Raw genomic sequence first — 112,750 nt, 5'->3', positions numbered from 1 at the left:
CTCCCCCACCGCCGAGCTCGCGAACCTGGCCGGGGTGCTCGGCATCGCGCTCGGCCTCGGCAACCACACCAACGCGCTGGTGCCGATCATCGGCGTGCTCGGCTACGTGGCCACCGCCGCGGTCACCTTCAAGTTCCTGTGGGCCAGCTTCAAATGGCGCTACCGGCCGATCATCGGCCTCGGCGTGGGGCTGGGCGCGGCGATGATCCTGCAGATCAGCCTCCAGCCCTGGTACGTGCTGTGGGCGGTGATCCCGCTGGCCGCGGCCGCCGGCACCTCCCGGTTCCGGACCGCCGCGACGGTGGTCAGCGCCGGGCTGCCGTTCCTGCTGCCCCCCACCGGCAGCGCCTTCGACGGGCATGCCTACATCCTGCCGTGGGCCTACGGCGCCGCGGCGCTGGTGACCCTCGGCGGCGTCGCCGTGGTGTACCGGCTCTCCCCGCTCCTGCTGTCCAGGACGTCCCCGGAACCGAAGGCGCTGGCCGACGTCGTATCGTGAGCCGTTGTGAACAACCCCGCCGTCGAGCTCACCGGCCTGGTGAAGACCTACGGCTCCACCACCGCCGTCGACGGGCTCGACCTGCGCATGGAGCGCGGCTGCCTGCTGGCCCTGCTCGGCCCGAACGGCGCCGGCAAGACCACCACCGTCGAGATCTGCGAGGGCTTCCGCAGGCCTGACAAGGGAAAAGTGCGCGTGCTCGGGCTCGACCCGGTGAAGGACAGCGCGGCCTTGCGCCCACGCGTCGGCATCATGCCGCAGGGCGGTGGCGCGTACCCCGGGGTCCGGGCGGACGAGATGCTCGCGCTCGTCGCCTCGTGCGCGGCGAACCCGCTGGACCCCGCCTGGCTGCTCGACGTGCTCGGCCTGGCGGCGGCGCGGCGGACCCCGTTCAAGCGCCTCTCCGGCGGCCAGCAGCAGCGGCTTTCACTGGCCTGCGCGCTGATCGGGCGCCCCGAGCTGGTTTTCCTCGACGAGCCGACGGCCGGCATGGACCCGCAGGCGCGCCGCCTGGTCTGGGAGCTGCTGGCCGCGCTGCGCGCCGACGGCGTGAGCGTGCTGCTCACCACCCACCTGATGGAGGAGGCGGAGGCGCTGGCCGACCAGGTGGTGATCGTGGACCACGGCAAGGTCGTCGTCGAGGGCTCCCCGCACGCGCTCACGCTGGAATCGGGCGAGGCCGCGCAGCTGCGGTTCCGCGCCCGGACCCGGCTGGACACCGGCTTGCTCGCCGCCGCGCTGCCGGAGGGCTACCGGGTCAGCGAGACCGCGCCGGGCGCGTACCTCGTCGAGGGCGCGGTCGACCCGCAGGTGGTGTCGGCCGTCACGGCGTGGTGCGCGCAGCAGGGCGTGCTGCCCGAACAGCTCCAGGTGGGGCGGCGCACGCTGGAAGAGGTCTTCCTCGAGCTGACCGGACGGGAGCTGCGGGCATGAGCACTCCGTTCCCCGCGGGGACTTTCACCCCGGCGCCCGGCCGCGGCTCGCTCGGCAAGATGCTGCGCACGCACGCACGGGTCGAGGCCGGATTGACGCTGCGCCACGGCGAACAGCTGCTGCTGACGTTGATCATCCCGCTCGCGCTGCTGATCGGGCTGAGCCTGCTGGACGTGCTGCCCGCGAGCCAGCTCGGCTCGGCGTCCAAAGTGGACTGGATCACGCCGCGGATCTTCGCGCTGGCCGTGATGTCGTCGGCCTTCACCGGCCAGGCCATCGCGCTCGGCTTCGACCGGCGGTACGGCGTGCTGAAGCGGCTTTCGGCCACCGCGCTGCCCCGCTGGCTGCTCGTGGCCGGCCGGGTGGTGGCCGCGCTGGTGGTCGTCGTGCTGCAGGCCGTGGTGATCGGCGTGGTGGCGGCGCTGCTGGGCTGGTCCCCGTCGGCGGCGGGCCTCGCGGCGGCCGTGGCGCTCCTGATCGTCGGCACCCTGGCGTTCGGCGCGCTCGGCGTCCTGCTCGGCGGCGCGCTGCGCGCGGAAGCGGTGCTGGCGCTGGCCAACATCGTCTGGTTCGTGCTGCTGCTCGCGGGCGGCATCCTGCTCGCCCCCTCGGCGCTGCCGTCCGGGCTGGGCGTGGTCGTCTCGCTGCTGCCCTCCGGCGCGCTCGCGGAAGGCCTGCGCTCGGCGTTGGTGGACGGGCACTTCGCGGTGGGTCCACTGGCCGTGCTCGTGGTGTGGGCCGTGGCGGCGGGCGCCTTGGCGACCCGGACGACGAAGCTGACCTGACGCGTCAAACGCGTGTGAGGAAAGCGTCTTGACACGTCCGGGGAGAAAGCGCGGAAAAACGCGCGAGTACGATTCCCCCGTGTTCTTCCCCAGCCTGATCGCCCGCCTGCCGTACCCCTCCGCGACGGTCCAGCGGGCCGTCGGCGTCGCCTCCGTGGTGGCGATGGGCGGGATCGGCGTGACCGGGTCCGTGGTGCGGGTGACGGGCTCGGGCCTCGGCTGCCCGACGTGGCCGCAGTGCGTGCCCGGCAGCCTGGTCCCGGTGGACCACCCCGGCATCCACGCGGTGAACCAGTGGATCGAGTTCTCGAACCGGATGCTCACCGGCGCGGTGATCGTGGTCGCCGCGCTCGCGGTGATCACCGCGTGGCGGATCCTGCTCGACCACCCCGAGCGCCGCCGGCTGGTGCGGCTGGCGTGGACGATGCCCGGCGGCGTGGTGCTGCAGGCCGTGATCGGCGGCATGACGGTGCTGGCGAAGCTGGAATGGTGGACCGTCGCCATCCACTTCCTCGCCTCCACTCCCCTGATCTGGCTCGCGGTCCTGCTGCTGAAGGCGTTCAACGAGGGCGACGAGCCCGCGCGGCCGCTGGTGCCCTCCTCCGGGCGCAAGATCCTGGTGGTGCTCACGGTGCTGATGTGGGCCGTGCTCATCGCCGGCACCACCGTCACCGGCGCGGGGCCGCACGGCGGCGACGCCAACACCCACCGGCTCGACGCGCCGATCGAGAACCTCGCCCAGGCCCACGGCGGGCTCCTGGTCGCCTACCTGATCGTGCTGGCCGTGTTCGGCCTCCAGCTGCTGCGGGCGGGCGCGCCGAAGGGCGTCTGGCAGCGGTACGCCTGGGTGTGGGCCGTCGCGCTGGCGCAGGGCGTGATCGGCATCGTGCAGTACGCGCTGGGCGTGCCCGAGGCCATGGTCTCCTTCCACGTGCTCGGCTCGGCGCTGGTCATCGTCGTCACGGCGACGCTGTGGACCGGCACCCGCGACCGCGGCCCGGCGGTTTCGCTGGTGCCCGCTCCGCCCGCCGAGCGCGAACTCGCCGCGACGAGCTGAATCCGCATCGCGACGGCCATTTGGGCGTAACGCGCCTTTGGCCCGGTGGACAGCGGGGGCGCCTAGGCTCCGGCGCGACAGCCGCCTGCCGAACCCTCGAGGTGCCGCGCCATGACGTCCGTCCCCTCCCCCGTGAAGCCCCTCCTCTCCGGACGGCGGGGGCCCGCGGAGATGATCGTGCTCAAGACCTTCCTGCTGGTGCCGTTCGTGGCGCTCATCGCCGCCGTCCCGCTGCTTTGGGGCTGGGGGCTCACCTGGGTCGACGTGGCGCTCGCCGCGGTCTTCTACACCTTCGGCACGCTCGGCGTGACCGTCGGCTACCACCGGTACTTCACGCACGGCGCGTTCAAGGCGCCGCGCGCGCTGCGGATCGCGCTCGCCATCTCGGGCAGCATGGCCGTGCAGGGCTCGGTGATCTTCTGGGTCGCCAGCCATCGCCGCCACCACGCGTTCGCCGACCGCGAGGGCGACCCGCACTCGCCGTGGCTGTTCGGCACGTCGCCTTCGGCGCTGCTGCGCGGGTTCTGGCACGCGCACATGGGCTGGATGTTCCAGCGCGAGGTGACCAACGCGGACCGGTTCGCGCCCGACCTCGTCGGCGACCGCGACCTTCGCCTGGTGAACCGGTTCTTCGCGCTGTGGATCACGCTCAGCCTGCTGCTGCCCGCGGCGCTGGGCGGGCTGCTCAGCTGGTCGTGGTGGGGCGTGGTGACCGGGTTCTTCTGGGCCGGGCTGGTGCGGATCGCGTTCCTGCACCATGTGTCCTGGTCGGTGAACTCGGTGTGCCACCTGATCGGCGAACGGCCCTTCGCCAGCCGTGACAAGGCGGCCAACTTCTGGCCGCTCGCCATCCTGTCCATGGGCGAGTCCTGGCACAACTCCCACCACGCCGACCCGACGTGCGCCCGCCACGGCGTGCTGCGCGGCCAGGTGGACGTCTCCGCCCGGGTGATCTGGGTGTTCGAACGCCTCGGCTGGGCCACCGACGTCCGGTGGCCCCGGGCGGAACGCCTCGAGGCGAAACGCGTCCGTTAAGCCAGTTGCTGCCGCACCGCGGAGGCGAACCTCAGCGGTGCGCCGGCGTCGGCCTGGCGGAAGCCCAGCGTCGGCTCCACCAGCTCGAGTTCCAGCAGCCGGGGGTCGCCGTCCTCGCCGCGGACGATGTCGGCGCGGGCGTAGAGCAGCTCCGCGCGCAGGATGCCGAGCAGTGAGCACGCGGTGTCCATGGCGTCCTCCGCCAGCGCGCGGACCTCGGGCGCCGGGACGGCCGCGGCCACCCGCTCCTCGAGGTACAGGCCACTCGGGTCCACAGTGGACCCGAGCATGGCCGCCTTGGTGAAGGCGTGCGAGTAGATCCCGCCGAAGTACGAGAGCGCGATCTCGCCCTGGGTGTCCACACTGGACTGGTACGGCTGGATGAGCGCGGTCCGATCGTCGGCGTGCAGGGTGCGCAGGTGCTCCTCGGCACCGGCGGCGTCCGCGCCGAAGCGGGCGACGCCGCGGGAGCCCGCGCCCACCGACGGCTTCACCACGAACGGCGTGCGCGGCCAATCCGGCTTCTCACCCGGCTCGACGAGTGTGGTCGGCACCACGGGCAGACCCGCGTCCAGCAGCTCGACCAGATAGGACTTGTCGGTGTTCCAGCGCGCCACCGCGGCGGGGTTGCACAGAGCCGGCACGGACTCGCACCAGTCGAGGAACTCGGCGCGACGCTCCGGGTAGTCCCAGGTCGCGCGCAGCACGACCACCTCGGCGTCGGCGAAGTCCACGCTCCGGTCGTCCCAGGCCGCCCAGCGGACGGTGAAGCCCAGGTCGTCGAGCGCGGCGGACACGGCCTGCTCGTCGCCGTCGCCCTCGGGCATCTTGGCGCAGGAGGCGAAGATCGCGGTGCGGCTCACCGGCCCGCCCTCGGACCGGCCATCCTGCGCCGGTGCGCGGGGCCGATCTTGGCCAGCTTCACGGTCTCGCTGTCCCATTCCGCGGCTTCCAGGTCGTCGACCGCCTCGACCAGCGCGGTGCCCGCCTCGGGCCCGGCCACCAGCACGTCGCCCAGCGCGCCGTCGGCGCCCACCAGCACGACCCTGGCACCGACCCGGCCGATGTTCTCCACCACGGCGCGCGACGGCTTCCCGTGCCGCGCCACGAAGTCACGGGCGGCGGCCACCTGGCGGGCCGTCGGCGCGGACGGCGTTTCTTCGGTCTCCTCAGCCACGTCGGCGAGCTTAACCGCTCACCCCCTGGGACGCGGAACAAGCGTGGCCTCGGCCATAGTTGTGCCCGGGGAAGGATCACCGAGACGAGGAGGCACCATGTCCACCGCAGTGCAGGTCACCCGGACCGGCGGGCCCGAAGTACTGGAGGTCGCCGACGTCGAGACCGGCGCGCCGGAGGCCGGCGAGCTGCTGGTGGACGTCGCCGCGGCGGGGGTCAACTACATCGACACCTACCAGCGCCAGGGCATCTACCCGCTCGACCTGCCGTTCGTGCTCGGCCTCGAAGGCGCGGGCACGGTGGCCGGGGTCGGCGAGGGCGTCACGGGCTTCGCGCCCGGCGACCGCGTCGCCTGGCAGGGCTCGCTGGGCAGCTACGCGGCGCGCAAGCGGGTCCCCGCCGCCGTCGCGGTGAAGGTGCCCGAGGGCGTCTCCGACGAGGTCGCCGCGGCGATCATGCTGCAGGGCATGACGGCCCACTACCTGGTGCGCTCGACGTACGAGGTCAAGGAAGGCGACGACGTGCTGGTGCACGCGGCCGCGGGCGGTGTCGGCCTGCTGCTGGTGCAGCTGGCGAAGGCACGCGGGGCGCGCGTGATCGGCACTGTGTCCACCGAGGAGAAAGCCCAGCTCGCGCGCGAAGCCGGCGCCGACCACGTGATCCGCTACGACCGGGAGGACTTCGCCAAGGCCACGCGCGAGCTGACCGGCGGCGAGGGCGTCGCCGTGGTCTACGACGGCGTCGGCAAGGACACCGTCGACGGCAGCCTGGCCAGCCTGAAGGTCCGCGGCCTGCTCGCGCTGTTCGGCGCGGCCAGCGGCCCGGTCCCGCCGATCGACCCGCAGCGCCTCAACTCGGGCGGTTCGCTGTTCCTGACCCGCCCGACCTCCGGCCACTACCTGCGCACCCGCGAGGAGCTGGACTGGCGCGCGGGCGAGCTGTTCCAAGCCGTCGCCGACGGCTCACTCGCCATCCGCATCGGAGGCCGCTACCCCCTGGCCGAGGCCCGCCGAGCCCACGAGGACCTGCAGGGCCGGAAGACGACCGGGAAACTGCTCCTGATCCCGTGACGCGGGCCGGGCCGCCGCACCGGCTTCGCAGCCGCCGAAGCCGGTGCTCAGGCAGCGCCGATCGACACCGCGTCCGTCACGAAGACCAGTGTCTCGTTCGGCGCGACACCGTTGCCGCCAGGACCGTAGGCCAGGTCGGGCGGGATGATGAGCAGCCGGCGGCCGCCCTGTTTGATGCCTTCGAGGCCCTGGTCCCAGCCGGGGATGACGTCGCCCGCGCCGAGGGTCAGGGGGAAGGTCTGGCCGCGGTCGAACGAGCTGTCCAGCTTCTGCTTGTTCGACCAGGTCACCAGCAGGTAGTTCATCTTCAGCTGCTGTCCCTTGGCCGCCGCCGGGCCGGTGCCCTCGGACAGGTCCTTGGTGATCAGCTTCTTCGGCGGGTCGCAGCTGTCCGGGATGGTGATGGTCGGCACCTGGCCGAAGTTCCCGGTGGTCTTGATGTCGTCCGCGGTGCACTCGCGCTGGGGGCCGGCCGCGGCGGCGGGCTGGTCACTGCCGCCGCAGGCGGTGAGGCTGAGTGCCGCGGCCGCGACGATTCCGGCCACAGCGGCGATCTTGCCGATTTTCTGCATGACCGGCACCCTAGCCAAGACCGTCGAGCGCCGGAACGGCGTCACCGGTCTGGACCACGCCGAGCCGCCGGGTCGCACGCGTCAGGGCCACATACAGATCGTTCAGCCCGCGCGGCGAGCCGCCGGTGATCTCGTCCGGGGCGACCAGCAGCACGGAGTCGAACTCCAGGCCCTTCGCCCGCTCCACGGTGAGCACGCTCACGCGCTCGTCGTCGGCCGCCAGCAGCTCGCGAATCTCCTCGGCCCGGGCGGCGGGGGTCAGCACGGCCACCGTGCCACCGTCCACAGCGGACAGTTCACCCGCGACGAAGCCCGGCAGGTCCGCGGCCAGGTCGGCCGAGGGCGCGGCCCACGGCCGGAACCCGGTCTCCCGCACCGAGGTCGGCGCCTTCAGGTCCACGTCCAGCTCGGCCAGCACCCGGGCGGCGACAGCCATGATCTCGGCCGGGGTGCGGTAGTTCACCGTCAGCTGCTCCAGCTTCCAGCGGTCGTCGACGTAGGGCGAGAGCACCTCGTCCCACGTCCGCGCGCCGCCCGCGGCCCCGGTCTGCGCGACGTCGCCGACCAGGGTCATCGACCGGTTCGGCGAACGGCGCATGAGCAGCCGCCAGTCCATCGCGGACAGCTCCTGCGCCTCGTCCACGATCACGTGCCCGAAGGTCCACGTCCGGTCCTGCGCGGCGCGCTGGGCGGCGGTCAGCTCGCTGCGCGCCTGCTGCCGCTCGGCGAACAGCTCCGCGTCCAGCACGTCGGACACCCGCAGCAGCTCCTCGTCGACGATCTCGTCGTCCTGCTCCAGGATGTCCAGCACGCCCTCGGCGTACGCGCGCTCCACGCGGTCCCGGCGGCGGCGCTCCGCCCGTTCGTCGGTGTCGTCCTCACCCAGCAGCTCGGCCAGCTCGTCCAGCAGCGGCACGTCGGCCGGGGTCCAGTGCGCCTCGCGACCGCTCTCCAGGTGCGTGCGATCCGCCTCGGACAGCAGCTTGCCGGCCGCCGAACGGAGGCGTTCGCGCTCGGCGAACAGGTCGTCGAGCAGGCCTTCCGGGGTGAGTTTCGGCCACAGCGAGTCCACCGCGGCGGCGATCCCCTTGTCCGCCGCCAGCTCGGCGCGGATGTCCTGGACGTCCTGCGCGTCGAGCAGGTCCTCCCCCAGCTTGCGGGCGGCCTGGCGGGTCAGGGCGTCGAGCACGTCGGAGACGAACAGGCGCCGCGCGAGGTTGTGCGGACGGCGCGAGCGGCGGGCGCGGGTCCGCGCCTCGGCGCAGGTCTTGCGGTCCAGCTTCAGCAGGTCGCGCTCGTATTCGATCTCCAGCACCGGCTCGGGCACCCGCTGGCGGTCGCGCACGGCGTTGGCGAGCACGTCCGCCATCACCGGGCGGCCCTTCACCTCGGCGGCCTCGCGCGACTCCACGCCATCGGCGTCCAGGCCCGGGTAGAGCTGCCCGACGGTGGCGAGCAGCACGCCGGTCTCGCCCAGTGACGGCAGCACCTGGCCGATGTAGCGCAGGAACGTGCTGTTCGGCCCGACCACCAGCACGCCGCGGGTGGTGAGCTGCTGGCGGTGGGTGTAGAGCAGGTACGCCGCGCGGTGCAGCGCCACGGCGGTCTTGCCGGTGCCGGGCCCGCCCTGCACCACCATCACCCCGCCCAGCGGCGCCCGGATGATCCGGTCCTGCTCGGCCTGGATGGTCGCGACGATGTCGCTCATCTCACCCGTGCGGCGGCGCTCCAGCGCGGCGAGCAGCGCGGCCTCGCCGGCCAGCCCGAGGTCCTGGCCCTGGTCGGCGGCCGACAGGTCGAGCACCTCGTCGTCGAAGCCGGTGACCTTGCGCGTCAGCGAACGCAGGTGACGGCGACGTCGCACGCCGTCGGGCGAAGCGGCGGTCGCGAGGTAGAACGGCCGCGCGACCGGCGCCCGCCAGTCGACCAGCAGCGGCCGGTACTCGTCGTCTTCGTCGAACAGCCCGAGCCGGCCGATGTAGGTCGTCTCCTCGTCCTGCTCGGGGAGGAAGTCGAGGCGGCCGAAGCACAGCCCCTGCTCGACGGAGCCCAGCTGGGCGAGGCGGTCGCTGTACAGCGTGGTGGCGACGTCCCGCTCCGTGCGCGCCTGCGGGGTGCCGCCGGTCTGCTTCAGCGTGACGTCGAGCCGGCGCTGCGCCTCGACCCGCTCGGCGTCGAGCTTCACGTACAGAGTGGTCACGTACGCCTGCTCACGCGCCAGCTCGGCGGCGTGCTCGGGCGTGCCGTCCACGAGGGTGCCGTCTGTTTCCCGGTCCGGGGACACGGACAAGAGCAGCCTGCTTTCAACGTCGGACAAGGATGGGCCTTCCGGAGACCAACGCACCCGGCACGCCCCGGGATTCCCGGTTCACACCACTGTGCCCATTCACAGAAAGGCCGCCGAGGCCAAGTGACCTCGACGGCACCGCTGGATACGGGGGAACAGTCTAGAACGGCAGCCCGAGGGTCGGCAGCCCGATCGCCGAGTCGACGGCCAGCGCGACGAACACGATCATCAGATAGGTGTTCGAGCGGTGGAACAGCGACATCGGCTTGGTCTCCTCGCCGCGGCGGACCGCGGCCTGGAGGCTGTGCGCGTAGAACAGGAACCAGCCGCCGGCCAGCACCGCGAAGGTGGCGTACAGCCAGCTCGTCACCGGCAGCAGCAGCAGCGTCCAGGCGACCATCACCCACGAGTAGATGACGATCTGGCGGGCCACGTGCTGCGGGCTGGCGACCACCGGCAGCATCGGCACGCCGGCGCGCTCGTAGTCGTCGCGGTACTTCATGCCCAGCGCCCAGGTGTGCGGCGGCGTCCAGAAGAAGATGACGCCGAACATCACGAACGCCGGCCACTGCACGGTGCCGGAGACCGCGGCCCAGCCGATCACCACCGGCATGCAGCCGGCCGCCCCGCCCCAGACCACGTTCTGCGAAGTCCGCCGCTTGAGGCCGAGGGTGTAGACGAAGATGTAGAACAGGATCGTCGCGATCGCGAGGATCGCCGAAAGCAGGTTCACCGTGAAGTACAGGACGGCGAACGACGCGATCCCGAGCAGCAGCCCGAAGATCAGCGCGCTGCGCCGCGGCACCGAGTCCTTGACCAGCGGGCGCCGCTTGGTCCGGTTCATCACCTTGTCGATGTCGGCGTCGATCACGCAGTTGAGCGCGTTCGCGCTGCCCGCGGCCATCGTGCCGCCGACGAGCGTGGCGAGCACCAGCCACGGCGACGGGATCTGGCGCCCGGCCAGGAACATCGCCGGGATGGTGGTGACGAGGAGCAGCTCGATCACGCGCGGCTTGGCGAGGGCCACGTAGGCGCCGACCACCTGGCGGACGCTTCGCCGGGCACCGTGCGGTCGTTCACCGGTCGGGTGTACGGCGCTGGTGTCTTCACTGCGTCCGTGCGCAGCGTTCACCAACGACATTTCACTCCCTGGGTCAGTTCGGGGCCGGGCGGCGGCCAGGAAGACCGTGGTGACACTGGTGAATCTCCCGGGCCAGGCCCGCGTTCGATGTTAGACGCGGGGAATCCGGGCGTGATCGCGGGGCCTCCCTCGCGCCACCGCCTGTCTGCTGCGTCACGCCCTGCGCGGCGTGTCCACTTCGTACGCCCGGTGACCAGCACCGGGCAGGCCGCCGGGCCGCGACCCGGACGGAAGTCACACGCGCGTCCGTCGCGACTGCCTGCGAACACCCCAAGCACTAGGCTGGCCGCGACGGGCCGAGTGGTACGCCTGCGCGCGGCCGCCAGCAGGAATATCGTCCCTTCGGGATCGATTGAGATTACTGGCAGTGCGCATCGGCTACGCCACGAAGGAAAGCTAGCCACAACCTCACCGACGGGGAGTTCGAGTTCAGTGTCCGAAACCGCTTCTACCAGCGAGAACAACCCTTTGCTCCGGCGTAACGTGCCCGCCGACTGGACCGAGGCCGACACCCGCGCCGTCGACACCGTCCGGGTGCTGGCCGCGGACGCGGTCGAGCACTGCGGCAGCGGGCACCCCGGCACCGCGATGAGCCTGGCTCCGCTCGCCTACACGCTCTTCCAGCGGACCCTGCGCCACGACCCGGCCGACCAGAACTGGCCCGGCCGCGACCGCTTCGTGCTCTCGGCCGGACACAGCAGCCTGACCCTCTACATCCAGCTCTACCTCGCCGGCTACGGGCTCGAGCTCGAGGACCTCAAGCAGCTGCGCAGGTGGGGCTCGAAGACCCCGGGCCACCCGGAGTACCGCCACACCGACGGCGTCGAGACCACCACCGGACCGCTCGGCCAGGGCCTGGCGAACGCCGTGGGCATGGCGATGGCCACCCGCCGCGAGCGCGGCCTGCTGGACCCGGACGCCGCCCCCGGCGAGAGCATCTTCGACCACTACGTCTACGCGATCGCCTCGGACGGCGACATCGAAGAGGGCGTCACCGCCGAGGCCTCGTCCATCGCCGGGCGCCAGGAGCTGGGCAACCTGATCGTCTTCTGGGACGACAACAAGATCTCCATCGAGGACGACACGAACATCGCCCTCTCGGAGGACACCGTCGCCCGGTACGAGGCCTACGGCTGGCACACCCAGTTCGTCGAGGGCGGTGAGAACGTCGTCGCGCTCGAAGAGGCCATCAAGAACGCGAAGGCCGAGACCGGGCGCCCGTCGTTCATCGCGGTGCGGACCGTGATCGGCTACCCGGCCCCGAAGAAGATGGGCACCGGCAAGGCGCACGGCGCCGCGCTGGGCGCCGAAGAGGTCGCCGCGGTCAAGGAGGTGCTCGGCTTCGACCCGGCGCAGAGCTTCCAGGTCGAGGACGCGGTGATCAGCCACACCCGCCAGGCGCTCGACCGCGGCAAGGCCGCCCGCGCCGAGTGGCAGGAGAAGTTCGAGGCCTGGGGCGCCGCCAACCCGGAGCGCAAGAAGCTGGCCGACCGGATGTCGACCCGCACGCTGCCCGAGGGCTTCGCCGACAACCTGCCGAAGTGGGCGCCGGACGCGAAGGGCGTCGCCACCCGCAAGGCCTCCGGCGAGGTGCTCAACGCGCTGGCCGAGCCGCTGCCCGAGCTGTGGGGCGGCTCCGCCGACCTGGCGGAGAGCAACAACACCACGATGAAGGGCGCCGACTCGTTCGGCCCGGAGAAGGCTTCCACGGACATGTGGAAGACCAGCCCGTACGGCCGGACGCTGCACTTCGGCATCCGCGAGCACGCCATGGGCTCGATCCTGAACGGCATCGCGCTGCACGGCGGGACCCGCCCGTACGGCGCCACGTTCCTGATCTTCTCCGACTACATGCGCCCGCCGGTGCGGCTCGCCGCGCTGATGAAGGCGCCGGTCACCTACGTGTGGACGCACGACTCCATCGGCCTGGGCGAGGACGGCCCCACGCACCAGCCGATCGAGCAGCTGTCCGCGCTGCGCGCGATCCCGGGCCTCAACGTCGTCCGCCCGGCGGACGCGAACGAGACCGCCTACGCGTGGAAGGCCGTCCTCGAGGACGTCCACCACCCGTCGGGCCTCGCGCTCACCCGCCAGAACGTGCCGGTGCTGGAAGGCACCAGCGCCGAGGGCGTGGCGAAGGGCGGCTATGTGCTGGCCGCTTCCGACGGCACCCCGGATGTGGTGCTGATCGGCACCGGTTCCGAGGTCCAGCTGGCCGTCGAGGCGAAGAAGGCCCTCGAGGCCGACGGCATCAAGGCGCGGGTCGTGTCGATGCCGTGTGTCGAGTGGTTCGACGCGCAGGACCAGTCCTACCGGGACTCCGTCATCCCGCCGTCGGTGAAGGCGCGCGTGTCCGTCGAGGCGGGCATCGCCCAGTCGTGGCACCGCTTCACCGGTGACGCCGGGGTGAACGTTTCGATCGAGCACTTCGGTGCGTCGGCCGATGCGGCCACACTGTTCCGTGAGTTCGGCTTCACCACCGAGGCCGTCACCGACGCCGCCCGCCGCTCGATCGCCAACACCAAGAACTGAAGGGATCACCATGAGCACCACTGATCGGCTCGCGCAGCTGTCCGAGGCCGGGGTCTCGATCTGGCTGGACGACCTTTCGCGCGAGCGGCTGAACACGGGCAACCTCGCCGGGCTCGTCCGCGACAAGCACGTCGTCGGCGTCACCACCAACCCGACGATCTTCGCGAACGCGCTGTCGAAGGGCGAAGCCTACGACGCGCAGGTGAAGGAGCTGGCCGACCGCGGCGCGGACCTCGACGGGACCGTGCGCGAGCTGACCACCACCGACGTGCGCAACGCCGCGGACCTGTTCCGCGACGTCTACAACGCCACCGGCGGGGTCGACGGCCGCGTGTCCATCGAGGTGGACCCGCGCCTGGCCAAGGACACCGCGAAGACCGTGGCCGAGGCCAAGGACCTGTGGAAGACGGTCGACCGGCCGAACGTGCTGATCAAGATCCCGGCCACCGAGGAGGGCCTGCCGGCCATCACCGCGGTGCTGGCCGAGGGCATCAGCGTCAACGTCACGCTCATCTTCTCGGTCGAGCGCTACGAGAACGTCATCAAGGCGTTCTTCGCCGGCCTGGAGCAGGCGAAGGCCAACGGCCACGACCTCAAGGGCATCCACTCGGTCGCCTCGTTCTTCGTGTCCCGTGTGGACAGTGAGGTCGACAAGCGGCTGAACGCGATCGGCACCGACGAGGCCAAGGCGCTGCTCGGCGAGGCGGCCATCGCCAACGCCCGGCTCGCGTACGCGGCCTTCGAGAAGCTGCTGGACACCGACCGCTGGAGGGCGCTGGCCGCCGACGGCGCGCACGCGCAGCGTCCGCTGTGGGCCTCCACCGGCGTCAAGGACCCGGCCTACTCCGACACCCGCTACGTGGACCAGCTGGTCGTCGCCGACACCGTGAACACGATGCCGGAGAAGACCATGGACGCCGCCGCCGACCACGCCGAGATCACCGGCGACCAGGTCACCGGCAAGGGCGCCGAGGCGCAGGCCGTGTTCGACCAGCTGAGCGGCGTGGGCATCGACATCACCGACGTGTTCCTCACCCTCGAGAACGAGGGCGTGGAGAAGTTCGAGAAGTCCTGGCAGGAACTGCTCGACACCGTCACCGGCCAGCTTTCCCAGGCGAAGGGCTGAACCAGAACCATGACAGGGGATGAGACCGGCGTCGAGATCGTCGACGCCGAACTGGCAGGCAAGGCGGCGCCCCTGGTCGAGCGGCTGGTCGCCGATCAAGCGGCCACCAAGCTCGCCGCGAACGACGCCACGCTGTGGGGCCCGGACGCCGAGTCCGAGGCGTCGATCCGGCTGTCCTGGACGTCGCTGCACAAGTCGTCCCGGCCGCTGATCGGCGAGATCGAGGCGCTGCGCACGGAGCTGCGCGGCGAGGGCGTCGACCGGGTGGTGCTCGCCGGCATGGGCGGCTCCTCGCTCGCGCCGGAGGTCATCGCCGGCACGTCCGAGGTCGCGCTGACCGTGCTCGACACGACCGACCCGGGCCAGGTGGCCGACGCGCTCGCGGGCGACCTGGAGCGCACGGTGCTGGTGGTGTCGTCCAAGTCCGGCGGCACGCTGGAGACCGACAGCCACCGGCGGATCTTCGCGAAGGCGTTCGCGGACGCGGGCATCGACGCGGCGCGGCGGATCGTGGTCGTCACCGACCCGGGCTCGCCGTTCGCCGAACTGTCCGAAAAGGAGGGTTACCGCAAGACCTTCCTGGCCGACCCGCACGTCGGCGGCCGCTACTCCGCGCTCACCGCGTTCGGGCTGGTGCCCGCGGGGCTGGCCGGCGCGGACATCGCCCGGCTGCTCGACCAGGCCGCCGCGGTGGCCGGGGTCCTCGGCTCCGACTCGGCGGACAACCCGGCGATCAAGCTGGCCGCCGCCTGGGCCGCCGCGCACGAAGGCGGCGCCGAAAAGGTCGTGCTGGCGGACACCGGTTCCGGCATCAAGGGCTTCCCCGACTGGGCGGAGCAGCTGATCGCGGAGTCCACCGGCAAGCTCGGCACCGGCCTGCTGCCGGTCGCCGTCGAGGGCCCGGACGCGCCTGGCTTCGCCGACGCGAAGTCCGACGCCACCCCGGTCGCCATCGGCGACGCGGAAGGAGCGGCGAAGATCGCCGTCACCGGCCCGCTCGGCGCGCAGTTCCTGCTGTGGGAGTTCGCGACCGCGCTCGCCGGACGGCTGCTCGGGATCAACCCGTTCGACCAGCCCGACGTCGAGGCCGCGAAGAAGGCCGCGCGGGCGCTTCTGGACGACCCCGAGAAGCTGAAGGGCGGCGAGACCGCGTCCAATGTGGACGGTGCCGTCGAGATCTTCGGCAGCGAAGGTGTTGTCACCGAAGGGAAGCTGGCGGACGTGCTGCGCGCGTTCTTCGCTTCGGCGCCGGAGCACGGGTACATCGCGGTGCAGGCGTACCTCGACCGCCTCGACGACGCGTCCACGGCCCTGCTTCGCGGCGAGGTCGCCAAGCGCACCGGCCTGCAGACGACCTTCGGCTGGGGCCCGCGGTTCCTGCACTCCACCGGGCAGTACCACAAGGGCGGCCACCAGAACGGCAACTTCCTCCAGGTCACCGGCGCGGTCGCCGAGGACCTCGAGGTGCCGGACCGCCCGTACACCCTCGGCCAGCTGCAGCACGCGCAGGCGCTGGGCGACGGCCAGGTGCTCGCCGAGCACGGCCGCCCGGTGCTGCGGCTGCACCTGACCGACCGCGCCGCCGGGCTGGCCGAGCTGGTCCGCGCCGTACAGGAGGTCGGAGCATGAGCGTTTCCTCGCAGTGGCAGAACCCGCTGCGCGATGAGCGGGACAAACGGCTCCCGCGCATCGCCGGGCCGTCCAGCCTGGTGATCTTCGGGGTCACCGGCGACCTGGCCCGCAAGAAGCTGATGCCCGCCATCTACGACCTGGCCAACCGCGGGCTGCTGCCCGCCGGCTTCTCACTCGTCGGGTTCGCCCGCCGGGACTGGGAGCACCAGGACTTCGGCGAGCTGGTGCACGATTCGGTCAAGGAGCACGCGCGGACGCCGTTCAAGGAGTCGGTGTGGAACCGGCTCGCCGAGGGCATCCGGTTCGTGCAGGGCACCTTCGACGACGACGACGCCTTCGACCGCCTCGCCCAGACCGTCAAGGACCTGGACACCGAGCGCGGCACCGGCGGCAACACGGCGTTCTACCTGTCGATCCCGCCCGGCGCGTTCCCGGTGGTGACCAAGCAGCTGGCCCGCTCCGGGCTGGCGAACGCCGACGAGAACACCTGGCGCCGCGTCGTCATCGAGAAGCCCTTCGGCCACGACCTGAAGAGCGCCGAAGAGCTGAACGCGATCGTCAACGACGTCTTCCCCGAGGAGTCGGTGTTCCGCATCGACCACTACCTCGGCAAGGAGACGGTGCAGAACATCCTGGCGCTGCGCTTCGCGAACCAGCTGTTCGAGCCGATCTGGAACGCCAACTACATCGACCACGTGCAGATCACCATGGCCGAGGACATCGGCCTCGGCGGCCGCGCGGGGTACTACGACGGGATCGGCGCCGCCCGCGACGTCATCCAGAACCACCTGCTGCAGCTGCTCGCCTTCACCGCGATGGACGAGCCGCTGTCGTTCGAGCCGAAGTCGCTGCGCGCGGAGAAGGCGAAGGTGCTGGCGGCGACCAAGCCGCTGGAGCCGTTCGAGGAGACCACCGCGCGCGGGCAGTACGCCGGCGGCTGGCAGGGCGGCACGAAGGTGCCCGGCCTGCTGCAGGAGGCCGGGTTCGCCAAGGACTCCAAGACCGAGACCTACGCCGCGGTGACGCTGGAGGTGCAGAACCGCCGCTGGGCGGGGGTGCCGTTCTACCTGCGCACCGGCAAGCGGCTCGGCCGCCGCGTCACCGAGATCGCGGTGGTCTACAAGCGCGCCCCGCACCTGCCGTTCGACTCGACCTCGACCGAGGAGCTGGGCCAGAACGCGCTGGTCATCCGCGTGCAGCCGGACGAGGGCATCACGCTGCGGTTCGGCTCGAAGGTGCCGGGGACCACGATGGAGGTCCGCGACGTCACCATGGACTTCGGTTACGGGCACGCCTTCACCGAGTCCTCCCCCGAGGCGTACGAGCGGCTGATCCTCGACGTGCTGCTGGGCGAGCCTTCGCTGTTCCCGGTGAACGAAGAGGTCGAGCTGTCCTGGGAGATCCTGGACCCGATCCTGGACCACTGGGCCGAGAAGGGCTCGCCGGAGCAGTACGCGCCGGGGACCTGGGGACCGAAGAGCGCGGACGAAATGCTGGAGCGTACCGGCCGGAACTGGAGGCGTCCGTGATCATCGACCTGCCATCCACCACTACTTCGGCGTTGAACAAGAAGCTGGTGGAGATCCGCGAGCAGGGCGGCCAGGTCGCGCTCGGCCGGGTGCTGACCCTGGTGATAGTGGCCGACGACGACGCCAAGCTCGAGGAGGCCATCGAGGCGGCCAACGACGCGAGCCGGGAGCACCCGTCGCGGGTGATCGTGGTCGCCAAGGGCGCCCGCACCGCGGCGCCCCGCATCGACGGCCAGATCCGCGTGGGCGGCGACGCCGGCGCGAGCGAGGTCATCGTGCTGCGGCTCTACGGGCCGCTGGCCGCGCAGGGCCAGAGCGCGGTGGTGCCGTTGCTGCTGCCGGACGCGCCGATCGTCACCTGGTGGCCGGGGGCCGGCCCGAAGTCGCCGGCTGAGGACCCGCTGGGCGACCTCGCGCAGCGGCGCATCACCGACTCGGCCGCGGAGAAGAACCCGATCCGGGCGCTCACCACGCGGGCCAAGTCCTATGTGGAGGGTGACACCGACCTGGCGTGGACCCGGCTGACGCGCTGGCGCGCCCAGCTCGTGTCGGCGCTGGACCTGCCGCCGTACGAGAAGGTCACCGGCGCGACCGTGACCGGCGAGGCGGACTCGCCGTCCACCGAGCTGCTCGCGGGCTGGCTCGCCGAGTACCTCAAGGTGCCGGTGAAGCGGATCAAGAGCTCCAGTGCGCAGGGCATCATCTCGGTGACGCTGGAGCGGCGGTCGGGTTCGGTGGAGCTGACGCGGCCGGACGGCCGGGTCGGCACGCTGACCCAGCCGGGCCAGCCGACGCGGCGGATCGCGCTGCAGCGGCGCACCAACGAGGACTGCCTGATCGAGGAGCTGCGGCGGCTCGACCCGGACGAGGTCTACGAGGCGTCGCTGCACGGCCTGCACAAGATCGTCACGGGCACCACGGCCACGGCGAAGGCGGCACCGGCCGAGAAGAAGGCCCCGGCTCCGAAGAGCGCCCCGGCCAAGAAGGCCCCCGCCAAGGCGAAGACGGCGGAAAAGAGCGGTTCATGAGCCGCACCGAGGTCGTCGTCTACGCGAACGGCGAGCTGCTGGCCGCCGCGGCGGCGGCCCGGCTGGTCACGCGGATCGTGGACATCCAGGCGGCCAAGGGCTCGGCGTCGGTCGGGCTGACCGGCGGCGGCACGGGCATCGCGGTGCTGCGTGAGCTGAAGGAGTCCAGCGCGCGGGACGCGATCGACTGGTCGCGCCTCGACCTCTACTGGGGCGACGAGCGGTTCGTGCCCGCGGATTCGGACGAGCGTAACGAGAAGCAGGCCCGTGAGGCCCTGCTCGACCACGTGCCGCTCGACCCGAAGCGCGTGTACGCGATGGCGCCGTCGGACGGCGAGTTCGGCGACGACGTGGACGCGGCAGCCGCGGCGTACGCGGAGGTGCTGGCCGCCAACGCCAGTGCCGACGGGACCGACGACGGCAGCGGCGTCCCGGCGTTCGACATCATGATGCTGGGCCTCGGCGGCGAAGGGCACACCGCTTCGGTGTTCCCGGATTCGCCGGCGGTCCACGACACCGGGCACTCGGTGGTGGCGGTGCGGGACTGCCCCAAGCCGCCGCCCACCCGCGTGTCGCTCACGCTGCCGGCGATCCGCCGCGCCCGTGAGGTCTGGCTGATGACGGCGGGCGAAGCCAAGGCCGAGGCCGTCTCGCTGGCGCTCTCGGGCGCCGACGAGACGCAGGTGCCGGTCTCCGGCGCCCGCGGCTACCGGCGGACGCTCTGGCTACTGGACCGCACCGCGGCCGGGAAGCTGACGAAGGTCTACCAGACGCCCAACGCGTAACCCGGTTTCAGTGAAGGCCACCTCGGTTCGCCGAGGTGGCCTTCACTGTGTCTGGGGGGTGCCCAGTGCTCAGCCGACGATGTCGATGTCGAACTCCTCGGCGGAGCTGTACTCGAGGTCCGCCCAGACCGCGCCCGGGAACTCGTACCGGCGGTGGGACATGACCTTCGGGTCGAAGCCCGGCTCGGTCACCGGGTTGTGCCCGATGCCGGACTTGTCGCTGCCCCAGGCGTAGATGTTGCCGAGCCACACCGGGTGGGCCGCGAAGCCGTCGCCGTTGAGGTGCGGGCGGATGATGATCGCCGAGGTATCGCTGCCGGACAGGTACAGCCGCACCGCACTGCTGTTCATGCTGATCGGGATCTTCACGCGTTCCATCAGTTCGGTCACTTTCCGTCGGGCAACGCCCCCCGTGAGATGGGCGTCGGTGTACGACTCGTCGAGATCGACGCCGCGGGCCTTGATCCCGGGCACCTGTCCTGTGCTGGAGTACTGATGCAGGTCGTAGCGCCCGGCCGCGGCGTCGGGGCGCGCGCCGTACCGGGCGATCCAGATGACCAGGCCGGACACGCCCCAGGTGTCGGGCCGCAGCTGCTTCGCCAGCGCGTTGTTCATGTACACGCCGGGCCGGAAGCCCTGGCTCGCGACGTGGTTGCAGAAGGCGGTGGCGAAACCGCGCTTCTGGCCGTCCGGGATGTTCGGCAGCTTCGAGCCCGCCGGGTTGTCCTCCAGGTCGAGCATCGGCACGCAGCCGGTGGCGCCGAGCCGGCGGACCTCGCCGAGGAACACGTCGGCCTGGGCCTCCGGCCCGGGGTTCGCCTGCACGAAGTGGTAGCCGCCGACCGGGATGCCGACCGATCGGGCGCCGTTGACCTCGTTGTCCCCGGGGCCGCCCGCGGGCCGCCCGCCGCCGTCGGAGAGCTTGACGTAGACGTAGGTGACGCCGTGGTTCTTGACCCCCTGCCAGTCGGTGACGGTCTGGAAGCTCCGGTAGATGTCGATGCCCAGCGCCATGCGACCCAGGATCTCGATTTCGTCCGTACGAGTGAACCGCCAACCGTGGGGTCCCGGCACGCCGAATGGCGCAACGGCGTCTACGCCGAAGAGCGGCTCACCAGTATGTGGGATCACCCGTAAGGTGAACATAGGGTGGTGTGATCGACACGAGGTGACATCAAGGACGCGTGCACCCCCGTATGTCGTAGTGCCGGAGACCAGGACACCCCGAACCGGCGATGGGGTGAAACTTACCGTCGTTACACCTCTCTTCGTTAGCATCCGCACATTTGTTCGCAGCCACGCGTCCCGATCGGGTACCTCGCGCATCTCATCATCAAGTCCACAAGACGAATGGGGTCGCCGCGATGAGCACAGAGGGACTCTCGATTCCAGGCATCTCGATGGGCAGCCCCGGCGCGGGGGCTGCCGACCGGGTCAGGCGGGCGAGCCTGACCGGAGTCTTCGCCGCCCTTCGCCGGCCGTCGGTCTCGGTGGTGGGTGTCGAGGCGGCCGCCGTGCTGCTGGCCGTGCTCGACGTCTGGCTGGTCATCCCGCCCAAAGCGCAGCCGTATTCGGTCTATCTTTCGGCCGCCGCGTGCCTGGCCGTGGTGTTCCGCCGCCGGTTCCCGTTCCTCGCCGTGCTCGCCGCCGTGCCGGGCTTCCTCGCCGGGTGGGCGCAGCTGGCGTCGATGATCAACCTCGGCATGCTGGCCACGCGCCGGCAGCTCCACTGGCAGACCTGGGTGGGCGCCGGGCTGGTGTTCATCTGCCGGTTCGTCCAGTGGCCGCTCGAGGACTTCGTGCAGCTCAGCTGGCGTGAGCACTTCCTCGACGGGATCTACGGCGTGCTGGTGGCCGGCATGCCCATCGCGATCGGCCTGCTGATCGGGGCCCGCTCGGAGATCTCGGCGAAGCTCGCCGAGCTGGCCAAGAGCCGCGACCGCGAACGCCGCTTCCACGCCGACGCCGTCCGCGCCGAGGAGCGCGCCCGGCTGGCCCGCGAGATGCACGACGTCGTCTCGCACCAGATCACCCTGATCGCCATGCAGGCCGGCGCGCTGCAGGCCCAGGCCAGCAACGAGGCCCGGACGCAGGAGACGGCGCAGGTGATCCGCCAGCTCTCGACCCGGACGCTGGAGGAGCTGCGCTCCCTGGTCAGCGTCCTGCGCTCGGGTGCCGGCGACGACGGCCCCCGCCCCGGGATCGGCGAGCTGGACCACCTGATCCGCACCGCCGACGTGCCGGTCCACCTGACCGTCGAGCGCCTGCCGGACACCGTGCCCAGCCAGGTCTCGGCCGCGGCGTACCGCACGGTGCAGGAATGCCTGACCAACGTGCACAAGCACGCCCCCGGCGCCACCGCGACCATCCGCATCCAGGGCGGCAGCGGCGCGTTGAACATCGAGGTCCGCAACGAGCGCGCCAGCCGCGCCGGCGAGCACCTCCCGTCCGGCGGCCACGGCCTCACCGGCCTAGCCGAGCGCGCCCGCCTCCTCGGCGGCAGCTTCGAAACGGCCGACACCGAAGACGGCGGGTTCCGCGTCCGGGCCAGGTACCCCCTGGAACGCTGACGCACCCCCGGTCCCCCAGCCGAAGGGGCACCGCAAGGAGACCGCAACCCGGCTCCAGCGGTGCCCCTTCGGTATTTCCGGGCCACGATGTCCGGGGGCCTGGCCGGATTGCCGGGGGTTGCCTGCCCGAGGCCAGATCCCCCGCGGGCTTGCCCACCCGAGGCCAGACTTGCCACCCGAGGCCGACCTCCCCCGCGCCCGCACACCCGAGGCCAGACTTGCCACCCGGGGCCAGACCTCCCCTGAGCCTGCCTACTCAAGGCCAGATCTCCCGCGGGCTTGCCCGCCCAAGGCCACGCTTGCCGGGACCTGCCCACCCAGGCCAGGCCCGCTGGAGGGTCGCCCACCCAAATCCAGACCTCCCGCGAGCCTGCCCACCCAAAACCAGGCTTGCCGGAAGGGTTGCCCATCCGAGACCGGGCTTGCCACCACTCCCCCGGCGTCCGCGGTTCCGGGCCTCGGCGGGGTCGGCGGAAGTGTCCTCAGGTCAGGGCGCTCCGGCCCGGGGCGCGGGTGCCCGGGCATGAGAAAACCACCGGCCGGGCGGTGGAGAAGCCGGTCGGTGGTTTCTGGGGCCGAACGCCTAGATCAGTTCGCGGCGCTGGCGAAGGCGCTCGAGGGCTTCCGCGAGGATGGCTTCGCCGTCAGCGTCGCTGCGGCGCTCCTTCACGTAGGCCAGGTGCGTCTTGTACGGCTCGGTGCGGGGCGCGGCGGGCGGGCTCTTCTCGTTCTGCCCACCGGGGAGGCCGCAGCGCGGGCAGTCCCACTCGTCCGGGATCTCGGCCTCCATCGCGAAGGACGGGCGGGCCTCGTGGCCGTTCGCGCACCAGTAGGACACGCGACGACGTGGGGCCGACTCACCTCGCTCCGATTCGCCCGAAGGACCGGCACCCACCCGGGTGCCGCGAATCGCGTTACCGCCAACCATGAATCCTCACACCTACGAATCGGCGGCGCGCCCCCCAATAGGCACGCCGATGCACTCACTCTGCGCGGGCTACCGTTCCGTCAGACCTTGAGCAGCAGGCCGAGGCCGATGATGCTGATCACCCAGATGGCGCCCAGCAGCAGGGTGATCCGGTCGAGGTTCTTCTCGGCCACGCTGGACCCGGCCAGGCTGGACTGCATGCCACCGCCGAACAGCGACGAGAGGCCGCCGCCCCGGCCGCGGTGCAGCAGCACGGCCACCACCAGCAGCACGCTGGTGGCAATCAACAGAATTTGGAGGAACAGCTTCATGTCATCCTCTGTAGTTCTTCGGAGAACGCAGGGGCACGGCCAGGACCCGCTCACACGGATCTTCACCGTACCCCTGGACTCGTCCACTGCTGTGTGACGGACCGGATACACAGGTTACCCGGTAGTGGCCCCGATCAGGGCAGCGGCCCACCGGCTGCCAGTGCGCAGAGTTTGGTGAACTCGTCGCCGTCGAGGCTCGCGCCACCCACGAGAGCACCGTCGATGTTCTCGGCCGCCACCAGCTCGCTGACGTTGCCGGACTTGACCGAACCGCCGTAAAGCACCCGAACGGCCGAAGCCACCTCGTCGCCGTACTTCTCGTTCAGCGTGGCCCGCAGCGCCTTGCAGCACTCCTCGGCGTCGGCCGGGGTCGCGACCTTGCCGGTGCCGATGGCCCACACCGGCTCGTACGCGACGACGACCGACTGCACCTGCTCGGCCTTGAGCCCCTTGAGGCCCTCGACCAGCTGCGCGGTGGTGTGCGCCAGGTGCTCGCCCGCCTCGCGGACCTCGAGCTCCTCGCCCACGCACAGGATCGGCGTGATGCCGTGCTTGAGCGCGGCCTTGACCTTCTTGTTGACCAGCTCGTCGGTCTCGCCGTGGATCGCGCGCCGCTCCGAGTGCCCGACGGTGACGTAGCTGCAGCCCAGCTTCGCCAGCATCGGCGCCGACACGTCGCCGGTGTAGGCACCGGAATCGTGGGGCGACACGTCCTGCGCGCCGTAGGTCAGCGGCAGCTTGTCGCCGTCGGTGAGCGTCTGGACGCTGCGGATGTCGGTGAACGGCGGCAGCACCGTCACGTCCACCTTCGCGTAGTACTTCTCCGGCAGCGCGAACGCGATCTTCTGGACGAGCGCGATCGCCTCGAGGTGGTTCAGGTTCATCTTCCAGTTGCCGGCGATGAACGGCTTGCGCGCCATCAGTTCTTCACCTCCAGCGCGACCACACCGGGCAGCTCCTTGCCCTCCAGGTACTCCAGGGAGGCGCCGCCGCCGGTGGAGATGTGCGAGAAGCCGTCCTCGGGCAGGCCCAGCTGCCGCACCGCGGCCGCCGAGTCGCCGCCGCCGACCACGGTGAACGCGTCGCTGGCCACGAGCGCCTCGGCGACGGCACGGGTGCCGCCGGCGAACGCCTCGAACTCGAACACGCCCATCGGGCCGTTCCAGAACACCGTGGCCGCGTCGGCGAGCTTGCTCGCGAACAGCTCACGGGTGGCCGGGCCGATGTCCAGGCCCTCCCGGTCGGCCGGGATCCCGGTGGCCGGGACGACCTCGTGCTCGGCGTCGGCCGCGAAGCCGGTGGCGGCCAGCACGTCGACCGGCAGCACCAGCTCCACGTTCCGCTTCTCGGCCTCGGCGAGGAAGCCCTTCACCTGGTCCAGCTGGTCCGCCTGCAGCAGCGAGTTGCCGACCTCGTGGCCCTGGGCCTTGAGGAAGGTGTACGCCATGCCGCCGCCCACGAGCAGGCGGTCGACCTTGGTCAGCAGGTTGGCGATCACGCCCAGCTTGTCCGACACCTTGGCGCCGCCGAGCACGACCACGTACGGCCGCGCGACGTCGTCGGTGAGCTTCTTCAGCACGTCCAGCTCGGCCAGCACCAGGCCGCCCGCGTACGCCGGCAGCACCGAGGCGACCTCGTACACCGAGGCCTGCTTGCGGTGCACCACGCCGAAACCGTCGGACACGAACGCCCCGCCCGGGACGAGCGCGCCCAGTTCGGCGGCCAGCTCGGAGCGGTCCACGGCGTCCTTGCTGGTCTCGCGCGCGTCGAAGCGCACGTTTTCCAGCAGCACGACGCCGCCGTCGGCGAGGCCGGCGGTCAGCGCCTTGGCGGACTCGCCGACCAGGTCGCCGGCCAGCGCGACGTCGGCGCCGAGCAGTTCGGACAGCCGCTCGGCGACCGGCGCGAGGGTGAACTTCGGGTCCGGCTCGCCCTTGGGGCGGCCGAGGTGCGCGGTGACGACGACCTTCGCGCCCGCCTCGGCGAGCTTCCTGATCGTCGGCAGCGCGGCGCGGACCCGGCCGTCGTCGGTGATGCGATCCCCTTCGAGCGGGACGTTCAGGTCGGAACGCACGAGTACGTAGCGGCCCTGAACGCCCTCGCCCAGGAGGTCGTCGAGGTTCTTGACGGTCATCCGGCTCAGAGCTTCGAGCCGACGAGCTTGATCAGGTCCGCGAGGCGGTTGGAGTAGCCCCACTCGTTGTCGTACCAGCCGACGACCTTGACCTGGTTGCCGATCACCTTGGTCAGCGGCGAGTCGTAGATGCACGACGCCGGGTCGGTGACGATGTCCGAGGACACGATCGGGTCGGTGCTGTAGCGCAGGTAGCCCTTGAGCGGGCCGTCCGCGGCGGCCTTGTAGGCGGCGTTGACCTCGTCCACGGTCGCGGCCTTCTTCAGGGTCACCGTGAGGTCGGTGGCCGAGCCTGTCGGCACCGGCACGCGCAGCGCGTAGCCGTCCAGCTTGCCCAGCAGCTCCGGCAGCACCAGGCCGATCGCCTTCGCGGCGCCGGTCGAGGCCGGCACCACGTTCAGCGCGGCGGCGCGGGCGCGGCGCAGGTCCTTGTGCGGCCCGTCCTGCAGGTTCTGGTCCTGCGTGTACGCGTGGATCGTGGTCATCAGGCCCTGCTCGATGCCGAAGGCGTCGTTGAGGACCTTGGCCAGCGGGCCGAGGCAGTTGGTGGTGCACGACGCGTTCGAGATGATGTTCTGCGAGCCGTCGTACTTCTCGTCGTTGACGCCCAGCACCACGGTCAGGTCCTCGCCCTTGGCGGGCGCGGAGATGATGACCTTCTTGGCACCGCCGGCGATGTGCGCCTTGGCGGCGTCGGCGTTGGTGAAGAAGCCGGTCGACTCGACGACGACGTCCACGCCCAGCTCGCCCCAGGGCAGGTTGGCCGGGTCGCGCTCGGCCAGTGCCTTGATGGTCTTGCCGTCCACGACGATGCCCTCGTCGCTGACGCTGACCTCGCCGGGGAAGCGGCCGAGGATGGAGTCGTACTTGAGCAGGTGCGCCATCGTGTTGACGTCGCCGAGGTCGTTGAAGGCGACAACTTCGATGTCGTGACCGCTCGCCTTCACGGCGCGGAAGAAGTTGCGGCCGATCCGGCCGAAGCCGTTGACACCTACGCGAACGGTCACTGCTGCCACTCCTCTGAATATCTCAGTACAAGGATCTTCGGTTCAGCTGTCTCGGTGCGGTTCGCAGCCGCGGGCGGCGGCGAACCGGAACCGGGGCGGGACCCCGGAAGGCTCCCGGACTTCGGCGCAACCCTAGCGTGCGGGCGCGCGCGGCCCGGACTGCCCCAACGAGACTTCCACCACTGCGCGAACACGTCAAGAATCGATTAAGAAGCCAGCTCACGCGCTTGCGACGCCGAAACCGGATCTGTCACACGGCCGCAGGCGGACCACTCGCTGGATCGGTATTGGTGCCCCGGCTCACCCGGCCAGGTCACGCTCGGCCGGGGTCCGGAACCGGGGGATCACGCGCACCTCCCCCAGCCATTCGGTGAGCCCGGCGGCTTCCCTCTCGACGGCCGCCGCCTGGTCCGAGCCGACGTCTTCGAACAGCCGGGTCACGACCTCACCCGACGCGCGCTGGGCCCACGCCCCGACCACCCGCCCGTCGCTCCACACGGTGGGGCCGATGTTGCCGCTGCGGTCGAACAGGGCTTCCCGGTGCCCGCCGACGTACCACTCGCGCGCCGCCCAGCCCATGGCGGTGGGATCGAGCGCGGGCAGCAGCGCGACCCAGGGCGCGGGCTCGGCGACGGGCTCGAGGTCGTCGGCGAGGACCACTCCCGGCTCACCGTCGAGGTCGACCTCCACGGGTCGCACGGCGGTGAGCGCCTTTTTCGTCTGGCCGGCCGTCCACCCGGTCCACCAGCGCAGGTCGGCGACGGGTGCGGGGCCGAACGCGCGCAGCCAGCGGCGGGCCAGCTCCGCCCTCGCGTCCTCGGCAGACCACGCGGCGAGCCCACCGGGCAGCCACCCGTCGAGCGGCGCCCATTCGTACTGGGTGCTCAGCCAGCTGCCGCGCGGCCGGCCGCGCACGATCCGCCCGTCGGCCGCGAGCTGGAAGAGCACGCGGCTGGTGACGTTGCCGATCGCCGCGTACGGCTTGCCCTTGGCCATGTGCAGCTGCTGGCGCAGGCGCGGCTCGTCTTCCACGAGTTGCTGCGCGGTGGCGGAACCGCGGGCGCGCAGGGCGGTTTCGACGCTCTGCTCGACCTCCCGCAGCCACGGCCCCGGGTCGGGCAGGTTCTCCGGGTGGCCCTGGTTCGCGAGGTGCTGTTCGAGCAGTTTCCGTTGCCTGGCGGCGATTTCGGCCGAACAGCCCGCCTGCACGACCGCGGCGGTGGCCACCCCGGTGACGAAGACCGTGCGGCGCATGCCGAGGATCCGCAGCAGCGTGCGGTCTTCGTACAACGCGCGCTCGACCCCGGCCACGGTGCCGCCGCCGGCCGTGCGCGCCCGCACGGCCAGGTACACCGACGCCGGATCGGTGGCATGCAGCGCGACGACGCCCTCGGCGGCCTGCTCGGCCGAGGCGGCGGGGGCCGCGAGGTGGTGCCGCACGCCGAGCCGGGCCCGGCGCTGGTCTGGGGTGATCTTCACAAGGGAAGTTCTTACCAGCGGGGTACGACAAAAACGCGGGACCGGCAGGTCGGGGCCAGGGACTTCGGGCCCGACCGCCGTAACAGATCGACAGACGGCCGCGACTCCCGGGCACACCACTGCAAGGGGCAGCGCCCGAGGCAACCGACTTCAAGGTCGAACTGCAGACGTTTTCCAAGCAGTGCTTCGGGTCCGCAGGCTGCACCACGGTGGTCGAGCCCCGGATCTCGTTCCTCGGGGCGAACACCCTGACCTCCGGTTACGAGTGCGACCTCACCTATACGGTCGCCCGCTCGATGGTCAGCACACCGAAGTCCAAGACGAAGATCGACGTGTCGGTGACCTCGGTCAGCTGTCACTTGTAGCCGATTCGGCCGTTGCGCACGCCGGCCGATGGGCAGCTTCCGGGGTACGGCGAAAAAACGTGGTCGCCACGCCGGGCCGGCTCTACGCTCGGGTACATGGTCACCACCGCGCACCTCGTGGCGTTCGCCGCGCTCACGTTCGTCATGGTTGTCGTTCCTGGGCCCAGTGTGCTGTTCACGATCAGCCGGGCGCTGACCGTCGGGCGGCGGGAGGCGCTGCTGACCGTGGTCGGCAACGCGACCGGGGTGTACACGCAGGTGGTGGCGGTGGCGTTCGGGCTCGGTGTGCTCGTGACGACGTCCGCCGCGGTGTTCACGGCGATCAAGCTGGCGGGCGCGGTGTACCTGGTTTACCTGGGTGTGCAGGCGATCCGGAAACGGCGCAAGCTCACCGAGGCGATGGCGTCCACCGTGCGCACCGCCCCGGGCCGCACGTGGGCGGTGCTGCGCGACGGGTTCGTGGTCGGCTTCGCGAACCCCAAGTCGATCGTGTTCCTGGCCGCGATCCTCCCCCAGTTCGTCGACGCGGGCGCGAGCTCGGTGCCGGCGCAGATGCTGGTGCTCGGCATCTGCCTGCCGGTGATCGCGCTGGCCACCGACAGCGTCTGGGCCGTGGCGGCCGGCACGGCCCGCTCGTGGTTCGCCCGCTCGCCGCGCCGGCTGGAGCTCATCGGCGGCACCGGCGGGCTGGTGATGATCGGCCTGGGCACGACGCTCGCGTTCACCGGCCGTAAGGACTGATCACCCCAGCGCGGAAAGCAGCTCCGCGGGCCAGGACGGCGGCAGGCCGTCGACGTGGATCACGACCTGGTCGGCGCCCGCGTCGAGGTAGGCGCGCAGGCCCGCGACGACCGTGTCGAGGTCGCCCCACACCGTGAGCGCGTCGACCAGGCGGTCGGACAGGCCGGTGATGTCGGCGTCGGTGAAGCCCATGCGGCGGAAGTTCGCGATGTACCCCGGGACCCCGGACAGGAAGGGCAGCGAGCCGCCGCGCACGATTTCGCGGACGCGCTCCGCGTCGGTCTCCGCGACGATCGGGACGCCCACCACCAGCTGGGTGTCCGGGCCGACGATCTCCCGCGCGGACGCGAGGTAGCCGGGCGTGACGAGGTTCGGGTACGCCGCCGCGGCGCGGTCGCGCGCCAGCTCCAGCATCTTCGGCCCCATCGCCGAAAGGACCCGCTCGGCCCGCGGGACCACCGGGTCGATCTCGTCGAAGTAGGCGTTCAGCGTGGCCAGCGGGCGGGCGCCGTGCGCGCCGCCGATGCCCGGCACGTACCGGCCGGGGTGCGACTCGGCCAGCTCGCCGTACACCGCCGTCAGCTCCGACGCGGGCACGCTGTCGACCGCCAGGATCCCGTTGCCCACGGTGATCCGCTTCGTCGCCGTCACCACGGCCGGCACGAGCGGCAGGTTGTTGTTCGGGCCGCCCGGCAGCCACAGCGCCGAGAAACCGAGTTCTTCCAGCTCAACGGCTTTCGCCACCGCGGCGGTGAGGTCCGCCGGTCCGAACACGGGAGTGGCAGCGCCCAGCGGGCCGAGTTTGTCCATGCCGCAGGCAACCCCGCCCGCCCCGCCGTTGTTCCCGGTCAGGCCGGGCGATCGACGGGCACCAGGTGAAGTAGCGAGTCCAGCCCGGCGAAATCCTGGGGATTGGTGGTGTACAACGGAAGCCGCCACGCGATGGCCGTGCTGGCGATCATCAGGTCGGCGATCCGCCGCCGCGGCGTCCGGCCCGCGGCCAGCACCCCGGCGACCAGGCTGCCGTACACCCGCGCGGCGTCGGTGTCGAACGGCAACGGATCGAACTCGGCCTCGATCTGCTGCAGGAGGACGACCCGGCGCGCCCGTTCCGCCGGCGCGCCGGCGTGGTGCGGCCCCGCGGAAAGCTCGGCGAGAGTCACCGCGCTGATCGACAGCACGTCCGGCAGCTGGGCATGGTCGATCCGGCGGCGCAGGATCAGGATGTTCGTGTCCAGCAGCCCGTGCACCTCACCGCTCATACGGGTCGGACACCCCACCGTCGACGCTCGCGTCGGCCTCGGCCCGGAAGCTCTCCAGATCGACCGCGGGCGCCTGCTCGGATCCCCGGGCGAACTGCGCGCGGGTGACGGCCTGGCGCCGGCGCAGCGGGACGAGCTCTCCGATCGGCGTCCCGCTGCGGGTGACCACGAACGTGGTGCCGTGCTCGACGGCGTCCATGATCTCGCCGGAGCTGCTGCGCAGGTCCCGCTGGGTGATCTCGTGGTGGAGGCTCATGGCGCCATGCTACGACAGGGGTGGCACCCGGTGCTACCTTGTGCCACCCCCGTCACGCCGTCCGTTCGTCCTGCGCGGGTTCCTCGGCAGCGGCCGCACCGCGGGTGAACATCCGCGTGGCCGAAAGGCGGGCGACGCCGTCGGGCTCGCCGAGGTCGTCGAGCGAGGTGCGGATCGTCGAGTCGACCGACAGGTACTTGCGGCCCGCGCGCAGGTCCGCGTCGTTGCGCAGCCGGACGATCAGCGGGAACTCCGCGAGCGCGCCGGCGTCGAACAGGCCCGTCGTGTAGATCAGCTGGACGCCCAGCGCCTCCGCGACGGCGCGCTGCAGCTCCAGCAGATAACCCGCCGACGCGCGGCCGATCGGGTTGTCCAGGAACAGCACGCCGGAGTGCCGGTTGCGCGCCTTGCCGCGGTTGTTCGCGCGCAACGCCGCGAGCGTGCAGTACAGGATGATCGCCGCGGTCAGCTGCTGGCCTCCGGAGAACACGTCGCGGATCTCCGAAACGCGCTGGCGTTCGGTGCGCAGCACGGAGTCCGGCTTGAGCATGTCGACGCGGAAGCCCTTCGGCGCCGACACCTGGACTCCGCGCAGCACCAGGGAAAGCCCGTCGCGCTTGACGTCGCGGCCGTCGGCGGTCTTGCCGGCCGCGGCCTCGTCGACGACCTCGCCGAGCTTCTCCGCCAGCACGTTCTCCTCCAGCTCGGTGAACCGGATCCGCAGGAACTCCTGGCCCGACCAGTCGCCGAGGCCGTCCGGCAGCCGGGAGACGCGCTGGGCCGAGCGCAACGTCCGCAACGCCCCGTCGACCATGCCCTGCAGCCGCGTGATGATGCCGCCGCGGTGCCGGTCGATCTGGGCGAGGTCGTCGGTCAGGGTGCGCAGCCGCGGCCGCAGCGCCTCGGCCCACTCGGCCGCGTGCACCGGCAATTGGTCGCGCTTCACCGAGATCACCTGCTGGCGTACGGGCGTGCTCAGCTTCTCGAAGCGCTTCTCCGTCGCGTACTGGGCCAGCTGGTCAGCCGCCTCGCGTACGCGCCGGTCGCCGGTGTCGGCGGCTTCCTGCGCTTCACTCAGTACGGCGTTCAGCTGCGTGTGCTTCGCGCGCGCCGTGTCGACGTCGCCGTCGTACGCCGCCTCAGCCGTTTCGGGTTGCAGGTGCGCGAGCGATTCCGCGAGAAGCGCGAAGCCGGACGCCGACGCCTTCGCCGAGTCCAGCGTCGCCTCCGCCGCCGCGCGCCGTTCCTGCAGCTCCTCCCATTTCCGGGCCGCCGCCGAGACTTCCAGTGAAGCGGCGTCGATCAGCTCCAGGCCGTGCTCGATGTCGCGCGGCCGGTCGGCCGGGGACACGCCGTTCTGCAGCGGCAGCACCTCCAGCTCGGCCCGCCGCGTGGAGACCAGCCCGATCGCCTCGGTGCGCTCCTCCTCCACCGCGTCGACCATGCGCCGGGCCCGGGCCAGCGCCGCCGCGCGCGCCGAGGCGTCGGAGCCGTCCGGCGTCTCCAGCAGCTCCGCCGAACGACGGCGCACGGCCTCGTCCAGCGACTCCAGCGCGGAGCCCGCCGCGGCCTCGGCCGATTCGGCCTGGTCCAGCTCGGCCCGCAGGTCGCTGCCGACCTCCACCTTCGCGTAGGCCTCGGACGCCGACGCGAAGGTCCGCCTCAGCGCGTCCACCGGTTCGGCCGGGGCTTCGGCGTCCTCGCCCAGCTCTCCGGCGCCCGGCACTTCCGCCAGCTCGGCCCGGGCGGTGGTCGCGGTGCGGCGATGCCCGTCGGCGGTCCGCTGCTCCTCCCCCGCCTGCTCACGCAGCCGAGCGGCCTTCGCGGCCGCATCCGAGGCGTTGGCCTCCGCGCGCTCCGCGATTTCGCCCGCGCGCTCGACTTCCTCGGTCCATTCGGCGACACGCACCGCGCGCGTCGACAGCTCCGCGAGCCGTCGCGCCTTGTCCTCGGCCTCGGCCAGCGCAACGCGCAACGCCGGCACGCGCTCGCGCAACGCCCCCGCCTTCTCGCTCAGCCGCGCGAACTCGGTCTCCGCCTGGGTGAGCGCCGTCTGCGCGGTTTCCCTTGCGGTACGGGCGGTCTGGGCCTGCTCGGCCAGCGTCGCGATCGCGCCCGGCGGGTAGTCCTCCCGCCAGGTGGTGAGCTTCCACGTCAGCGCGCCGTCGGCGGACAGCGACTCGGCCAGCCGCTCCAGGCGCCGCTGCCGTTCGGTGTTGCGCTGGGCGACGGCTTCACGCTCGGTGTCGGCCGCTTCCTCGTCGTACATAGCCGGGTTCGGCGGCACGAGAAACTCCACGCCGGCGGACGGCGCCCCGTCGTCGGCCTGGAACGCGTCGGTCGTGCCCACCGCGATGACCGCGCTGGGCAGGAGCCGGCTGTTCGCCAGCACCTCGCGCGCCCGCGGCACCTGCGCGACGTCGTTCAGCAGCACCCCGGCGACCAGCTGCGGCAGCCGCTCCAGCACCTCGTCCCGGCGGACGGCATCCAGTTTGGACAGATAGCGCCAGCCGGACCACGCCGTGATCCCGGCCTGCTCCAGCGCGTCGAGGGCGGCCTGCACGTCCTGCGGCGGCGGCAGCAGCCCGCCCGAGCCGAGCGCCGACAGAGCGCGCTCGTCGGCGGACTCCGCCATCCGCAGCTCGGTCTGCTCCCGCTCGACGGTCGCGCTCGCCTCGCGAAGCCGTTGCAGCAGAACGGGAAGGTCGCTCTCCGGGCTCACGTCGTCGGCGCCGAGCAGCTCGACCAGGCGGGGCTCCGCGGCGAGCGCGTCGGTGCGCCGGTGCGCCCGGTCGAGGTCTTCGATGGCCCGCACCTGACGGTCCTGTGTGGACCCGGAGAGCTGGTGGGCCTCGTTCACGGCCCGTTGCGCCGCTTGGAGATCCTCGCCGACGCGCTCCAGCTCCTGCTCACGCCGGGTGAACTCGGCGGCGGTGCCCTCGGCCGCCGTCCGAGCCGCGCGGGCGGCCTCGGCGACGTCCGTGCCCGCACTCAGCAGTCCACTTCGGACGGATCCGGAGATCTCCTCGCGCAGCTCGGCGATCCGGGCGGACAGCCCGCGCGCCTCGGCGCGGCGCCCGGCGGCCAGGTTCGCGGCCTCGTCCCGGTCGGCCTGCGCCTTCTCCGCTTCCGCTCGCAACGCGCCGGCGTGGGCCTCGGCCTTGTCAGCCTGACGCTGTGCGTCTCGGGCCAGCGCGAGGAGGCCCCGGCCGAGCGCCGACGCCGCCGCGTTGCGGGCTTCGAGCGCGGGCTTGGCCTTCTCCTCGCGGTTGCCGACCAGCTCACGCAGGTCTTTCGCCTTGCGGCCGGCGTTCAGCTGGTTCAGCACAGTGGCGGTCTCGCGCCACGCCTCGGCCTCGGTCTTGGCCTCGGCCAGCTCCGCGTCCACGCGCTTGCGGGCGGCCTGGGCCTCGTCGAGGCGCAGCACCGCGACCAGGCGGCGCAGCTCGGTGACGCCCGCGGCGAGCCGGCGGTGGTCGCCCTCCGCGAGCTTCTCCGCCGTCTTCACCTCTTCGACGTGGTCGTCCAGGCCGTCCAGCCGCGCGTTCTCCAGCTCGTTGCGCGCGTGGATCCGCCCGGCCAGCTCCCGCAGGTCGGCGCGCGCGACCGCGGCGATCCGGCGGGACGCGGCGGCGACGCCCTCCTCCTCGGCCAGCGGGCCGAGGAGCTCGAGCGCACCGGACACGAAGTCCTTCTCCGCCAACAGGTCCCCGCGCTGGGCCAGGTTGTGCGAGTAGGTGGAAACGACCTGCGCGAGGTCCTTCGGCTCCTCCTCCGAGAGCACCGCGCGCAGCAGGAACTCGACGAAGGCCTCGTCGGTGGAGAACTGGAACGCGTCCGCCGCCTCGCCCTCGCCGGCGTTCATCGCGCGCTGGTAGCGGAACAGCTCGGTGTCCAGGCCGAGGCCGTCGAGCCGGCCGGTCCACTCGTGGTGGCGCCGCGTCCAGAACAGCTCCAGCTCCGGCTCGGCCAGCGCCGAGGCGGCGATCCGGTCGTGGAAGCCGGACATCGTGAGCAGCCGCGACTCCTCCGTCAGCGGCAGGGAATCGAGCCCCAGCGCGGGCGTCGGGCGGAAGCAGTACCAGGAATCGACCAGGTTCTCCGAGTCCGCGGACGTCACGTGCCCGCGCCACTCCGAGACCTTGCCGGTGATCACCCGCTGGCCGGTCTCCACGTGCAGCCACTCCAGCGCCACGTGCGAGACGTCCTTGGCCGCCACGAACTTCTCCAGCACCTTGGTGCTCGTGGTGCCGACCACCTGGCGGCGGCCCGGCAGCATCACCGAGAAGATCAGCTTGATCAGCACCGACTTGCCGCCGCCGTTCTCCAGGAACAGCACGCTGGCGGGCGAGGGGCGGCGCACCGGCCCCCCGGCGTGGATCCCGGCGCTGAACAGCGCGTCCTGCTTGGGCGCGGTGATGGTGGCGCCGACGCCGCTGAAGTCCAGCACCACGTCCTGGTAGCGGGCGCCCGCGGGGCCCACCGAGTGCAGGCGGACCCGCGAAAGCTCGTACATCGAAGTCCCCTCTTACTGCAGCGTGTCCGTGGTGGCCGCGCGCAGCGTGCCCCCGGCACCCGCGACCGCGACGACGTCGAGTGCCAGCAGGTCGTCGAACGCCGCGTCGGCGGCCAGCTCGCGCACCTGGATCTGATAACGGCCGGTGGTGCGGTAGGTGCCGCCCTGCTCGTCGCTCACCGGCACCAGGAAGCCCTGGTCGGCGAGGAACCGCAGGGCGCGCGCGACCATGCCCCGGGTGGTGTCGGCGGCCATCCGGCCGTCCTTGGTGGCCGCGGCGGCCGGGCGCCGGGCGTACGCGCGCCAGGCCTGCTCCAGCTCCGGCGCGTCGGCCAGCGGGTCGTTGTTGGCCTCGGCCTGCTGCGCGCGCTCGTCGAGGATGCGCGCGGCCTCGCGGACCATCGCGTCCACCAGTTCCACGCTGACGCGGCCGATGTAGGTGTCGTTGGCCAGGTCGTCCGGGCGCGGGTAGCCCAGGGCCGCGGTGGCCAGGTGGATCAGCCCGTGCAGCACCTTCTCGGTCTCGCGGCGCTCGCGGATCTTGCTCTGCCGCGCGTAGCTGTCCATCTTGATCTCGAAGATCGACTCGTCGGTGGCCGCGAGCACCGCGCCCGCCTGCTGGTTGACCTCCAGCACCATCAACCCGAGGCCGGACGCGACGGCGTGCGTGAGCGCCTTGAACGCGTTGTCCTCGGCGTAGCGGCGGACCAGCTCGCCGTACACGACATCGCGGGCCGGCAGCTGCTTCGGCCGCATGCCGAACGCCACCAGCCGGGCCGCGGCCTCGGCGTCGACGCTCGTGTGGGTCACGGCCATCTCAGGCGACCTCCTCGGTCTCGTCGGTCTCATCGGCTCGCTCGACCCCGGCGGTGGACAGCAGCAGGTCCGCGCCGCCGAAGCCCGGGTCGTCGAGCAGGGTCCCGTCGTCGACGGCCAGCAGCACCTGGCGTTCCCCCTGCCGGCGCGCGGCGCCGACCTCGGGACTGTAGGCGTGCAGGGCGCGCAGCGCGACCAGCGCGGGCAGCCCCGGCTGCTTCGTCCGGCGCGCGTCCTCCAGCAGGCCGGACAGCCGGCGCGGCACCTCGGGCAGGTCCAGCAGGTCGTCGGCGAGGCGCCAGACGTCGTCGCCGAAGCGGTCGGTGACGTCGGCGGGCATCAGCTCCGGCTCGGGCACCTCGCCCACCAGCTGGTCGCGCTCCGGCACGGGCCGCAGCAGCATCGACACGAGCGAGGACAGCGACGGCACCACCGGCGGGGCGATCCCGGCGACGGCGTGGAAGAAGTGCTCGGCGGGCGCGACGGCGTCGGCCAGCGGCAGCCCCAGCGTCGGCACCAGCAGCTGGCCGAACAGGTCGATGGTGGCGCGCTGCGGCGGGCCGGAGAACTGCTGGCGGTCCTGCTCGGCGCGGAACACCGCGCCCGCGTCGGCCAGCCGCGACTGCAGCCGGGTGTGCCGCCGGATGCAGTCCGCGACGATGTCGACCAGCTCGGCCGCGCGGCGCTTGTGGTCGACGTCCTCGGACTCGTCCCGCGCGGTGGTGATGTTCTTGAGGATCGCGTTCTCCGACCGGAAGCGGGACTCGATGTGGCCCAGCGCGGAGTCGATCAGGTCCGGCACCTCGCGCTCCCAGTCCACGGCGCGCACGTCGCGGCGGGTGGCGTCGAGCTTGGCGCGCAACGTCTCGCCGTACTGCACGGTGCGGTAGCGCGCCTGCTCGGCGGCGAGCTTGGCGTCGGCCAGCCGGCCGCGGTTGATCAGGTTCTCCAGCTTCACCTCGGCCGCGATCTGCGCCGACTCGACGTCGGTGTCCAGCGCGCCGACCAGCACGTTGATCGCCTCGTCGGTGGCGCGCAGGTAGACCTCGCCGTCCGGGGCGGCCAGCTCGACCAGCAGCTTGAAGTCGAACTGGCGGCGCTGGTAGCCGCCGGGGCCCATGGAGCCGTAGACGCGCCGGAAGCCGCGGTCGGTGGTGCCGACGTTGATCAGGTTGTCCAGCACCCACTTCGCCACGCGCACGTGCTCGTCCGGCGTCCGCGACCGGGCCTGCTGCGCGATGAACGGCAGCAGCCGGTCGATCACCTGGTCGTGGCCCGCGCCGGTGTCGAAGTCCATCGCGATGGTGACCTGGTCGATCGTGTGCAGCGCGATCTCGGCCATCTGGTAGACCGTGGCGTCGGCCCAGTCCAGCTTCGCCTTGCGCGCGTCCAGGTCGTGCAGCGGCGCGGTGCAGGCGAGCGCCTTCAACCGGCGGGTCAGCCCTTCGTCGGCCAGGCCCGCGGCGCCCATCTCGTCGTCTCGCACAGCAGGCCAGGCTAGTCGGCCCCCTCCTGCGCCCGCACGGGTGACGGGCTAACGTCCACCCCATGCGGGAGATGATCAAGGACGAATGGTGGCAGTTCGCGAGTTCCGGCACCCGGACCGGCCAGCTGGGGCTGGTGCGCGCGAACGGCGCCCCGATCGTGACGCCGGTGTGGTTCCTGCTGGACGAGACGCCTGCCGGGGACGAAATCGTGTTCACCACGGGCACCGACACCCTCAAGGGCAAGGCCATCCGCCGTGACGGGCGGATCTCGCTGGTCGTGGACGACCAGCAGCCGCCGTATTCGTACGTCCAGTTCACCGCCGAGGCGCGGCTGACCCACGATTTCGACGAGATGCTGGACTGGGCCACCCGCCTCGGTGAGCGGTACATGGGGGCCGAGCGGGCCGCGGAGTACGGCCGGCGCAACGCGGTGCCGGAGGAATCCCTCGTCCGGGCGAGGATCACGAAGGTGATCGCGCGGGCCGACATCGCCGGGTGAGGTAGTTCGCGGGGTGAACGGGCCGGGTTCCTGAGGGGACCCGGCCCTTGTGGTTTCCCGGGTTTCCGGGCCCGGGAACCCGCGGACGCGGTTCGGTATTGACATCGCCCGGCCGGAGATGGTGTGATCTCACCCATAGATAGGAAAGTTTCCTAACTATAGCTCTCGAGTCCCGGCCGAAGTCCCCTCGCGGACCTCACGGCCGACGCCGGCGTCCCCGCTTTCCGGTGCTGGAGGAGGTTTTCGTGGCGACCCGCTTGACCTGGCGCACCGCGCCCGGCTCCCCGAGCCCCGGCGCCGCGGACGTGCCCGCAGCGCCGCGATGGCGCGAGGGACATCGGCACTCCGCCCGGTCCGCCGGGCCCGCGGACTGCGCCCGGGGTGAGCGGAGCGGCGCCGGTCACCCCGGGCGCACACCACTCGCCGGCGCTGTGCCGACCGACCCGCCCGGCGGCGCCGCGACGAGCGGCACCACCGCCGACGGAGCAAGCGCCACCGCTGACGGCAGGCCGCTCCCCCGTTCCTGAACGGAACCCCTCGCCCCTCGGACGGGGCCTCCGGCCGTGGCCGGGACAACCGGAGCGGCGCCGGTTGTCCCGGCCACGCACCACAGACCTTCTGCGTCCACAGTAGACAGAAGTCACCACCCGAACAGCTTGGCCATCACGCGCGCGCACCGGTCGGTCATCGAGGCCGCCGATTCGGCCGGGCGGTCGATCCACCAGCCGATCAGGGAGTCGACGACGCCGGTCCAGACGTGGGCGACCACTTCGGTGTCCGGGGGGTCCGACAAGCCGCGGGAGCCCAGCAGCTGCCCCGCGCCGACGAGGGCGAAGCCGTCCAGGCGGGCGCGGTAGTCCTCGGCCGCGGCGGCGATCTCGCCGGTCGCCGGGGCCGTTCGGTCGCGCAGGAGCTTCCAGGCGTAGCGGTCCTGGTCGAACGTCGCGAAGATCGCCGCCAGGACGGCCAGCGGCATGCGGTCCGGTTCGCCGCCGGCGGCCATCGTCTCCGCGACGCCGCCGGTCAGCCGGTCGCCCGCGCGGTGCAGGCAAGCCAGGTACAGCCCGTCCTTCGAGCCGAAGTACTGGTACAGCAACGGTTTCGTGACACCCACGCGGCGCGCGATCTCCACCATCGACGCACCCGCGTAGCCCGCGCGGCCGAACTCCTCGGTGCCCGCCGCGAGGATCTGCGACTCGCGTTCACCGCGCGGCACCCCCTTCGTGCCGACGGCCCTTGACTCTGTCACGGGGCAGAGCCTACCTTAACTAACCCGTAGGTAAGTTACCCAAGGGTCAGTTCGAAGGAGAGGGCGACGTGGCCGACTTCCTGGCGCACCTGCGCGACCCGGTGCTGTACGCGATCCCGGTCTTCCTGCTCTTCATCGTGATCGAGATCGTCGCGGTGCACGTGCTGGGCCACGACGACAACGTGATCGGCTACCGCGTCGACGACACGCGCACCAGCCTGCTGATGGGCACCGTCGCGGTCGGGGTCAACGCGCTGTTCCGCCTGGTCATGCTGGTCGTCTTCGCCGCGCTCTTCGAGCTGGCCCCGGTGCGGTTCGACCCGCGCGACTGGTGGACGTGGGTGCTCATGCTGCTCGGCCAGGAGCTGGTCTTCTACGCCTACCACCGCGCGAGCCACCGCGTCCGGCTGCTCTGGGCCGGGCACCAGGTGCACCATTCCAGCGAGCACTACAACTTCTCCACCGCCCTGCGCCAGAAGTGGACGCCCTATTTCCAGCTGCCGTTCTGGTCGGTGCTCGCGCTCGCCGGGATCCCGCCGTGGCTGATCCTCACCGGGCTGTCGATCGACCTGGTCTACCAGTTCTTCGTGCACACCGAAAAGGTCGGGAAGCTGCCGCGCTGGTTCGAGTTCGTGTTCAACACCCCTTCGCACCACCGCGTCCACCACGGCAGCGACGCCGAATACCTCGATGCGAACTACGGCGGCATCCTGATCGTCTGGGACCGGCTCTTCCGCAGTTTCGTACCCGAGGGCAAACGCCCGACCTACGGCCTCACCACGAACATCGGCACGTTCGACCTGCTGAAGGTCGGCTTCCACGAGTACGGCTCGATCCTGCGCGACCTGCGCGCGGCGACGGGCTGGCGTGAACGCGCCGGTTACGTGTTCGGCCCGCCCGGCTGGGCCCCGGCGCGCGAGGCGGTGTGACGATCGCCCCGCACGCCTTGCCGCACAACGGGTTTACGCGGTGTCCTGCAACTGGTTCGCCGGCCGCAGCGCCGCCGGCAGGCTCGCCAGGGGCGGCCGCTGCTCGCAGGTCAGGTCGGTCAGGACCAGCTCGCGGTCGACGCCGCCGTCGGAGGTGCCGCGCTGGAACTGGGCCAGCAGCGTGGCCGGCGGGACCGCCGTGACGAGCCGGCCGTAGCGCTCCAGGCGGTCGAACAGCGTGAGCATGATCTGGCCCGCCATCCGGCCCAGCGCGTGGGTGCTCTGGTGCCGGTGCACGCGGTGGCCGAGGTCCACCTGGGCGAGCGCGTCCAGGCCGCGGGCCTCCAGCAGGTCGATCAGGTGGCCGATCTCGACGCCGTAGTTCGCCACGAACGGGATGCTCTCGAGCACCTCGCGCCGTCCCGCGTACTCACCCGCGAGCGGCTGCACGAAACCCGAGAGCTCGGGCCAGAACATGTTCAGCAACGGCCGCGCGACGAGTTCCGTGACCCGCCCGCCTCCGTCGGCCTCGGTGCCCGCCGAGCCGGTGAGCGGGCGGTGGTAGAAGCCCTTGACGTAGCCGACCGCCGGGTCCGTCAGCAGCGGGCCGAGCAGGCCGGTGACGTAGTCGGTGGTGAAGTCGTACAGATCGCCGTCCACGAAGACGACCAGGTCGCCCGTGGTCGCGGCGACCCCCTTCCACAGCGCCTCGCCCTTGCCGGCCAGGCCGCCGAGTTCGGGCAGCACCGAGTCCTGCGCCACGACGTCCGCGCCGGCGGCCGCGGCGACCTGGGCGGTGGCGTCCGTGGAACGGCTGTCCACCACCAGGATCTCGTCCACGAGCGCGTGCCGCTCCATCAGCTCCTCGCGGATGGCGGTGACGATCGCGCCGACCGTCGCCTCCTCGTCACGCGCGGGGATGACCACCGAGACGCGGGTGCCGCGCTTGGCCGCGGCCAGCCGGCCGGGCGTCCAGTCGCCGGCCCGGCCGCTGCGCCGGTTCAGCCAGGTGCCGACCTCCGCCGAGACCTGCAGCTGCGCGCGCTCCCCTGTGCCGCTCATGCGCATGCCCTTCCCCTTCCTCGAAGGCTGATCTCCTCGAGTCCACGGTCCGGGTGGCACGTTTCGCCCACCGCTCCGGGGCGCTACCGCGGTGTTACGAGTTCCCCCGGCCCTCGGCGGCGGCGTTAACAAGCTGCGCTGGCGCCGTCAGGCTTCCTCGTCCTCGAGCATCTCGGGGGTGACGGCCGACTCGGTGTCCGGGATGCTCAGGTCCTTCGCGCGCTTGTCCGCCATCGCCAGCAGGCGGCGGATCCGGCCGGCCACGGCGTCCTTGGTCATCTGCGGCTCGGACAGCTGGCCCAGCTCCTCCAGCGACGCCTGCCGGTTCGACAGCCGCAGCTTGCCCGCCGCCAGCAGGTGGTCCGGGGCCGTGTCGCCGAGGATCTCCAGCGCGCGCTCCACGCGGGCCGCCGCCGCGACGGCCGCGCGGGCCGAGCGGCGCAGGTTCGCGTCGTCGAAGTTGGCCAGCCGGTTCGCCGTCGCCCGCACCTCGCGGCGCATCCGCCGCTCTTCCCACTGCAGCACGCTCGTGTGCGCGCCGAGGCGGGTCAGCAGCGCGCCGATCGCATCGCCGTCCCGGACCACCACGCGGTCCGCGCCGCGCACCTCCCGCGACTTCGCCTGGATGCCCATCCGCCGGGCCGCGCCGACGAGCGCCAGCGCCGCCTCCGGCCCGGGGCAGGTGACCTCCAGCGAGGACGAGCGGCCCGGCTCGGTCAGCGAGCCGTGGGCCAGGAACGCGCCGCGCCAGGCGGCTTCCGCGTCGGCCACCCCGCCGGAGACGACCGCGGCGGGCAGCCCGCGCACCGGGCGCCCGCGCTGGTCGATCAGCCCGGTCTGCCGGGCCAGGCCCTCACCGTCCTTGACCACGCGCACCACGTACCGCGTCCCCTTGCGCAGCCCGCCGCTCGCGGTGATCACGTGCACGTCCGAATGGTGCCCGTAGAGCTCGTGGATCTCCCGGCGCAGCCGCCGCGCCACCGAGCCCGTGTCCAGCTCCGCCTCGACGACCACCCGGCCGGCCACGATGTGCAGCCCGCCCGCGAAGCGGAGCAGTGACGCGACCTCCGCCCGGCGCGGCCCCATCTTGGTGATCTCGAGCCTGCTCAGCTCGTCCTTGACCGCGGCGGTCATCGCCATGTACTGCCCCTCCTGCCTTCCGCTCCGCGCCCGCCGTCACCCACGGTGCTCCCCACCGAGACCGAGAGCCTCTCTCATGCACCGGGCGAGCGCATCAGGATCATGCCGTCCCTCCACCACCGGGTCGGCCACCGCCCCCAGGTGGGCCCGGCCGCCCAGTCGCCGGGCCGCGCGGCGGAGACTCGCCGGGTCCGGCACCGAATCGCGGTCCGCGATGACGGCGTCGACCCGCAGCCCCGGGGCGTGCTCGAAGAGTACGTCGAGGTGGCGCTCCGGCGAGAAGCCGGCAGTTTCCCCCGGCTGGGGGACAAGGTTCAGCACGACGACCTTCGTCGCGGTGGTCCGCACGAGCGCGTCGTAGAGGTCGGGCACCAGCACGTGCGGCAGCACGCTGGTGAACCACGAGCCGGGGCCGAGGAACACGACGTCGGCGCCGAGGACCGCCTCGATCGCCTCCGGGCAGCCGTGCGGCGGCCTCGGCAGCCGTCCCACCGGGTGCAGGCTGATGCGGTGCACCTGGCCCGGGGTGCTCGCGACCGCGACCTGGCCGCGGATCCGGCGCAGCGCCGCCGGGTCTTCGCTGTCGAGGCCGCTCACCTCCGCCTCGATCTCCAGCGGCTCCGGCGACATCGGCAGCACGCGCCCGGACACGCCGATCAGCCGGCACGCTTCGTCGAGCGCCGCCACCGGGTCGCCGAGCACCTCGAACAGCCCGGCCAGCAGCAGGTTGCCGACCGCGTGGCCGGCCAGCGCGCCGTCTCCGCCGAACCGGTGCTGGAACACCTCGGCCCACAGCGTGCCGCCGTCTTCGGCGGCGAACGCGGCGAACGCCTGCCGCAGGTCACCGGGCGGCAGCAGGCCCAGTTCGCGGCGCAGCCGGCCGGACGACCCGCCGTCGTCGGCGACGGTCACCACGGCCGTGACCTGACGGGTGACCCGCCGCAACGCGGTCAGCGTCGCGTGCAGGCCGTGTCCCCCACCGAGCGCGACAGCGCGCACCTCACTCGCGGCCAAGGTCGCGGTGCACCACCTTCACGGCCATTCCGTCCTCATTGGACAGTCGCTGGGCGAGCTCTTCGGAGATCGCCACACTGCGGTGCTTGCCGCCGGTGCAGCCCACCGCCAGCGTCAGGTACCGCTTGCCCTCGCGCTTGTAGCCCGCGCCGATCAGCCGCAGCAGCTGGTGGTAGCGGTCGAGGAACTCCTCGGCGCCTTCCTGCGACAGCACGTAGTTGCGGACCTCGCCGTCGAGCCCGGTGTGCTCCCGCAGCTCCGGGATCCAGAACGGGTTCGGCAGGAACCGCACGTCCATCACCAGGTCGGAGTCCATCGGCAGGCCGTACTTGTACCCGAACGAGAGCACGGTGACGCGGGTCTGCGTGCTCGCCTCGGAGCCGAACGCGTCCTCGATCTTCGCGCGCAGGTCGTGCACCGACAGCGCGGAGGTGTCGAGGACCAGGTCGGCCTCCTCCCGCAACGGCGCGAGCAGCTGGCGCTCGGCGGTGATGCCGTCGGCCAGCCGGCCGTCGGCCTGCATGGGGTGGCCGCGGCGGACCGCCTCGAACCGGCGCACCAGCACCGCGTCGGTGGCCTCCAGGAACAGCACGCGCGGTTTGTAGCCCCGCGCGTCGAGGTCCTTGATCACCGAGGCCAGGTCGTCGGTGAACGCGCGCGAGCGCACGTCCATCACCACGGCCACCTTGGTGATCGCGCCGCGCGCCTGCGCGCCCAGTTCGACCATGGTGGCGATCAGCTCCGGCGGCAGGTTGTCGACCACGAACCAGCCCAGGTCCTCCAGGCACTTCGCCGCGGTCGAGCGCCCTGCCCCCGAAAGGCCGCTGACGACGGCGACCTCCATCCCGGTTCCCCGGTTGTCCTCTTGCGCACTCACGATGGTTCCTTCTCCGATCACGGCCCTTGTTCCCCTCCCGGGGCGGTGGCACCGGTCTCCCCGGCCAGTGCCGCCACCACGGCCTCCGCGGTGCGCCTGCCGAAGCCGGGCACCGCCTCGATCTCTTCGACCCTGGCCTGCTTGAGCTTCTTCACCGAGCCGAAGTGCTTGATCAGCGCGGTGCGCCGAGCCTGCCCGAGCCCGGGCACACTGTCCAATTCGGACGCCTGCATGCGTTTGCCGCGCTTCTCGCGGTGGTAGCGGATGGCGAACCGGTGCGCCTCGTCGCGCAGCCGCTGCAGCAGGTACAGCGCGTCCGACGTGCGCGGCAGGATCACCGGGTCCGGGTCGGCCGGCAGCCAGACCTCCTCCAGCCGCTTCGCGAGCCCGACCACGGCGACGTCGGTGATGCCCAGCTCCGACAGCACTTCGGCGGCCGCGGTGGCCTGCGGGCCCGCGCCGTCGACCACCAGCAGGTTCGGCGGGTACGCGAACTTGCGCGGGCGGCCGGTCTCCGGGTCGATGCCGGGACGCGGCGGCTCGGCGCCCATGTCCGCCGCGCTGTCGCGGTCCGCCGCCTCCTCCGCGCTTTCCTTCAGGTAGCGGTGGAACCGGCGGCGCACCACCTCGGCGATCGACGCGACGTCGCCCTCGTCGGCCGCCTCGCGCAGCGCGAACCGCCGGTACTCGGATTTGCGCGCGAGGCCGTCCTCGAACACCACCAGCGACGCGACCACGTCGCTGCCCTGGATGTGGCTGATGTCGATGCACTCGATGCGCAGCGGCGCGCTGTCGAGCGCCAGGTAGTCCTGCAGCTCCTGCAGCGCGGCCGAACGCGCGGTGAGGTCGCCGGCGCGGCGCAGTTTGTGCTGGGTGAACGCCTCGGCCGCGTTGCGCACCACGGTTTCCGCCAGCGCCTTCTTGTCGCCGCGCTGGGCGACGCGCAGGCTCACCCGCGAGCCGCGCAGACCGGACAGCCATTCGCCGAGTGCCTCGGCGTCCGCGGGCAGCTCCGGCACCAGCACCTCACGCGGCACCACCGGCCCGCCGTTCACGTCGTCGCGATCCGCGCGCTCGGACTCCTCGCCGTAGAACTGGGTGATGAAGTGGTCGACCAGCGCCGGGACGTCCATCTCCTCGGCCTTGTCGATGACCCAGCCGCGCTGCCCGCGCACCCGCCCGCCGCGGACGTGGAAGACCTGGACGGCGGCCTCCAGGTCGTCGTGGGCGAAGGCGACCACATCGGCGTCCGTGCCGTCGCCGAGCACCACGGCCTGCTTCTCCATGGCCCGGCGCAGCGCGCCGAGATCGTCGCGCAGCCGCGCCGCGCGCTCGAACTCCAGCTCCTCGGAGGCGGCCGCCATCTCGCGCTCCAGCCGCCGGACCATCGCGTCGGTCCGGCCCGCAAGGAAGTCACAGAAGTCCTCGACGATCCCGCGGTGCTCGTCGGCCGACACGCGACCGACGCACGGCGCCGAGCACTTGTCGATGTAGCCGAGCAGGCAGGGACGGCCGATCTGGCCGTGGCGGCGGAACACCCCGGCCGAGCAGGTGCGCGCCGGGAACACGCGCAGCAGCAGGTCGAGCGTCTCGCGGATGGCCCACGCGTGGGCATACGGCCCGAAGTAGCGGACGCCCTTCTTGCGCGCGCCGCGGTAGACGTGCAGCCGCGGGTACTCCTCGTTCATCGTCACCGCGAGCACCGGATAGCTCTTGTCGTCGCGGTAGCGGACGTTGAACCGCGGGTCGAACTCCTTGATCCAGTTGTACTCCAGCTGGAGCGCCTCGACCTCGGTGCTGACCACCGTCCACTCGACGCTCGCGGCGGTGGTGACCATCTGCCGGGTGCGCGGGTGCAGGCCGGTGAGGTCGGCGAAGTAGGAGTTCAGCCGGCTGCGCAGGCTCTTCGCCTTGCCGACGTAGATGACCCGCTTCGCGGCGTCGCGGAATTTGTACACGCCGGGCGCGTCCGGGATGCTCCCCGGCGAGGGACGGTAGGTGGTCGGGTCAGCCACCTCACCACTCTATGGCGCGGCACCGACAGTTTTCGCGAGGCCCCTCGCCCACCAGGAAACCCGGATCCGACCCGACGGAAGTCGGGTACTCCGGACAGAAGCGACGTTCGTCGGTTCCAGGTCCGGCCGGCGCGTGGTTACTTTCCGTCCGGCCGAGAGCACTCGGCGTCTCCCCGGTCCCCACCGGTCCCCCGAAAGGATCCCGCCTTGAGCAGAATCCGCATCGCCGGCGCGGCCACCGCCGCCGCCCTCGCGCTGACCCTCGCGGGCGGCGCCGTCGCATCCGCCCAGACGGACATCATCGGCGGCGGCGCCGCGCCCGCGGTCAGCTGGGGCGCGCAGGTCTACGTCAACACCCCCGGCCGCGACTTCCAGGGCTTCAACTGCTCCGGCACGGTCATCGCGCCGAGCTGGGTGATGACGGCCGTGCACTGCCTCGACGAGGACGGCAGCGGCATGTTCGTGCGCGTCGGCACCAACACGCTGTTCGGCGGCACGAAGATCGCCGTCGACCAGAAGAAGGAGTCGCCCAACGGCGACATCGCCCTGCTGCACCTCGCGCAGGCCACCGGCGCGGCGCCGGTCACGCTCGGCAGCGCGGACCCGGCCAACGGCAGCACCAACCAGCTCTACGGCTGGGGCCGCACCACCCCGACCGGACCGCCGGCGTCCGCGCTGAAGGTGGCGAACGTCCAGGTCACCGGCCGTTCCACGGACGCCTACGGCGGCCGCGCGATCCAGAGCGTCGGCGTCAACGGCTCGGCGTGGAAGGGCGACTCGGGCGGGCCCGAGCTGTCGAACGGCGCGCAGGTCGGCGTCGCCTCGACGGTGCAGAACCAGAGCGGCACGAACACCCGCGGCACCAACAACTACGCGAGCGTCGCGGCCAGCCGCTCGTGGATCCGGACCACGGCCGGAGTCTGAGCCCGGCGGGGTGCGCGGCGGGTCGCCTCGGCCGCGCACCCCTATCCTGACGGGCATGCGCATCGCGACCTGGAACGTCAACTCGATCGTGCCGCGGCTCCCGCGGGTGCTCGACTGGCTGGCGCACTCGGCCCCCGACGTGCTGTGCCTGCAGGAACTGAAGAACACCACCGAGGCCTTCCCCGTCGAACCGGTGCGGGAGCTGGGCTACGAGGTCGCCGCGTACGGCCTCGGCCGCTGGAACGGCGTCGCGATCCTCTCCCGGATCGGGCTGGCCGGCGTGACCCGCGGCCTGACCGGCGAACCGCGGTTCGACGGCGCCACCGAAGCCCGCGCGATCGGCGCCACCTGCGGCGGCGTGCGGGTGTGGTCGGTGTACGTGCCCAACGGGCGCGAGCCGGACAACCCGCACTACGCGTACAAGCTGGAGTGGCTGGAAGCGTTGCGGCAGACCGTTTCCGCGGAGCTTTCGGACGCGCCCTTCGCGGTGCTGGGCGACTTCAACGTGGCGCCGTCGGACCAGGATGTCTGGGATATCACGGCGTTCGCGGCCTCGACCCACGTCACGGAGCCCGAGCGCGCGGCGCTGGAACGGCTGCGCGCCCTCGGCCTCGGCGACGTCTTCCCGCGCCCGCTGAAGTACGACCACCCGTTCAGCTACTGGGACTACCGCGCCGGGAACTTCCCCAACAACCGCGGCATGCGGATCGACCTGGTGTACGGGAATCCCGCGTTCACGGACGCGGTGGCGGATTCCTATGTGGACCGTGAGGCGCGGAAGGGCAAGGGCGCCTCGGACCACGCGCCGGTGGTGGTCGACCTTTCCCTTCAGCCCGCGACAGCCTGAGACCCACCGGAAGGAATTCGCCATGCCCTGCACCGTGGACTTCACCACCGTGTCGACCACCGGCCTCGAGTCGTCGCCGGTCGCGGACGCGCTCGCCGGCCTGCGGGCGAACGAGGCCCGCTACTTCAAGAACAAGTACAGCCACGTCTTCACGGTCGAGCCGGCGGCCGACGCCCGGCCGACCATCGACTGGGTGCACCGGATCCTCGACGCGGAACGCGGCATCGTCATCTCCTCACCCCCGCTCGAGGCGACCGGATTCCAGGTCGAGAACATCCGGATGGCTTACGTCTTCTACACGAGCGGCCTGTCGATCAACGTCATGTACACCCTCGACGAGGCCGGCAAACGGGCGGTCGGGTTCAAGCTCTCCGACGGGATGGAAGTCCCCGCGGAACTCGGCTCGTTCAAGTTCGCCCGCCAGAAGTCGAAACTGGCCGGAACCATCCGCGGCTCGTACTTCGTCATCAAGAACGAGTACTGACCGAAGCCGCCGCCGGGAAATCCGGGCGGCCCGACGCGGAAACTCAAGCCGCCTCGTGTGCCGCCCGGTGGAGTTTGCGCAGGGCACGCACCGCGGCGACCGCGCGGTCGCGGTCCACGGCCTGTACCGCCATCACCGAGAAGTACTCGTCCTCGGGCAGTTCGAAGCGGGCCCAAGAAGCCCCGTCCGGGAAGCTGACCGAAAGGACGTCCGTCCAGGCGAAGCGGCGGGTGGCGAGGACGTTGCGGACCTCGACTCCGTCCGCGTCCGCGCGGACCCGCGGCAGGGCGAACAGCATGGTGCCCGCCGCCAGCAGGATGCCGATGCCGATCATCGCGGCCTGGTCGGCGGGCTCGAACACCACGCCGGTGTGGGAGTTGCGCAGCAGCACCGCGACCACGATGAACACGCCCAGCAGCAGCACCGCCAGCACGCTGCACATGATCAGCGTCCGCCGGGGGCGGATCACCAGGGTCGCCGTCTGCTGGTCGGTCATGGTCGCGCTCACACGAATCCCCGTTCGGTCCACGGCTGGCGCAGGCCGCGCAGCACGTGGGCGGTGTCGAGCGCCGCGACGGCGGCCTCGTAGCCCTTGTCCTCCACCGAGCCCGGCTTTCCGGACCGGGCCAGTGCCTGCTCCTCGGTGTCGCAGGTGAGCACGCCGTTGCCGACGGGGGTGCTCTCGTCCAGCGCCACCCGCGTGAGGCCGGCCGTCACCGCGTCGCAGACGTACTCGAAGTGCGGGGTGCCCCCGCGGATCACCACGCCCAGCGCGACGACCGCGTCGTGGTTGCGCGCCAGCGCCTGGGCCGCCACCGGCAGCTCCACGGCGCCCGCCACGCGGACCACGGTCGGCTCCTCCTCGAGGTCGGCCTCCTTGGCCGCGACCAGCGCGCGCTCCAGCAGCGTGTCGGTGATCCCCGCGTTCCACCGCGTCGCCACGATGCCCAGCCGCAAGGCCTTGCAGTCGCTCAGGTCCAGCTGGACGTCGGGACGCCCTTCCCCGCTCATCGCCCGCTCTCCCCTTCCCCGTCCGGCCCGGTCGCCGTCACCTGCTCGTAGTGCTCCAGCTGCGAAAGGTCGTGCCCCATCCGGTCGCGCTTGGTGCGCAGGTACCGCAGGTTCTCCGGGTTCGGCGAGATCGGCAGCGCCACGCGGCCGGTCACGCGCAGGCCGTAGCCCTCCAGGCCGACGCGCTTGGCCGGGTTGTTCGTGAGCAGCCGCATCGAGCGGACGCCGAGGTCGCAGAGGATCTGCGCGCCGGTGCCGTAGTCGCGGGCGTCGGCGGGCACGCCGAGCGCCAGGTTCGCGTCCACGGTGTCCGCGCCGGCGTCCTGCAGCTGGTAGGCCTGGAGCTTGTGCAGCAGGCCGATGCCGCGGCCCTCGTGCCCGCGGATGTAGAGCACGACCCCGCGGCCCTCGTCCGCGACCGCCTGCAGCGCGGCCTCCAGCTGCGGGCCGCAGTCGCAGCGCAGCGAGCCGAAGACGTCGCCGGTCAGGCACTCGGAGTGCACGCGGACCAGGATGTCCTCGCCGTCGCCGATCTCGCCGTAGACGAAGGCGACGTGCTCGATGCCGTCGAGCAGGCTGTCGTAGCCCACCGCGCGGAAAGTGCCCGCGGCGAGCGGGATCCGCGCCTCGGCGACGCGCTCCACCTGCCGCTCGGTGCGGCGCCGGTACGCGATCAGGTCGGCGATGCTGATGATCGTGAGGCCGTGGTCGGCGGCGAAGACCTCCAGCTCGTCCCGCCGCGCCATCTCGCCCTCGTCCTTCTGCGACACGATCTCGCAGAGCACGCCCGCCGGGTGCAGCCCGGCCAGCCGGGCCAGGTCGATCGCCGCCTCGGTGTGGCCGGGGCGGCGCAGCACGCCGCCTTCCTTGGCGCGCAACGGGACGACGTGGCCGGGCCGGCGGAAGTCGGCGGCCTTCGAGTCCGGGTCGGCCAGCAGCCGGATGGTCCGCGCGCGGTCCACCGCCGAGATGCCGGTGCTGATGCCCTCGGCGGCGTCCACGGTCACGCTGTACGCGGTGCCGCGGGCGTCCTGGTTCGTGTGGAACATCGGCGGCAGGTCCAGCCGGTCCGCCTCGGCCTCGGTCAACGGCACGCAGACGTAACCGGAGGTGTAGCGCACCATGAACGCCAGCAGCTCCGGCGTCGCCTTCTCCGCGGCGAAAATGAGGTCGCCCTCGTTCTCCCGGTCCTCGTCGTCCACCACGACCACCGCGCGACCCGCGGCGATATCGGCGATCGCCGCCTCGATCGCGTCGGCGTCGAACACCGCGCCGGCACCACAGGGCGTCCACCCCGCCTGCGGCTCCGCTGCCCTCGTCTCGCTCACGCCTGCTCCTTCGTGCCGTCCCCGCTGACGTGGTCATTGTGCGCCCGGCCGGCCAGATGCGGGACGGCCAGCTTCTCCACGTACTTCGCCACCACGTCCACCTCCAGGTTCACCAGGTCGCCGGCGGTCCGGCGGCCGAGGGTGGTGACCTCCAGCGTGGTCGGGATCAGGGCGACCGAGAATGACTCCTCGGTGATGGCCGCGACGGTCAGCGAAACGCCGTCGACGGCGATCGAGCCCTTCTCCACCACGTACCGCCCCAGGCCCGTGGGCAGGGCGAACGTGGTCACGCCCTGCTCGTCGCGGGAGAGGAAAACGCCCGTGCCGTCGACGTGGCCCTGCATGATGTGCCCGCCGAGCCGCCCGCCCGCGGGGGTGGCGCGCTCGAGGTTCACCGCGTCGCCGACGGCCACCTTCGCGAGGCTGGAACGCTGGAGTGTCTCGTTCACCACATCCACGGTGAACTCGCCGCCCGAGACCGTGACCACGGTCAGGCAGACGCCGCTCACGGCGATCGAGTCGCCGTGGCCCGCGTCGGAGGTGACCAGCGGGCCGCGCACGGTGAGCCGCGCCGCGTCCGTCAGCTGCTCGACCGCCGTGACCTCGCCGACTTCCTCGACTATGCCGGTGAACACCGCACCTGCCTCCCGTGTGAAGAAACCACCCGCCGAACCGGGTGCCTTCCATCCAACACCCGCCGATGCCCGGGTGCTCCCCCGGGCGCGGGCGTCAGCCGGCCCGGTGCCGGGCGGCCTGCTCGCGCAGCGCGGCGACCGCCTTGCCCGGGTCCTGCGCGCCGTAGACCGCGGAGCCGGCGACGAAGCAGTCGACGCCCGCCTCGGCGGCCTGCTCGATGGTGTCGGCGTTGATGCCGCCGTCGATCTCCACCACCAGCTTGAGGTGCCCGGTGTCGACCAGGCGGCGCGCGGTGCGCACCTTGTCCAGCACGTCCGGCATGAACGACTGCCCGCCGAAGCCCGGCTCCACGGACATCACCAGCAGCGTGTCGTAGTGCTTCAGCGTCTCGAGGTGGGGCTCCAGCGGCGTGCCCGGCTTGATCGACAGGCCCGCCTTCGCGCCGGCCGCGCGCAGGTTCTTCGCCAGCTTCACCGGGTTCGCGGCGGCCTCGACGTGCACTGTGACGTTGTACGCGCCGGCCTCGGCGTACCCGATCGCCCAGCGGTCCGGGTCGTCGATCATCAGGTGGCAGTCGACCGGCACGTCGGTGGACTTCAGCAGCGACTCGACCACCGGCAGGCCGAGGGTCAGGTTGGGCACGAAGTGCGCGTCCATCACGTCCACGTGCACCCAGTCCGCGCGGGTCTCCCCGGGGTGCGCGACGGCGGCGATCTCCTCGCCCAGACGGGCGAAGTCCGCGGACAGGATGCTGGGTGCGATGAGGGGTCGTTCGGCCACGACCCGAGTGTAGGAGGCCGTCCCCCGCCGCTGCTCACCGGCTGTGACGCCCTGGTTGTTCGCTTTACGGACATTCCTCGCTCACCGCGATTCCGCGCACGGAACACATGCGGACGGACTAATGACCCAGTCCGGAACTTCCGGATTTACCGCCGAAAACCCCCGTACTAGGAGAACCGATGAGAACGCTCTTCGCAGGCCGCCGCAAGTGGCTGACCGCCGGCGCGATCGGCGCCGTGCTGGTCGCCGCCGCGGGCGGCACCGCCCTCGCGACGCCCGGCGACACCGGCGTGCGCGCCGCCTCGGCCGGCGACCGCACCCAGGAGGTGCGGAACGCGATCCAGGGCGGCAGCGCGCGGAACGTGGTCCTGTTCATCGGCGACGGCATGGGCCAGTCCGAGATCACCTCGGCGCGCAACTACTCCCGTGGCGCGGCCGGACGGCTGGCGATGGACGAGCTGCCGCTGACCGGCGACTACACCACGTACGCCGTGGAGAAGGGCAACCCGGCCAAGCCCGACTACGTCACCGATTCCGCGGCGTCCGGCACCGGCTGGGCCACCGGCACCAAGAGCTACAACGGCGCCATCTCGGTCGATGCATACGGCAACCCCGTGCCGACGATCCTGGAGCTGGCCAAGCGCGCCGGCCTGCGCACCGGCGACGTCACCACCGCCGAGGTCCAGGACGCCACCCCGGCCGTGCTCGGCTCGCACGTGGTCAGCCGCGACTGCAAGGGCCCGGACGAGACCAGCAAGCTCTGCCCGGCCAACGCCAAGGAGAACGGCGGCGCCGGCTCGATCGCCGAGCAGCTCGTGCAGACCCGTCCCGACGTCCTGCTCGGCGGCGGCGCCAAGTACTTCGCGCAGAACGCCAAGGCGGGCAAGTACGCCGGCAAACCGGTGCTGGAGCAGGCCAAGGCCGCGGGCTACCAGGTCGCCCGGACCGCCGCCGACCTCGCCGCCGCGAAGCCCGGCAAGCCGCTGCTCGGCCTGTTCGCCGACGGCAACCTCCCGGTGAACTGGACCGGCCCGCTGGCCAAGACCGGCGGCACCGCGCCGTCGCGCTGCACCCCGAACCCGGACCTGCCCGCCACGCAGCCGAAGCTCGCCGACCAGACCCGCAAGGCGTTGCAGCTGCTGGACGACCGCCGTAGCGACAAGGGCTTCTTCCTCCAGGTGGAGGGCGCCAGCATCGACAAGCAGGACCACGCGGCCGACCCGTGCGGCCAGATCGGCGAGGTGGTCGACTTCGACGCGGCGATCGCCGCCGGGATGGCCTTCGCCCGCAGCCACGCGGACACCCTGGTGCTGGTCACCGCCGACCACGGCCACACCAGCCAGATCATCGGCAACGGCACGGCCAGCCCCGGTGAGACCGCCACGCTGGTCACGAACGAGGGCGCGAACATGACCCTCAACTACGCCACGGCGATGCCCGGGCAGTCCATGGACCACACCGGCACCCAGGTCCGCATCGCCGGCTACGGCCCGCAGGCGGCGAACATCGTCGGCCTGACCAATCAGACCGACGTGTTCGGCACGCTCAAGCGGGCCCTGCGCCTGCGCTGAGCCCCGGGACCGCGGTGGGGCAGGCCCCCGGTCTCCTCCGGGGGCTTGCCCGGTGGTTTCGCCCACGCGAGCGCGACACGATCTTCCTCAGGCACTCGACCGAGGGGAAGATCATGAGAATGTCCTTGCGCTGCAAGCAGATCACCGCCGTGGGCACGCTCGCCGTGCTGACCGCGGCCGTGGTCGCTGCCCCGGCCACAGCAGCCACAGCGGCCACGGCCGACCCGGTCCGGCAGGCGCTCGCGGTGCTCACGACCGGCGACGGCGTGCCGGGGGCGGAAGCCGTGGTGCGCGAGCGCGGCCGGACCCGGACTGTCCACAGTGGCGTCGGCGACCTGGCGGGCGGGACGCCGATCCCGGCCGGCGCGCGGTTCCGGGCGGGCAGCGAGACGAAGTCCTTCGTCGCGACGGTGGTGCTGCAGCTCGTCGCCGAGGGCCGGGTCCGCCTGGACACGCCGATCGCGACGTACCTGCCGGGGGTCGTGACCGGGAACGGCAACGACGGCGCGAAGGTCACCGTGCGCCAGCTGCTGCAGCACACCAGCGGCCTGCCCAACTACACCGACTACCTGCTGCAGGGCGACGTGGAGCAGCTGCGCCACCGCGGCGCCGAGCCGGCCGGGCTGGTCGCGATGGCGCTGGCCCACCCGCCGCTGTTCGCGCCCGGCACGTCCTGGTCCTACTCGAACACCAACTACGTGCTGGCCCAGATGCTCGTGGAACGGGTCACCGGGCAGTCGCTGGCCCACGAGATCAGCGCCCGCATCGTCCGCCCGCTCGGGCTGACCGGCACGTCGCTGCCCGGCCGCGGCGACGAGACGCTGCCCGGCCCGCACCCGCGCGGCTACGTGAACCTGCCGGGCACGAACGGCCCGGAGGACTTCACCGACTTCGACCCGAGCATCGCCACAGGGGCGGGCAACCTGGTCTCCACGGGTGCCGACCTCGACAAGTTCTTCACCGCGCTGCTCGGCGGACGGCTGCTGCCGCCGGCCCAGCTCGCCGAGATGAAGCGCACCGTGCCGGTCCCGGGCAGCACTCAGGGCTACGGCCTGGGCCTGATCTCCCAGCCCCTGCCGGGCGGCGGCCGGTATTGGGGCCACGACGGCGAAATCTTCGGTTTCTTCAGCCGCACCGGCGTCACCGACAGCGGCCGCAGCGCCACCGTCATGATCAACGAGGCACCGGCGCCGGACGCCGCCACCGGGCACCTCGACGCTGCCCTCGAGATGGCGCTGACGGCACCGGCCGAGCGTTAACCGGCCGGCGGCAGCAGGTCCAGCACCTCGGACCACGGGCGCCGGGGGTCGAGCCGGTGCAGCCGGACCCCGGCGTCCGCGAGCGTGTCCAGGTGCCGGCGCCAGGCCGGGTGGTGCACCCGGGTGTCCTGGATCTGGTAGGCGAGCACGATCGTCACGCCGGGTGCGCCGAGCACGTCGCCGAGCAGGGTGAGCGCCTGGTTGTCGGCGAGCCCGAGGGCCAGCTTGGCCACCGAATTCGCCGACGCGGGCGCGAACAGGAACACCGCCGGGTCCGGGTGCGGCCGCGGCTCGCCCGGGAGCCGGCCGGTGTGGCGGACCGGCAGGCCGGTGGTCGCGGCCAGCTCGCCGAGCCCGCCCGTGGCGTCGAGCCAGCGGTGCGCGGTCGGGGTCAGGGTGACCGCGAGCCGCCAGCCGCGCGCGGCCGCGGGCTTCGCCAGCTCGGCGGTGAACCGGGTGTCCAGCCCACCGCACGAGCTCGCGACGAGCCCGAGGTCCCTCACTGCTTGCGGAGCGTGGCGCAGAACATCGCGTCGGTGCCGTGGCGGTGCGGCCACAGCTGCACGTACGGCCCGTCGCCCAGCTGCGGGACGCCGGGGAAGAACTCCCGGCTGTCGAGCACCTCGGACTTGGTGCGCCGCGCGATCTCGCCGACCACGCCCTCGGTCTCGGCCAGGTGCGGCGAGCACACGACGTAGGTCACCACCCCGCCCGGCCGGACCAGCTCCAGCGCCGCGGTGAGCAGTTCGCCCTGCAGCCGGGTCAGGTCCGCGACGTCGGAGGGCTTGCGCCGCCAGCGCGCCTCGGGCCGCCGCCGCAACGCGCCTAGGCCGCTGCACGGCGCGTCCACGAGCACCCGGTCGTACCCCGGTTCGAGCCCGGATTCGCGGCCGTCGGCGACGTGCACGGTCACCGGCAGGCCGGCGGTGGTGTTCTCGACCAGGCGCGCGCGGTGCGGCGCCTTCTCGACGGCGTCCACGCGCGCCCCGCTGACCTTGGCGAGCGCGCCCAGCAGCGCGGCCTTGCCGCCGGGCCCGGCGCACAGGTCGAGCCAGCGCTCGTCGGAGCCGTCCAGCGGCGCCTTGGTCGCGGCGATCGCGCACAGCTGGCTGCCCTCGTCCTGAACCGCGGCGAGCCGCTCGCGCACCGGCTCGGCATTGGACGGGTCCCCGGCGCCGGCGGGCAGCCGGACGCCGTAGGGCGAGTACGGCGCGGGGTCGCCGCCGGTGATCGCGGCCAGCTCGTCGGCGCTGATCTCGCCGGGCCGGGCGACCAGGTGCACCTCGGGCCGGGCGTCGTCGGCCGCCAGCGCCGCCTTCAGCTCCTCGCCCTTGTCCCCCAACGCTTCGGCGAAGGACCGCGCGACCCAGCGAGGGTGCGCGGTACGCAGCGCGTACGCGCCGATCGGGTCGGTGGCCTCGTCCGGGGCCAGCTGGTCCAGCCAGGTCTGTTCGTCCTTTTCGGACACCCCGCGGAGGATGGCGTTGGCGAATCCCGTTGCCCACGAACCGGCCTCGGCGCGGACGAGGTCCACAGTGGACCCGACCGCGGCGTGCTGCGGGATGCGGGTGCGCAGCAGCTGGTAGACGCCGAGCCGGAGCGCGTCGAGCACCACCGGGTCGGTCTTCTCCACCGGGCGCTCGGCGCAGGCGCCGATGACCGCGTCGAGCAGGCCCTGCGCCCGCGAAGCGCCGTACGTCAGCTCCGTGGCCAGCGCGGCGTCGCGGCCGGTGATCCGGCGCTCGCGCAACAGCTGCGGGAGCACGAGGTTCGCGTACGCGTCCTTCTCTCGCACCGCGCGCAGCACATCGAACGCGGCCTGGCGGGCCGGGTCGACCTCCGGCGGGCGCCGCGGACCTTCCTTGCGCGGGGCCGGACGGTCCCGCTGCGGCCGTGACGGCCGCCGTTCGCCTCGCTCGTTCACCGCAGGCGCTCTCCCTCGTCGATCCGTGTACCGCGCGCCCAGTCGGTGGCCGCCATCCGTTTCTTGCCCGGCGCCTGGACTTCGCCCAGCCGCAAGGGTTTTGTCGCCGTGCCGACCAGCACGCGCTTGCGCTCCACCACGATCTCGCCCGGCTGCGGGCCGGGCTCGTCGACCACCGTGACCGGCCCCAGCTTGAAGCGCTCGCCGCGGAACTCCGCCCACGCGCCCGGCTCCGGCGTCACCGCGCGGATCTGCCGGTCGACGGCCGCCGCCGGGTCGGCGAACGACACCCGCGCGTCGTCCACCGTCACCTTCGGCGCGTAGCTGAGGCCCTCGGCGGCCTGCTCGACCGCGCGCAGCGAGCCGTCCGCGATGCCGTCCATGGTGGACAGCAGCAGGTCCGCGCCGGACTCGGCGAGCCGGCCCAGCAGCGCCCCCGCGGTGTCGGCCGGCCCGATCTTCTCGGTCACGACGCCGAACACCGGCCCGGCGTCCAGCTCCTTGACAATGCGGAAGGTGGACGCGCCGGTGATCTCGTCACCCGCGCGGATCGCGGACTGCACCGGCGCGGCGCCGCGCCACGCGGGCAGCAGCGAGAAGTGCAGGTTCACCCAGCCGTGGACCGGGATGTCGAGCGCGGACTGCGGCAGCAGCGCCCCGTACGCGACCACGGGGCAGGCGTCGGGCGCCAGCTCCGTCAGGCGCGCCAGGAACGCGGGGTCGCCGGCGCGCGCGGGCGTCAGCACCTCGATGCCGCGCTCGTCGGCCAGCGCGCCGATCGGCGAGCGCACGACCCGGCGCCCGCGCCCGGCCTGGGCGTCGGGCCGCGTGACGACCGCGACCACCTCGTGCCGCCCGGACTCGAGCAGGGCGCGCAACGACGGCACGGCGGGATCGGGCGTGCCCGCGAAGACGAGCCGCATCACGGCACCTCCGCCGGGTAAAGGGGGAATTCACACTGGTCGAACATCGGGGTCGAGTCTAGAAGGCACCGTCACGCGCTGCTCGGCGCGGGCCCGGCGGCCGGCGCGGACGGGCCCGGTTGGTGCCAGGATCGGGGCATGACCACGCTCAAGGCGACCCTGCACGACGACCTGACCGCCGCCATCAAGGCCCGCGACCAGCTGCGCTCGGCCACGCTCCGGCTCACCCTGTCGGCGATCGGCTACGAGGAGACCGCGGGCAAGACCGCCCGCGAACTGTCCGACGACGAGGTGCTCAAGATCATCACCCGCGAGGTGAAGAAGCGCCGCGACGCCGCGGAGGCCTTCGAGAAGGGCGGCCGCGCCGAGTCCGCCGCCCGCGAGCGCGAGGAGGCGGAGCTGCTCACGGGTTACCTCCCGGCCCAGCTCACCGACGAGGAGCTGACCGCCTTGGTGGCCGGCGCCGTCGCCGCGTCGGGCGCGACCGGCCCGGCCGCGATGGGCGCGGTGATGAAGGAGGTCCGCCCGAAGGTCGCGGGCCGCGCCGAGGGCGGCCGCGTGGCCGCCGAGGTGAAACGCCAGCTGGCCGGCTGACCGGCCGAGGCCCGCCCAGCCGCGCCCTTCCACAGAAAGGAAAACGCCCGCGCCGAGCCGATCATCGACGACGGGCAAGCATCGCCTCCGCCGGGCCCGCGGCGCTATCGGGAGGCGGCGGCCATGACCATCGTCGCCGTCAGCAGGACACCGATGCCGGAGACGGCGGCCAGCAGGCTGAGCAAGGCCGCGACCGAGCCGAGCAGCTGCCTGGCGAGCTTCGCGAGCCGGCGCAGCACCCGGCCGAACGCGACCAGCAGCACCAGCGCCAGCACGATCAGCGACGCCGGTCCGGCGGAGGCGCCGGTGACGGCCTCCGCCAGCATCGCCGTGGTCATACCCGGGTCAGGCGCCTGGCCACGAGGTCACGGTCGAAAGCGTGGTCACGGTCGAACTCGCGGGCGCGCTGGAGGTAACGGGCCCCCTCGAGCTCCAGCGCGCGGTCCCGCTCGCGGCGGCGCTCGGAGGTGAGCAGCCAGGTCCACCGCCAGCCCGCCGCCACCGCGACGAGCGAGCCCACGAGCGACACCAGGAACGCCTGTCCGACGAGCCCGTCGAGCGGCGCGACGCTCAGCAGCACCAGCAGCGCCCAGACCTGCGCCACGGTGAACGGGATGACCAGTGCGGCCGCGTAGACCCCGCGACGCCAGCGGACCGGCTGCGGTACGGGAAGAAACGGTTCCATGGGGTGCCTCCCTCGGTGGTGGAACTCCAGCAAACCCCTGGCCGAGCGCGGAATCTGTGTCAGCAGACACGTTCAGCGCGCCAGTCTCCGCAGTTCGTCCATCCGATGGATCGTCAGCCGGCGGCGGCCGGTGCTGATCACCCCCCGCTCCCGCAGCTCCCGGGTGACCCGCGCCCACGATTCCCGCGAAATCGCCGCCGTCGTCGCCAGTTCCGCCTGTGTTCCGGGCACGACGACTTCGATGTCCGCACCCCGGCGGACCCCGTGCTGCACGGCCAGTTGCATGAGCCGCGCGGCCACCCGCCGGGCAATGGCCCCGCCGCCGAGGTCGAGCCACTGCTTCCCGACGTCCCGGAGCCGTTCGCTGAGCACGAGCAGCAGGGCCCACGAGATTTCCGGCTCCCGGCGGCACAAGGCGGCGAACCGGCTGCCGGGCACCTCGAGCGCCTCCACCTCGTCCAGCGCCTCGACAGTCGCCGAGCGCGGCCCGCCGTCGAGCACCGCCAGTTCGCCGACCACGTCCCCGGTCCCCCGCACGGCGATGAGCACTTCACGCCCGTCGGCGGCCACCGTGACGATCCGGGCGTGCCCGCGGATCAGCACCAGCACGATCCCGCCCGGATCCCCTTCGCGGCAGAGGATTTCGCCGCGCCGGTAAGTGCGCTGAGTGCCGAGCGGGACGATCTTCGCGCGATCGGAGGGGCCGAGCGCGGTCCAGAACCCCTGCTCCTCCATACCCGGCCCTTCGTGGTCGCGACGAGGTTTCCAGTTTCCGCCAGGCAGCGGGGTTCTACGCGCTGAGACCGGTCCCGGGCAGCACCGGATCCGCACTGCGGATCCGCCCCCGCATGCGCTGCCCGCCCACCCGCACCGAGACCTCGTGGCCGAACGCGCCGCTGTCGATGCCCTCGTACCCGTGCCGCACGACGGTCCGGTAGATCTCGTTGGAGACGACCAGCACCAGGTGGTCGGCGGAATTCTTCAGCCACCGCTTGACGACCGGGGCGTCGAGCAGCCGGCAGGCGAAGTCGATGTCCTCGCCGTATGCCCCGTGCCCGTCGTAGTGGACGTCCCCGGCGTGCAGCGCGACCCGCAGCCGGAACGCCTCGCCCCGCGGCTGTGCCGCCGCCCGCCACAGCGCCTCCGCGAGGGCCGGCACGAACCTGGTGAGCAGCACGGTCTTCGGCACCTCGTCGACCGGGCGGACCAGGCACAGCGCCCCGTCGCCCCGGTCGATCATCGGGTCCCGGAACTCCTCGTCGATCCCGCCCGCGAGGAACGCCGCGTCGAGCAGTCCCCGCAGCCTCTCCCTCATCAGGGCGCGCTCCGGGTTGGTCAGCATCGTCGATCCTTCGACGTCGACCGCCACTATCGTCCGGTGGAGAGGCATACCGAGCACTCGAGAGTCCATGGCCGGCTCCTGGGGGTTTCAGAAGCGTACTGAAATCTACTGAAATTTCACACTTGCTACTATAAAGCCTGAAGACTCCTGGTACAACCGCCGTGCTCGACGCGACACAACCCCTGCACCTGCATGTAACGTCCTCTATCGTTGTTCCGACACCCTTCATGTCCCCCTGCAGGCGCGGGACGGGGGTGTACGGTAGAATCCCGCAAATTCACCCACCGGCTGAATTTCACTGAAGGGCCTGAAGCTGTGGCCGAAGACAGCGAGACGCTCGCCGAGCGGCTGCGTGACCTGCGCAAGCAGGCCTGGCCGGGGGTGACGCTGACCCAGACGCACCTGGCACGGGCGTTCGGGGTGAGCACCGGCCTGCTGTCCTCCTGGGAGAACTCGGTCGTCCCGCCGCAGGTCCGGCTCGAGGCCTACGCGACCTTCTTCGCCACCAAGCGTTCGATCGAGCGCAAGCCCTACCGGGTGCTCCCGGTCGGCGACCTCGTCCCCGAAGAGCGTGATCGGCGAAACGTGCTCCTGAAGGAGCTCCAGCAGCTGCGCGACGGCACCGAGGCGGCCGCCGGACCGTCCGCGTCGGCCCGGGGGGGCCGCAACCTGTGGCAGTTCCCGCCGGGCCAGGACATCGTGATCGTCTGCGCGAGGCTGCCGGAAACCTTGCGGCAGAAGCCCTTCGCCGACCCGGAGAGCCCGGACTACGTGGAGCTCTACACCTACGCGGACCTGGATTCCCTGGTCGAACTGGTGGGCCACATCCGCATGTGCAACCCCGACAGCGAGGTGACCTTCCGGACCACGGACGAGCGCACGCCGCTGAAGCGCGACGACAACACCGCGCACCTCATCGTGCTCGGCGGGGTCGACTGGAACACCCAGACCCGGGCGCTGCTCAACCTGATGGACCTCCCCGTGCGGCAGGTGCGGCGCGACGGTCCCGATGGGCCGCTCGGCGGGTTCGAGGTCAGCCGCGCCGACGGTGACACGGATTTCTTCTCCGCCGAGCTGGACCGGAGCGGGCACCTGGTGGCCGACGTCGCCCATCTCTACCACGGCCGCAACCCGTTCAACCCGAAGCGAACGGTGACCTTGTGCAACGGCACGTTCGGTCGCGGGACCTACGGCGTGGTACGGGCGCTGACCGACAAGCGGTTCCGCGTGCGCAACCAGGAGTGGCTGGACGAGCGGTTCGGCGACGCGGAGTCCTTCAGCATCATCAGCCGGGTCACCGTTTTCCGCGGCGCGGCGATCACCCCCGACTGGGCGCTCACCGACGCCTGCTTGCACACCTGGCCGCAGAAGGGCACCGAACAATGACAGCTACGCCGATCGAAGGCCAGGCCCTCGCCGATCAGCACGCCAGTCACCAGGGTCTGGTGGACCAGGTGGACGCCGCCCACGTGACCGCGCGGAAACTGGACGCGATCATCGTGCCCACCAGCCGCCGCCCGGGCGGCCTCGCCAACGCGATCGCGGCGGCCGGCGCGACCGATGCGACGCTGATCGTCTTGTGCAGCAAGGACGCGTCCGTGGCGGAGACCATGGTCGCGGCCAAGGAGAGCGGCGTCCGAGCCTACGGCGTGGACCTCCGCCTGCTGGACAACGACAACCTGGTGCCCCGCTTCGAGACGGAGACTCTGCTCGCGAAGCTCGGTTTCGCCCGCGGCACCGACACCAGCCTCAAACGCAATCTGGGCCTGATGATCGCGAGCCTGGCCGGCTGGGAGCGGGTGCTCTTCCTGGACGACGACATCGCCTTCCCCGACCCGGCGCACCTCGGCGCGGCCGCGGGCCTGCTCGGCGAGTACGCCGCGGTCGGGCTGACCAACTCCGGGATGCCCGACAATTCCGTGGTCTGCCACGCGCTCCGCAGTTCCGGCCGGGAGCAGGACACCTTCGTCGGCGGCGGCGCGCTGGCCGTCGAGCGCCGGGCTTTCGGCTCGTTCTTCCCCGACATCTACAACGAGGACTGGTTTTTCCTCCTCGACGACCAGCGCCTGCTGCGGACCGCCGTCACCGGCACCGCCTACCAGGAGCCCTACGACCCCTATCACAGCCCGCAGCGCGCCGAGTCCGAGGAACTCGGCGACACCCTGGCCGAGGGCCTGTTCGGGCTTCTCGATGATCGCCAGGAGCCGGGCAGCGCGACCCTGGGGTACTGGGCCACCTTCCTCGACAACCGGCGACGGCTCATCCGGGAGCTGCTGGCCGAAACGCCGGACTGGGGCGACACCCAGCACATGCACCTGTCGCTGAAGGCCGCCTTGAGCCAGAGCGAGCGGATCGAACCGGGGTTCTGCGTCGAATACCTGGAGTGCTGGCGCCGGGACCGGTCGGCGTGGCGCGACTACCTGGACCTGCTGTCCATCGAGCACGGCGAGGGGAACAGCATGGAGAAGGTGTTCGGCAACCTCTTCCTGTCCGACGCGGTCCAAAGCTCCGGCTAGGACGGGTGCCCGCAGGCTCCCTCCGTGAGCCGCTTCGGGTGGCGGCCCAGCAGGTCCTTCACCATTACCCGGCACAGTTCCGGCTCGGTGACCATGCTCCCGTCGGGCGCCGTCCGCATGGCGTTGCAGACGACTTCGCCGCGGCCCCAGTCGTGGTAGCCAAGCCGGCGGTACAGACGCGCGGCGCGGTGGTTGTCCGTCCGGACCGCCAGCGCGCCCAGGTCGTGGCCGAGCTTGACCAGCCGCTCCTCGGCCGCCTCGACGAGGGCCTGGCCGATGCCCCGGCTCCGCAGTCCCTCCCGCACCTCCAGGTGGGTCAGCAGCGGCACGCCGGGCAGGTGCTCCCGGATCGGCGCCTCCTCGGCCTCTTCCAGCCACAGGTAGAGGTCCCCGACCGGTTCGTGCCCGTGCCACGCGGTGTACAGGACTCCCAGCCCCTTCGTCTGGCGGAGCAGGCGGTCCTCGAAGTAGCCGGGATCCCCCAGGCAGGTCGCGAGGACGGCGAGGTCCGTCTGCTCGGCCGACCTGATGGAAGCCTCGGTCATCGGTGGGGGCTCCTCCTCACCGGGCGGGACGTCGAACGGACGGCTCGGGCGCCGCCGCCCGGACCGGGGTGGCCACGCGCCGGATGCCCGGTCCGGACGATCGCCCCCTGCCCAGCGTATGGGGCGGCTCGGTGCGGCCGAAGCCCGCCAGAAGCAGCAGTCACCGGCCGCAAACGGCCTAGCCGCCCCTAGATCAGGTCCAGGGGGTCGAGCTGGATGCGGATCGGCTCGGTGGCCTTGCGGGCGTCGCGGCGGGCGGCGGCGGCGTGGACGGCCGCGGCGAGGGCCTTGCCGTCCGGGCGGGCGACGCGGACCAGGGCCCGTTCGCGCGCGGCGTTGCCTTCTTCGTCGAAGTCGCCGAGGGGGACGGGGCCCAGCACCTCGCCCGAATCGGGCAGCGGGAGGTCTTCCAGGACGCTCGCGACGGCGTCCGGCGTGCCTTCGACGCTCACCATGCGTACGGCGGGCGGGAAGCCGAGCTCCCGGCGCTCGGCCAGCTCCTGCGACGCGTGCCACGCCGGGTCCCAGCGGACCAGCGCCTGCACCACCGGCAGGCCGGCCTCCGCGCCGACCACGATCCGGCCGCCCGACGACGCCGGGCGCACCAGCGAGCCCGCGGCCATCCAGCGTCGCAGCGTCTCCTCCGACGCGCGCAGGTCCTGACGCCCCAGCAGCGCCCAGCCGTCCAGCAGCAGCGCCGCGCCGTACCCGCCCTCGGCCACCGGCTCGGCGCCCGGCGTGCACACCACCAGCGCCGGGCGGCCCGGCACGCTCGCCAGCACCTCCGCGGCCCCCGACGTCCGCACCGGCACCCCGGGGAACGCCCGTCCCAGCTCCTCCGCGGTGCGCTTGGCCCCGACGATCACCGCGCGCAGCCGCACGGAACCACAAGCCGCACAACGGAAAGCCGTCTCCGGCACGCCGCACCAGCGGCAGGCGGGCGGCTTCGGCGCGCCGTCGACGGAACCGCCCGGCAGCGCCAGCGGGCCCGCGCACCGGCGGCAGTGCGCGGCCGTCCGGCAGCTGCCGCACGCCAGGCCCGGCACGTACCCGCGCCGCGGCACCTGCACCAGCGTCGGGAATCCGGCCGCGAACGCCTGCCGCGCCGCTTCGAACGCCACCGCGGGCAGCCGCGCGACGCGGGCGGCCTCGTCGCGGGCCACGTCGAAGTCCTCGCCGACGGGGGTCACCCGCGGGGCCGCCGCGCGCAGCTCGACGCGGTCGGCCAGCACCGGCTGTGCCCAGCCGGACTCGACGAGCAGCTGGGCCTCCGCCGTCCGCGCGAAGCCGCCGACCAGCAGCGACGCCTTGGCCGCGTGCGCCCGGTCCATCAGCACGTCGCGCACGTGCGGGTACGGCGCGTGCGGGTCCAGGTGCAGGTCGTCGCCGTCGTCCCAGACCACGAACAGGCCCGGGTCGGCCACCGGCGCGAACATCGCCGCACGGGTGCCGACGACCATGCGCACCGTGCCGCGCAGCACAGCGAGCCACCGCCGGTACCGCTCCGCCGGCCCCAGCCCGGCGATCAGCGCGACCACCGCGTCCTCGCCCACCAGCCCGGCGCAGGCCTCGTGCACCCGCGTCAGGTCCCGGTGGTCCGGCACCACCAGCAGCGCGCCCCGCCCCTGCGCGGCGGCCACGGCGGCGGCCTCGGCGAGCCGCCGCGGCCAGTCCTCACCCGGCAGCGCCTGCCAGACGGCGTTCGCGGGCTTGCCCTCCGCCGTCGCCTCCAGGAACGCCGGGCCGCGCTGGTACCGCGCCCACGCCGAGACGTCGGGAGCGGGCGGCGCCGGCGCGGGCTCGGCGGGCGGCTCCCCCTCGACCTTCGCGTGCCGCGGCGGCAGCGCCAGCCGCAGGACGTCGGAAAGCGTGCCCCCGTAACGATCCGCCACCGCCCGGCACACGGTGTGCAGCGGCGGCGGCAGCACGGCCTCACTGGACGTGACCCGCTCCAGGAACGCCAGCTTCCGCTCGTACTCCGTGGTGTCGGTGCGCTCGACCAGGTACCCGTCGACCAGCTGGCCCGCGAACCGCACGCGCACACGGCAGCCGGGCACCGCGGCCTCGTCCAGCTTGGCCGGCACCTGGTAGTCGAAGGTGCGGTCCAGGTGCGCCAGCGGGATGTCGACCACGATCTTCGCCACCGGCCGCTGCGCCGCCGGCTGCTGCTGTCCCTTGCGCGGCAAGGACTTCTTCGCGCCGGGCTTGGCTTTCGCGGCACGTGACGGGGAGGCCTTCGGCTCCGGCTCGGAGCGCGAAGGCTCCGGGAGTTCCCACAACGGGGCGGGTTCGGAGCTGCTCACCCCGTGATCTCTACCAGACCCCGCCGACGGAAAAGCCCCCGCCCGGTGTTCCCGGACGGGGGCTTTCGCAGCAGAACGCTCAGGCGCCCGCGAGGGAGCGCAGCGCCTCGGCGCGCGAGGTGCTCTCCCACGGCAGGTCGAGGTCGGGCCGGCCGAAGTGCCCGTACGCCGCGGTCTGCGCGTAGATCGGGCGCAGCAGGTCCAGGTCGCGGATGATCGCGGCCGGGCGCAGGTCGAACACCTCGTTGATGGCGGACTGGATCTTCGACGGGTCCACCGTCTCGGTCCCGAAGGTCTCCACGAACAGGCCCACCGGCGCGGCCTTGCCGATCGCGTACGCCACCTGGACCTCCACGCGGCCCGCGAGGCCCGCGGCGACCACGTTCTTGGCCACCCAGCGCAGCGCGTACGCGGCGGAGCGGTCCACCTTCGACGGGTCCTTGCCGGAGAACGCGCCGCCGCCGTGGCGGGCCATGCCGCCGTAGGTGTCGACGATGATCTTGCGGCCGGTCAGCCCGGCGTCGCCCATCGGGCCGCCGATGACGAACCGGCCGGTCGGGTTCACCAGCAGCCGCACGCCCTCGGTGTCCAGCTCCAGCTCCGCGAGCTCCGGCTCGACCACGTGCTTCTTCACGTCGACGCCGAGCATCTGCTCCAGGTCGATGCCGTCCGCGTGCTGCGTGGACACGACCACGGTGTCGAGCCGCACCGGCTGCTCGCCCGCGTACTCGATGGTCACCTGGGTCTTGCCGTCCGGGCGCAGGTACGGCAGCACGCCGTCGTTGCGGACCCCGGTCAGGCGGCGCGAGAGCCGGTGCGCGAGCGCGATCGGCAGCGGCATCAGCTCCGGGGTGTCCGAGCAGGCGTAGCCGAACATCAGGCCCTGGTCGCCGGCGCCCTGGCGGTTGATCTCGTCCTCGTCCGACTCGACCCGCGACTCGTACGCGGTGTCGACGCCCTGCGCGATGTCGGGCGACTGCGAGCCGATCGCCACGTTCACGCCGCAGGAGTTGCCGTCGAAGCCCTTGGCCGACGAGTCGTAGCCGATGCGCAGGATGACGTCGCGCACGATGGTCGGGATGTCCGCGTACGCCTCGGTGGTCACCTCACCGGCCACGTGCACCTGGCCGGTGGTGATGAGGGTCTCGACGGCGACCCGGCTGCGCGGGTCCTTGCCGAGCAGGCCATCGAGGATCGAGTCGCTGATGGCGTCACAGATCTTGTCGGGATGGCCCTCGGTCACCGATTCCGACGTGAACAGCCTTTTGGTGGACGCAGTCACGAGCCCCGTCACTTCCCTCGTTTCGGCTCGGTACCCAGCCTGGACTTAGGTACCCCTTACAAGGCCCACATTACCCAGAAGGCCTAGAGCTGGAGTCGACGCTGGCGCAAACCCGTTACAGCGTCCCACAATGTGGCGGCCAGCCGCGCCTTCGCGCCGAGCGGGATGGCCTGCTCGGTGCCGTCGGCGGCGAGCAGCCAGCCCGAATTGTCCTCGGTGCCGAACGCTTTCCCGTCGCCCACCGCGTTGACCACCAGCAGGTCGGCGCCCTTGCGGCGGAGCTTGGCGCGGGCGTGGTCGAGCACGCTGCCGTGCTCGTCGCCGGTCTCCGCGGCGAAGCCCACGATCACCTGGCCCGCACGGCGGTCCTGCACCAGCTCGGCCAGGATGTCGGCGTTGCGGTCCAGGGTGATCACCGGGTCCGGCTGGTCGTCGGACTTCTTGATCTTGCTCGTGGCGCGCGAGGCGGGCCGGAAGTCGGCGACCGCGGCGGCCATCACGACCACGTCGGCGTCCACGGCGGCGGCCTGCACGGCCTTGCGCAGCTCCTCCGCGCTCGACACCCGCTCGACCTTCGCGCCCGCGGGCGACGGCAGGTCGACGGTGTGGGCCGCGATCAGCGTCACGTCGGCGCCGCGCTGGGCGGCGACGCGGGCGAGCGCGAAGCCCTGCTTGCCGGACGAGCGGTTGCCCAGGTAGCGCACCGGGTCCAGCGGCTCACGCGTGCCGCCGGCGGAGACGACCACGCGCAGGCCCTCGAGGTCACGGGGCAGCGCGCGGGGCTCGTCCAGCAGCAGCCGGGCCAGGTCGACGATCTCGCGCGGGTCGGCCAGCCGGCCCTTGCCGGTGTCGACGCCGGTCAGCCGTCCGGCCGCGGGCTCGGTGACGACCAGCCCGCGGGAGCGCAGCAGCGCCACGTTGTCGCGGGTGGCCGGGTGCTCCCACATCTCGGTGTGCATGGCCGGGAAGAAGGCCACCGGGCACCGGGCGGTGAGCAGGGTGGTGGTCAGCAGGTCGTCGGCGATCCCGTGCGCGGCCTTGGCCAGCAGGTTCGCGGTCGCCGGGACGACCAGCACGAGGTCGGCCTCCTTGCCGACCCGCACGTGCTGCACCTCGGGCACCTCGGTGAACACGCCGGTGTGCACCGGGTTCCCCGACAGGGCCTCGAAGGTGGCCGCGCCGACGAAGTTCAGCGCGGCCTCGGTGGGCACCACGCGCACGTCGTGCCCGGACTCCGTGAGGCCCCGGAGGACCTCACAGGCCTTGTAGGCGGCGATGCCGCCGCCCACGCCCAGGACGATCCTGGGCTTGCGGTCACTCACCCTCGGTGTGCTCGAGCAGCCCGCCGTGGATCTCCCGCAGGGCGATCGACAGCGGCTTCTCGCGGGGGCCCGGCTCCACCAGGGGGCCGACGTACTCGAGCAGGCCCTCGCCCAGCTGGGCGTAGTAGTCGTTGATCTGCCGGGCCCGCTTGGCCGAGTAGATCACCAGGGCGTACTTCGAGGAGACCTTCTCGAGCAGGTCGTCGATCGGCGGGTTGGTGATGCCTTCGAGCTCTTCCAGCGTCGCCTGTTGCACAGTCACTCGTGGTGCTCCGTATCGTCCATCAGTTCGGTGGCAGAAATGTCTCCACCGGTAATCAAGTCTAGCAACCGCTCGGCGGCGGTCCGCACGTCGGCGTTGACGACCCGTTCGTCGAACTCGCCCGCCGCGGCCAGCTCGCGCTCCGCCTCGGCCAGCCGGGCGGCCACCGCGGCCTCGGACTCGGTGCCGCGCCCGGTGAGCCTGCCGACCAGTTCCTCCCACGACGGCGGCATCAGCATCACCAGCCGCGCCTCCGGCATCGCGGCCCGGACCTGGCGCGCGCCCTGCAGCTCGATCTCCAGCACCGCCGGGCGGCCCTCGGCCAGCGCCCGCTCCACCGGCTCCCGCGGGGTGCCGTAGCGGTTGCCCGCGAACTCCGCCCACTCCAGCAGCCGGCCGCCCTCGATCAGCCGCTCGAACTCGTCGTGGCCGACGAAGTGGTAATGGCTGCCGTCGACCTCGCCGGGGCGGGGCTTCCGGGTCGTCACCGAGACACTGAAGTAGATGTCCGGCTCGAGCTTGCGCAGCTCCCCCACCACGCTCGACTTCCCGACCCCGGAAGGCCCCGAGACGACGGTGAGCCGGTGACGGGAGGTCTCCCCCGCCACCGGCTCACCGTCGCGGCCGGCGCCCCGGATCACCGGGTAGTCCTGACCGACGCCGCTCACTCGCCGCTGAACTCGGCCAGCAGCGCCTTGCGCTGCCGGTCGCCGAGTCCGCGGAGCCTGCGGCTGGGTGCGATCTCCAGTCGTTCCATCGTCTGCTGGGCCCGAACCTTGCCAACGCCGGGAAGGGCTTCGAGCAACGCCGAAACCTTCATCTTCCCGAGGACTTCGTTCTCCTCGGCCTGCTTCAGCACGTCGACCAGAGTGGTACCGCCCCGCTTCAGCCGCTCCTTCAGCTCAGCCCGGATGCGGCGGGCGGCGGCGGCCTTCTCCAGCGCCGCAGCACGCTGTTCCTCTGTCAGCTGGGGAAGTGCCACGTTTTCCTCCGGTAGTTCTCAAATCTGGGTGGGTGACGCGACGGTACCCACCCTGGACCAGGGGCCACAATGCGGGGGTGGCTGGTGGAGGCCGATTCCGGGGCCTGCTATTGGTCTTCTCCCCTGGGCCCGGCCAGCAGGTCCGCCACTTGGCCTACCGCTCGGCGCAGGGCGGCGGCATCCGGGCCGTGCCGCAGCAGGTCGCGGGAGGAGGCCGGCAGCACGCCCGGCAGGCCGGACCCGAACAGTGCCCGCAAGTCCCCGGCTGTTGCCCCCTGGGCACCGAAACCGGGGGCCAGCACGGGTCCGTTGAGCCGGGTCAGGTCCAGTTCGCCCGGGGCGACGGTGGCGCCCACGACCACGCCGACGTCGCCGTAGGGCTCCGCTCCCGCGTTGTGCTCCGCCGCGTCGTCCACGATGCTCTGGGCCACCGTGCGGCCGTCCGGGAGCTTCGCGCTCTGCAACGCGTGTGCCTCCGGGTTCGACGTGCGGGCGAGCACGAACAAGCCGTTGCCCGCCTCGCGCGCGGCCTTCACCGCGGGGTCCAGCGAGCCGAAGCCGAGGTACGGCGACACCGTGACCGCGTCGGCCGCGAAGGCGGCGTCGGCGGCGACGTACGCAGCCGTGTAAGCCGCCATGGTGGAGCCGATGTCGCCGCGCTTGACGTCCAGCAGCACCAGCGCCCCGGCGTCGTGCGCGGCCTTCACGACGCGGTCCAGCACCGCCACCCCGGGCGGGCCGAACGCCTCGAAGAACGCCGACTGCGGCTTGATGATCGCCGTCTCGGCCGCCAGCACTTCGGTGGCGCCCACTGCGAAGCGTTCCAGACCGCTCACGTCGAGTGGCAGGCCCCAGGATTCGATCAGCCCCGGGTGCGGGTCGATCCCGGCGCAGAGCGGCCCGCGCGCGGCCACCGCCTTCGCCAGCCGCACCCCGAACCGCGCCATTCCGGTCCCTGCGGTCATTTCGTGGCCTTCAGCGCCGCCTGGAGACTCTGGAGGCTGCGCACCCCGATATCGCCCCGGATGAGCGCTTCGATGCCGTGCACGGCCGCCGCGGCGCCCTGGACGGTGGTGATGCACGGGATGTCCCGCGACACCGCCGCGGTGCGGATCTCGTAACCGTCGATGCGCGGACCGCTGTTGCCGTACGGGGTGTTGATGACCATCTCCACCCCGCCCGCGAGGATCACGTCCACGATGTTCGGCTCGGCTTCGGTGGAGCCCTCGTAGTGCTTGCGCACCACGGTGCAGTCAACCCCGTTGCGCCGCAGCACTTCCGCCGTGCCGGACGTGGCGAGGATCTCGAACCCGAGGTCCGCCAGCCGCTTCACCGGGAACACCAGCGAGCGCTTGTCCCGGTTGGCCACCGAGACGAACACCCGCCCGGAGGTCGGCAGCGAGCCGTACGCGCCGCTCTGCGATTTCGCGAACGCCTTCCCGAAGGACACGTCCACGCCCATCACCTCGCCGGTGGACTTCATCTCCGGCCCGAGCAGCGAGTCGACCCCGTGGCCCTCCGGCGTGCGGAACCGGTGGAACGGCAGCACGGCCTCCTTGACCGCGACCGGCGAGTCGGCGGGCATCCGGCCGCCGTCGCCCTCGGCGGGCAGCACGCCCGAGGCCCGCAGGTCGGCGATCGTCGAGCCGGTCATCACCAGGGCCGCGGCCTTGGCCAGCGGCACCGCGGTGGCCTTCGAGACGAACGGCACCGTGCGCGACGCCCGCGGGTTGGCCTCCAGCACGTACAGCACGTCGTCCTTCAGCGCGTACTGGACGTTCAGCAGCCCGCGCACGCCGACGCCGCGCGCGATCAGCTCCGTGGAGCGCCGCACCTCCTCCAGGTCGGTGGCGCCGAGCGTGATCGGCGGCAGCGCGCACGAGGAGTCGCCGGAGTGGATGCCGGCCTCCTCGATGTGCTCCATCACGCCGCCCAGGTACAGGTCTTCGCCGTCGAACAGCGCGTCGACGTCGATCTCGATGGCGTCGTCGAGGAAGCGGTCCACGAGCACCGGGTGCTCGGGGGTCACCTCGGTGGCGCGGCGGATGTAGCCGGCCAGCGACTCCTCGTCGTAGACGATCTCCATACCGCGCCCGCCGAGCACGTACGACGGGCGCACGAGCACCGGGTAGCCGATCTCGTCCGCGACGCGCTTGGCGCCCTCGAAGGAGGTCGCGGTGCCGTAGCGCGGGGCCGGCAGCCCGGCCTCGGTGAGCACGTCGCCGAACGCGCCGCGGTCCTCGGCCAGGTTGATCGCCTCGGGCGGGGTCCCGACCACCGGCACACCGGCGTCCGCGAGCCGCTTCGCCAGCCCGAGCGGGGTCTGGCCGCCGAGCTGGACGATCACGCCCGCCACGGTGCCGGACCGCTGCTCGGCGTGGACCACCTCGAGCACGTCTTCGAAGGACAGCGGCTCGAAGTACAGCCGGTCCGAGGTGTCGTAGTCGGTGGAGACGGTCTCCGGGTTGCAGTTGACCATCACGGCCTCGAACCCGGCCTCGCGCAAGGCGATCGCGGCGTGCACGCACGAGTAGTCGAACTCGATGCCCTGCCCGATCCGGTTCGGCCCGGAGCCGAGGATGAGCACCTTCGGCTTGTCCGGCTGGGCCGCGACCTCCGACTGCGCCGCGGGATCGGTCTCGTAGGCCGAGTAGTGGTACGGGGTGTTCGCGGCGAACTCGGCCGCGCAGGTGTCGACGGTCTTGAACACCGGACGCACGCCGAGCCGGTGGCGCAGCGCGCGCACGCCGTCCTCGCCCGCCAGCTCCGGGCGCAACGCGGCCACCTGCCGGTCGGACAGGCCGGTGCGCTTGGCGCGGCGCAGCAGGTCCCCGTCGAGCACCGGGGCGTCGCGCACCTCCGCGCCGACCTCGCCGATCAGCGCGATCTGGTCGATGAACCACGGGTCGATGCCGCTGGCCTCGTGCACCTGCGCGACGGTGGCGCCCAGCCGCAGCGCGCGCTCCACTTCGTAGAGCCGTCCCTCGTGCGGCACGCGAAGGGCGTCCAAAGTGGACTCCATGGTGACGCCCTCGGGGTCGGGCAGCGTCCAGAAACCGGTCGCCTTGGTCTCGATCGAGCGCATCGCCTTCCCGAGCGCCTCGGGGAAACTGCGGCCGAACGACATGGCCTCGCCGACGCTCTTCATCGTCGTGGTCAGCGTCGGGTCCGCGCCCGGGAACTTCTCGAAGGCGAACCGCGGGATCTTCACCACGACGTAGTCCAGCACCGGCTCGAACGCCGCCGGGGTCTCGCCGGTGATGTCGTTCCGGATCTCGTCGAGCGTGTAGCCGATGGCGAGCTTCGCGGCGATCTTGGCGATCGGGAAGCCGGTCGCCTTCGACGCCAGCGCGCTGGAGCGGGAGACCCGCGGGTTCATCTCGATCACGACCATGCGGCCGTCTTCGGGGTTGATCGCGAACTGGATGTTGCAGCCGCCGGTGTCCACGCCGACCTCGCGCAGCACGGCGATGCCGACGTCGCGCATCACCTGGTACTCGCGGTCGGTCAGGGTCATCGTGGGCGCGACCGTGACGGAGTCGCCGGTGTGCACGCCCATCGCGTCGATGTTCTCGATCGAGCAGACGACCACGACGTTGTCGTGCTTGTCGCGCATCAGCTCGAGCTCGTACTCCTTCCAGCCGAGCACGCTCTCCTCGATCAGCACCTCGGTGACCGGCGACTCGTCGAGGCCGGTGGAGGCGAGCCGTTCCAGCTCCTCGGGCGTGTAGGCCAGGCCGGAGCCGAGGCCGCCCATGGTGAACGAGGGCCGGATGACCACCGGCAGGCCCAGCTCGGCGACCGTGGCGCGGACGTCCGCCATCGATTTGCAGACGCGCGAACGCGGCACCTCGGCGCCGATCGAGCGCACGATGTCCTTGAACTTCTGCCGGTCCTCGCCGCGCTGGATGGCGTTGATGTCCGCGCCGATCAGCTCGACGCCGTACTTCTCCAGCACCCCGCGCTCGTGCAGCGCGACCGCGCAGTTGAGCGCCGTCTGCCCGCCGAGCGTCGCCAGCAGCGTGTCGACCGGCCGCCCGAGCGCCTGCTCCTCGGCGATGACCTTCTCGACGAAGTCCGGCGTCACCGGCTCGATGTAGGTGGCGTCGGCGAACTCGGGGTCGGTCATGATGGTGGCCGGGTTGGAGTTCACCAGGCTCACCCGCAGGCCCTCGGCCCGCAGCACCCGGCAGGCCTGCGTGCCCGAGTAGTCGAACTCGGCGGCCTGCCCGATCACGATCGGCCCGGAGCCGATCACCAGCACATGCTGGATGTCTGTCCTCTTCGGCATCAGGCCTTCTTCTCCATCAAGCTCACGAATTCGTCGAACAGCGGCGCCGCGTCGTGCGGGCCGGCGGCGGCTTCGGGGTGGTACTGCACCGAGAACGCCGGGACGTCGAAGGCGCGCACGCCCTCGACGGTGTTGTCGTTCGGGCAGTAGTGGCTGATCTGCGCGGCGCCGTAGGGCGTCTCGAAGCGCTGGCCCGGCTCGCCTTCGAGGGCGAAGCCGTGGTTCTGCGCCGTGATCGCGACCCGGCCGGTGGCCACGTCGATCACCGGGATGTTGATGCCGCGGTGGCCGTAGCGCATCTTGTACGTGCCCAGCCCCAGCGCGCGGCCGAGGATCTGGTTGCCGAAGCAGATGCCGAACAGCGGGATTTCGCGCTCCAGCACGGCTTTGGTCAACGCGGTGGCGTGCGCGGTGGTCGCCGGGTCGCCGGGGCCATTGGAGAGGAAGACCCCGTCCGGCTCGGTGGCCAGCAGGTCCTCGATCGAGCTGGCCGAGGGCAGCACGTGCACCTCGATGCCGCGCGCCGCCATCAGCCGCGGGGTGTTCGACTTGATGCCCAGGTCCAGCGCGGCGACGCGGAAGCGGCGCTCGCCCGCTGCCTCGACCACGTACGGCCGGTCCGTGGAGACCTCGCCGGCCAGGTCGGCGCCCTTCATCGGCGGGCTGTCCAGCACCTCGGCGACCATCTGCTCGTCGGTGCCCAGCGCGTCGCCCGAGAACACCCCGGCGCGCATCGCGCCCTGCTCGCGCAGGTGCCGCGTCAGCGTGCGGGTGTCCACCTCGGCGATGCCGACGACCCCCTGCCGTTCCAGCTCCGCGTCGAGCGAGCGCTTCGAGCGCCAGTTGGACGGCGTCCGCGCCGGGTCGCGCACGACGTAGCCGGAGACCCAGATCCGGGCCGACTCGTCGTCCTCGTCGTTCCAGCCGGTGTTGCCGATCTGCGGCGCGGTCTGCACCACGATCTGGCGGTGGTAGGACGGGTCGGTCAGGGTCTCCTGGTAGCCGGTCATGCCGGTGCAGAACACCGCCTCCCCCAGCGTCCGCCCGCGCGCGCCGTACGCCGCGCCGCGGAAGACCCGGCCGTCCTCGAGAACCAGGGCAGCCGGGACGCGGGTGCCGTTCGCGGTGCTCATTGGGCACCTCCCTTGATGTCGTGATCGGAAAGCTGATCAATCCACAGTGGATAGTCGTCGAGTTCGTCGCCGCGGAAGCCGGTGTCCAGCTCGGTCTCCCCGGCCCGCCAGGTGATGACGAGCAATGCGTCGGTGCCCATCACCTTCCCGGCGATCCGCGAGTCGCGGCGGACCCCGGTGACCGCCTCGCGCGGGATCCAGAAGTCCGGCGCCCCGCCGCGCTCCACGGCGATGCCGCCCGGGTGCAGCCGCCAGACCGCGCCGCTGCGCAGCCCGGCGCCGCGGGTGACCACGCGGTCCTGCCAGTTGCCCGCGGTCGTGGTGCTGACGTAGAGCCCGGTCGACTCCAGCCGGACCTCGCCGGGCTCGGCGGGGATCTCCGGGAACGGCGGCACCAGCACGCTCTGCGCGCGGGACTTGCGCCGCCAGCCCAGCCACATGCCCCACAGGCAGAGCAGGAAGAAGACGACGATCCCCAGGGTGAGAAGGACGCGGTCCATCAGCAGATCTTCCCTTCGCGCGCGGTGATCCGCCCGCGCAGCACGGTCGCCGTCACCACGCCGGGCAGGCGCATTCCCTCGTACGGGGTGTTGGCGGAGATGCTGGCCAGCTCGGCGCCGCGCACGGTCCACCCGGCGTCCGGGTCGACCAGGGCCAGGTTGGCGGGCTCGCCGGCCTCGATCGGACGGCCGTGGTCGGGCAGGCTGCCGATCGCGGCGGGCCGCTCGCTCAGCACCCTGGCGACCCCGCGCCAGTCGAGCAGGCCGGTCTTCACCATCGTCTCGGTCACCACCGAAAGCGCGGTCTGCAGGCCGAGCATGCCCGGCCGCGCGGCGCTCCACTCGGTGTCCTTGTCCTGCACGGCGTGCGGGGCGTGGTCGGTGGCGACGCAGTCGATCACGCCTTCGGCCAGCGCGGCGCGCAGCTTCTCGATGTCGCCCCCGGTGCGCAGCGGCGGGTTCACCTTGTTCACCGGGTCGTAGGTGGCCAGCCGCTCGTCGGTGAGCAGCAGGTGGTGCGGCGTCACCTCGGCGGAAACCTTGGTGCCGCGCGCTTTCGCCCACCGCAGCACGTCGACGGTGCCCGCGGTGGAGACGTGGCAGACGTGCAGCCGGGCCTTCGCGTGCTGCGCGAGCAGGCAGTCGCGCGCCACGATCGACTCCTCGGCCGAGGCCGGCCAGCCCGGGTAACCCAGCCGCGCCGCCTGCTCGCCCTCGTGCGCCTGCGCGCCGACGGTCAGCCGCGGCTCCTCGGCGTGCTGGGCGATCACGGCGTCGAGCGCGGTGGAGTACTCCAGCGCGCGGCGCATCAGCAGTGGGTCGGCGACGCAGAGGCCGTCGTCGGAGAACACCTTCACCTGCGCGGCGCCCTTGGCCATGGTGCCGAGCTCGGCGAGCTTCTCGCCCTTGAGCCCGACCGTGACGGCGCCGACCGGGTGCACGTCGACCAGGCCGATCTCCTGCCCGCGCCGCCAGACGTGGTCGACGACCAGCGAGTTGTCGGCCACCGGATCGGTGTTGGCCATGGCGAACACGGCGGTGTAGCCGCCCAGCGCGGCAGCGGCCGAGCCGGTCTCGATCGTCTCGGTGTCCTCGCGGCCGGGCTCGCGCAGATGGGTGTGCAGATCGACGAAACCGGGCAGCAGGACCTGGCCCGCGGCGTCGAGCACCTCGGCGCCGTCCGGCACCTCGACGGCGCCGATCGCGGTGATCACCCCGTCCTCGACGAGCACGTCGACCGGGTCGCCCTCCCCGTACGGGCGGGCGCCCTTGATCACCAGAGTCACGCGGCGGCTCCTTCACTGGCCAAGAGGTGGTAGAGGACCGCCATGCGCACGTGGACGCCGTTGCGGACCTGTTCGGTGATGGCCGAGGCCGGGGAGTCGGCGACCGCCGAGGCGATCTCCATCCCGCGCAGCATCGGGCCGGGGTGCAGCACCACGGCGTGCTCCGGCAGCAGCGCCAGGCGCCGCTCGGACAGGCCGTAGGAGATCGAGTACTCCCGCGACGAGGGGAAGAAGCCGCCCGTCATCCGCTCGGCCTGCACCCGCAGCATCATCACCGCGTCGACGGCCGGCAGCTCCGCGTCCAGGTCGTGCGAGACCGTGACCGGCAGCGTCTCGACGCCGACCGGCAGCAGCGTCGGCGGCGCGACCAGCACCACCTCCACGCCGAGGGTGCTGAGCAGGTGGATGTTGGAGCGCGCGACGCGGCTGTGCAGCACATCGCCGACGATCGCCACGCGCCGTCCGGCCAGCGAGCCGAGCCGCTCCCGCAGGGTCGCGGCGTCGAGCAGCGCCTGCGTCGGGTGCTCGTGCGTGCCGTCGCCCGCGTTCACCACCGCGGTGCCCGCCGCGGCGAGCCAGCCGGACAGCCGGTGGGCGGCGCCGGAGGCGGGGTGGCGGATGATCACGCAGTCGGCGCCCGCGGCGGCCAGGGTGAGGGCGGTGTCCCGCAGCGACTCCCCCTTGTTCACCGAGGAGCTGGCCGCCGAGACGTTGACCACGTCGGCGCTCATCCACTTGCCCGCGATCTCGAACGAGACCCGGGTCCGGGTGGAGTTCTCGTAGAACAGCGTGATCACCGTGCGGCCGCGCAGCGTCGGCAGTTTCTTGACCTCGCGGCCGAGCAGCGTGTGCTTCAGCTCGTCTGCGGTGTCGAGGACGGCTGTGGCGGTTTCGGCGTCCAGCCCGTCCGTGGCGAGCAGGTGCTTCACCGGGTTTCTCCTTCGGGGCCTTCAGGGGCGCGGAGCAGGACCGCGTCCCGGCCGTCCGTTTCGGTCAGCAGCACGGACACGCCCTCGGCCCGCGCGGTGGGCACGTTCTTCCCGACGTAGTCCGCGCGGATCGGCAGCTCCCGGTGGCCGCGGTCGACCAGCACGGCGAGCTGGATCGCGCGGGGACGGCCCTGGTCCCGCAGGGCGTCGAGCGCGGCCCTGATGGTGCGCCCGGAGAACAGCACGTCGTCGACCAGGATCACCAGCCGGTCGTCGATGCCGGACGCGGGCAGCTGCGTCTGCTCCAGCGCGCGCGGCGGACGGCGGCGCAGGTCGTCGCGGTACAGGGTGACGTCGAGCGCGCCCGCAGGGGGCGTGGTGCCGGCGAACTCGCCGATCTTCTGCGCCAGCCGAAGGGCCAGCGGGGTGCCGCGAGTGGGAATGCCCAGCAGCACCGGGGGTGCGGTGTCACCCGGTGGACCGGCGGTCTTCTCGATGACCTGGTGGGCCATCCGGGCGATGGTGCGCGCGACATCGCCGGCGGAAAGGAGCTCGCGCTCCCCGGCCGGCACCGCCGCGCCACGCGGACGTGACGACAAGGCGGACCTCCTTCCCCGCCTCTCTGGACGGGTCCTTAAAGGACGTCGATCTCCGGCTTGTGCGAGGAAATCGCACCGACAGTAGCAGGGGAGGTCAATCAGCCTTCCGGGTGGTGTGTCCATGGCCCCGACCAGGGGCGGAAGACCTTCTGCTTGACCTGGTGACAACTATGCGTAACCATTACTCTGAGTATTCGACTCGAGGAGTCCCCGCACCGGTCATCCGACCGGCGTGGGGGTGAGGAAACGGAGAACCACCAGATGGGCGATTACGCCAAGGCGCTCGGGGCCAAGCTCCGCGGGATCCGCCAGCAGCAGGGCCTTTCCCTGCACGGGGTCGAGCAGAAGTCGGGCGGCCGCTGGAAGGCCGTCGTCGTCGGCTCGTACGAGCGTGGCGATCGGGCCGTCACCGTCCAGAAGCTGGCCGAGCTGGCCGACTTCTACGGCGTGCCGGTGGTCGAACTGCTGCCGGAGGGCCGCGTGCCCTCGGGCGCCGAGCCCGCCACGAAGATCGTGATCAACCTGGAGCGGCTCCAGCAGCTGCCCGCGGAGAAGGTCGGCCCGCTCGCGCGGTACGCGGCGACGATCCAGAGCCAGCGCGGCGACTACAACGGCAAGGTGCTCTCGATCCGCACCGAGGACCTGCGATCACTGGCCATCATCTACGACATGACCCCCGGCGAGCTCACCGAGCAGCTGATCGACTGGGGCGTCCTGCCGCCAGAGGCCCGTCCGTCCAAAGAAGACTGATGTCCGGCAGCTGCCCGACGCGGTGAGCGTTTCCGGACCGGACACCGGAAACGCTCACCCCGCCTCGGGCATCTGCCGGGTGCATTTCGTGGCTGCGGACGGTGATCATCGACGCCCGCGCGGCCCGGTTTCCGGCGCCGCCCCCCGGCCCGCGCCGTTACCCGATCGGGCTAGACCACCCATACCCATCGTGATCCACCGGGTTCTCCGAACGGCCGCGGCTACAGGACCGCGCGGAGCCGGTCGGCGATCGTGCCGATGCGGCCCAGCACGCCGTTGACGAAGCGGGGCGAGTCGTCCGTGGAGAGTTCCTTGGCCAGGCCCACGGCCTCGTCGATGGCGACCGCGTCCGGCACGTCGGCCGACCACAGCATCTCGTAGACGCCCACGCGCAGCACCGCGAGGTCGACCGGCGGCATCCGGTCGAGGGTCCAGCCCTGCGAGTGCTCGGACAGCAGCTCGTCGATCTGCTCCCGCCGCGTGGTGACGCCCTCCACGACCGAGATCGTGTAGTCCGCGACCGGGTCGACCTCCACCGCGCCGACCCGGTCCGCCAGGAGCGTGACCGCGTCGGCGTCGCGCTGGGCGGCCTCGTACAGCATCTCGACCGCCCGGCGGCGGGCCTGCCGGCGGCTGATCGACCCGCCGCGATTCGGGTGCGGCGGCAGCTTCTCCGGCATCAGCTGGAGACGCGGCCGAGATAGCGGCCGTCGCGGGTGTCGACCTTGATCTTCTCGCCGGTGGAGAGGAACAGCGGGACCTGGATCTCCGCGCCGGTCTCCAGCGTGGCCGGCTTGGTGCCGCCGGTCGAGCGGTCGCCCTGCAGGCCCGGGTCGGTGTGCTGGATCAGGATCTCCACCGAGGTCGGCAGCTCGACGTACAGCGGCACCTCGTTGTGCACCGCGACCTGGACCTCGGTGTTCTCCAGCATGTAGTTGGCGTTGTCCGCCACGGTCTCGGACGGCACCGTGATCTGGTCGTAGGTGTCGGCGTCCATGAACACGAAGTCCTGGCCGTCCTTGTACAGGTAGGTCATGTTCCGGCGGTCCACGGTGGCCGTGTCGACCTTCGTGCCCGCGTTGAAGGTCTTGTCGACGACCTTCCCCGTCAGCACGTGCTTGAGGGTGGTGCGCACGAACGCGCCGCCCTTGCCCGGCTTGACGTGCTGGAACGCGGTGACGGTCCACAGCTGGCCCTCGAGGTTGAGGACGAGCCCGTTCTTCAGGTCGTTGGTGGTGGCCACGAGCTTTCGGTCTCCTGTGTCGATCTCTAGTCCGCGACCGCCGTTATCGGACGGCCACGAGGTCCTTGGTGCTCAGGGTGAGGAGTTCGGGCCCGGTGTCCCGCACGACGAGCGTGTCCTCGATGCGCACGCCACCGCGACCCGCGAGGTATACGCCGGGCTCGACGGTGACCGCCATACCGGCGGTCAGTGTACCGACGCCCGTGGTAGCGAAGCTGGGCGCCTCGTGCACCTCGAGGCCGACGCCGTGCCCGAGGCCGTGGGAGAACTCCTCCCCGCGGCCCGCGGCGACGATCACGGACCGGGCGGCGGCGTCCACTTCGGACACCACGGCGCCCGGCCGGACGGCCTCGGTGCCGGCCGCCTGCGCGCGGTGGACCAGGTCGTAGAGCTCGCGCTGCCAGTCCGCCGGCTCGCCCAGCACGAACGTGCGGGTCATGTCGGAGTGGTAGCCGTCGACGGTGGCGCCGAAGTCGAGCTTCACGAAGTCGCCCGTGCGCAGCTCGGTCCCGGTGGGCTGGTGGTGCGGGATGGCGGAGTTCGGCCCGGCGGCCACGATCGAGTCGAACGAGGGCCCGGACGAACCGTGCTCCAGCATCCGGTTCTCCAGGTCCCGGGCCACTTCCCGCTCGGTGCGCCCGGGCCGCAGCCCGCCGGCCGCGACCAGGTCGGCGAGCGCCCGGTCGGCGGCCGCGCAGGCCGCGCGCAGCGCCTCGACCTCCACCTCGTCCTTGACCACGCGCAGCTGCTCGACCAGCCCAGGCGTGCGGATCAGGTCCACGCTCTCGAACCGGACCTTCAGGACCTCGTGCTCCTCGACGCTGACGTACTGGCTCTCGAAGCCGGTCCGCCGGTGGTGGGCGCGGTCGTGCGCGGCGTGGCTCGCCAGCGCGCGGGCGCTCGCGCGCTCGATCACGCGCTCCAGGTCGGGCACCTCGGCCGCCGACTGCGTGGTGTAACGGCCGTCGGTGCAGAAGACCGTGCGCCCGTCGCCGCTCGCGTGCACGAGCAGCGCGGCGTTCGAGCCGGTGAACCCGGTCAGGTAGCGGATGTTGAGCAGGTCGGTGACCAGCAGCGCGTCGACCCCGGACTCGGTGAGCAGGGACCGCAGCGCGCCGCGCCGGTGAGCGTGGATTTCAGGCACCCGGCCAGCTTAGCCAGCGCGGCGGCGCGGCTGATGCGCCTTACGTAGGGTGACGCTCCGCGTCCGAGCCCGCACTCGCCCGGGCGGACCACACGGCGTTCACCCACCGGCACCTACACTCCGTCCATGCTGGGTGCCTGGTTGACGCGCGGGCTGGTCATGGCCGTGGTGCACGCCGCGGCGATGACGCTGCTCGCCAAGTGGTCCGTGTTCCACCCGACCGACCAGACCGTGATCACGTCGCTGACGCTCGCGGTGCTCGTCGGCGTCGCGGCGCTGTGGAGCGCGATCGACGGCTGGCGCGACCGGCCCGACCGCGGCCGCGCTTGGTTCATCGCGGCGCTGGTCACGGGCTTGGCGGGCGGCGTCCTGTACGTGATCGGGCGCGCGATCTTCGTCGACCAGACCGGCGTCGCGGAGCTGAAGTCGGCCCTCACCGGCGGCGCGGCGTTCTCCGCCCTGCTGGTACTGGTCCCGGCCGGGCTGGGCCTGTTCGTCGGCAGCCGGATCCGCCGCCCCCGCCGCACGGACGCCGGCGAAGACGAGGTGCTCGAACCGGACGAGTCCCGCCATCAGCGGAACGCGGGCGAGCTGGACCTGGGCGAGGCCGTGGCCGTCTCGGATCCGGGCTCCGACACGGCTTCCGGCTCGGACTCGGCGGACTCGCCCCCGAGCCACCGGGCCAAGCGCCGCAAGCCTTCCCCGGCCCGCCGCCCGCGCCCCGGCCCCGCCCCCGACGATTCCGGCGAAATGCCTGAGTCCTCCGCCAGCACCGACCCGGCCGAGCGGCGCGGCTCCCCCCGCCGCAGCCGCACTGGCTCCGGCAACTCCCACAGCCGCAAGGACTCCGGCAACCTCCGCGGCTCCGGCGAATCCGGCCACTCCGGCGACCTAGGCGAGGAAGCCGCGGACCCCGCCACCGGGCGGCAGTCCGGGGAGCTGGACCCGCCTTCGCCGGTCAGCCGCCCAGTGGCAGGCCGATCGCGTAGGCGTCCCACTGTCGCGGGTCGACCTCCGTCACCTCGGAGTCGTTGAGCTTGACCGAGCCGGTGTCGGGCAGGCCCCACCGCACGTTCTTGCCGAGCAGCACGCTGTAACCGCGGCCGTCGGCGTGCACCACGGTGGCGCCGGCGTGCAGGCGGGCCGTCACCGGGATGCCTTCGACGGGCGGCAGCGGCTCGTTCAGGACCTCGCCGGCGAGCGTCGCGGCCACCGAGCGGCGGTCGATCCGGATGCGCTGCCCGCGGCGGAACAGGTCCATCGTGCGTTCCGGGGACGGCATCGCGACGCCGTCGAAGGTGGTGGTGACGCGGTCGGCGTCCGCGCAGGCGCCGGAGCCGCGCACGTCGAGGCCGAAGTGCCGCAACGCGGTCGGGGCCCCGGATTCGCCGGTCACGGTCGCGCGGACGACGTCGAACGAGACCGTGCCGCAGGGGTCGGTGACCGAGGTCGGCGCGTGCCCGTCGGGGCGCCGGACCAGGCCGGGCCCCTCCTTCCAGGCGCCGGGGATCACGACGGGCGCGTATGGCTGCAGGGTGAAGTCGCGGTCCCAGAACGTCAGCGTGGTGCCCGCCGCGGTCTCGTGGGCGATGGCGAACGCGTCGAGCGCGCCGACCCACTCCAGGTCGGCGCTGAAGCCGTCCACCACCGAGCGCTCACGGGGCGCGCTCGTCGCGGAGACCGGCGCGAAACCCTTGTCCCCCAACGCTTCCACCCCGCTCCCGAACGCCGGGTCGTGCGAGCGGACGACAAACTGCCCGGCGCCGTTCCAGCCCGCCGCGCGGCCGGTGGTGTCGGTGAACAGGAGGTAGTACCAGCCGTCGAGGAACACCACGGACGGCTGGCCGGCGCCGTAGACGTTGTCGCGGTGCACGTCGTGCGAGGGCCCGAGGATCGGCTTGCCGCCCGCCGCCCGGGTCCAGTGGACGCCGTCGGTGCTGGTGGCGAGGCCGATCGCGTTGCCGAGCGCGTGGTCGCCCGCCGCGCCCGTGTAGTACAGGTAGTAGGTGGTGCCGACGCGCAGCACGGACGGGTCGCAGGTGTGCATGCCGTCGAAGTTGCCGGGCGCGCCCGACAGCACCGGGATGGGGACCCCGCCACCCGGTCCGGTGAACGGGCCGTCGGGGGTGGGCGCCTCGGCGTACAGGATGTCGTCGCCCGGCGGCCCCGCGGTGCCGTACTGGCTGCACCACCACAGGTGGGTCTTGCCGCCGTCGACCATCACCGTGGGGCCGTAGTTGTACACCGCGTCCTCGCCGCCCGCGGCGACGACGCCGGGGCTCTGCCGGGCCCCGCTGGGGACCAGCGCGACGTTCGCGGCCCGCGGCGGTTTCGGCTGCGCGACCGGCTTCCCGCCCGCGATGCCGCCGGGAGCGGGGCCGTCGGCCTGGGGTTGCGCGTAGCTGTCGCTGCACCCCGCGACAACGAGCCCCGCCAGCGACAGGGCGAGGAGGACACGCACGGGTCGCCGACCCCCAGGACGAAACGGGTGCACGATTGCCGAGTGTAGCCAGGCCTGCACCGGTCGGGTGACTCAACTCCCGCGTGGCGGACCCTCGACCGCGACCAGCTCCACTTCGAAGCCGTCCTCGTTCTCCAGGTAAGCCGCGTAATGCGCGTCCCCGCCGGCGTACGGGAACCGCTCGGCGAACAGCGGCTGCCAGCCGGGCCCGCCCTCGGCCAGCTCGTCGACCTCCACGCGGGTGCCGACGTGCAGCGCGAGGTGGTTGAGCCCCGGCCGGGTGCGCTCGTGGCTTGCGCCGGTCGTCGCGGGCGAGGCCTCGACCACGAGGTACGTGCCGCCGAGGCGCCAGCTGACGCCCGCGGGCCACCGCTGGAACTCCCGCCAGCCGAGCCGGCCCAGCAGCCAGCCCCAGGCGCGTTCGGCGCGGGCGAGGTCCGGCACCCACAACTCGATGTGGTGGGGCCGCCCGTGCTGGGACGGGAACGCGACGAGCACGCGGTGGGTGTCGCCGTAGTGGACGCCGCTGCCGACGTCCAGGAACCCGAGCCGGCCCGTCACGGCCAGGCTGGCGGCGTTGTCCTCGTGCACCAGCGCCCACACCGCGGGCAGCCCGAGGGTGCCGAGCCCGTGGTCGAGGACCGCGCGGGCCGCCTCGCCCGCCAGCCCTTGCCCGGCGTGCTTCACCGCCACGGCGTAACCCAGTTCGGTCACTCCGCCGGGCAGCGCGGTGGACGGCCGCAAATGCACGATTCCGACCACCTCGCCGTCCCGCTCGATGGCCCAGTGCCCCAATCCGGCGGGCCCGTCGTAGGCCAGCCGCCGCTCGATCATCTCCCGCGCCTGGGCAGGATCGGCCAGGTCGGCTTTGAGGAACCGGCTCATCTCCGGCACGGCGAACACCGCCATCACGGCCTCGGTGTCGGCCTCGGTCAGCGCGCGCAGCCGGAGCCGCGCGGTGGTGAGTTCGGGCGGGTTGTTCACGAAGCGTTCGCGGCGATCCAGCGCAGGGCGAGCGCGTACCCGTCCACGCCGAGCCCGGCGATCACGCCCGTCGCGATGTCGGAAAGCACGCTGTGGTGCCGGAATTCCTCGCGCTTGTGCACGTTCGAGATGTGCAGCTCGATCAGCGGCGCGGTGAGCTGCGCGGCGGCGTCCCGGACGGCGATCGAGTAGTGCGTCCAGGCGCCGGCGTTGAGGACGACCGGGTGACCGCCGTCGGCCGCCTCGTGCAGCCAGCCGACGAGTTCGCCCTCGTGGTCGGTCTGCCGGACCTCGACGTCGAGGCCCAGCTCGGCGCCGGTCTTCACGCACAGCGCCGCGAGGTCCTCGTGCGTGGTGGAGCCGTAGACGGACGGCTCGCGCTTGCCGAGGCGGCCGAGGTTGGGGCCGTTGAACACAAACGCCTTCACAGCAGCACACTCCCGCTGTTCTTGGGGGTGTCGTCGACGATCGCGGAGTACGCGGCCGCCAGCAGCGCCGGGTCCGGGCCCTCCAGGCGGCCGGGCTTCGCGAGCCCGTCGAGGACCACGAACCGGAGCACGCCGGAGCGGGTTTTCTTGTCGCCCTTCATGCTCTCGACGAGCTGCGGCAGCGCTTCGGCGTCGTACGTCGTCGGCAGGCCGAGCAGCTTCAGCACGGACGCGTGGCGCGCCGCCGTGGCGTCGTCGAGCCTTCCGGTGAGCCGGGAAAGCTCCGCGGCGAAGACGAGGCCGACGCTCACCGCCGCGCCGTGGCGCCAGCGGTAACGCTCGCGGCGCTCGATGGCGTGGCCCAGGGTGTGGCCGTAGTTGAGGATCTCGCGCAGGTCGGACTCTCGCAGGTCTGCGGCGACGACGTCAGCCTTCACCTGGATAGAGCGCCGCACCAGCTCGGCGAGCACGTCGCCGGACGCGTCGAGCGCGGCGGCCGGGTCCTGTTCGATCAGCTCGAGGATGCGCGGGTCGGCGATGAACCCGGTCTTGACCACCTCGGCCATGCCCGCGACCAGCTCGTTCGGCGGCAGCGTCTCCAGCGTGGCCAGGTCGGCGAACACGGCGGACGGCTCGTGGAACACGCCCACCAGGTTCTTGCCGGCCTCGGTGTTGATGCCGGTCTTGCCGCCGACGGCCGCGTCGACCATGCCCAGCAGCGTCGTCGGCACGTTGACCAGGCGCACGCCGCGCATCCAGGTGGCCGCGACGAACCCGGCCAGGTCGGTGACCGCGCCGCCGCCCAGTGCGACGACCACCCCGCGGCGGTCGAGCCCGATCCGGCCGAGCACCTCCCAGCAGAAGCTCGCGACGCCGAAGGCCTTGCCGTCCTCGGCGTCCGGGATCTCGACGCGGTGCGCGTCGAGGCCCGCGGCGGCCAGCTCTTCGCGGACGGCCTCGGCGGTGGTGGTGAGCGTCGGCGGGTGGATCAGCGCGATCTTCGACGCGTCGGCGAGCTGCGTGGTGAGCTCGCCGAGCAGGCCGCGGCCCACGACCACGTCGTACGGGCTCGCGGTGGCGACGCGGATCCGGACCGGTTCGGCCGGGTTCTCGGACACGGTTTTCCTCACTACTCCTGAAGCTCCGGGACGCCGGCGAGCGCGGCGGTCGTGGCCGCCACCACCTCGGCGGGCGTCCGCGTGTCGGTGTCGATCTCGACGGTCGCGACCTCCCGGTAGACCGGCAGGCGCGCGTCGAGCAGGGTTTTGAAGGTGGCGCGCGGGTTCACGCCCGCCAGCAGCGGCCGGGCCGTGGATAGGCCGGCTCGCTGGACCCCGGCGGCGAGGCCGACGTTCAGGAACACCACCGTGTGCTCCGCCAGCAGCGCGCGGGTCGACGGCGTGAGCGGGGCGCCGCCGCCGAGTGACAGGACGCCTTCGTGCTCCGCCAGCGCGGTGGCGACGGCCTCGGCTTCGAGCACCCGGAACGCCGGCTCGCCGTCCTCGGCGAAGATGTCCGAAATGGACCGTCCGGTGCGCGCGACGATGTCGTCGTCGGTGTCGCGGAACACCACGCCGAGCGCTTCGGCGAGCAGCGGGCCGACCGTGCTCTTGCCCGAGCCGGGCGGCCCGACGACCACCGCGCGGGGGCTCACCAGCGCTCCTCGAGCGCCTTCAGGTAGGCCTCGGCGTTGCGCTTGCTCTCGGCCAGCGAGTCGCCGCCGAACTTCTCCAGCGCGGCGTCGGCCAGCACCAGCGCGACCACCGACTCCAGCACCACGCCCGCGCGGGGCACGGCGCACACGTCGGAGCGCTGGTGGATGGCCACGGCGGGCTCGCCGGTCCGGACGTCTACAGTAGACAGTGCTTTCGGCACGGTGGAGATCGGCTTCATCGCGACGCGCACCCGCAGCGGCTCACCGTTGGTGATGCCGCCCTCCAGCCCGCCCGCGCGGTTGGACCGGCGGGTGACGCCGACCGGGCCGGTGCCGCGGTCGATCTCGTCGTGCGCCTGGCTGCCCCAGCGGCGGGCGGTGGTGAAGCCGTCGCCGACCTCGACGCCCTTCATGGCCTGCACGCCCATCAGGGCGCCGGCCAGTCGGGCGTCGAGCCTGCGGTCCCAGTGCACGTGCGAGCCGAGGCCCGGCGGCAGCCCGTAGGCGAGCACCTCGATCACGCCGCCGACGGTGTCCCCGGCCTTCCGGACGGCGTCCACCTCGGCGACCATCGCCTCGGTGCCCTCGGCCGAGAACGCCCGCACCGGGCTCTCGTCCACCGCGTCGAGGTCGCCCGGCTGCGGCAGCGGCCCCTCGGGCGCGTCCGCCCCGCCGATCGAGACGACGTGGCTCAGCACCTCCACGCCGAGCAGCTGGCGCAGGAAGTTCCGCGCCACCGTGCCCAGCGCCGTGCGCGAAGCGGTCTCGCGGGCGCTCGCGCGCTCGAGGACGGGGCGCGCCTCGTCGAAGCCGTACTTCTGCATGCCGGGCAGGTCGGCGTGCCCGGGCCGCGGCCGGGTCAGCGGCTCGTTGCGGGCCAGCCCGGCGAGCACCTCGGGGTCCACCGGGTCGGCCGCCATGACCTGCTCCCACTTGGGCCACTCGGCGTTCTCGATCTGCACCGCGATGGGGCCGCCCTGCGACAGCCCGTGGCGGACGCCGCCGAGGAACTGGACGTTGTCGGTCTCGAAGCCCATCCGCGGGCTGCGGCCGAACCCGAGCCGCCGCCGCGCGAGCTGCGCGGTGAGGTCCCCGGTGGTCACCTCCACCCCGGCGGGCAGGCCCTCGAGCACGGCGGCGAGGGCGGGTCCGTGTGATTCTCCTGCGGTGATCCAGCGCAACACCGGGTAATCCTGTCACGTCCCCCTGCCGGTCCGGGCGGGAACCCCTCAGCTCACGGCCACCCCCGATCCCGGCCCGGCGACCACCGCGCACAGCCAGGTGGCCAGCAGCAACGCCGGACCGTGCGGGACCCGGGCTGACCGCTGGGCGCGGGGGCGGCCGGCCCGCTGGGACGGATCCGCTGCCCTGGGCCGCGGGTCCACCGCGTGAGGATGCGGGCGAGGAACGGGTGACGGCTGATCGACGGCGCCAGCTGAGGCAGCGGCTGCGGTCGGCGAATGGGAGCAGGCGCTCAGGTGAGAACAAGTCGGCGAACGGGAGCAGACGCTCAGGTGAGAACAAGTCGGCGATTGCGGGCAACCAGTCGAGTGGGGGTCGGTGGTTCGGTGCGCCGGCCCGTCGCCCGGGTTCGGGTGGGGGGTGGCCGGGCTCTGGGGCCGCCGGGGCGAAGTGCGTAGGTGGGCGGCCGCGGCGAGGGTGGCGCTCAGTGCGCTGGCGGCGACCGCGGCGAAAGCCGGCGCGGGCCAGCCGACGGCGCCCAGAACTGCGCCGAGGCTGCCGGTGAGCTTCACGTCGCCCGCGCCGAGTTGGGTTGGGGCCAGGTGGCGGACCAGCAGGTGCGCGCCGCCGAACAGGAGGGCGCCGGTGAGGGCGGCGGTCAGCGTTTCCAGGCCGCCGCCGGACAGCGCGATGGCGAGGAGGGGGTACGCGGGCAGCGTCAGCACGTCCGGCAGCCGGCGGTGGCGGACGTCGGCCAGGGCCAGTGGGGCGCCGAGCACCGTGACGAGCCAGGCGACCGGCAGCCACCAGCCCGGCCAAGCACCCGCCTGCCATCGCCACGCGACGACTGCCGCCCCGGCCCCGGCGAGCATCGCCGTGGCGCTGAGCGGAATCGGCGCGCCGGCTCGGCGCACCAGTAGCCCCGCGGCCATCGCAGCGAGGGCGCCGGTCGCTACGACCAGCGCGAACAGTCCCCATTCCATGCCGACCACGCTGACAGGGAACGGCACTCGCGGGCAATCGAACGCTGTCGCGAAAGGTCCCCTCGCGACGCGTGGAGCGGCTTTTCACCCGACCGGGTAGCGGGATCAGGGGTTGGCGGGCGGCAAAGCTCGCGAGGACGTTCGACGCCCCCGGAACGCGTCACGACCGACGTCGCCACCGGCACCGGACGACCCGGATTCCCCTTGGCCAAGCCAAAACCGGCTCGACTGCCCAGGCCGGGCCCTGCTCGGGCAGCAAAGCCGGAACCCACACAGGCACCAAGCCGAACCCAAGGTCGAGAACCCGCCCGACAGTCCGGTCGCGGCGAGCCGGCCGCACGGCCGACGACCGGTGCGGCGACAGGCAAACTCCCCCATCACCCCCCGAACCCAGGCCCTCAGCGGGACACGGTCACCACCCGGCGGGACTGGAGGTCGCGGACCAGCAGGACGAGACCGAAGATCACGCAGAGCGCCTCGGTCACCACGCCCCAGTACTCGAACTGGCTGTTGAACTGGTCGTGCACCCCGAAGAACCCGACCGTCGTGGCCAGGAAGTACGACACCAGCGTCACGGCGCCGAAGCCGAACGCCAGCAGCGCCGGCAGCCAGTGCTTCCAGAACAGCACCGCGACGGCGATCACGACGCCCGCGACGCCGTTGAGCAGGAACAACGGGCCGACCACGGCGATGTCCGAGTAACCACTGCCCCAGTACAGGTAGAAGTGCACCAGCGCCGAGCCGACCAGCCCCACTGCGGCGATTACGCGGAACCACTTGTCCATGACCGAACCTCCACTCCGACCCACCCTGGATCCCTTCGGCAGGTACACGGACGGCGGGCCGATCCGGTTCACCGCGACGGGCGGGCGAACGAGATCCGCACAATCTCGTGAACCGGTGAACCGGACCGGCCTGGATCTCGTTGCCAGGGGTATGACTGCCGAACTGCACTCCCGCCGTTCCGTCCTCACCACCGGGGCCGCCGTGGCCGGTGCCGCCGTGGGCACCGTGGCCCTCGCCGCCTGTGGCGGCAGCCCGGGGGCGAGCGCCGAAGCGCCGAAGCCGGGCGGAAAGGTGATTGCGCTGGCCGAGGTGCCCGTGGGCCAGGCGAAATCCGCGAAGACCCCGGACGGCCAGGACGTGATCGTCGCCCAGCCCGCCGCGGGGACCGTCGCCTGCTTCAGCGCCGTCTGCACGCACCAGGGCTGCACCGTGAACCCGCCCAGCGGCGGCGAGCTGCGCTGCCCGTGCCACGGCTCGGTCTTCGACGCGCTCACCGGCGCCGTCAAGAACGGGCCCGCGGACAAGCCGTTGCCGAAGGTGAACGTGAAGGTCGAGAACGGACAGGTGACCACCGCCTGACCAGCCGAAGCACCCATGAACAGGGCCCCTTGCGGACGTCACCGTCCACAAGGGGCCCTCCTGCGTCACACCGTTCAGTCGCTCCAGGTGAACAGCGGGTCGCCCGCGGCGACCTCGCGCCCGGGCTCGAGGTCCGCGAGCACCTCGGCCGGCGCGTCGAGCCCGACCACCGGCACGATCGGCGAGTAGCCGGCGGCCGCGACGGCCTCGGGGTCCCAGCCCACCACCGGCTGCCCGGCGCGCACCGCCTCGCCCTTCACCACGTGCAGGGTGAAGCCCTCGCCCTTCTCCTTCACCGTGTCGATGCCCAGGTGGACGAGCACGGCGCGGCCGTCCTCGGTGGCCACCACGAACGCGTGCGGGTGCAGCGTCACAACGGTCCCGTCGACCGGCGCGACCGCGTCGGCCCGCCCGCCGCTCGGCACCACGGCGATGCCGGGCCCGACCATGGCCTCGGCGAACACCGGGTCCGGCACCTCGGTGATCGCGACCACCTTGCCGGCGACGGGGCTCAGGATCGGCAGGCTCACATCAGGTCCTCGATGTCGCTGGCGATCGTGTCGGCCTCGGGGCCGACGATCACCTGCACGCCCGAGCCCATCCGCACCACGCCCATCGCGCCCGCGGCCTTGAGCGCCGGCTCGTCGATCAGGCTCATGTCCTCCAGCTCGCACCGCAGCCGCGTGATGCAGCCTTCGATCTCGACGACGTTGTCCGATCCGCCGAGTGCCGCGAGAATCTTCTCCGGCCTGTCGTCCGCCATCGCGGCCTCCTCGTTTCCTGTTGCTTTCCCACGTGAGCAAGCTGCATTTCCAGCAGTACTACGCCGTTCGTCGGCATGCACGCCGCGGTCGGCCACGAACGCATAACGGTGGTTGACACCCGCTCGCCCGCCGGAGCATCCTGCCCCATCATGTCATTGGTCTAGACCGGAACGTACCAATCTTCCGGCCCGGACGCGAGCACCGGTTCCGGTGCGACGAGACGAGGGAGGGTGACGCCGATGAGCGCGGCCGCGCACGTCCCGCCACCCGATCGGGTCGAGCGGGTGGTGAACGGGCCCACGCCCAAGCACGCCCAGCTGCGGGAGATCCTGCGCCGCTCGGTCGAGCGAGAGCTGCCGCCGGGGTCGCCGATCCCGTCGGAGCGGGAGCTGGCCCAGCGCTACGGTGTCTCGCGGCTCACAGTCCGCTCGGCGATCGGGAAGCTCGTCGAGGAGGGCCTGCTGGCCAGAGTCCGCGGCAAGGGCACCTTCACCGCGGCGCGGCGGATGGAGCTGCAGCTCTACCTGATGTCGTTCACCGACGACATGCGCCGGCGGGGGCTGACCCCGACCACGGAGGTCGTCTCGACCGCCACGGAGATCCCGCCGGTGACCTCGGCCCACGCGCTCGGCCTCGGTGAAGGCGTGCCCGCCCACCGCCTCGTGCGGCTGCGGCGCGCCGATGGCGTGCCACTGGCCGTGGAACGCGGCTGGTACCACGCCGGCCGCACCCCCGGCCTGCTCGACCTCGACCTGTCCCGTTCGCTGTACGCCCAGCTCGGCGAGGCCTTCGACCTCCGCCCGGACCAGGCGTACCAGACGGTGTGGGCCGAGTCCGCGGACCGCGAAACGGCGCGCCTGCTCGGCATGCGCACCGGCAGTCCGCTCCTGGTCTTCCGCCGGGTCTCCAGCGCCAACGGAGAGCCGGTCGAGGACATGACGTCCTGGTACCGGGGAGACCATTACCAGGTGACCATGCAGTTGGACCGGAACACCCCGGATTCCGGCCACGAACCCCACTATGGAGGTACCCGATGAGCGCCACCACCGCGGAGGGGGCGAAGGGCAAGAAGAGCGGCAGCGGCCTCGCCGGACTGCAGCGCTTCGGCCGCAGCCTCATGCTGCCCATCGCCACCCTGCCCGCGGCCGGTCTGCTGAACCGGCTCGGCCAGGACGACGTGTTCGGCAAGGACGGGCTGGGCTGGGACAAGGTCGCGGCCGTGATCGGCGCGGCGGGCGGTGGCCTGTTCGACTGGCTGCCGCTGCTGTTCGCGATCGGCATCGCGGTCGGCTTCGCCCGCAAGGGCGACGGTTCGACCGCCGTCGCCGCGGCCGTCGGCTGGGTCGTCTTCAACAAGGTCATCCAGGCCATCGCGCCGATCAGCAGCCAGCAGGGCTACAAGCCCGGCTGGGACGGCGCGCCCATCCACTGGCCCTACAGCGTGCTGACCGGTGTCGTCTCCGGCATCGTGGCGGCGCTGCTGTGGCAGCGTTACCACCGCATCAAGCTGCCGGCCTGGCTGGCCTTCTTCGGCGGCCGCCGGTTCGTGCCGATCATCACCGCGCTGGCGATGATCATCCTCGGCGTGATCTTCGGCCTGCTGTTCAAGTACGTCGACGAGGGCATCACCTCGATCGGCAAGGCGGTCGTCGGCTCGCCGGTGATCGGTGGCGGCATCTACGGCTTCCTGAACCGCCTGCTCATCCCGATCGGCCTGCACCAGCTGCTGAACGTGCCGGTGTGGTTCATCTTCGGCGGCGGCGACCTGACCAACTTCTTCAACCACGTGCAGGGTTCCGGCACGTTCATGACCGGCTTCTTCCCGATCTTCATGTTCGCCCTGCCCGCCGCGGCGCTGGCGATCTGGCAGACCGCGAAGCCGTCGCAGAAGAAGATCGTCGGCGGCATCATGATCTCGGCGGCGCTGACCTCGTTCATCACCGGGGTCACGGAGCCGATCGAGTTCGCGTTCATGTTCGTCGCGTGGCCGCTGTACCTGTTCCACTCGGTGATGACCGGTGTCTCGCTGGCGGTCTGCAACGCGCTCGGCATCAAGCTCGGCTTCTCGTTCTCGGGCGGCGCGATCGACTTCGCCCTGAACTCGTCGCTGGACACCGCGCACAAGGCGTGGCTGCTCATCCCGATCGGGCTGATCCTCGCCGTCATCTACTACGTGGTGTTCCGGTTCGTGATCACGAAGTGGAACCTGCGCACCCCGGGCCGTGAGGACGACTCGGTCGAGGCCGACCTCGAGCGCACCGCCGCGAAGTAAGATCAGCACCAGTAACTGAGCAAGGAGAAGAGGACGGACATGCCGGAGAAACGAGTCACCGTGGCCAGCAAGGTGGGCCTGCACGCCAGGCCGGCCGCGCTGGTCGCCAAGGCGGCCGCGGCACAGCCCGTCGCGGTGAGCATCGCCAAGGCCGGCGGCGACCCGGTGGCCGCCGGCAGCGTGCTCAACCTGATGACGCTGGCCGCCGGTTACGGCGACGAGGTCGTCATCAGCGCCGAGGGCGAGGGGGCCGAGGCCGCGGTGGACGCGGTCGCGGAGCTCGTCGCCACCGATCTCGACGCTCACTAGGTACCGCTCCAGGGGCAAGCCGAGAAGGGGCTGCCCGGGGACCCGCAAACGGCCCCGGACAGCCCCTTCTCGCGTTCCATTACGCTGGCCGGCATGGAAAGCCTGCGCCTGATCGACGAGTGGCCGGTGGACAACGCGGCGGCCGCGGTGGTGGCCGCGGGCGGCGAGGTCGTGGCCGCCCACGGCGACACCGCGATGGTGTTCCGGCTGGCCTCGGTGACCAAGCTGCTCACCGCCTACACCGCGCACATCGCGCTGGAGGAGGGCGTGCTCGAGCCGGACACCCCGGCCGGGCCCGCGGGCTCGACGGTGCGCCACCTGCTCGCGCACACCTCCGGGCTGGCGTTCGACGCGCACAAGGCAATGGCCGAGCCCGGCACGCGCCGGCTGTACTCCAACGCCGGGTTCGAGGAGCTGGCGGACGCGCTGGCGGAGCACTCCGGCATCGCGTTCGCCGATTACCTGTCCGAGGCGCTGCTGGAGCCGCTCGGCATGACCTCGACGAGGCTGGACGGCTCGCCCGCGTCCGGTGCGGCGTCCACTGTGGACGACCTGGCCCGGTTCGCCGCCGAGCTGCAGGCCCCGAAGCTGCTCGCGCCGGAGACGCTGGCCGCGGCCACCGAGGTCGCCTTCCCCGGGCTGAACGGCGTGCTGCCCGGCTTCGGCCACCAGAAGCCCAACGACTGGGGCCTCGGCTTCGAGCTGCGCGACCACAAGAGTCCACATTGGACGGGTTCGGCCAGCTCGCCCCGCACGTTCGGCCACTTCGGCCAGTCCGGCACGTTCCTGTGGGTGGACCCGGACGCGCGCCACGCCTGCGTCGCGCTGGCCGACCGCTCGTTCGGCCCCTGGGCGGCCGAAGTGTGGCCGCGCCTGACCGACGCCGTGCTCGCCGAACTGGCCGCGTGAGGCGAGCCCTCGCCGCGGCCGCCCTGCTGCTCGCGGCGAGCGCGTGCAGCGCACCGGCGGCCACCACCCCCGCGGTGCCCGCCGCCCGCGCCGACGCTCCCCCGGCCATGGGCACCAACGGCGCCACCGTGCCCGCGCTGAGCTGGGCGCCGTGCCACGGCGGGTTCCAGTGCTCGAGCGCGTCCGTCCCGCTCAGCTACCGGGAGCCGCACGGCGCGCAGGTCGCGCTGGCCGTGATCAAGCTGCCCGCCACCGATCCCGCGCACCGGATCGGCTCGCTGTTCTTCAACTTCGGCGGCCCCGGCTCCGACGGCGTCGGCGAGCTGACCCGGTTCGGCGCCCGTTACCCGGCCGAGCTGCGCGCGTGGTTCGACCTGGTGAGCTTCGACCCGCGCGGAATCGGTGGCAGCGCGGCGATCCACTGCCCCGGCGCGGAAGACGTCCACCCCGATGGATCGCCCCTGCGGCCGGAGCAGAGCGCCGCGTTCTGGTCGGCCAGCGCGGCGCCCGGGAAGGCTTGCGCGGCCGGCACCGGCGCGGAGCTGGCGCACTTGTCCACGGCGAACGTCGCCCGGGACCTGGACCTGCTGCGCCAGGCCGTCGGGGACCAGGAACTCAACTACTACGGCTATTCCTACGGCACCTACCTCGGCGGCACGTACGCGAACCTGTTCCCCGGCCGGCTGCGCGCGATGACACTCGACGGCACCCTCGACCTCGTCGCCAACTCCACCGGCAAACCCGGCCAGGAGCACGAGCCGGTGGACGTGCGCGCCGACGTCGCGACGGCCCAGCAGCAAGAGCTGGAACAGTTCTTCGCCGCGTGCAGCGCCGCCGGGCCGTCGAACTGCGCCTTCGCCGGCGGTGACCCGAAAGCCAAGTTCGCCGCGGTTTTCGCGCGGCTGAGCCACGGCCCGGTCGGCGGCGTGACCACGGCGTCGCTGCTGCAGACCATCGAGAGCGCGCTGTACCAGTCCGGCCGGTGGAAGCGGCTCGGGCAGACGCTCGCCGCGCTCGTGCCGTCTTCGGCCGTGGCGCAGGCGCCGGTGCTCGACCCGTACACGCCGGTCCACAGCACGGGATTCCTCGCCGTGCAGTGCCTCGACAGCGACGTCCCGCAGCAGACCGCGGACTACCTGCCGCTGGCCGCCGCCGAGGAGAAGCGCCAGCCCTACTTCGGCCTAGCGCCGGTGTTTTCCCTGGCGCAGTGCGTCAACTGGCCGGCGCGCGACGAAGACCGTTACACCGGGCCGTGGAACCGGCCGCGGCCGCATCCGATCCTGGTGCTCAACAACCGCTACGACCCGGCCACCCCACTGGCCAACGCGCAGGCGACCGCCGCCGAACTGGGCGACGGCAAGCTGCTGGTGGTCGACGGCTTCGGGCACACTTCGCTCGACGTGCACAGCGCGTGCGCCTCGGCCGCGGTGGCGCGGTACTTCATCGATTTGACCCCACCCGCCGACGGTGCGACCTGTGCGCCGGACACGGTGCCGTTCTCCTGAGCCGGCCGTTTTCCTGATTCACAGATCGCGCAGGTTGACCAGGGAGCGCAGACCCAGCCGTCGGCGGAATTCGTTGCTGCGCAAGCCGTCCACCACGGTCGCGAGGCCGAGCCAGGTGGCCTCGGCGTCTTCGAACAGCCCCTGCACACCCAGCGCCTGTCCCCCGGTCTCGATCCACTCGTCGACCATCAGCACCCGGTCGGACGCGCTCACGAGACGCTTGCGGAAGCCGAGGTCGAGGTGGCGGTCGCGGTAGTCCGGCGGGGTCGTCCGGCGCCGCCAGGCATCGCTGTCGCAGCTGGGCCCGCGGTTCTTGCGCACCTCCACGAAGCCGACGCCGAAGTGCAGCGCGACCAGCGGCCCCAGCAGGCACCCGCGCGACTCCGGCCCGAGGACGACGGTCGGGCGCTCGTCCTCGAACAGCGCGCCCAGCGCCGGGCCCAGGTCCTGGAGCAGCCCAGGGGCGCGCCACCACCCCGTCACGTCGGCGTACCAGTGGTCATCGGTACGGTCGCCGTGCCAGACGGTGGCCGCGCGCAGGCGGGTCCGCAGCTGGTTCGACATGCCCTGATGGTCACATCGCGGGCCCCGCCGCGGCGACCGAATTACGCCTCAGCCCATGACGCGCACCGGCGAGCCCGCCTGGAAGGCCGCGATGTCCTCGACGGCGTCGCGGTAGAAGACCTCGTAGGTCTCCCGGCTGACGTAACCGATGTGCGGGGTGAGGACCGCGTTGTCCAGCGTGCGCAGCGGATGGCCGGCGGGCAGTGGCTCGGTGTCGTAAACGTCGAGTGCCGCCGAGCCGATCACTTTGCGGCGCAAGGCATCCACCAGCGCGGCCTCCTCGACGATCGGGCCGCGCGAGGTGTTCACCAGCATCGCGGCCGGCTTCATCAGCGCGAGTTCGCGCGCGCCGACCAGCCCGCGGCTGCGGTCCGACAGCACCAGGTGGATCGACAGCACGTCCGACCGGGCGAACAGCTCGTCCTTCGAAACCAGGGTGACGCCGTGCTCGGCGGCCTTCTCCGCGGTGAGGTTCTGGCTCCACGCGATCGGCGCCATGCCGAACGCCTGGCCGATCCTCGCCGCTTCGGCGCCGAGCCGGCCCAGGCCCAGCAGGCCGAGCGTCTTGCCGTGCAGCATCGTGCCGACGCCGACCTGCCAGCCGCCCTCGCGCATCGAACGGAACTCGGCGGGCAGGTTCCGGGCCGTGGCGAGGATGAGTGCCCAGGTGTGCTCCGAGGTCGGCGGGCCGAGATACCCGGTCGCCGACACGACAACCCCGTTGCGCGCGGCGGCTTCCAGGTCGATCGCGGCGTTGCGGCGGCCGGTGCTCACCAGCAGCTTCAGGTCCGGCAGCCGGTCGAGCACCTCGGCCGGGAACCGCGTCCGCTCGCGCATCGCGACGACGACGTCGAAGCCCGCCAGCCGTTCCACCACTTCCGACGGGCCGCCGAACGCCTCGGTGAAGACCTCGACCCCGGCCCCGAGCGAGTCCCAATCGGCGAAGGTCAGTGCCACGTTCTGGTAGTCGTCGAGAATCGCGATCTTCATGACCGCCACCGTAGACTCTCCGGCCTCTCCGGCCTCGCCGCGTTTCGCCTACCGCGCGGCGCGGGCCCGGGTGACGATCTCCTCGATCACCTCGCCCTTGGCGTCGGCGTAGTTCTGGACATAGCGCCAGGTCCGGGCGGCCAGCTCGCGCTTCTTGCCCAGGTACAGCGCGAGTTCCTCGGGGTGCGTGCGCATCCGGTCGCGGAAGAGCAGGAACCGCTCGGTCTGCCCGTTTCCGGGCGAGTGGACGTGCAGGTTGATGTTGGTGTCCGGGCCCTTGAAGAGCCGGTGCTTCTCCCAGTCCGGCTCGCGGATCACCAGGCGGTAGCCGGCGGCCTCCAGCGCGGGCAGGTACACGTCCTCGTCGTCGGAGTCCGGGACCTCCAGCAGGATGTCGATCACCGGTTTGGCGGCGAGCCCGGGCACGGACGTGGAGCCCACGTGTTCGAGCAGCACGATGCGGTCCCCCAGCAGACCGCGGATGCGCTCGGCCTCGCGCTGGTAGAGCTTCGGCCACTCCGGGTCGTACTCGGCGAGTGTCACCGTGCTGTTGAGCTGCGGTGCCTCGCCGACGGAGGCGGCCTGGATCTGTTCGTCGGTCATGGCCGGCTGGCTGGTTTCGGGCACAGGTCTTTTCCCCTCAAGCGTGCGGAAGACAGCCCTCGAACCTATCAAACAAGGTGCAACGGCACCAGGCCGCCGGTGGCCGCGCGCAGGGCGTCGCGCATCTCGGCCCGGGGCGCGGGACATCCGGTGAAGTGCTCGGACTGGCCGAAAGCCTGGTGCAGCAACATGTCCAGCCCGGTGGCGAGCCGCCCGCCGCGGGCGTCGACGGCCTCGGCCAGCGGGGTCGGCCACGGGTGGTAGATCACGTCGAGCACGCAGGGCACCGCGGCGAGCGCGGGCACGTGCGGCCGCACGGCTTCCGGCGGCACGGTGCTCACCAGCACGGCCGTGCGCGCGGCCAGAGCGGTGAAGTCCACTTCGGACCAGCGTTGCACTTCGACGTCCAGGCCCGTTCGCTCGGCCGCGCCCAGGGTCTCCCCCGCCCGCGCCGGCTCGCGCACGACCAGGGTGACCGCGGTGACGCCGAGGGCCGCGAGCCCCACCACCGCGGCCGCCGCCGTGCCTCCGGCGCCGAGCACCACGGCCCGGTCACCGGGCGAGGGCGTGTACCCGCCGCCGGCCCGCAGCGCGCCCGTGACGCCGTCGACGTCCGTGCAGTCGGCGAGCCATCCGCCGGGGACGCGCACCAGCGTGTTCGCCGCGCCGACGGCCGCCGCTCGATCGGTGACCTCGGTGGCGTGCTCGAGCGCGGCCCGTTTGCCCGGCATCGTCACCGACAGTCCCGCCCACTCCGGGCCCAGGCCGTCGACGAGCGCGGGCAGTTCCTCGGCGCCGGTCTCGATCCGCTCGTAGGTCCAGCCGGTCAGGCCCAGCGCCCGGAACGCGGCGTCGTGCAGCACCGGTGACAGCGAGTGCGCCACCGGGCGGCCGAGCACCGCGGCCTTGCGGGCGCCGGCGTCAGAAGACACCTTTTGCCTGCGCCTCGTGCACGTTCTTCTGGTGGTCGGGGTACGTCACGGCGAAGCAGGACTGACCGTTCGTCTCGCACTTGACGAAGTAGAGCCAATCGCCCGCAGGCGGGTTCAGCGCCGCGGTGATGGCGTCGGTGCTCGGCACCGCGATCGGGGTGGGGGTGAGCCCGCTCATCGTGTAGGTGTTGAACGGCCCGGGCCTGTTCCGATCCGCGTCACTCGTCTTCAACGTGGGCTGGTCGAGCGGGTAGTTGACGGTCGAGTCCAGCTGCAGGCGCACCTTCTGGGCGAGCCGGTTGTAGATGACCCGCGAGATCTTGCCGAAGTCGGACTTCACCGCCTCACGCTCGACCAGCGACGCGATGATCAGCGTCTGGTACGGCGTCATGCCCGGGCCGGCCTTCTGCGCGGTCAGGCCCGCGGCCTGGAGGGAGTCGGCCGATTCGTGCACCAGGTTGGTGATCAGCTCGGTCGCGGTCCAGCCGGGCTTGACGTCGTAGACGCCGGCCGCGATCAGGCCTTCGAGGCGCTTGTCCTTGCTCAGCGCCTTGTCCGCGAACCCCAGCGCCCAGTCCGGCACGCCGAACGCCTTGAGGTCGCCGTCGGCCACGGTCTTGCGCAGGTCGTCGACCGAGATGCAGGTGCTCTTGCCGTTCAGGGTCGCGCAGGAGGCCTTCGACATCAGGGTGAACACGCCCGGGGTGACCTTGCCGCCGGGCTGCTTGATGTCGTCGAACTGCGTGTACGAGCGGATCTCCAGCCGTCCCACGCGCGCGGCGTCCGAGGTGATCAGGGAGACCGCGCTCTGGCCCGACATGTGCTGTTTGAGCACGTAGTAGCCGTGCTGGATGCGGTTCAGCGCGGTGTTGTCCGCGCCGGCCTTGACAAACGCCTTGGCACTCGCGACCACCCCGGCGCCGGCCAGCTTCGCGCCGATCGCGGACGTGGTGTCGCCGTCGTCGACCTGCACGAGGGTGTCGCCCTGGCCAGAGCCGTCGTAGTCCGCGTAACCGAAGATCTTCTGGTAGCCGAACCAGGCGCCGCCGGCGAGCAGCACCAGCACAGTCAGGGCCGCGACCCAGCCGAGGGCCCGCTTGCGCTTGCGGCCCTTGCGCGGTTTTTTACCGCGGCTGGGGCTCTCCTCGGCCGGTTCCTCGTATGCCTCGTCGTCTTCTTCGTACTCGCCGTCGTAGTCCTCGTACTCGTCGTACTCGCCTTCGTACGCTTCGTCGTCGCCGAAGAGGCCGTCGATCTGCGTGCCGGATTCGGGCTCCGGCTCGGCCACGGCGGGGATGACGTCCGTCGGATTCTCGACCGGCCGCGGCGGCTCGGGACGGCGCCGCCGCGGCGGGGCAGCGGAGCGGCGCGGGTCCGGCGGCATGGAACCGTCCACCGGCCCGGCGAAACGCGGGTCGGGTGGCATGGATGGGTCAGCGCCACGGTTGAGCCGAGGGTCCGGCGGCATCGAGCCGTCGACGGGACCGGCGAAACGCGGGTCCGGCGGCATCGACGGGTCACCGGGGTCACGGCGCAGCCGCGGGTCGGGCGACATCGACGGATCGCCACCACGGTTCAGCCGAGGGTCTGGCGGCATCGACGGGTCACCGGGATCGCGGCGGCGCGGCGGCGGGCCCGCGGCCAGGCGCGGGTCACCGGAGGGCTGAGGCAGATCACCGGCTTCGGCGCGGCGCCGACGTCCGGCGGGCGGCGCCTCACCGGGCAGCGGAACGTCCCCGGTGTCGGCACGACGGCGGCGGCGCCCCGCAGAGGGCGGCAGATCACCATCACCACGACGGCCACGGCTCACCGGGGCAGCAGCGTCCTGGGGAGCCAAGTCCGCCGCGTCCCCACGACGACGGCGACCGGGTGCGGCGAGGCCATCCGAGGGCGGCAGATCCCCAGCATCACCCCGGCGACCACGGCCCGCCACCTCCGAAGGCGGCAGATCCGCAGCATCACCACCACGGCGGCGGCCCGGCGAAGGCGGCAAGTCCGACGCAGGCGAATCAACCTCACCACCACGGCGACGCCCCGGCGGAGGCGGCAAATCCGAAGGAGACAGATCCGCGGCGTCACCACGACGACGGCGGCCCGGCGAAGGAGCCACCTCCGAAGCAGGCAGATCCACGGCATCACCTCGACGGCCACGACCCGGCGGGGGAGGCGGTTCGGCGTCACCACGACGGCGGCGGCCCGGTGAGGGAGCCGCGTCCGAGGGAGGCAGGTCGGCTTCGTCGCGGCGCCGGCGGCGGCCCGGCGGAGGCTGGGGCGGCTGGGACGCCTGCGGGGGCAGTTCGTCGGCCTCTTCGCGGCGGCGGCGAGGAGCCCGCGCGGCGGGTGGCGCGTCGTACTGGTCGGCGGGCTGGCCGCGGCGCGGGCGCGCGGGCGGCGGGGGCAGCTCGTGGGATCCCGACGGGCGCGGCGGCGTGCGGCGGCCGCGACGGGGGGCGTCGCCTGAGGGCGGCTCGGTGCCGGGGTCGCGTAGCCGCCGGCGGCCGCGTTCTTCCTCGGGACCGCGGGGCTCGGTCATGACTCGCCTTTCCGGGCGCGCTGCGCGGCGGCGGCGTCGAGCCAGGCCTGCAGGATCTCGACGGCGGCGGCCTGGTCGACCACCGCTCGCTGCTTACGTCCCTTGACCCCCCGCTGGGAGAGCATCCGGGACGCGGTGACCGTCGTCAACCGCTCGTCGCCGAGGCGCACCGGCACTTCGCCGAGCCGCGCCGCCAGCTTGTCCGCGTACTCCACGGCGATCAGCGCGGCCGGTCCCTGCCGGTTCGCCAACGTCCTCGGGAGGCCCACGATCACCTCGACCACCTCGTGTTCGGTGACGAGTTCGGCAAGCCGGTCCAGATCGCTGTCGTCCTTCGCATCACGGGAGAGGGTAACGAGCGGGCTCGCGAGAATGGGGGCGGGATCGCTGAGCGCCACCCCGACCCGGACAGAGCCGACATCGACCCCGAGCCGCCTGCCCCGGCCCGGACCGGACGCATCCGGCCGATCCGGGCCTCGCTGGGGTCTACTGGGCAACGTCGGCGACCGCCGCGCGCAGGGCCGTCACGGCCGCCTGCGCCCCGCCCGGGTTGCTGCCGCCGCCCTGGGCCATGTCGGGCTTGCCGCCGCCGCGGCCCCCGATGGCGCCGGCGAACGACGGCACGAGCTTGCCCGCGGCGATGCCCTTGTCCCGCGCCGCCGCCGTGGTGGCCACGACGAACGCGACCTTGTCGCCGGACGGCGCGAACAGCGCCACCACCCCGGGCCGCTCACCGAGCCTGCCGCGGATGTCGGAGGCCAGTGCGCGCAGGCCGTTGCCGTCCACGTCGGGCACGACCTCGGCGACCACCGAGACACCGCCGGCGTCCTGCGCCTGGTCCGTGAGCGCGCCGGCCGAGCCGAGCACCTGCTGCGTGCGCAGCTGCTCGATCTCCTTCTCCGCGTTCTTCAGCCGGGTCAGCACGTCCTCGATGCGCGCGGGCAGCTGGTCCGAGGGCACCTTGAAGGTGTTCGCCAGCTGCGAAACGAGCAGCTGCTCCTTGCGGACGTACTTCAGCGCGTCCGGCCCCACGAGCGCCTCGACGCGGTGCACGCCGGAGCCGATCGAGGAGTCCGACACCAGCTTGACCAGGCCGAGCTGGCCGATCCGGTCCACGTGCGTGCCACCGCACAGCTCACGCGAGTAGTCGCCCATGTCGACCACGCGCACGTCGTTGCCGTACTTCTCGCCGAACAGCGCGACCGCGCCCAGCTCGAGCGCCTTGTCCTTGGTGGTGACGTAGTTCTGCACCTCGACGTCGGTCTGGAGGTACTCGTTGACCTCCTCCTCGACCTCGGTGAGGATGTCGGCCGACACCGCGCCGGGCGTGGTGAAGTCGAAGCGCATCCGGCCCGGCGAGTTCAGCGAACCGGCCTGCGCCGCGCGCTTGCCGTACGCACCGCGCACGGCCGCGTGCACCAGGTGCGTCGCGGAGTGCGAGCGCTCGATCGAGAGCCGGCGGTGCCCGTCGACGGAGCCGGTGACCTCCGTGTCGAGCCCGACCTCGCCCGCGACGACCTCCACGCGGTGCACGAACAGGCCCGGCACGATCTTCTGCACGTCGAGCACCTTCAGCTCGACGCCGTCGCCGATCAGCACGCCGGTGTCGGCGACCTGGCCGCCGCTCTCGGCGTAGAACGGCGTGCGGTCGAGCACCAGCTCGGCCTTGTGGCCCTCGGCGACGCTGCGCACCGGCAGGCCGTCCTCGAGCAGGCCGACGACCTTCGCGGACGCCTGCAGCTCGGTGTAGCCCAGGAACTCGGTCTCACCGTGCTGCTCCAGCACCTTGCGGTACTCGGACAGGTCGCCGTGGCCGCTCTTGCGCGTCGCCGCGTCGGCCTTCGCGCGCTTGCGCTGCTCGTCCATCAGCGTGCGGAAGCCCGCCTCGTCGACGCTCAGGCCCTGCTCGGCCGCCATCTCGAGGGTCAGGTCGATCGGGAAGCCGTAGGTGTCGTGCAGCTGGAACGCCTTGTCCCCGGCCAGCACGTCGCCGCCGTCGCGCTTGGTCTCGGCCGCGGCGAGGTCGAAGATGCGCGAACCGCTGGTCAGGGTGGCGAGGAACGCCTCCTCCTCGACCCGCACGACCTCGGAGATCCGGTCGAAGCCGCTGACCAGCTCGGAGTAGATCGGGCCCATGGTGTCGCGGACGACCTCGGCGAACGCCTGCAGCACGGGCTCCTGCACGCCCAGCAGGCGGGTGGAGCGGACGATGCGGCGCAGCAGCCGGCGCAGCACGTAGCCGCGGCCGTCGTTGCCGGGGGTGACGCCGTCGCCGATCAGCATGACGCCGGTGCGGGCGTGGTCGGCGATCACGCGGAAGCGGACGTCGTCGGCGTGGTTCGCGCCGTAGCGGCGGCCGGAGAACTCCTCGGCGCGGCCGATCACCGGGCGCACCAGGTCGGTCTCGTAGACGTTCTCGACGCCCTGCAGGATCGTGGCGACGCGCTCGACGCCCATGCCGGTGTCGATGTTCTTCTTCGGCAGCTCGCCGACCGGCGGGAAGCCCAGCTTCGGGCTCTGCTCGCCGCGGACGTCCTGCATGAAGACGAGGTTCCAGATCTCGATGTACCGGTCCTCGTCGGCCACCGGGCCGCCCTCGCGGCCGTACGCCGGGCCGCGGTCGTAGTAGATCTCCGAGCAGGGGCCGCCGGGACCGGGCACGCCCATGTCCCAGTAGTTGTCCTTGCCGTCGCGGACCTGGATGCGCTCGCCCGGCAGGCCGGTGAGCTTGCGCCACAGCCCGGCCGCCTCGGCGTCGCCCTCGTAGACGGTCGCCCAGATCCGGTCCGGGTCGAGGCCGAAGCCGCCCTCGTCCTGGGACTTGGTGATCAGCTCCCAGGCTCCTGTGATCGCGCCTTCCTTGAAGTAGTCGCCGAAGGAGAAGTTGCCGGCCATCTGGAAGAAGGTGTTGTGCCGGGTGGTCTTGCCGACCTCGTCGATGTCCGGCGTGCGCACGCACTTCTGCACGCTGGTCGCGCGCGGGTACGGCGGCGGGGCCTCACCGAGGAAGTAGGGCTTGAACTGCACCATGCCCGCGTTGACGAACAGCAGGTTCGGGTCGTCGAGGATCAGCGGCGCGCTGGGCACGCGGGTGTGGCCCCTGCCCTCGAAATGGCGCAGGAAGCGATCGGTGATTTCGTGTGTGTCCACGGGGTCATTCCTTGTACTGGGGGCGCGGGTGGCGGCAGACGCACCACGCCGGACAGACGGGGAGGCGGCGACGGCGGAGGGCGCCGCTCTCGCGCGGGTGCGCGCGAGGTCAGCCCTCCGCCCGGCGAGCTCGCCGGGCGGGCCGCTGGGCAGCGGCGTGCCGGCCCGCGACACCTTGCGTTGCAACGAATCCGGACCGTTCCTCGACCATGTCGTGCAGCTCCTGTTCCCGCTCGCTCATCCCGGCGCGCACCTCGGCGCCGAACGAGCCCACGGCGCCGGCCAGCTCGCGCACGGCGTCGCCCAGGTTCGATGCTAACCCGGCCGGAGTGGCCTGACGAGCCGTTTCGGCCGCCTTGCGGGACAGCACGACCCCGGTCACGACGCCGACGCCGAGCCAGAACAGCCGCTTCACTTCTTCCTCCGGCGGGCCGGGGCCGCGGCCTTGGCTTCCTGCTTCCGGCGCCGCGCGCGGACCGCCTTGCTGAGCCCGTACGACAGCGCGGCGACCTTGACCAGCGGGCCGCCGAGCGTCGCGGTGAACACCGACGAGAGCGCCGAAACGTTGCCGGTGACGGCCTGCGCGTTCGCGGTGATCCCGTCCACGCGCTCGAGCTGGGTGTTCACGTGCGTGATGGTCTCGTTCGCGCCCAGCAGGATCGGGTCGCTGCTCTCGTGGGCCTTCCGGATGGCGATGGTCGCCTCGTCCAGCGTGCGGCCGAGCTTGAGCAGCGGGATCGCCAGCAGCAAGACCAGCACTACGAATGCTCCTGCGGCGATCAGCGCGGCGATCTGCCCTGCCGACACGGGCCCTCCTCGGGGTTGCGCGGTCTTCGGTGCCAGTGAGGTTACCGCCTGGCCAGCCGTTCGGCGGTGTCGCCCCGCCAGTCGGTCACTCAGCGCAGCCGGACCACTCCCGACCAGCGGCGGGCCTGCCCACTACGGGCGAAAACGGATCGCCTGATCGCCGGGGGTGGCGCTGCCTTCGGGGATGGGGGGCGTCGTGACGGGTGCGCCTGGGATGCGCAGGGTGCTCGCCGGGCCTCGGTGCTTGCCGGGCCTGCCGGACATCGGCGCTTGCCGGGCATCGCCGGACATCGGTGGTTGCCGGGCATCGCCGCGCCTTGCCGAGGCCGCCGCACCTTGGCGAGCCTTGCCGGATCTGCCGCACCTTGGCTCGCATTGCTGAGGATGCCGGGTCTGCCGAGCTGTGCTGGGCGTTGCCGCAGCCTCCGCATCCCGCCGAGTCTTGCGGTGTCTCGCCGGACCACTGTGGACAAGCAGTCCGGTGGCGGCGGCCGGACCAGGGTCTACCGGGCTTCCTTCGTGACAGCGCGGTACAGCACGGCCATGTCCTCCTCACCGTGCCCGGCGGCGACGGCGGCTTCGAGGTGGGTCAGCGCGGCCTTCGCGCCCGCGACGTCGATCGCGTCGCCGGCGGCTTCCACTACCAGGCGGGCGTCCTTGGCGGCCAGGGTGGCCGGGAACGACGCCGGGTAGTCGCCGGAAAGCATGAGGGGGCCCTTCATGCGCGAGTAGCCGACGTCGAAGGCCGTGCCGGTCATCACGTCGAAGAACAGTGCCGGGTCGAGGCCGAGGGTGTCGGCCAGTGCGAGGCTCTCCGCGGTGGCGTTGGTCAGCGCGAGGACCCAGCCGTTCATCACGAGCTTGAGCCGGGAGGCGGTGCCGGGGACGGGGCCGAGCCAGCGGGTGGTCGAGGCGATGGCGTCGAACACCGCTTCCGCCCGTTCGCGCGCCTCGTCCGGGCCGGCGGCGAGGACCTGCAGCTTCGCTTGTTCGGCCGGGATCTTGGTGCCCATCACGGGACAGTCGACGAACACGACGCCCGCCTGCTCCGCCGCCTCGGCCAGCTTCCCGGCCCACTCGATCCCGACGGTGCTGGTCTGCAGCCACAGGGTGCCCGGCGCGACGCCGGCGGCGGCGAAGACCTCGGCGACCGTCGGACCGTCCGCGAGCATGGTGACGACGACATCGGCGCCGTCCGCCGCCTCCCCCGGCGACGCGGTGACGGTGGCGCCGTCGGCGACGAGCGGCTCGGCCTTCGCGCGGGTGCGGTTCCACGCCCGCACCTCGTGCCCGGCCCGGGCGAGGTTGGCGGCCATCGGCAGGCCCATGATCCCGGTGCCCAGAAACGCGACTGTGGTCATGCCGTCCATCGTGCCCGCGCCCGGCACGCTCCGCAGCCCGCCGTTCACCGGGTGAGCGCGGGCCAGCCCGTGGCCCGGTCGGCGACCAGCGCGTCGAAGCCGGGGAAGTCGGCCGGGCGCAGCGGAGACGCGAGGGGTGCGGCGGTGGCCTGGGCCGGGTGGCGGACGCGGATGGTGACGTGACCGGGACGCTCACCGCCGTCGTGCCAGTGGCGGGTGTGGGCCGGGACGCTCAGGACGTCGCCGGGCTCGCACAGCACGGCGTGCACCCAGCGGCCCGCGTGCACGTACCAGACCGCGGAGCCGCTGACGAAGAACCGGTCCTCGTCCGCGCCGGAGCTGCGCTCGGCGGCGGCGGGCACGGCATCGCCGCGCACCAGGTCCACCGAGTGGTAGCCGACGGCGGCGGTCAGCTCGTCGAGGCGGTCGCGGTACCCGGCCAGGACCTCGGCCTCGCCGGCGTCCGGCGCCAGGCCGGCCAGCGGCCAGCGGGCGAACCCGACGCCGTGCCGCTTCAGCTCGACCGTGATGGTCCCCAGGTCCTCGGTCCGCAGCAGCACGTGACCGGGCTGGTCGTCCGGCCACACCGTCAGAAGCGTCATCACTCCCCCTCGCACGGAACTCCCCTGGCACCGGTGACCGGCAACAACCCGGGCCGGTGGGCCGCGCATTCCCGTTGCCCACCGTTCTACGGGAGAACGTGGCGACGCTCACGGAAGTTTCAGCCGGCGGGAACTACTGGCGCTCACCGCGGATGGTGCGCCGCAGCCGCGGCACGCGCTCGGCCAGTGTCCGCTCGCCGCCGCGCTGGGTGGGCTCGTAGTAGTCGCGGCCGACCAGCTCGTCCGGCGGGTACTGCTGGGCGAGCACGCCCTCGGGCACGCCGTGCGGGTAGCGGTAGCCCTCCGCGTTGCCGAGCTTCTTCGCCCCCGCGTAGTGCCCGTCTCGCAGGTGCGGCGGCACGGTGCCGATCGCGCCGGAGCGCACGTCGGCCAGCGCCGAGTCGATCGCGGTGACCACGGCGTTGGACTTCGGCGCGGTGGCCAGGTGGATGGTGGCCTGGGCGAGCGCGAGCCGGCCCTCCGGCATGCCGATGAACTGCACGGCGTGCGACGCCGCGACGGCCGCCTGCAGCGCCGTCGGGTCGGCCATCCCGATGTCCTCGCTCGCGTGCACCACGAGCCGGCGCGCGAGGAACCGCGGGTCCTCCCCCGCCTCGATCATCCGGGCCAGGTAGTGCAGCGCGGCGTCGACGTCGGAGCCGCGGATCGACTTGATGAACGCGCTGATCACGTCGTAGTGCTGGTCGCCGTCGCGGTCGTAGCGCACCGCCGCTTTGTCCACAGTGGACTCCACGATGGCCAGGTCGATGGTCTTGTGCTCGGTGGCGCCCGCGGCGTCGGCCGCCGCCTCCAGCGCGGTGAGCGCCCGCCGCGCGTCGCCGCCCGCGAGCCGCACCAGGTGGTCGCGCGCCTCGTCCGTGAGCGCGAGCTCGCCGCCGAGGCCGCGCTCGTCCGCCAGCGCGCGCTCCAGCAGCCGCACGATGTCCTCGTCGGTCAACGGCCGCAGCTGCAGGACCAGCGAGCGGGACAGCAGCGGCGAAACCACCGAGAACGACGGGTTCTCCGTGGTCGCCGCCACCAGCAGCACCGTGCGGTCCTCGACCGCGCCCAGCAACGCGTCCTGCTGCGTCTTGGAAAACCGGTGCACCTCGTCGATGAACAGCACGGTGTTCTCGGCGTTGTAGCTCCGGCGCCGGCGGGCCTCCTCGATCACGCCGCGCACCTCCTTGACCCCCGCCGACAGCGCGGACATCGCGACGAACCGGCGGCCGGTGGCGATCGAGACCAGGTTGGCCAGCGTGGTCTTGCCGGTGCCGGGCGGTCCGTAGAGCAGCACGGACGCGGGCGCGGCGCCCTCGACCAGCCGGCGCAGCGGCGCGCCCTCGCGCAGCAGGTGCTGCTGGCCGACGACCTCGTCGAGCGTGCGCGGCCGCATCCGCACCGCGAGCGGCGAGCTCGCCGGGTCGGCCTGCGGTTCCACCCGGTTGGACCCGGTGGGTTCCGGGGGCGGCCCCAGGTCGGGGTTCACCGTGAAGAGTTCGTCCTGTGCTGCCACCCCGATGACGTTAACCGACCCCACCGACAAGACCGCTTGCCCGGCCCGGATCTCCTGCGCTACCGTGGTTTGACCAGATAATCAGATCTGGTCAAACAGTCAAAGGGTGAAGAATCGCCGAGGGAGCGCATGCCGGGACACCCGAACCACGACCGCGCCGACCGGATCCTCGACGCCGCCTCCGAGCTGCTCGTGCGCTGGGGCTCGCGCAAGGTGACGATCGACGACGTCGCGCGCCGGGCCGGCATCGGCAAGGGCACCGTCTACCTGCACTGGCGCACCAAGGACGTGCTGTTCGGAGCGCTGCTCACACGCGCCGCGGCCGACCTGCTCGACCGGATCGCCACCCGACTGCGCACCGACCCCGGCGAAGCGGTTCCGCACCGCTACCTGCGGAGCCTGTTCCTCGACGTGGTCCACGACCCGCTGCTCTCGGCCATGCTCACGAACGACGTCATGCTGCTCGGCCACTACTCGGACGCGGCGTCGGAGACCCGCGCGGCCGGGGTGGCCGCGACCGACGGGACGTTCGAGGTGTTCGCCCGGCACGGGCTGCTGCGGGCCGACGTGCCGGACCTGCCCTACGCCCTCAGCGCCGCGACCATCGGCTTCTACCTGCGCGACAGCGCCGACACCGCCCGGGCCGACCTCACGGTCGAGGACCGGGCCGACGCGATGGCCCGGGTCGTGCGGGCCGCGTTCGAGCCGCCCGGCGAGCCCGATCCCGCCGCCGTCGAAGCGGCGGCCACCGAACTCCGCTCGGTGTCCGAGGCCTACGTCTCGGCCTGCCGCGCGGTCATCTACACCGGCGAATCCGCCACGGCGCCCGGCTGATCCCGGCGAGCCGGCAACTGGAAGGGGAACCAGTAACCATGACCACCACACTCCCGTCGGCCTGGGCCGTCCACCCGGACCAGTTCTGGCTGCGCGGGATCCAGCCCGACCGCCCGGTGGAGTTCAAGGCGGAGCTGGGCACCTGGAACATCTACGGGTACGCCGAGGCGCACCGGGTGCTGAGCGACCCGGCCACGTTCTCGTCCGACACCACGCGGCTGGTGCCGGCGGAGTCGAAGGCGGACGTCGCCGAGCTGAGCGAGGGCAGCCTGCTGCAATTGGACCCGCCACTGCACAACAAGATGCGCAAGCTGGTCAGCCGCGCGTTCACGCCGAAGGTGGTGGCCGACCTCGAGCCGCGGATCGGGCAGCTCACCCGCGAGCTGCTCGACGCCGTGGCCGGGCGCGACCGGCTGGAACTGGTGGAGGCGCTGTTCTACCCGCTGCCGGTGATCGTGATCGCCGAGCTGCTCGGGGTGCCGGCGAGCGACCGCGAGCTGTTCCGGAGCTGGGTGGACGAGCTGTTGAGCAGCACCGACCAGGTCTCCGTCAACGAGCAGACCGAAGAGCAGAAGAAGGTGGCCAAGGAGCAGATCCGGGTCACCCGCAAGTTCACCGAATACCTGGGCGAGCACGCCGAGGAGCGGCGCCGGCACCCGAGGGAGGACCTGCTCACCAAGCTGGTCGAGGCCGAGGTCGACGGGGAACGGCTCAACCACACGGAAATCGTCAACTTCGCGAACGTGCTGCTGATCGCCGGGCACATCACCACCACGATGCTGCTCGGCAACACCGTGCTGTGCCTCGACGCGTTCCCGGACCAGGCCGCCCGGGTCCACGCCGACCGCGCGCTGGTGCCGCCGGTGATCGAGGAGTCGCTGCGGTTCCTTTCGCCGTTCTCCGCGGTCGCCCGCGTCACCACCACCGAGGTGGAGCTGGGCGGCGCCACGATCCCCGCGGACCGGATGCTGATGGTGTGGGTCGCCGCGGCCAACCGGGACGCCCGGCACTTCACGAACCCGGACGTGTTCGACCCGGCGCGTGCGGAGAACAAGCACCTGGCGTTCAGCCACGGCATCCACACCTGCATCGGGGCGCCGCTCGCGCGGCTGGAGGGCCGGGTGGCGCTGAACATCCTGCTGGACCGGTACCCCTCGCTGCGCACGATCCCGGGCGAGCCGCCGACGTTCCAGCCCAACCCCGCCATGACCGGGGTGAAGGTGCTGCCGCTTCAGGCCTGAAGTCCTTGCGCCGTCGGCGAACACGCTTCGCCGGCGGCGCAGCGGCGGGCAGGCTGGGCCGATGCCTTCCTCGGTCGCGGTGCTCTCGGACATCCACGGCGTGCTGCCGGCGCTCGACGCGGTGCTCGCGGAGCCGGACGTGCAGGCGGCCGACGTCGTGGTGCTGTGCGGCGACCACGCGGCGGGACCGCTGCCGTCGGCGACGCTGGACCGGCTCGTGGCGCTCGGCGACCGCGCGGTCTGGGTGCGCGGCAACGCCGATCGCGAGCTGGCCGCGCTCGCCGGCGGCGGGACGACGAACATCCCGGACCCGATCGCGCCGTGGGCCGCCACGCAGCTGCGGCCGGATCAGGTGCGGCTGCTGGCGGGGCTGCCGCTGACCGTCACGCTGGACATCGACGGGCTCGGCGAAGTGCTGTTCTGCCACGCGACCCCGCGCGACGACGAGGAAGTGGTGCTCGTCGACAGTCCGCTCTCGCGCTGGGCGGAGGTGCTCGGCGACGTCACCGCGCCGACGGTCGTGTGCGGGCACACGCACATGCCCTTCACCCGGCTCGCCGACCGGCGCCGCGTGGTCAACCCCGGCAGCGTCGGAATGCCTTACGGCACAACGGGTGCGCACTGGGCGCGGCTCGGCCCCGGCGTCGAACTCCGGAGAACTCCTTACGACGCCGAGAAAGCGTGCCGGCAGCTCGTCGCGGAATCGGGTTACCCGGGCATCGGGGAGTTCGCCGACTACTTCGTGCGGAACCCGGCCTCGGACGCCGAAGCGCTGCGGGTGTTCAGTCCCCGTGCCCGCGCAACGAGCGCCACATGATCACCGCGGCGTACGGCAGGAACTCGCGCCCGCGGCGCCACAGCCACGGCACGCCCTTGAGCACCAGCCAGCCGAAGTGCCCCGCGGCGCTCGGCTCCACGCCGCCCGAGCAGGTCAGGCTGACCGGCTCCGGCACGGCGAACCCGGCATCGGCGAGCAGCGCGGTGAACCCCAGCGCGAGCATCCGGTGGCCGAGTTCCGAGGGGTGCAGGCGGTCGACGCTCCACGCGGTGAGGTCGTACGCGCCGGGCATCGTGTCGAGGTCGAGGCAGGGCACGCCCTCGGCGGCGACGACGGCGTCGATGGCGGCGTTCAGCTCGGCGACCCGCGCGCTGAGCGCCCGCTTCAGCGACTGCGGCAGGCGGAACACCTTGCCGTGGTCGTGGAACCGCACGGGCACCACCGTGGTGCCGACGGCGGCGAGCGTCCGGATGATCTCGGTGAGGTCGGCGGAAATCCGCTCGGCGTCGAAGTCGGGGCGCAGGGTGTCGTTCATGCCGACGACGATCAGCGCGACGTCCGGCCGGTGCGCCAGGACGAGCGGAAGCTGCTCGGAAAGCACGCAGTTCATGCGCGCGCCGGTGAACGACGGGTTGAGGTAGCCGTCTTCGCCCACGCCCAGCGCCGCGGCGACGAGCGGCCCGACGCCGCGCCAGCCGCCCCGGTGCGGGAGTGGGTCGCCGAGGCCCACCGCGGTGGAGTCCCCGAGCACGGCGAGGCGCCGCGCGCGCTTGAGCGGCGCGGC

General features: G+C 72.2%; 111 protein-coding genes and 2 pseudogenes (2 of these 113 only partly in view). 36 read left to right on the top strand and 77 right to left on the bottom strand.

Annotated features, from left to right (window positions below):
* The 5 genes from mptB to BMY97_RS21655 form a co-directional block, all read left to right on the top strand.
* Positions 1–499 carry the final stretch of a polyprenol phosphomannose-dependent alpha 1,6 mannosyltransferase MptB gene (gene mptB / locus BMY97_RS21675; RefSeq protein ID WP_091618887.1) on the top strand. The gene continues 1,133 nt to the left of window position 1, outside the view, so the window shows 499 of its 1,632 coding nt (coding positions 1,134–1,632); its start codon lies beyond the left edge, outside the window; its stop codon occupies positions 497–499.
* A gap of 6 nt (positions 500–505) precedes the next feature.
* Positions 506–1,432 (top strand): ABC transporter ATP-binding protein, encoded by a 927-nt coding sequence (locus tag BMY97_RS21670; RefSeq protein WP_091618885.1) that lies wholly within the window; start codon positions 506–508, stop codon positions 1,430–1,432.
* On the top strand, positions 1,429–2,217 hold the full coding sequence (locus tag BMY97_RS21665) for an ABC transporter permease (protein WP_177231474.1): 789 nt from the start codon (positions 1,429–1,431) through the stop codon (positions 2,215–2,217). The genes BMY97_RS21670 and BMY97_RS21665 overlap by 4 nt, the downstream gene beginning before the upstream one ends.
* A 79-nt stretch (positions 2,218–2,296) precedes the next feature.
* Positions 2,297–3,274 carry a COX15/CtaA family protein gene (locus BMY97_RS21660; RefSeq protein ID WP_091618883.1) on the top strand — a complete coding sequence of 326 codons (978 nt, stop codon included), beginning with the start codon at positions 2,297–2,299 and terminating at the stop codon, positions 3,272–3,274.
* Between the two features lie 111 nt (positions 3,275–3,385).
* A complete protein-coding gene (locus BMY97_RS21655) occupies positions 3,386–4,309 on the top strand; it encodes an acyl-CoA desaturase (RefSeq protein WP_091618881.1) in 924 nt (307 codons plus the stop codon).
* On the opposite strand, the gene BMY97_RS21650 is transcribed toward BMY97_RS21655, so the two are convergent.
* Entirely contained in the window at positions 4,306–5,172 is an 867-nt protein-coding gene (locus BMY97_RS21650) for an ATP-grasp domain-containing protein (protein WP_091618879.1), read from the bottom strand. The genes BMY97_RS21655 and BMY97_RS21650 overlap by 4 nt on opposite strands.
* Entirely contained in the window at positions 5,169–5,486 is a 318-nt protein-coding gene (locus BMY97_RS21645; protein ID WP_091618877.1) for a hypothetical protein, read from the bottom strand. Before BMY97_RS21645 ends, BMY97_RS21650 begins: the two co-directional genes overlap by 4 nt.
* Positions 5,487–5,583: 97 nt before the next feature.
* Here BMY97_RS21645 and BMY97_RS21640 point away from each other — a divergent pair, with 97 nt between their 5' ends.
* Positions 5,584–6,555, top strand: a complete 972-nt coding sequence (locus tag BMY97_RS21640; RefSeq protein WP_091618876.1) for a quinone oxidoreductase family protein — start codon at positions 5,584–5,586, stop codon at positions 6,553–6,555.
* A 47-nt stretch (positions 6,556–6,602) separates the two neighbouring features.
* On the opposite strand, the gene BMY97_RS21635 is transcribed toward BMY97_RS21640, so the two are convergent.
* From BMY97_RS21635 to BMY97_RS21625, 3 genes are all read right to left on the bottom strand, one after another.
* Entirely contained in the window at positions 6,603–7,127 is a 525-nt protein-coding gene (locus BMY97_RS21635; RefSeq protein ID WP_091619170.1) for an FKBP-type peptidyl-prolyl cis-trans isomerase, read from the bottom strand.
* A 10-nt stretch (positions 7,128–7,137) separates the two neighbouring features.
* Entirely contained in the window at positions 7,138–9,417 is a 2,280-nt protein-coding gene (locus tag BMY97_RS21630) for a HelD family protein (protein WP_425425307.1), read from the bottom strand.
* A gap of 157 nt (positions 9,418–9,574) precedes the next feature.
* Positions 9,575–10,555: a heme o synthase gene (locus BMY97_RS21625; RefSeq protein WP_091618872.1), complete on the bottom strand. Its 981-nt coding sequence runs from the start codon at positions 10,553–10,555 to the stop codon at positions 9,575–9,577.
* Positions 10,556–10,987: 432 nt separating this feature from the next.
* Between BMY97_RS21625 and tkt the strand changes: the two genes are divergently transcribed.
* From tkt to pgl, 6 genes are read left to right on the top strand one after another with little or no spacing between them, the layout of a single operon-like run.
* On the top strand, positions 10,988–13,087 hold the full coding sequence (gene tkt / locus BMY97_RS21620) for a transketolase (RefSeq protein ID WP_091618870.1): 2,100 nt from the start codon (positions 10,988–10,990) through the stop codon (positions 13,085–13,087).
* Between the two features lie 10 nt (positions 13,088–13,097).
* Positions 13,098–14,213, top strand: a complete 1,116-nt coding sequence (gene tal / locus BMY97_RS21615) for a transaldolase (protein ID WP_091618868.1) — start codon at positions 13,098–13,100, stop codon at positions 14,211–14,213.
* A 9-nt stretch (positions 14,214–14,222) separates the two neighbouring features.
* Positions 14,223–15,842 (top strand): glucose-6-phosphate isomerase, encoded by a 1,620-nt coding sequence (locus BMY97_RS21610; protein WP_091618866.1) that lies wholly within the window; start codon positions 14,223–14,225, stop codon positions 15,840–15,842.
* Positions 15,839–17,374, top strand: a complete 1,536-nt coding sequence (zwf, locus tag BMY97_RS21605) for a glucose-6-phosphate dehydrogenase (protein WP_091618864.1) — start codon at positions 15,839–15,841, stop codon at positions 17,372–17,374. Before BMY97_RS21610 ends, zwf begins: the two co-directional genes overlap by 4 nt.
* Complete coding sequence (opcA, locus tag BMY97_RS21600) at positions 17,371–18,402, top strand: glucose-6-phosphate dehydrogenase assembly protein OpcA (protein ID WP_091618862.1); 1,032 nt, start codon at positions 17,371–17,373, stop codon at positions 18,400–18,402. The genes zwf and opcA overlap by 4 nt, the downstream gene beginning before the upstream one ends.
* Positions 18,399–19,187, top strand: a complete 789-nt coding sequence (pgl, locus tag BMY97_RS21595; protein ID WP_091618861.1) for a 6-phosphogluconolactonase — start codon at positions 18,399–18,401, stop codon at positions 19,185–19,187. Before opcA ends, pgl begins: the two co-directional genes overlap by 4 nt.
* A gap of 69 nt (positions 19,188–19,256) precedes the next feature.
* Here pgl and BMY97_RS21590 read toward each other — a convergent pair whose 3' ends face one another.
* Positions 19,257–20,201, bottom strand: coding sequence for a glycoside hydrolase family 25 protein (locus BMY97_RS21590; RefSeq protein WP_091618859.1), 945 nt, complete (start codon positions 20,199–20,201; stop codon positions 19,257–19,259).
* A gap of 350 nt (positions 20,202–20,551) precedes the next feature.
* Between BMY97_RS21590 and BMY97_RS21585 the strand changes: the two genes are divergently transcribed.
* Entirely contained in the window at positions 20,552–21,757 is a 1,206-nt protein-coding gene (locus BMY97_RS21585; protein ID WP_177231473.1) for a sensor histidine kinase, read from the top strand.
* 583 nt (positions 21,758–22,340) lie between these two features.
* On the opposite strand, the gene BMY97_RS21580 is transcribed toward BMY97_RS21585, so the two are convergent.
* The 6 genes from BMY97_RS21580 to BMY97_RS21555 form a co-directional block, all read right to left on the bottom strand.
* On the bottom strand, positions 22,341–22,685 hold the full coding sequence (locus BMY97_RS21580; RefSeq protein WP_091618855.1) for an RNA polymerase-binding protein RbpA: 345 nt from the start codon (positions 22,683–22,685) through the stop codon (positions 22,341–22,343).
* Positions 22,686–22,765: 80 nt separating this feature from the next.
* A complete protein-coding gene (gene secG / locus BMY97_RS21575; RefSeq protein ID WP_091618852.1) occupies positions 22,766–22,996 on the bottom strand; it encodes a preprotein translocase subunit SecG in 231 nt (76 codons plus the stop codon).
* 134 nt (positions 22,997–23,130) lie between these two features.
* Positions 23,131–23,916, bottom strand: coding sequence for a triose-phosphate isomerase (gene tpiA / locus BMY97_RS21570; RefSeq protein ID WP_091618850.1), 786 nt, complete (start codon positions 23,914–23,916; stop codon positions 23,131–23,133).
* Entirely contained in the window at positions 23,916–25,130 is a 1,215-nt protein-coding gene (locus tag BMY97_RS21565) for a phosphoglycerate kinase (protein WP_091618848.1), read from the bottom strand. Before BMY97_RS21565 ends, tpiA begins: the two co-directional genes overlap by 1 nt.
* Positions 25,131–25,135: 5 nt before the next feature.
* The gene (gene gap / locus BMY97_RS21560) at positions 25,136–26,137 is read right to left on the bottom strand and encodes a type I glyceraldehyde-3-phosphate dehydrogenase (protein WP_091618846.1); all 1,002 of its coding nucleotides are present in this window, start codon (positions 26,135–26,137) and stop codon (positions 25,136–25,138) included.
* Between the two features lie 300 nt (positions 26,138–26,437).
* Positions 26,438–27,616, bottom strand: coding sequence for a winged helix DNA-binding domain-containing protein (locus BMY97_RS21555; RefSeq protein WP_091618844.1), 1,179 nt, complete (start codon positions 27,614–27,616; stop codon positions 26,438–26,440).
* Positions 27,617–27,825: 209 nt separating this feature from the next.
* Here BMY97_RS21555 and BMY97_RS47130 point away from each other — a divergent pair, with 209 nt between their 5' ends.
* Together BMY97_RS47130 and BMY97_RS21550 are read left to right on the top strand one after the other, a co-directional pair.
* Positions 27,826–27,981, top strand: a complete 156-nt coding sequence (locus tag BMY97_RS47130) for a hypothetical protein (RefSeq protein ID WP_177231472.1) — start codon at positions 27,826–27,828, stop codon at positions 27,979–27,981.
* Between the two features lie 96 nt (positions 27,982–28,077).
* Positions 28,078–28,722 (top strand): LysE family translocator, encoded by a 645-nt coding sequence (locus BMY97_RS21550; protein WP_091618842.1) that lies wholly within the window; start codon positions 28,078–28,080, stop codon positions 28,720–28,722.
* Here BMY97_RS21550 and BMY97_RS21545 read toward each other — a convergent pair whose 3' ends face one another.
* The 6 genes from BMY97_RS21545 to BMY97_RS21520 are packed head-to-tail and all read right to left on the bottom strand — an operon-like array spanning position 28,723 to position 37,043.
* A complete protein-coding gene (locus BMY97_RS21545; RefSeq protein ID WP_091618840.1) occupies positions 28,723–29,532 on the bottom strand; it encodes a TIGR03620 family F420-dependent LLM class oxidoreductase in 810 nt (269 codons plus the stop codon).
* A 38-nt stretch (positions 29,533–29,570) separates the two neighbouring features.
* Positions 29,571–29,984 carry a type II toxin-antitoxin system VapC family toxin gene (locus tag BMY97_RS21540; protein ID WP_091618838.1) on the bottom strand — a complete coding sequence of 138 codons (414 nt, stop codon included), beginning with the start codon at positions 29,982–29,984 and terminating at the stop codon, positions 29,571–29,573.
* Positions 29,974–30,240 (bottom strand): type II toxin-antitoxin system Phd/YefM family antitoxin, encoded by a 267-nt coding sequence (locus tag BMY97_RS21535; protein WP_091618836.1) that lies wholly within the window; start codon positions 30,238–30,240, stop codon positions 29,974–29,976. Before BMY97_RS21535 ends, BMY97_RS21540 begins: the two co-directional genes overlap by 11 nt.
* Positions 30,241–30,292: 52 nt before the next feature.
* Complete coding sequence (locus BMY97_RS21530) at positions 30,293–34,756, bottom strand: coiled-coil domain-containing protein (protein ID WP_091618834.1); 4,464 nt, start codon at positions 34,754–34,756, stop codon at positions 30,293–30,295.
* 12 nt (positions 34,757–34,768) lie between these two features.
* The gene (locus tag BMY97_RS21525; RefSeq protein WP_091618832.1) at positions 34,769–35,572 is read right to left on the bottom strand and encodes a hypothetical protein; all 804 of its coding nucleotides are present in this window, start codon (positions 35,570–35,572) and stop codon (positions 34,769–34,771) included.
* A gap of 1 nt (position 35,573) precedes the next feature.
* On the bottom strand, positions 35,574–37,043 hold the full coding sequence (locus tag BMY97_RS21520; RefSeq protein WP_091619168.1) for a hypothetical protein: 1,470 nt from the start codon (positions 37,041–37,043) through the stop codon (positions 35,574–35,576).
* 77 nt (positions 37,044–37,120) lie between these two features.
* On the opposite strand from BMY97_RS21520, the gene BMY97_RS21515 reads away from it, so the two are divergent.
* Positions 37,121–37,558, top strand: a complete 438-nt coding sequence (locus tag BMY97_RS21515; protein ID WP_091618830.1) for a PPOX class F420-dependent oxidoreductase — start codon at positions 37,121–37,123, stop codon at positions 37,556–37,558.
* 640 nt (positions 37,559–38,198) lie between these two features.
* Here the strand turns inward: BMY97_RS21515 and BMY97_RS21510 are convergent.
* Positions 38,199–38,807 carry a TetR/AcrR family transcriptional regulator gene (locus BMY97_RS21510; protein WP_245787424.1) on the bottom strand — a complete coding sequence of 203 codons (609 nt, stop codon included), beginning with the start codon at positions 38,805–38,807 and terminating at the stop codon, positions 38,199–38,201.
* 68 nt (positions 38,808–38,875) lie between these two features.
* On the opposite strand from BMY97_RS21510, the gene BMY97_RS21505 reads away from it, so the two are divergent.
* Complete coding sequence (locus BMY97_RS21505; RefSeq protein WP_091618826.1) at positions 38,876–39,736, top strand: sterol desaturase family protein; 861 nt, start codon at positions 38,876–38,878, stop codon at positions 39,734–39,736.
* A gap of 33 nt (positions 39,737–39,769) precedes the next feature.
* Here the strand turns inward: BMY97_RS21505 and BMY97_RS21500 are convergent, their stop codons facing one another.
* From BMY97_RS21500 to uvrC, 5 genes are all read right to left on the bottom strand, one after another.
* Positions 39,770–40,804 carry a glucosyl-3-phosphoglycerate synthase gene (locus BMY97_RS21500; RefSeq protein WP_177231471.1) on the bottom strand — a complete coding sequence of 345 codons (1,035 nt, stop codon included), beginning with the start codon at positions 40,802–40,804 and terminating at the stop codon, positions 39,770–39,772.
* A gap of 141 nt (positions 40,805–40,945) precedes the next feature.
* Positions 40,946–41,938 (bottom strand): DNA-binding protein WhiA, encoded by a 993-nt coding sequence (whiA, locus tag BMY97_RS21495; RefSeq protein ID WP_091618824.1) that lies wholly within the window; start codon positions 41,936–41,938, stop codon positions 40,946–40,948.
* A 36-nt stretch (positions 41,939–41,974) separates the two neighbouring features.
* Entirely contained in the window at positions 41,975–42,937 is a 963-nt protein-coding gene (locus BMY97_RS21490; RefSeq protein WP_091619165.1) for a gluconeogenesis factor YvcK family protein, read from the bottom strand.
* 1 nt (position 42,938) lies between these two features.
* Positions 42,939–43,796, bottom strand: coding sequence for an RNase adapter RapZ (gene rapZ / locus BMY97_RS21485; RefSeq protein ID WP_091618822.1), 858 nt, complete (start codon positions 43,794–43,796; stop codon positions 42,939–42,941).
* A gap of 50 nt (positions 43,797–43,846) precedes the next feature.
* Positions 43,847–45,844 carry an excinuclease ABC subunit UvrC gene (gene uvrC / locus BMY97_RS21480; protein WP_091618820.1) on the bottom strand — a complete coding sequence of 666 codons (1,998 nt, stop codon included), beginning with the start codon at positions 45,842–45,844 and terminating at the stop codon, positions 43,847–43,849.
* 207 nt (positions 45,845–46,051) lie between these two features.
* On the opposite strand from uvrC, the gene BMY97_RS21475 reads away from it, so the two are divergent.
* The 3 genes from BMY97_RS21475 to BMY97_RS21465 are packed head-to-tail and all read left to right on the top strand — an operon-like array spanning position 46,052 to position 48,099.
* The gene (locus tag BMY97_RS21475; RefSeq protein ID WP_091618818.1) at positions 46,052–46,768 is read left to right on the top strand and encodes a S1 family peptidase; all 717 of its coding nucleotides are present in this window, start codon (positions 46,052–46,054) and stop codon (positions 46,766–46,768) included.
* A 55-nt stretch (positions 46,769–46,823) separates the two neighbouring features.
* Positions 46,824–47,615, top strand: a complete 792-nt coding sequence (locus tag BMY97_RS21470; protein ID WP_091618816.1) for an exodeoxyribonuclease III — start codon at positions 46,824–46,826, stop codon at positions 47,613–47,615.
* 22 nt (positions 47,616–47,637) lie between these two features.
* Positions 47,638–48,099 carry a phage tail protein gene (locus BMY97_RS21465; protein ID WP_091618814.1) on the top strand — a complete coding sequence of 154 codons (462 nt, stop codon included), beginning with the start codon at positions 47,638–47,640 and terminating at the stop codon, positions 48,097–48,099.
* Positions 48,100–48,142: 43 nt separating this feature from the next.
* Here the strand turns inward: BMY97_RS21465 and BMY97_RS21460 are convergent, their stop codons facing one another.
* The 5 genes from BMY97_RS21460 to rpe form a co-directional block, all read right to left on the bottom strand.
* Positions 48,143–48,595, bottom strand: coding sequence for a PH domain-containing protein (locus tag BMY97_RS21460; RefSeq protein WP_091619163.1), 453 nt, complete (start codon positions 48,593–48,595; stop codon positions 48,143–48,145).
* A gap of 8 nt (positions 48,596–48,603) precedes the next feature.
* On the bottom strand, positions 48,604–49,110 hold the full coding sequence (gene ribH, locus BMY97_RS21455) for a 6,7-dimethyl-8-ribityllumazine synthase (protein WP_091618813.1): 507 nt from the start codon (positions 49,108–49,110) through the stop codon (positions 48,604–48,606).
* The gene (locus BMY97_RS21450; protein WP_177231493.1) at positions 49,107–50,378 is read right to left on the bottom strand and encodes a bifunctional 3,4-dihydroxy-2-butanone-4-phosphate synthase/GTP cyclohydrolase II; all 1,272 of its coding nucleotides are present in this window, start codon (positions 50,376–50,378) and stop codon (positions 49,107–49,109) included. Before BMY97_RS21450 ends, ribH begins: the two co-directional genes overlap by 4 nt.
* Positions 50,379–50,434: 56 nt before the next feature.
* Positions 50,435–51,073: a riboflavin synthase gene (locus BMY97_RS21445; RefSeq protein WP_091618809.1), complete on the bottom strand. Its 639-nt coding sequence runs from the start codon at positions 51,071–51,073 to the stop codon at positions 50,435–50,437.
* Positions 51,074–51,167: 94 nt separating this feature from the next.
* On the bottom strand, positions 51,168–51,854 hold the full coding sequence (gene rpe, locus BMY97_RS21440; protein WP_091618806.1) for a ribulose-phosphate 3-epimerase: 687 nt from the start codon (positions 51,852–51,854) through the stop codon (positions 51,168–51,170).
* Positions 51,855–52,033: 179 nt separating this feature from the next.
* Here rpe and phoA point away from each other — a divergent pair, with 179 nt between their 5' ends.
* Both phoA and BMY97_RS21430 read left to right on the top strand, forming a co-directional pair.
* Positions 52,034–53,425, top strand: a complete 1,392-nt coding sequence (phoA, locus tag BMY97_RS21435; RefSeq protein WP_091618804.1) for an alkaline phosphatase — start codon at positions 52,034–52,036, stop codon at positions 53,423–53,425.
* A 113-nt stretch (positions 53,426–53,538) separates the two neighbouring features.
* Positions 53,539–54,684, top strand: a complete 1,146-nt coding sequence (locus BMY97_RS21430; protein WP_091618802.1) for a serine hydrolase domain-containing protein — start codon at positions 53,539–53,541, stop codon at positions 54,682–54,684.
* On the opposite strand, the gene BMY97_RS21425 is transcribed toward BMY97_RS21430, so the two are convergent.
* The 3 genes from BMY97_RS21425 to fmt are packed head-to-tail and all read right to left on the bottom strand — an operon-like array spanning position 54,681 to position 57,531.
* Entirely contained in the window at positions 54,681–55,187 is a 507-nt protein-coding gene (locus tag BMY97_RS21425) for a flavoprotein (RefSeq protein WP_091618800.1), read from the bottom strand. The two genes, BMY97_RS21430 and BMY97_RS21425, sit on opposite strands and share 4 nt — an antisense overlap.
* Entirely contained in the window at positions 55,184–56,608 is a 1,425-nt protein-coding gene (locus BMY97_RS21420) for an RsmB/NOP family class I SAM-dependent RNA methyltransferase (RefSeq protein ID WP_091618798.1), read from the bottom strand. The genes BMY97_RS21425 and BMY97_RS21420 overlap by 4 nt, the downstream gene beginning before the upstream one ends.
* Positions 56,605–57,531, bottom strand: a complete 927-nt coding sequence (gene fmt, locus BMY97_RS21415; protein WP_091618796.1) for a methionyl-tRNA formyltransferase — start codon at positions 57,529–57,531, stop codon at positions 56,605–56,607. Before fmt ends, BMY97_RS21420 begins: the two co-directional genes overlap by 4 nt.
* A gap of 138 nt (positions 57,532–57,669) precedes the next feature.
* Here fmt and BMY97_RS21410 point away from each other — a divergent pair, with 138 nt between their 5' ends.
* Positions 57,670–58,125, top strand: a complete 456-nt coding sequence (locus tag BMY97_RS21410; RefSeq protein ID WP_091618794.1) for a GatB/YqeY domain-containing protein — start codon at positions 57,670–57,672, stop codon at positions 58,123–58,125.
* Positions 58,126–58,229: 104 nt separating this feature from the next.
* Here the strand turns inward: BMY97_RS21410 and BMY97_RS21405 are convergent, their stop codons facing one another.
* The 4 genes from BMY97_RS21405 to BMY97_RS47125 all read right to left on the bottom strand — a co-directional run bounded on the left by BMY97_RS21405 (position 58,230) and on the right by BMY97_RS47125 (position 60,152).
* Complete coding sequence (locus BMY97_RS21405) at positions 58,230–58,463, bottom strand: hypothetical protein (RefSeq protein ID WP_091618792.1); 234 nt, start codon at positions 58,461–58,463, stop codon at positions 58,230–58,232.
* Positions 58,460–58,810 (bottom strand): hypothetical protein, encoded by a 351-nt coding sequence (locus BMY97_RS48490; RefSeq protein ID WP_245787423.1) that lies wholly within the window; start codon positions 58,808–58,810, stop codon positions 58,460–58,462. The genes BMY97_RS21405 and BMY97_RS48490 overlap by 4 nt, the downstream gene beginning before the upstream one ends.
* 72 nt (positions 58,811–58,882) lie before the next feature.
* Positions 58,883–59,545 (bottom strand): Crp/Fnr family transcriptional regulator, encoded by a 663-nt coding sequence (locus BMY97_RS21395; RefSeq protein ID WP_091618790.1) that lies wholly within the window; start codon positions 59,543–59,545, stop codon positions 58,883–58,885.
* A 55-nt stretch (positions 59,546–59,600) separates the two neighbouring features.
* The gene (locus tag BMY97_RS47125; protein WP_245787422.1) at positions 59,601–60,152 is read right to left on the bottom strand and encodes a hypothetical protein; all 552 of its coding nucleotides are present in this window, start codon (positions 60,150–60,152) and stop codon (positions 59,601–59,603) included.
* A gap of 315 nt (positions 60,153–60,467) precedes the next feature.
* Between BMY97_RS47125 and BMY97_RS21385 the strand changes: the two genes are divergently transcribed.
* Positions 60,468–61,538 (top strand): helix-turn-helix domain-containing protein, encoded by a 1,071-nt coding sequence (locus BMY97_RS21385; protein ID WP_091618786.1) that lies wholly within the window; start codon positions 60,468–60,470, stop codon positions 61,536–61,538.
* Complete coding sequence (locus BMY97_RS21380) at positions 61,535–62,668, top strand: hypothetical protein (RefSeq protein ID WP_091618785.1); 1,134 nt, start codon at positions 61,535–61,537, stop codon at positions 62,666–62,668. Before BMY97_RS21385 ends, BMY97_RS21380 begins: the two co-directional genes overlap by 4 nt.
* Here BMY97_RS21380 and BMY97_RS21375 read toward each other — a convergent pair.
* The 14 genes from BMY97_RS21375 to pyrR form a co-directional block, all read right to left on the bottom strand.
* Positions 62,665–63,213 carry a GNAT family N-acetyltransferase gene (locus BMY97_RS21375; RefSeq protein ID WP_091618783.1) on the bottom strand — a complete coding sequence of 183 codons (549 nt, stop codon included), beginning with the start codon at positions 63,211–63,213 and terminating at the stop codon, positions 62,665–62,667. The genes BMY97_RS21380 and BMY97_RS21375 overlap by 4 nt on opposite strands.
* A gap of 188 nt (positions 63,214–63,401) precedes the next feature.
* Positions 63,402–65,516: a primosomal protein N' gene (locus BMY97_RS21370; RefSeq protein ID WP_091618781.1), complete on the bottom strand. Its 2,115-nt coding sequence runs from the start codon at positions 65,514–65,516 to the stop codon at positions 63,402–63,404.
* A gap of 79 nt (positions 65,517–65,595) precedes the next feature.
* The gene (metK, locus tag BMY97_RS21365) at positions 65,596–66,798 is read right to left on the bottom strand and encodes a methionine adenosyltransferase (protein ID WP_177231470.1); all 1,203 of its coding nucleotides are present in this window, start codon (positions 66,796–66,798) and stop codon (positions 65,596–65,598) included.
* 83 nt (positions 66,799–66,881) lie between these two features.
* Complete coding sequence (coaBC, locus tag BMY97_RS21360; RefSeq protein ID WP_177231469.1) at positions 66,882–68,120, bottom strand: bifunctional phosphopantothenoylcysteine decarboxylase/phosphopantothenate--cysteine ligase CoaBC; 1,239 nt, start codon at positions 68,118–68,120, stop codon at positions 66,882–66,884.
* Positions 68,113–68,382: a DNA-directed RNA polymerase subunit omega gene (gene rpoZ, locus BMY97_RS21355; RefSeq protein WP_020658117.1), complete on the bottom strand. Its 270-nt coding sequence runs from the start codon at positions 68,380–68,382 to the stop codon at positions 68,113–68,115. The genes coaBC and rpoZ overlap by 8 nt, the downstream gene beginning before the upstream one ends.
* Positions 68,379–69,050: a guanylate kinase gene (gmk, locus tag BMY97_RS21350; protein ID WP_091618779.1), complete on the bottom strand. Its 672-nt coding sequence runs from the start codon at positions 69,048–69,050 to the stop codon at positions 68,379–68,381. Before gmk ends, rpoZ begins: the two co-directional genes overlap by 4 nt.
* Complete coding sequence (mihF, locus tag BMY97_RS21345) at positions 69,047–69,364, bottom strand: integration host factor, actinobacterial type (RefSeq protein WP_003096398.1); 318 nt, start codon at positions 69,362–69,364, stop codon at positions 69,047–69,049. The genes gmk and mihF overlap by 4 nt, the downstream gene beginning before the upstream one ends.
* Before the next feature lie 107 nt (positions 69,365–69,471).
* A complete protein-coding gene (pyrF, locus tag BMY97_RS21340) occupies positions 69,472–70,329 on the bottom strand; it encodes an orotidine-5'-phosphate decarboxylase (RefSeq protein ID WP_245787421.1) in 858 nt (285 codons plus the stop codon).
* Positions 70,326–73,655 carry a carbamoyl-phosphate synthase large subunit gene (gene carB, locus BMY97_RS21335; protein ID WP_091618775.1) on the bottom strand — a complete coding sequence of 1,110 codons (3,330 nt, stop codon included), beginning with the start codon at positions 73,653–73,655 and terminating at the stop codon, positions 70,326–70,328. The genes pyrF and carB overlap by 4 nt, the downstream gene beginning before the upstream one ends.
* Complete coding sequence (gene carA / locus BMY97_RS21330) at positions 73,655–74,788, bottom strand: glutamine-hydrolyzing carbamoyl-phosphate synthase small subunit (protein ID WP_091618773.1); 1,134 nt, start codon at positions 74,786–74,788, stop codon at positions 73,655–73,657. The genes carB and carA overlap by 1 nt, the downstream gene beginning before the upstream one ends.
* Positions 74,785–75,288 carry a PH-like domain-containing protein gene (locus BMY97_RS21325; RefSeq protein ID WP_091618771.1) on the bottom strand — a complete coding sequence of 168 codons (504 nt, stop codon included), beginning with the start codon at positions 75,286–75,288 and terminating at the stop codon, positions 74,785–74,787. Before BMY97_RS21325 ends, carA begins: the two co-directional genes overlap by 4 nt.
* Positions 75,288–76,574 carry a dihydroorotase gene (locus BMY97_RS21320; protein WP_091618769.1) on the bottom strand — a complete coding sequence of 429 codons (1,287 nt, stop codon included), beginning with the start codon at positions 76,572–76,574 and terminating at the stop codon, positions 75,288–75,290. The genes BMY97_RS21325 and BMY97_RS21320 overlap by 1 nt, the downstream gene beginning before the upstream one ends.
* The gene (locus BMY97_RS21315) at positions 76,571–77,503 is read right to left on the bottom strand and encodes an aspartate carbamoyltransferase catalytic subunit (protein ID WP_091618767.1); all 933 of its coding nucleotides are present in this window, start codon (positions 77,501–77,503) and stop codon (positions 76,571–76,573) included. Before BMY97_RS21315 ends, BMY97_RS21320 begins: the two co-directional genes overlap by 4 nt.
* Complete coding sequence (gene pyrR / locus BMY97_RS21310) at positions 77,500–78,102, bottom strand: bifunctional pyr operon transcriptional regulator/uracil phosphoribosyltransferase PyrR (protein WP_091618765.1); 603 nt, start codon at positions 78,100–78,102, stop codon at positions 77,500–77,502. The genes BMY97_RS21315 and pyrR overlap by 4 nt, the downstream gene beginning before the upstream one ends.
* A gap of 261 nt (positions 78,103–78,363) precedes the next feature.
* Here pyrR and bldD point away from each other — a divergent pair, with 261 nt between their 5' ends.
* Positions 78,364–78,852, top strand: a complete 489-nt coding sequence (gene bldD, locus BMY97_RS21305; protein ID WP_003096372.1) for a transcriptional regulator BldD — start codon at positions 78,364–78,366, stop codon at positions 78,850–78,852.
* A gap of 221 nt (positions 78,853–79,073) precedes the next feature.
* On the opposite strand, the gene nusB is transcribed toward bldD, so the two are convergent.
* Genes nusB through BMY97_RS21290 form a run of 3 tightly spaced genes read right to left on the bottom strand, consistent with a single transcriptional unit; the run spans position 79,074 to position 81,239 of the window.
* Positions 79,074–79,532 carry a transcription antitermination factor NusB gene (nusB, locus tag BMY97_RS21300; protein ID WP_091618763.1) on the bottom strand — a complete coding sequence of 153 codons (459 nt, stop codon included), beginning with the start codon at positions 79,530–79,532 and terminating at the stop codon, positions 79,074–79,076.
* Positions 79,532–80,095, bottom strand: a complete 564-nt coding sequence (gene efp / locus BMY97_RS21295) for an elongation factor P (RefSeq protein WP_091618762.1) — start codon at positions 80,093–80,095, stop codon at positions 79,532–79,534. Before efp ends, nusB begins: the two co-directional genes overlap by 1 nt.
* A gap of 43 nt (positions 80,096–80,138) precedes the next feature.
* A complete protein-coding gene (locus BMY97_RS21290; RefSeq protein ID WP_091618760.1) occupies positions 80,139–81,239 on the bottom strand; it encodes a M24 family metallopeptidase in 1,101 nt (366 codons plus the stop codon).
* Positions 81,240–81,365: 126 nt separating this feature from the next.
* On the opposite strand from BMY97_RS21290, the pseudogene BMY97_RS21285 reads away from it, so the two are divergent.
* Positions 81,366–81,803: pseudogene (locus tag BMY97_RS21285) on the top strand (B-4DMT family transporter); the annotation flags it as partial.
* Positions 81,804–82,197: 394 nt separating this feature from the next.
* Here the strand turns inward: BMY97_RS21285 and BMY97_RS21280 are convergent.
* From BMY97_RS21280 to BMY97_RS21245, 8 genes are all read right to left on the bottom strand, one after another.
* Complete coding sequence (locus BMY97_RS21280; RefSeq protein ID WP_091618758.1) at positions 82,198–83,700, bottom strand: glycoside hydrolase family protein; 1,503 nt, start codon at positions 83,698–83,700, stop codon at positions 82,198–82,200.
* Between the two features lie 72 nt (positions 83,701–83,772).
* Positions 83,773–84,684, bottom strand: a complete 912-nt coding sequence (locus BMY97_RS21275) for a GNAT family N-acetyltransferase (protein ID WP_091618756.1) — start codon at positions 84,682–84,684, stop codon at positions 83,773–83,775.
* Positions 84,681–85,112, bottom strand: a complete 432-nt coding sequence (aroQ, locus tag BMY97_RS21270; protein WP_091618754.1) for a type II 3-dehydroquinate dehydratase — start codon at positions 85,110–85,112, stop codon at positions 84,681–84,683. The genes BMY97_RS21275 and aroQ overlap by 4 nt, the downstream gene beginning before the upstream one ends.
* Positions 85,109–86,230 (bottom strand): 3-dehydroquinate synthase, encoded by a 1,122-nt coding sequence (aroB, locus tag BMY97_RS21265; protein ID WP_091618752.1) that lies wholly within the window; start codon positions 86,228–86,230, stop codon positions 85,109–85,111. The genes aroQ and aroB overlap by 4 nt, the downstream gene beginning before the upstream one ends.
* Positions 86,231–86,241: 11 nt before the next feature.
* Complete coding sequence (locus BMY97_RS21260) at positions 86,242–86,766, bottom strand: shikimate kinase (protein ID WP_177231467.1); 525 nt, start codon at positions 86,764–86,766, stop codon at positions 86,242–86,244.
* Positions 86,763–87,950: a chorismate synthase gene (aroC, locus tag BMY97_RS21255; protein WP_091618750.1), complete on the bottom strand. Its 1,188-nt coding sequence runs from the start codon at positions 87,948–87,950 to the stop codon at positions 86,763–86,765. The genes BMY97_RS21260 and aroC overlap by 4 nt, the downstream gene beginning before the upstream one ends.
* A gap of 45 nt (positions 87,951–87,995) precedes the next feature.
* On the bottom strand, positions 87,996–88,931 hold the full coding sequence (locus BMY97_RS21250) for a prepilin peptidase (protein WP_091619155.1): 936 nt from the start codon (positions 88,929–88,931) through the stop codon (positions 87,996–87,998).
* 398 nt (positions 88,932–89,329) lie between these two features.
* Positions 89,330–89,716 carry a hypothetical protein gene (locus BMY97_RS21245; protein ID WP_091618748.1) on the bottom strand — a complete coding sequence of 129 codons (387 nt, stop codon included), beginning with the start codon at positions 89,714–89,716 and terminating at the stop codon, positions 89,330–89,332.
* A gap of 151 nt (positions 89,717–89,867) precedes the next feature.
* Between BMY97_RS21245 and BMY97_RS21240 the strand changes: the two genes are divergently transcribed.
* Positions 89,868–90,296: a Rieske (2Fe-2S) protein gene (locus BMY97_RS21240; RefSeq protein WP_091618746.1), complete on the top strand. Its 429-nt coding sequence runs from the start codon at positions 89,868–89,870 to the stop codon at positions 90,294–90,296.
* Positions 90,297–90,370: 74 nt separating this feature from the next.
* On the opposite strand, the gene BMY97_RS21235 is transcribed toward BMY97_RS21240, so the two are convergent.
* Together BMY97_RS21235 and BMY97_RS21230 are read right to left on the bottom strand one after the other, a co-directional pair.
* Positions 90,371–90,826: a PTS sugar transporter subunit IIA gene (locus tag BMY97_RS21235; protein WP_091618745.1), complete on the bottom strand. Its 456-nt coding sequence runs from the start codon at positions 90,824–90,826 to the stop codon at positions 90,371–90,373.
* Positions 90,823–91,140 (bottom strand): PTS sugar transporter subunit IIB, encoded by a 318-nt coding sequence (locus BMY97_RS21230; RefSeq protein ID WP_281246917.1) that lies wholly within the window; start codon positions 91,138–91,140, stop codon positions 90,823–90,825. Before BMY97_RS21230 ends, BMY97_RS21235 begins: the two co-directional genes overlap by 4 nt.
* 159 nt (positions 91,141–91,299) lie before the next feature.
* Here BMY97_RS21230 and BMY97_RS21225 point away from each other — a divergent pair, with 159 nt between their 5' ends.
* From BMY97_RS21225 to BMY97_RS21205, 5 genes are all read left to right on the top strand, one after another.
* Positions 91,300–92,097 (top strand): GntR family transcriptional regulator, encoded by a 798-nt coding sequence (locus BMY97_RS21225; protein ID WP_091619153.1) that lies wholly within the window; start codon positions 91,300–91,302, stop codon positions 92,095–92,097.
* Positions 92,094–93,332 (top strand): PTS transporter subunit EIIC, encoded by a 1,239-nt coding sequence (locus BMY97_RS21220; protein WP_091618741.1) that lies wholly within the window; start codon positions 92,094–92,096, stop codon positions 93,330–93,332. Before BMY97_RS21225 ends, BMY97_RS21220 begins: the two co-directional genes overlap by 4 nt.
* A 39-nt stretch (positions 93,333–93,371) precedes the next feature.
* Positions 93,372–93,641 carry an HPr family phosphocarrier protein gene (locus BMY97_RS21215; RefSeq protein WP_091618739.1) on the top strand — a complete coding sequence of 90 codons (270 nt, stop codon included), beginning with the start codon at positions 93,372–93,374 and terminating at the stop codon, positions 93,639–93,641.
* A gap of 93 nt (positions 93,642–93,734) precedes the next feature.
* Positions 93,735–94,550 carry a serine hydrolase domain-containing protein gene (locus BMY97_RS21210; RefSeq protein WP_091618737.1) on the top strand — a complete coding sequence of 272 codons (816 nt, stop codon included), beginning with the start codon at positions 93,735–93,737 and terminating at the stop codon, positions 94,548–94,550.
* On the top strand, positions 94,547–96,055 hold the full coding sequence (locus BMY97_RS21205; RefSeq protein ID WP_091618735.1) for an alpha/beta hydrolase: 1,509 nt from the start codon (positions 94,547–94,549) through the stop codon (positions 96,053–96,055). The genes BMY97_RS21210 and BMY97_RS21205 overlap by 4 nt, the downstream gene beginning before the upstream one ends.
* Positions 96,056–96,073: 18 nt before the next feature.
* Here BMY97_RS21205 and BMY97_RS21200 read toward each other — a convergent pair whose 3' ends face one another.
* From BMY97_RS21200 to BMY97_RS21135, 13 genes and pseudogenes are all read right to left on the bottom strand, one after another.
* Entirely contained in the window at positions 96,074–96,619 is a 546-nt protein-coding gene (locus tag BMY97_RS21200; protein ID WP_245787420.1) for an adenine phosphoribosyltransferase, read from the bottom strand.
* Positions 96,620–96,667: 48 nt separating this feature from the next.
* Complete coding sequence (locus tag BMY97_RS21195) at positions 96,668–97,609, bottom strand: D-2-hydroxyacid dehydrogenase family protein (protein ID WP_091619149.1); 942 nt, start codon at positions 97,607–97,609, stop codon at positions 96,668–96,670.
* Between the two features lie 51 nt (positions 97,610–97,660).
* Positions 97,661–98,212 (bottom strand): annotated as a pseudogene (locus BMY97_RS21190) (GrpB family protein); the annotation flags it as partial.
* A gap of 68 nt (positions 98,213–98,280) precedes the next feature.
* The gene (locus BMY97_RS21185; RefSeq protein WP_091618733.1) at positions 98,281–99,144 is read right to left on the bottom strand and encodes a shikimate dehydrogenase; all 864 of its coding nucleotides are present in this window, start codon (positions 99,142–99,144) and stop codon (positions 98,281–98,283) included.
* Positions 99,134–100,699, bottom strand: coding sequence for an endolytic transglycosylase MltG (gene mltG / locus BMY97_RS48485; RefSeq protein ID WP_245787419.1), 1,566 nt, complete (start codon positions 100,697–100,699; stop codon positions 99,134–99,136). Before mltG ends, BMY97_RS21185 begins: the two co-directional genes overlap by 11 nt.
* 20 nt (positions 100,700–100,719) lie before the next feature.
* Positions 100,720–100,947 carry a hypothetical protein gene (locus BMY97_RS48480; protein WP_091618729.1) on the bottom strand — a complete coding sequence of 76 codons (228 nt, stop codon included), beginning with the start codon at positions 100,945–100,947 and terminating at the stop codon, positions 100,720–100,722.
* A gap of 726 nt (positions 100,948–101,673) precedes the next feature.
* Positions 101,674–102,174 carry a Holliday junction resolvase RuvX gene (ruvX, locus tag BMY97_RS21165; protein ID WP_091618725.1) on the bottom strand — a complete coding sequence of 167 codons (501 nt, stop codon included), beginning with the start codon at positions 102,172–102,174 and terminating at the stop codon, positions 101,674–101,676.
* Entirely contained in the window at positions 102,164–104,827 is a 2,664-nt protein-coding gene (gene alaS / locus BMY97_RS21160; protein ID WP_091618723.1) for an alanine--tRNA ligase, read from the bottom strand. The genes ruvX and alaS overlap by 11 nt, the downstream gene beginning before the upstream one ends.
* Before the next feature lie 109 nt (positions 104,828–104,936).
* Positions 104,937–105,242 carry a hypothetical protein gene (locus tag BMY97_RS21155; protein WP_091618721.1) on the bottom strand — a complete coding sequence of 102 codons (306 nt, stop codon included), beginning with the start codon at positions 105,240–105,242 and terminating at the stop codon, positions 104,937–104,939.
* The gene (locus BMY97_RS21150; RefSeq protein ID WP_091618719.1) at positions 105,239–105,634 is read right to left on the bottom strand and encodes a DUF948 domain-containing protein; all 396 of its coding nucleotides are present in this window, start codon (positions 105,632–105,634) and stop codon (positions 105,239–105,241) included. Before BMY97_RS21150 ends, BMY97_RS21155 begins: the two co-directional genes overlap by 4 nt.
* 503 nt (positions 105,635–106,137) lie before the next feature.
* Entirely contained in the window at positions 106,138–106,995 is an 858-nt protein-coding gene (locus BMY97_RS21145; protein WP_091619144.1) for an NAD(P)-dependent oxidoreductase, read from the bottom strand.
* Between the two features lie 44 nt (positions 106,996–107,039).
* The gene (locus BMY97_RS21140) at positions 107,040–107,597 is read right to left on the bottom strand and encodes a cupin domain-containing protein (protein WP_143086244.1); all 558 of its coding nucleotides are present in this window, start codon (positions 107,595–107,597) and stop codon (positions 107,040–107,042) included.
* A gap of 133 nt (positions 107,598–107,730) precedes the next feature.
* Entirely contained in the window at positions 107,731–109,113 is a 1,383-nt protein-coding gene (locus tag BMY97_RS21135) for a replication-associated recombination protein A (RefSeq protein WP_091619142.1), read from the bottom strand.
* Between the two features lie 129 nt (positions 109,114–109,242).
* Here BMY97_RS21135 and BMY97_RS21130 point away from each other — a divergent pair, with 129 nt between their 5' ends.
* The 3 genes from BMY97_RS21130 to BMY97_RS21120 all read left to right on the top strand — a co-directional run bounded on the left by BMY97_RS21130 (position 109,243) and on the right by BMY97_RS21120 (position 112,005).
* Entirely contained in the window at positions 109,243–109,947 is a 705-nt protein-coding gene (locus tag BMY97_RS21130; RefSeq protein WP_091618715.1) for a TetR/AcrR family transcriptional regulator, read from the top strand.
* Between the two features lie 38 nt (positions 109,948–109,985).
* Entirely contained in the window at positions 109,986–111,188 is a 1,203-nt protein-coding gene (locus tag BMY97_RS21125) for a cytochrome P450 (RefSeq protein ID WP_091618713.1), read from the top strand.
* Positions 111,189–111,249: 61 nt separating this feature from the next.
* On the top strand, positions 111,250–112,005 hold the full coding sequence (locus BMY97_RS21120) for a metallophosphoesterase family protein (protein ID WP_091618711.1): 756 nt from the start codon (positions 111,250–111,252) through the stop codon (positions 112,003–112,005).
* On the opposite strand, the gene BMY97_RS21115 is transcribed toward BMY97_RS21120, so the two are convergent.
* A protein-coding gene (locus BMY97_RS21115; protein ID WP_091618709.1) for an SGNH/GDSL hydrolase family protein crosses the window boundary here: on the bottom strand, positions 111,971–112,750 show its 3' portion. Its footprint extends 171 nt past the window's final position; only the last 780 of its 951 coding nucleotides appear in the window; its start codon lies off the right edge, out of view; it ends in the stop codon at positions 111,971–111,973. The genes BMY97_RS21120 and BMY97_RS21115 overlap by 35 nt on opposite strands.

Source organism: Amycolatopsis saalfeldensis, from assembly GCF_900110575.1.
In the GTDB taxonomy this organism is placed as follows: Bacteria; Actinomycetota; Actinomycetes; order Mycobacteriales; family Pseudonocardiaceae; genus Amycolatopsis; species Amycolatopsis saalfeldensis.
Note: the sequence above shows the minus strand (reverse complement) of the source record. Positions and strands in the feature narration are given on the sequence as shown.

What these genes read in the sequence shown, in the direction of transcription:
- BMY97_RS21665 (WP_177231474.1), top strand. Translation starts at nt 1,429, where the DNA reads ATGAGCACTCCGTTCCCCGCGGGGACTTTCACCCCGGCGCCCGGCCGC.
- BMY97_RS21655 (WP_091618881.1), top strand. Translation starts at nt 3,386, where the DNA reads ATGACGTCCGTCCCCTCCCCCGTGAAGCCCCTCCTCTCCGGACGGCGG.
- BMY97_RS21640 (WP_091618876.1), top strand. Translation starts at nt 5,584, where the DNA reads ATGTCCACCGCAGTGCAGGTCACCCGGACCGGCGGGCCCGAAGTACTG.
- BMY97_RS21635 (WP_091619170.1), bottom strand. Translation starts at nt 7,127, where the DNA reads ATGCAGAAAATCGGCAAGATCGCCGCTGTGGCCGGAATCGTCGCGGCC.
- BMY97_RS21625 (WP_091618872.1), bottom strand. Translation starts at nt 10,555, where the DNA reads ATGTCGTTGGTGAACGCTGCGCACGGACGCAGTGAAGACACCAGCGCC.
- tal (WP_091618868.1), top strand. Translation starts at nt 13,098, where the DNA reads ATGAGCACCACTGATCGGCTCGCGCAGCTGTCCGAGGCCGGGGTCTCG.
- BMY97_RS21610 (WP_091618866.1), top strand. Translation starts at nt 14,223, where the DNA reads ATGACAGGGGATGAGACCGGCGTCGAGATCGTCGACGCCGAACTGGCA.
- zwf (WP_091618864.1), top strand. Translation starts at nt 15,839, where the DNA reads ATGAGCGTTTCCTCGCAGTGGCAGAACCCGCTGCGCGATGAGCGGGAC.
- pgl (WP_091618861.1), top strand. Translation starts at nt 18,399, where the DNA reads ATGAGCCGCACCGAGGTCGTCGTCTACGCGAACGGCGAGCTGCTGGCC.
- BMY97_RS21590 (WP_091618859.1), bottom strand. Translation starts at nt 20,201, where the DNA reads ATGGCGCTGGGCATCGACATCTACCGGAGCTTCCAGACCGTCACCGAC.
- BMY97_RS21585 (WP_177231473.1), top strand. Translation starts at nt 20,552, where the DNA reads ATGAGCACAGAGGGACTCTCGATTCCAGGCATCTCGATGGGCAGCCCC.
- BMY97_RS21580 (WP_091618855.1), bottom strand. Translation starts at nt 22,685, where the DNA reads ATGGTTGGCGGTAACGCGATTCGCGGCACCCGGGTGGGTGCCGGTCCT.
- secG (WP_091618852.1), bottom strand. Translation starts at nt 22,996, where the DNA reads ATGAAGCTGTTCCTCCAAATTCTGTTGATTGCCACCAGCGTGCTGCTG.
- tpiA (WP_091618850.1), bottom strand. Translation starts at nt 23,916, where the DNA reads ATGGCGCGCAAGCCGTTCATCGCCGGCAACTGGAAGATGAACCTGAAC.
- BMY97_RS21565 (WP_091618848.1), bottom strand. Translation starts at nt 25,130, where the DNA reads ATGACCGTCAAGAACCTCGACGACCTCCTGGGCGAGGGCGTTCAGGGC.
- BMY97_RS21550 (WP_091618842.1), top strand. Translation starts at nt 28,078, where the DNA reads ATGGTCACCACCGCGCACCTCGTGGCGTTCGCCGCGCTCACGTTCGTC.
- BMY97_RS21545 (WP_091618840.1), bottom strand. Translation starts at nt 29,532, where the DNA reads ATGGACAAACTCGGCCCGCTGGGCGCTGCCACTCCCGTGTTCGGACCG.
- BMY97_RS21540 (WP_091618838.1), bottom strand. Translation starts at nt 29,984, where the DNA reads ATGAGCGGTGAGGTGCACGGGCTGCTGGACACGAACATCCTGATCCTG.
- BMY97_RS21535 (WP_091618836.1), bottom strand. Translation starts at nt 30,240, where the DNA reads ATGAGCCTCCACCACGAGATCACCCAGCGGGACCTGCGCAGCAGCTCC.
- BMY97_RS21530 (WP_091618834.1), bottom strand. Translation starts at nt 34,756, where the DNA reads ATGTACGAGCTTTCGCGGGTCCGCCTGCACTCGGTGGGCCCCGCGGGC.
- BMY97_RS21525 (WP_091618832.1), bottom strand. Translation starts at nt 35,572, where the DNA reads ATGGCCGTGACCCACACGAGCGTCGACGCCGAGGCCGCGGCCCGGCTG.
- BMY97_RS21520 (WP_091619168.1), bottom strand. Translation starts at nt 37,043, where the DNA reads ATGGGCGCCGCGGGCCTGGCCGACGAAGGGCTGACCCGCCGGTTGAAG.
- BMY97_RS21515 (WP_091618830.1), top strand. Translation starts at nt 37,121, where the DNA reads ATGCGGGAGATGATCAAGGACGAATGGTGGCAGTTCGCGAGTTCCGGC.
- BMY97_RS21500 (WP_177231471.1), bottom strand. Translation starts at nt 40,804, where the DNA reads ATGCGCATGAGCGGCACAGGGGAGCGCGCGCAGCTGCAGGTCTCGGCG.
- whiA (WP_091618824.1), bottom strand. Translation starts at nt 41,938, where the DNA reads ATGGCGATGACCGCCGCGGTCAAGGACGAGCTGAGCAGGCTCGAGATC.
- rapZ (WP_091618822.1), bottom strand. Translation starts at nt 43,796, where the DNA reads ATGGAGGTCGCCGTCGTCAGCGGCCTTTCGGGGGCAGGGCGCTCGACC.
- BMY97_RS21470 (WP_091618816.1), top strand. Translation starts at nt 46,824, where the DNA reads ATGCGCATCGCGACCTGGAACGTCAACTCGATCGTGCCGCGGCTCCCG.
- BMY97_RS21465 (WP_091618814.1), top strand. Translation starts at nt 47,638, where the DNA reads ATGCCCTGCACCGTGGACTTCACCACCGTGTCGACCACCGGCCTCGAG.
- BMY97_RS21460 (WP_091619163.1), bottom strand. Translation starts at nt 48,595, where the DNA reads ATGACCGACCAGCAGACGGCGACCCTGGTGATCCGCCCCCGGCGGACG.
- ribH (WP_091618813.1), bottom strand. Translation starts at nt 49,110, where the DNA reads ATGAGCGGGGAAGGGCGTCCCGACGTCCAGCTGGACCTGAGCGACTGC.
- phoA (WP_091618804.1), top strand. Translation starts at nt 52,034, where the DNA reads ATGAGAACGCTCTTCGCAGGCCGCCGCAAGTGGCTGACCGCCGGCGCG.
- BMY97_RS21430 (WP_091618802.1), top strand. Translation starts at nt 53,539, where the DNA reads ATGAGAATGTCCTTGCGCTGCAAGCAGATCACCGCCGTGGGCACGCTC.
- fmt (WP_091618796.1), bottom strand. Translation starts at nt 57,531, where the DNA reads ATGCGGCTCGTCTTCGCGGGCACGCCCGATCCCGCCGTGCCGTCGTTG.
- BMY97_RS21410 (WP_091618794.1), top strand. Translation starts at nt 57,670, where the DNA reads ATGACCACGCTCAAGGCGACCCTGCACGACGACCTGACCGCCGCCATC.
- BMY97_RS21405 (WP_091618792.1), bottom strand. Translation starts at nt 58,463, where the DNA reads ATGACCACGGCGATGCTGGCGGAGGCCGTCACCGGCGCCTCCGCCGGA.
- BMY97_RS48490 (WP_245787423.1), bottom strand. Translation starts at nt 58,810, where the DNA reads ATGGAACCGTTTCTTCCCGTACCGCAGCCGGTCCGCTGGCGTCGCGGG.
- BMY97_RS21395 (WP_091618790.1), bottom strand. Translation starts at nt 59,545, where the DNA reads ATGGAGGAGCAGGGGTTCTGGACCGCGCTCGGCCCCTCCGATCGCGCG.
- BMY97_RS47125 (WP_245787422.1), bottom strand. Translation starts at nt 60,152, where the DNA reads ATGCTGACCAACCCGGAGCGCGCCCTGATGAGGGAGAGGCTGCGGGGA.
- BMY97_RS21380 (WP_091618785.1), top strand. Translation starts at nt 61,535, where the DNA reads ATGACAGCTACGCCGATCGAAGGCCAGGCCCTCGCCGATCAGCACGCC.
- BMY97_RS21375 (WP_091618783.1), bottom strand. Translation starts at nt 63,213, where the DNA reads ATGACCGAGGCTTCCATCAGGTCGGCCGAGCAGACGGACCTCGCCGTC.
- pyrF (WP_245787421.1), bottom strand. Translation starts at nt 70,329, where the DNA reads ATGACCGCAGGGACCGGAATGGCGCGGTTCGGGGTGCGGCTGGCGAAG.
- carB (WP_091618775.1), bottom strand. Translation starts at nt 73,655, where the DNA reads ATGCCGAAGAGGACAGACATCCAGCATGTGCTGGTGATCGGCTCCGGG.
- carA (WP_091618773.1), bottom strand. Translation starts at nt 74,788, where the DNA reads ATGAGCACCGCGAACGGCACCCGCGTCCCGGCTGCCCTGGTTCTCGAG.
- BMY97_RS21325 (WP_091618771.1), bottom strand. Translation starts at nt 75,288, where the DNA reads ATGGACCGCGTCCTTCTCACCCTGGGGATCGTCGTCTTCTTCCTGCTC.
- bldD (WP_003096372.1), top strand. Translation starts at nt 78,364, where the DNA reads ATGGGCGATTACGCCAAGGCGCTCGGGGCCAAGCTCCGCGGGATCCGC.
- nusB (WP_091618763.1), bottom strand. Translation starts at nt 79,532, where the DNA reads ATGCCGGAGAAGCTGCCGCCGCACCCGAATCGCGGCGGGTCGATCAGC.
- BMY97_RS21250 (WP_091619155.1), bottom strand. Translation starts at nt 88,931, where the DNA reads ATGGAATGGGGACTGTTCGCGCTGGTCGTAGCGACCGGCGCCCTCGCT.
- BMY97_RS21245 (WP_091618748.1), bottom strand. Translation starts at nt 89,716, where the DNA reads ATGGACAAGTGGTTCCGCGTAATCGCCGCAGTGGGGCTGGTCGGCTCG.
- BMY97_RS21240 (WP_091618746.1), top strand. Translation starts at nt 89,868, where the DNA reads ATGACTGCCGAACTGCACTCCCGCCGTTCCGTCCTCACCACCGGGGCC.
- BMY97_RS21225 (WP_091619153.1), top strand. Translation starts at nt 91,300, where the DNA reads ATGAGCGCGGCCGCGCACGTCCCGCCACCCGATCGGGTCGAGCGGGTG.
- BMY97_RS21220 (WP_091618741.1), top strand. Translation starts at nt 92,094, where the DNA reads ATGAGCGCCACCACCGCGGAGGGGGCGAAGGGCAAGAAGAGCGGCAGC.
- BMY97_RS21215 (WP_091618739.1), top strand. Translation starts at nt 93,372, where the DNA reads ATGCCGGAGAAACGAGTCACCGTGGCCAGCAAGGTGGGCCTGCACGCC.
- BMY97_RS21210 (WP_091618737.1), top strand. Translation starts at nt 93,735, where the DNA reads ATGGAAAGCCTGCGCCTGATCGACGAGTGGCCGGTGGACAACGCGGCG.
- BMY97_RS21200 (WP_245787420.1), bottom strand. Translation starts at nt 96,619, where the DNA reads ATGTCGAACCAGCTGCGGACCCGCCTGCGCGCGGCCACCGTCTGGCAC.
- BMY97_RS21195 (WP_091619149.1), bottom strand. Translation starts at nt 97,609, where the DNA reads ATGAAGATCGCGATTCTCGACGACTACCAGAACGTGGCACTGACCTTC.
- mltG (WP_245787419.1), bottom strand. Translation starts at nt 100,699, where the DNA reads ATGTCGCCCGACCCGCGGCTGCGCCGTGACCCCGGTGACCCGTCGATG.
- BMY97_RS21145 (WP_091619144.1), bottom strand. Translation starts at nt 106,995, where the DNA reads ATGACCACAGTCGCGTTTCTGGGCACCGGGATCATGGGCCTGCCGATG.
- BMY97_RS21140 (WP_143086244.1), bottom strand. Translation starts at nt 107,597, where the DNA reads ATGACGCTTCTGACGGTGTGGCCGGACGACCAGCCCGGTCACGTGCTG.
- BMY97_RS21130 (WP_091618715.1), top strand. Translation starts at nt 109,243, where the DNA reads ATGCCGGGACACCCGAACCACGACCGCGCCGACCGGATCCTCGACGCC.
- BMY97_RS21125 (WP_091618713.1), top strand. Translation starts at nt 109,986, where the DNA reads ATGACCACCACACTCCCGTCGGCCTGGGCCGTCCACCCGGACCAGTTC.
- BMY97_RS21120 (WP_091618711.1), top strand. Translation starts at nt 111,250, where the DNA reads ATGCCTTCCTCGGTCGCGGTGCTCTCGGACATCCACGGCGTGCTGCCG.